The sequence below is a fragment of the Bradyrhizobium embrapense genome (assembly GCF_001189235.2).
GTDB lineage: Bacteria > Pseudomonadota > Alphaproteobacteria > Rhizobiales > Xanthobacteraceae > Bradyrhizobium > Bradyrhizobium embrapense.
Genome location: NZ_LFIP02000010.1, coordinates 112,240 through 225,515, shown reverse-complemented (window position 1 = coordinate 225,515; position 113,276 = coordinate 112,240). Strand labels below are relative to the sequence as shown.

Below are 113,276 nucleotides of genomic sequence, written 5' to 3'. Positions count from 1 at the left end.
GCGAAATGGGGCGATCCGGCAACAGCGTTTCGGACGCAGTCTCGGCACTTTCTTCCTTGGTGAAGGCAACGCTCAATCCAGAACTCCATCGATCGGGGCGGGAAGTATAGCCCCGCCTCACCCGCACGGCCAATGCGCGATGGGATTAGGCTGATCGTCGCCGCACATTCGCCCGTTGCGCACGCGGGATCTTTCCGGATCACGCTAATGCGAGGCAGGATGTTCCGCCTTGCCGCGACGGCCGAAACGGCTTTTTGCACCCTCGCGCCAGCCTTGGAAGGTGACGAACAGCATCGGCACCAGGAAGATGCCGATCGAGCTGGCGGCAAGCATGCCGCCGAACACCGCGGTGCCGACCGCACGGCGGCTGATTTCCGCGGCGCCGGTCGCAACCACCAGCGGCACCAGGCCGAGAATGAACGCGATCGAGGTCATCATGACCGCGCGGAACCGCATCTGCGCGCCCATCGTCGCGGCCTCCGCGATCGGCCTGCCGGCCTCGCGCTGCTCCTTGGCGAATTCGACGATCAGGATGCCGTTCTTGGCGGCGAGCGCGATCAGCACCACGAGGCCGATCTGGCCGTAGAGATCGAGGTTGAGGCCCGCAAGCTTGATCGCAAGATAAGACCCGAACACGCCGACCGTGACCGACAGCAGCACCGGAATCGGAATCGTCCAGCTCTCATACAGCGCCACCAGGAACAGATAGGCAAACAGCACCGCGAGCGCGAGGATGATGCCGGTCTGGCCGGACGCCGCCTGCTCCTGATAGGCCGTGCCGGTCCATTCATAGGAATAGCCCGAAGGCAGCGTCGTCTTGGAGAGGTCGGCCATCGTCGCGATCGCGGTGCCCGAGGACACGCCCGCGGCCGGGCTGCCGTTCACCGTGACCGAGCGATAATTGTTGTAGCGCGTGATCACCTGCGGGCCGGTGACGATGCGCAGGCTTGCGATCGAGCGGATCGGCACCATCTCGCCGCCGGTGTTGCGGACATAGATCTGCCAGATGTCGGGAATGTCGCGCCGGTCGGCCGCATCGCCCTGCACGTTGACCTGCCAGGTGCGGCCAAACAGGTTGAAATTGTTGACGTAGATGCCGCCGAGCGTGGCCTGCAGCGCGGTGAACACGTCGGCCATGTTGAGGCCGAGCGCCTGCGCCTTGGCGCGGTCGATATCGAGATAGATCGATGGGTTGGTCGCGGTGAAGGTCGAGAACACGCGCGCCAGATTTGGATTGCGGTTCGCCGCGCCGATCAACCCGCTCATCACGCTGCTGAGCGAAGCCGGATCCTGCCCCTCCAGCGCCTCGAGCTGATATTCGAAGCCGCCTGATGTCGAGAGCCCGATGATCGGCGGCAGGTTGAACGGCAGCACCGAGGCCTGGCGGATCTGCGATCCGCCGACGAAGGTCTGCCCGATCGCGGCCTGCACCGATTCGGTCGTGGCCTTGCGGTCCGCAAACGCCTTCATGCGCGCCACCATGAAGGCGGAGTTCGGCTCGCTGGCGCCGTCGAGCAGCGAGAAGCCGATGATCGACAGCACGTGGTCGATCGCCGGATTCTTCTTCAACAGCGCCTCGACCTGCTTGGTGACCTCGCTGGTGCGCGCCACCGAAGCGCCGTCAGGCAGCTGCACGGCGATGAAGAACGCGCCCTGGTCTTCCTCGGGCAGGAATCCGGTCGGCGTGATCTTCGAGACGCCGAACACCGCGCCGGCAAACACCAGCACCGCAACCAGCGACAACACCGCCACGCGGACCAGCCGCTGTACGATGCCGGCGTAGCGGTCGCGGACCCAGTCGATGCCGCCGAGCACCCGTCCCATGATGCCGCGGCGCGGCCCGCCGTGACGCAGGAACACCGCGCACAACGCCGGCGACAATGTCAGCGCATTCAGCGCCGAGATCACCATCGCGGCGCTGATCGTCACCGCGAACTGGCGGAACAGCGTACCTGAGATACCGGGAATGAACGCTATCGGCACGAACACCGACAGCAGCACCAGCGAGATCGCAATGATCGGCGCCGTGATCTGCGCCATCGCCTTCTTGGTGGCGTCGGCCGGCGACAGCTCCGGCTCCTCCTCCATGACGCGCTCGACGTTCTCGACCACGACGATGGCGTCGTCGACCACGATGCCGATCGCCAACACCATCGCCAGCAGCGAGACGGTGTTGGCGGAATAGCCGAGCGCCAGCAGCACCGCGAAGGCGCCGATCAGGCTGACAGGAACCGCGACCGCCGGAATCACCGTGGCGCGCAGATTACCGAGGAACAGGAACACCACGATCACGACGAGCACGAAGGCCTCGCCGAGCGTCTTCATCACTTCCTTGATGGTATCGGAGACGAAGGTCGTGGAGTCGTACTGCACGAGGTAGGTCAGCCCGGGCGGGAACCGCTCCGACAGCTTGGCAAGCGTGGCCTGCACGGCCTTGGCCGTGGTCACGGCGTTGGCGCCGGGCGCAAGATAGATGCCCATCGGCACGCCGGGATTGCCGTCGATCCGCGACTCCGAGTCCGAGTTCTGCGCGCCGATCTCGACGGTTGCGACGTCCCTGATCCGCAGCACCGAGCCGTCGGGATTGGCCCGCAGCACGATGTCGCCGAACTGCTTGGACGTCGTCAGGCGGCCCTGGGTCTGCACGTTGAACTGGAATTGCTGGTCGTTGCTGATCGGACGCGCGCCGATGCGGCCGACCGGCGCCTGCACGCTCTGGGCGCGGATCGCGGCGATCACGTCCGACGGCGCCAGATTGAGGCTGGTCAGGCGCTGGGTGTCGAACCAAATCCGCATCGAATAGTTCAGCTTGGCGAACAGCGAGGCCTGGCCGACGCCTGGCGTGCGCGAGATCGCGTCCAGCACGTTGATGATGGCGTAGTTGGTGATGAACAGCGGATCCTGCTCGCCGCTCTTGCTGTAGAGCACGATGAACTGCAGCACGGCCGAGGATTTCTTCTGCACGGTCAGGCCCTGCGCCTGCACCTCGGTCGGCAATTGCGCCAGCGCGCTCTGCACGCGGTTGTTGACGTTGACGGTGTTGATGTCGGGGTCGGTGCCGAGCGCGAACGAGACCGTCAGCGTATAGCTGCCGTCATTGCCGCTGGTCGACTTCATGTAGAGCATCTTGTCGACGCCGACGACCTGCGCTTCAAGCGGTTGGGCGACGCTTGATTCGACGACTTCGGCCGATGCACCGGGGAACACGGCCGAGACCGTGACCTGCGGCGGCACGATGTCCGGAAACTGGGCGACCGGGATTTGCATCAGCGCCAGCGCGCCCGCGATCGTGATCACGAACGCGATGACGATCGCAAGCCGCGGACGATCGACGAAGACGGCGGAAATCATGGGTTATTGCCCGTCGATTTCGGCGCGCTGCCGGTGCCGCCGTCCGCCGAAACCTTCATGCTGGACTGGATCTGCGCGCTGGCGGGCCCCGGCGCGACCACCTCGCCCGGCCTGACCTTCTGCAAGCCCTCGACGATCACCTTGTCGCCAAGCGCGATGCCGCTTGTCACCGCGGCGATCGTCGATGTCGATTGCCCAAGCTGGATCCGCTTCTGCTCGGCCTTGTTGTCCGCGCCGACGACGTAGACATACTCGCCCTGCTGGTCCGACAGTACCGCCGAGCGCGGGATCGCCACCACCTCGACCGGCTGCACGCCTTCCAGCAGCACGGTCACGAACTGATTGTCGGTGAGCTCGCGGACCGAGCCGCCGGTCGCAACCGACGTATAGGTCGACGGGTTGGGGATGGTGCCGCGCAGGGAGATGGTGTCGGTGTTCTGCGCGATGGTGTTGTTGACGAAGTTCAGCTCACCGGTCTTCTCGTAGAGCCGGCCGTTCGGCAGGCGCAGCCGGATGATGACGGCCTTGAAGCCACCGCGTGTCGCATACCGGTCGCGCAGATCGAGCGCCTCGCGCACCGGCACGGGGAACGTGACGTACATCGGATCCTGGCTGACGATGGTCGTCAGGGTTCCCGAGCTCGGCGTCACGACGTTACCTTCCGTGACCGAGGTGCGCCCAATCCTGCCATCGATCGGCGAGTGGATCTCGGTGTAGTCGAGATTGATCTGGGACAGGTCGACCTGCGCCTGCGCGGCCTGCACCTGTGCCTCGAGGCTCTGCTGGTTGGCGACCGCCGCGTCGACGTTCGATTGCTGGCCGGCCGGTCCGCCCATCAGGGCCTTGGCGCGATCGGTGGTCAGCTTGGCGTTGACCAGCGTCGCCTGCAACTGGGCGACCTGCGCCTTCTTCGAGGCAAGGTCGGCCTCGAACGGACCGCGCTCGAGTTGATACAAGAGGTCGCCGGCCTTGACCTCGGCGCCCTCGACGAAGTTCCGCTTCTCGAGAAACGCCGTGACGCGCGCCACCACGTTGACGCGGTTGGGGGCCTCGATGCGCCCCAGAAACTCATTGGTCTCGGTGACCGGCCGCTTCACCGCCTCGAACACGCCCACCGCAGGAGGTCCGGGCGGCCCCGCCTGAGCATGGGCCGCCGACATCCCGATCACCGCCAATCCCGCCGATACCAGAAGCCCTGCCAATCCACCGCGCATTCGTTCCGTACCACTCATGCTGTCCAACCCTTCGGCTACCAACAAGCTCCACGAGATGGATATGACGTCGAGTTCCCTCAGACCGGAGAAGGCGAGGATAGGCAAGGCGCATCACAAGAGATCATAACGCGCTAAATCCGCATCCGACAATCCCGTGACCGAATTGGCCGCTCGACACCAGCCCGTGACGACCGCGCTTGAGTTACGGCTCCCTCTGGAGGCTGCCGCCATCAAAGCCTCACAACGACCATGCCGAGATACCGCCCGTTGATCGTATCGGACAAGGCGCATGTGGCGCGCTCAAGCCCGTCGATCATGACATGCGGAAGACGGATGTCGCCGGTCCGCGACCAAGCCGCAAGGCGGGCGAACCATTCCTGACGCGCCTGCGGATGATCGTCGGCGCTGAAGCCGCGGATGGTGATCTTCCTCAAGAGTATCTGAGTCGAATCCAGCACGACGGGCGCGGTGCGGCCTGTTCCTGCCACCGCGAGCTGACCCGACAGCGTCCCGACGATGACGAAGCGGGCGCCTTCGCGGGCTACGCCAATCGCAGCCTGCAGCTGCTCGCCCCCGACATTGTCGAGAAAGATATCGACCCCGTCGGGGGCCGCCTCGTTCAGCCGGTCGACGAAAGGCTCGTCTCCGTCGCGGACCACCACCGCGTCGTAGCCGAGTTCAGTGATCAGGCGATCCGCTTTCGCGCGCGAGCTGGTGCTGCCGATCACGCGGCCCGCCCCCAGCAAGCGAGCAATCTGCCCGGCCATCGAACCGATCGCGCCGGCGGCGCTCGATATGAAGACCGTCTCGCCGTTTGCGATCCGCACGCCGCGGGTCAGTGCCGCATAGGCGGTCGCACCATGCCCGAGATAGCCGAGGTAACCTAGCGGCTCCGGCAACGGCGCGTCCAGCCGGACGCATCGCGCGACAGGTACGATGGCGTAATCACGCCAACCGAACATGTGCTGCACGATATCGCCCGGCAACAGACTCCCGCCGGCGGGCGCCGTCATCACTTCTCCGATCGTCTCGCCGAAGAGACCGTCGCCAGGCCGCAGCGCGGGAAACGGCACGCCCGGTATGTCCTCCGCTCCCTCGCTCGCCATTTGGCGGAGTGATGCCGAGACGACGAAGGCGCGGTTGCGCACCAGCACCTCGCCTGCGCCGGGAGTTGGCACGGGAGTCTCGGTAATTTCGAAATGTTGCGGTCCGGGCAGGCCCTGCGGCCTGATCTTCAACCTGACCTCGCGGCCGATCTCGATCGCTGCCATGTGCAATCCTTTGACTTGGCCCGTCGATGGGGCGAAATGTGAGCACTTGGCTCACATTACTGGCGGAGAGGTCCAAGTGGCTACTCGCATTCCGGCAGCGACGAGCAAGATGCGGAAAGTGCCGCGTCAGGCCCGTTCGCGTGCTACCATCGAGGCCATCCTCGACGCCGCCGCTCACATTCTCGGCGAGCGCGGCTGGTCCGCGACGACGACCAATGCGGTGGCGGAGAGGGCCGGCGTCAGCATCGGATCGCTCTACCAATACTTCCCCAACAAGCTTGCGCTGGTCGAGGCAACCAGGCGTCGGCACTTCGATGAATTGCTGGCGGTGCTATGCACCGCGACCGACGACACAAGATCGCGAGCGTGCCGCATCGTCGCATTCGTCGACGGCATGATCGACGTGCATCGCCGCTTTCCCGCGGCCCATCGGGTTCTGCTCGAGGAAGCGCCGCGTGATGCAGCCGGCGCGGCCACGCATCGCCGGTTCGAGACGGAATATCGCAAGGGCTGCGAGGCGCTGTTCACCGCGAACATGCGGGGCAACGCCACCGATACCCGGATCGCCGCGCGGGTGCTTGCCGCAGCAGTCGCCGGCGTCGTGCACGAGGCCGCGCGGCTGGATATTCTGGCATCGCCTGCCCTGCGGCAAGAGCTGATCGCATTGGTCGAAGCCTGCCTCTCGAAGCGGCGCGCTGTCGCAGGCAAATGATCGGGGATCCTCGCAACGCGCGGAGCCGACCGAGCCGAGCTTGGCCACAGCGACGACTGTCCTCACAACGCGATGGCGTTCTTCAAGCGAGACGTCTCTTGATACGCCGGCGACGCCAGATGGCCGTACAGCCATGGCCTTGCGCGCTTGCCGCTGGCCTCATGCACGCCGTCGAACACGTCCATCTCGATCAGATCCGGATGGGCCGATGACGCATAGACGGATCGCATCTCCGCGAACTTCTCGTCCCGCCCGAGCTCGACCGCGTTTGCAGCATCGCGGCTGCCGATCTCGACGAACAGCGGACACGGAGAGAGCAGATACGCGAGCTCCGCGCCGGTATACCTGGCGCGGCTGTTGGCGAAATGAATGTAGGTTGCGAGCTCGATGCCGAGGTTCTTGCTGACGACGGACGACGTCAGAAGCTTCCTCTCGTCGCGCATATATCCGGAGATGACGGTCGGCCGCATTTGTCCGGTGGCGGCTTCCAGATGCAGCGCCAGAAGCGCACCCCAGGACGCCCCGTAGACGCCGACATTCAGACCTGACACACCGGTCAGCTTGCGGCAGACGATCTCTCCGGCGTCGATCGAGGCGCACGACACGTTGTGCGCGGAGACGCTATGGGATGCCAGCATCGCGGCGATGTTGTTCTGGCTTTCCTGGTTTCCGATCTGAACGATGTAGGGACACCAGACCACATAGCCGTCCTGGCAAAGCTGTTTGCCGAGCGCGTTCATGTAGTCCTTGTCGGCGTCATCGAAGCACCGCTCCGGCGTGCTCGCCATACCGTGGCCGAGCAGGATCAATCCCTTGAGCGGGCCGTCGGGAATCCCGAGACATCCGCGCACCGGCACGCCGCATTCCAGATCGAACTCGACCTTCACGACCGAGAATCCATCCGCCGTGCCGCGCCAGAGAATCCGGATCTCGTCGTGCGATGGCCTATACAGCCGCCGCTCCCGGAACAGCGACCGCATTTCCCTTCGGATGCCCTGCCCGGTGGCGACTGCGCGCAGCTTTCCTCTCGCCGCGATATCGAAGAACGACCGGCAGAACGTGTCGTAGCCAAGCGCCGGCAGATCGACATTCGCGCACGATCCCTGGCAGTGACTGAGTGCCAGCGTGTTGCCGGTGACCGATGAGGGTCCGACCAGCGTCATCAACAATCCGGAAAGCGCCCTGCGGCTGATCATCGGCCCTCCCTGAGCCGGCGATGGCTCGACCACATGTCGCCGCCCAGCAGGCGCGACAAGTCGCGCGGATACAAATTAAAGGATGTTCATGGTCGAAGGTTCGCGCGCGGCGTTGCAAGCGTGTGACGCTCGCAGGCCTACCGCCGCGACAATTCAAGCCGAATACGTTTCGAGACGCTTCGGAAGTATTTCCGACTGTCACACGGGTTCAATTTCGCCACACGCGGCGACGACCGTCGGGTCAGATCTTGGGCTTGACCTCGGTAACCTTGGCATCGGCGGCCTTCGGCGCTTCGCCAAAATCGAGCTTCTTCTGGAAGCCGATCTGCACGTTCACCGCCCACGGCTGGACCTCGTCAGGCCGGCGGACCTGCCGGACAGAGGCGCCGGCCGTGCCGATATATCCGTCGCCGAAATCGTGCGCGAAATCGAGGCCGGTGAGGAACGTCGTGCTCCATAGATCGGTGTTGAGATAATCGTCACGGCGATAGCGCGCCAGCAGGCTGACGGCGTTCTTGTCGTCGAACTTGTAGCTGACCGAGGCCTCGTTCGACTGCCCGACATCGCGCGAGGCGAACGAGAGCGTGGTGTCCGAGACCGTTCGCGACGACCCGACGCCGAAGGTCCATGAACCGGCCTGGTACTTGGCCTTGGCGGTGTAGAGCAGCTGCTTGACGTCGTCGAAATCGGTCGTGTCGTAGCTCGCGAAGTATGGCGATATGGAGCCTTCGACTTCGACGCCGCTGCTCTTCACCGTGAAGAACACGTTCGGCTGCACGATCTTGTGGCTGCGATCGAGGCCGAAAATGTCGGTCGCAAGATAAGCCACGCGCGACAGCACGAGCGACGTGCCGATCTCGCCGGTCCCGAACTTGTAGGCGAAGCCGGGCATGAAGGTGCGCGTCACGAAGTTCTCGTCCTGGGGCAGGAAATCACCCAGCGTGAAGATGTTTCGCTCGTTGAGCGCGTTGATGCCGGTGTCGACATTGGCGAATATTCGAAAATCGGTGGTGTCGTATTCGACGCGGTTGCGCAGCTGGACGCCATGCGAGCGGCGCGCCCAATTGTCGTCGACCGTCGTCGTCAACGTGGTGCGCAACGCCAGCTTCGGTGCAAGCTCGATCGCTCCGCTGGCCGCGATGATGGCCGTGGTGCTGGGGGCTGCGACGCCGGGATCGTATTGCGTGTCGGCGAACTTGACGCTGAGTCCGATGATGCCGTCCTGCAGCGAGCCGCGCAGATAATCGTAGTTGATCGTCTGCGTTGCGAACATGCTCCCGCGGGCGCCCAGCGTGTCGGTCGGATTGGAATCGTAGCCCGTGCGCAGGCCGATCGAGCCTGTATTCACGGTTACCGTCCCCGCCGGAACGGTCTGTGCAAGTGCCGCAGAGACGCCGAGCTGCGAAGCAACAACAACCGCCGCCAACGACGCACGCCGAATCATGGACGCGACCCTCCGCTCACAGCGTCGGAAATCATGGTTAATCCGCCGTTAAATGTGCAATTTATGGTTGATTTCGGTGTCCCGTCTGAAGCGCTTCGCGACCGATTTTGATCGCATCATCAGCATAGATGAAGGCATCAGGAATTTCGATAACATGGTTAACGCTAAGTATTAGAGTAAAGAACCACTTCAAGTTGTATGCGAATCCGGAACGTGAATAGTGGCGGCGACCAAGCAAACGGCTTGGCTTGATAACAACGGAGGAAGTCATGAAGCAGTATATCGTCGCCGTCGCTCTTGCCTCGCTCGTCGCCTCGCCGGCCTTCGCCGGCGGCCCCCGCGGTGGTGGCGGTGGCCTGATCGGTTCGGTGATCGCCCCGATCACGACCGCGGTCTCCGCGCTCAATGTCAACGCGCTCAACAACGTCAACGTGCTCGGCGGCGGCGTGAACGTCCTGAACGGCAACAAGACCAACGTTTCGGCCATCCTGCCGATCAGCCTCAAGAACACCAACATTCTGTCCGGGATCCTTGGCGGCGGCCACTCGCACGGCTGCGGCTGCAACTAAGTGCTGATGTCGGGAGGCACCGAGGTGTCCTCCCGACAGCTTCGGGCGAGAGCTTCCTGCAAGCCACGCCACTCGACCAATTCACCCCGTCCAAGCATTCAGGCAACCTCCTCCTCAAGACTCCGGATCGCGTCACGGCGGTTGTCGGACGCAGAGGTTCCGGTCATCATTCGGCAGGCTGATTGCCTTGCGAGACCGGGAATGGTTGCCAGTCCTGCCTTTGCCGAATTCCTGCGCGAGCAACTCGCGCCGCTCGGCCGAATCACGATGCGGCGCATGTTCGGCAAGACCGGCGTATTCTGCGACGGCGTGATGCTCGGGATGGTCACCGACAACACATTCTACGTGCGGGTCGACGATCAGAACCGCGAGACGTTCAGGGAGGCGGCGGCGAGCCCGCCGCTCAACTACGCCAAGCAGGGCGTGACCATCGATCTCGCATTCTGGCGGGTGCCGGAACGGCTGTTCGATGAGCCCGACGAACTCGTCGTCTGGGCGCAGGTTGCGCTGGCCGCCGCGCGCCGGGTCGCAGCCAAACGAGCCGGGCCCGCCGCGCCCGCGCGAAAATCCCGAACAAGCCCGCCGAAACGCCGCAATTCCTCGTGACGCGCGCTGGCGCGCACCGGGAAAGCCCGGACTCGTGGCTCGGGCTGAATTGCTCTACGCAATAATTTCGCGATCGATGGGTTAATCTTTTGGGCAGCAATATTTTCCTGGAATGACCGATGGCGAACGACCTGCACGAGCACCTGATTGACCTGGCCTATGAGGCCGCTGTCGTCCCCGAGTTGTGGCCGAACGTGCTGCATCAGGTCGGCGGGATCGCGCGAGCGCGCGGTATCGTGCTGCTGACGGCAGCCCCGCACGACGTCCGCTGGGTCGCATCCCCCGACATGCACGACGACACGGTGGCCTATGTCGAGGGCGGCTGGCACGAGCGCAACGGGCGGTTGCCGCGCCTGCTCGCGGCCAATCATGCCGGCTTCCTGCGCGACATCGACGTGTTCGACACACCCGAGGAGGTGCAGCAGGATTTCCAGATCCGCGAGTTCTTCCGTCCGCGCGGGCTCGGATGGGGCGCCGGTACTGCGATTCCGGTGCCGAGCGGCGACGTGCTGATCTACAGCGTCGAGCGCGAATACCGGCACGGACCGATCGAGCGGGAAGCGATCGAGCAGCTCGACGCGCTGCGCCCGCATCTGGCGCGGGCGGCGCTGCTGTCGGCACGGCTCGGGATGGAGCGCGCCAGGGCGGCAACCGAGTCGCTGGCGATGCTCGGACTGCCCGCGGCGGTGCTGCGGCGCGGCGGCCGTCTGATGGCGGCCAACCCGCTGTTCGACCGCCTGGTGCCCGATGTGATGCAGGATCGCTCCGATCGCCTGACGCTGGCGGCAACCGCCGCCGACGCGCTGTTCGCGCAGGCGCTGGCCGCGCTCGATCAGGGTCTCATCAGCGCCGAGGTCCGCTCGGTCCCGATCGCTGCGCAGGACGATCGCCCGCCGCTGATCGTGCATCTGGTCCCGATCCAGGGCGCGGCGCGTGACCTGTTCGACCGCGCGCTGGCGATCGTGATCGTGACGCCGGTGGTGCCATCGGAAGTGCCGACCGCGGAAGTGCTGCAGGGCCTGTTCGACCTGACGCCCGCCGAAGCGCGGGTTGCGCGCGGCATCGGCGAAGGACGAACCGTCGAGGCCATCGCCGTCGCGTTCGGCATCTCCCGCGAAACCGTGCGCAACCAGCTCAAGGCCGTGCTGGCGAAGACCGGGCTCGGCCGACAGGTGGAATTGGCCGGATTGCTCGCCGGCGCCAAGGTGCCGCCGGGTTCAGCGGCGGATTGAGACTCAAGCTGCGCTCAGACGAGCCTGCAAGAAACCGGCAACACGGTTAACCGCATCGGCCGTCGTGGATCATTCTTCGCGACGTCGACGCCGTGCGCCCTGCCTGGATGGAGCGCGCGCAACCATCCGCCGGCCCGCGCCCCTCGGGGGCATCGCAAAGGATCGCATGTTCAAACGGCGCGGGTTGCGCTAGTGATACCTCCCCTCCTCCCACCGTGCGCCCACCCCGGCGTACATCCAGTCAATGAGTGTATCTGAATGGCCGAAGCCGACCTCGACGCCGTCATCCGGCAAACCGCAAGAGCGCAGACCAAGGCCGTGATGGCGGCTGCCAGGAAGCGCCAGGCCGTCTGGGTCGCGCGCGCCGCCAAGGCCAAGGACAAGGAGACCAAGGCGCGCTTCCGCCACCTCGCCAAGAGCACGATCCTGAACGCCACCGCGACCGCCAAGCGGTTGCAGAACTCGGCGGAGAATGCTGCCGACGCCTATGCCCGCGCCATGAAGAAGGCGATGGAAGAGCCGCCGCCGGCCAACAAGCCGGAGAAGAGCCCTGAAAAGAAGCCCGATACGAAACCCGACAGGACATCCGGGAAGAAGCCGGCGAAGAAGAAAAAGGCCGCCTGAGAAGGGAGCGCACGCATGCTCACCGTTCACCATCTCGGCAAGTCGCAATCGGAGCGCATCGTCTGGCTGTGCGAGGAGCTGGAGATTCCATATGAGCTGAAGTGCACCACGCGCGATCCAGTCACGATGCTGGCGCCAGCCGACTACAAGGCACTGCATCCGATCGGCGCCGCGCCCGTCATCACCGACGGCGCGCTGGTGCTGGCCGAATCCGGCGCTGTCGTCGAATACATCGTCGCGAGATACGGCAATGGACGGCTGACGCTGCCATCAGACCATCCCGACTTCGCCCAGTTCCTGTACTGGTTTCACTTCGCCAACGGCACGTTGCAGGCGCAGATGGGCCGCAGCATGATCCTGCACCGCCTCAACCTCGCGGCCGACAATCCGATGCTGGTCGCGACCAAGGCGCGGGTCGACCGCTCGTTCGACCTGATCGAGGCGCGGGTGCGCGACGCGCGCTATCTCGCAGGCGATGAATTCACGACCGCCGATATCATGATCGGCTTCTCGCTGACGACGATGCGTTATTTCCTGCCCTACGACCTCGGCCGCTGCCCCAACATCAGGAACTATCTCGGCCGCATCGCCGCGCGCCCGGCCTATCAGCGCGCGATGCAGAAGGGCGATCCGGGCATGGCACTGCTGCTGACGTGAGGTCGTGATGCCGCGTTACGTCGCCTTGTTGCGCGCGGTCAATGTCGGCGGCACCGGCAAGCTGCCAATGACCGAGTTGAAGGCGATGTGCCTCGACGCGGGATTTGCCGACGTCGAGACCTATATCGCCAGCGGCAATGTCGTGTTCTCCTCGAAGCTCGGCGCAGCGAAGGTCAAGGCCGCGCTGGAGCAGCGGCTGCACGCCTATGCCGGCAAGCCGGTCGGCGTTGCGGTGCGGAGCGCGGACGAGATCGCCGCGGTGCTGAAGGCCAATCCGTTTCCGAAAGCGCCGCCGAATTTTACGGTCGCAATCTTCCTCGACGAGCCGCCGCCGAAGGACGCCCTGAAGCACGTGAAGGGCCAGCAGGACGAGCAGGTGCAGCTCGGCAAGCGCGAGATCTATGTCGCCTATGGCAGCGGGATGGGCCGCTCCAAGCTGAAGATCCCCGCCGCCGCCAGCGGCACCGCACGCAACATCAACACGATCGCGAAGCTCGCCGAACTTGCGGCGGGTGAGGATTAGCGAAATTCGTCTGCATATCTGACCCGTCATCCTGAGGAGCGCGTTGCTACGTCTCCCGCACCGCGAATCCTTCAGCGCCGAGCCGCGCCAGCACCTCTTCCAGATGCGCGCGGTCGCGGGTTTCGATCACGAGCTCGAGCAGCGTCGCCTTGGCCGGCAGATCGGAGAAGGTGCGCTGATGCGAGACCTCGATGATGTTGGCGCCCGCATCCGCAAGCAGGATCGACACCGCCGCGAGCTGTCCTGGCCGATCGACGATGTCGAGCGCCAGCTGCGTCAGCCGTCCCTCGCGCGCCAGCTCGCGGGTCAGGACCGAGGCGATCAGCCGGGTGTCGATATTGCCGCCGGTCAGCACGAGGCCGACATTGCGGCCGGCGAAGCGTTCCGGTGCCGCGAGCACCGCCGCGAGGCCGGCGGCGCCGGCGCCCTCGACCACCGTCTTCTCGATCGAGATCAGGGTCGCGACCGCGCGCTCGATCTGGTCCTCGCTGACGAGGACAATGTCGTCGACGAGCTTGCGAACGATTCTGGTGGTGATCTGGCCGGGCGCCTTGACGGCGATACCTTCGGCAAGCGTATCGCCGCGCATCGGCAGCTGCGCGCCTTTGACGGCATTGTACATCGACGGATAGAGCTGGGCCTGCACGCCGATCATCTGCATCGACGGCTTGATCGCCTTCGCCGCGGTGGCGATGCCCGAGATCAGTCCGCCGCCGCCGATCGGCACCACCAGGATATCGAGCTCCGGCACCGCCTCGAGCATTTCGAGCCCGATCGTGCCCTGTCCGGCAATGATCAGCGGATCGTCATAGGGATGGACCAGGATCAGGCCGCGCTCGGCGGCATGCGCGTCGACGAACGCGAAGCATTCTTCCAGCGTCTGCCCGGTGATGATGACCTCGGCGCCGTGCCGCCTGGTGTTCTCGATCTTCACCATCGGCGTGCCCATCGGCATCACGATGGTGGCGGGGATACCGAGCCGCTTGGCGTGATAGGCCACGCCCTGGGCGTGGTTGCCGGCCGACATCGCGATCACCCCGCGCTTGTGCTCCTCGGGGGACAGCGCCTGCAGCCGGTTCAGCGCGCCGCGCTCCTTGAAGGTCGAGGTGAATTGCAGGTTCTCGAATTTGAGGAACAGGCGGCAGCCGCAGATCTCGCCCAGCGTGCGGCTCTCGTTGCACGCCGTGACCATGACGGAATCCCGGATCACGTCGGCGGCGCGGCGCACGTCGGCAAGAGTCACGCCCGCGAGGGGCGCAGCGGTAGTATCGGAAGAATGCGGCATCGGGTTTCGCTTTGGACCGTTTCGTCAGCGGAACCTAGCGTGTTTTGGCGCCGAAAACGACCGCGCTCGGACATGATCCGGAAGAGTGCGAAGCGGTTTTCCGGAAAGATCATGCTTGGACAACGAGCTGGAGCGCGATGAGGGTTTAACCCCGCCGCGCTTCAGCTTGCCGTCAAGGCCTCTTCCTCCGGCTTGGCCGGCCGGGCCAGTTCGGTCGCATCGCATTTGGGGCAAAGCAGCGCGGTGCGGAAATGCCTGTCGAGCACAATGGTGCGCGTCCTGCCGCACTGGCAGCGCATCGGCTTGTCCATGGAAGATCGGCCCCGGTTCGAGATGCAAGGAAGGCTGCGCTTTGCTATCCCGGTCCGGTTAACCCAATATGACGTGCCGCCGGAAAAATCAGAAGAAGCCCGCGCTCAGATCGAGGCCATAGCTCGCCCTGAGCACCGCGACGAACAGGATCGCAAAGCCGAACAGCAGGACATGCCGGGCGATATTGCTCCGAAGCGAATTGGCCGGAAACACGCGTGCGATCGATTGAGCCAAAGCAGTCATTTGCGACCTCCAGAGCCACGTCCCGAAGTTAGGTCGCGCGCGAGGCCATGAGGTTCAACGCGGCTCGCGGAACGGCCGGCGGCGCACCGATGCGCTCGGCTCCGGGTCACGCTGCGGCCGCGCCTTGTTCCTGAAGCGGTGACCGACCACGATCAGCTTGCCCTCTTCGCGGATCTGGGACTCGGCCAATGGCACAGGCGGCAGATTGTCTTGCGTGACGGCCTCCAGCGCGCGCAGGAACTCACGACCGGCCGCTGTGATCTCCCAGCCTTCGACGTCACGCAGCACGTAGCGATTGCTAAAGATATCGAGTTCGGGAACCCGTGACGCCAGGCGCTTGATCCGCGCATGCCAGTCGTCGCCGCTCGAGGAGAGAATGGCGAGGTCGTGCTTGAGTGAATCGAGCGTAGCTCTGCCGCTGACGTGACTGGCCAATATTTTTAGAATCGCAACCTGTATGCTCAACTGAAAGCCTCGACCGCCACGGTTCTTTTTGTTCTGCGCAGCCGATCTGGAAATTATCGCGCTGATGACTCCAGCGTCCAGTCATCAGCGCCAGTTATCCAGAAGACCGCATGACGGTATCGATTTACGCCGCGCGCGATGTGCCGACGCGGCGCTCAGGCCGCTGCGACGACATCGATTCCTCTTCCGTATCTTGCGGCGCGCCCCAAAACTCCCGCACCGTCGGCCCGTGCCTCAACCTGCGAGCGCGCAGGAAGCCGAGAATCTCGTGCGGCCAGACCCGGCGACCCATCTGCGTGTACCAGCGCATCGCGTGGCGAAGCCCGGCGTCGCGGTGCAGCAGCACGCGGAGCAAGGCCTTCGGGCGGCATTGCAGCACCATCTCGGTGAACTTGAACCAGAGCAGTACCCGCCACGGCGGCATGTGCCGGGTCGCGAGCACCTGATGCTTGTAGTCCCAGAGCCGGCGATCGGTCTGGATGACGCGCCGCTCTGCCGCGAGACGGAAATACGGGGTCCAGCGATGCGGCGTGACGTAGAGCATCTGGATCTGATCGGGATCGTAGGACAGCAGCTGCCGCAGGCCGCGCCAGTGATCGCGATCGGTCTCCTCCTCGAAGCCGACCACCCAGGTCGCCATCGACAGGATGCCGTGCCGGCGCATCAGGCGAATGGCCTCGCGATCGATCGTGGTGGTGGCGCCCTTGCGGATCAGCTCCAGCGTCTTCTCGTCGGTGTTCTCCATGCCGAGCAGGAAACGCTGCCAGCCCGCTTTCTTGTAGAGATGCAGGATGTCGGCATCGCGGACGATGTCGTCGGCACGGGTCGAGCCGACCAGGATCAAATCGACATTCTCCGCGATCAGGGCCTCGAGGAAGGTCCGCCAGGCTTTCTTCGAGACAGTCGGGTTCTCGTCGGCGAAGTTGATCACCTTGACGCCGTGCTCGCGATGGAGCCGCGCCAATTCCGCGGCGAAGCGAACGGGATCGCGGTGCCGCCATCGCGTCCAGAAACCGCGCTGGCCGCAATAATTGCAGAGATGCGGACAGCCGCGCGAGAACTGCACCACGACGGCGCGCAGCCCTCCCCAGTAGCTGTAGCGCGCGTGATCGATCAGCTCCCAGCCGACGCGATAGGCATCGAGATCGCGTATGACGGGCGCGGGCCGCGTGGCGCGCGGCCCATCATCGTCGCGGAATGCGATGCCGTCGATGCAGCCGAGATCGCCGCCATACTCCAGCGCCCGCATCAGGCGGCGCGCGGTCTCCTCGCCCTCGCCGCGCACGATCGCGGTGACGTAAGGCTCCTCGCGCAGGATCTCGCGCCAGTGGTAGGTCGGGAACACGCCGCCATAGACGATCAGCGCCCCGGGCACCGCCCTGACGATCGCCTGCGCCACTTGCGTGATGACCGGATGGCCCGAGGTCGAGCCGGAATGGCCGAACAGCACCGCATCCGGCGAAAACCGCGATGCCTCCACCAGGATCGCCGCAAGCGGCATCGGCCCGAACTCGGCATCGAGAAGCCGGACTTCATGTCCGTCGTCGATCAGGGGACCGCCGATCGACAGCAGGCCGAGCGGCGGTAAATGGTCGTCGGGGATCCGGCTGCCGATCGCCGGATGCGGCACGTTGATGAGAAGAATGCGCATGGATGATCGCTCCCGCTTTGGTTGGCGTGATCGTTCGTCCCCGCATCTGCGTAGAGAGAGCCCAACCCCCCGGCCGGGCTTTGGAACTACTGACAGCGCGACTGTGCGCTAGAGATTCGGTACCTCCGCCGGCGCGATCGCGGTCAGCCCGCCGAAGCGGCGTTCGCGACGATGGAACGAGGCGAGCGCGTCGGCGAGATCGTCGGCCTCGAATTCGGGCCACATCCGCTCGGTGAAATGCAGCTCGGCATAGGCGCCTTCCCAGAGCAGGAAGTCCGACAGCCGCTTCTCGCCCGAGGTGCGGATGATCAGGTCGACGTCACGCAGGCCGGCCTCGCCGGTGATGAGATCCGCAAAAGCCTCGCGGCTCAGCTGGCCTGCGCCGGCGGCGCGCGCGGCCGCGCTTAGGATCGCGTCGCGCGCCGAATAGTCGATCGCGATGCGCAGATGCAGCGTGGTGCCGTCGGCGGTCTCGGCCTCGGCGCGCGTGATCGCGGCGGCGATGCCGTCGGGCAGCCGGTCACGGCGGCCGATCACGGTGAGACGGACGCCGTTGCGCACCAAGGCTGCGATCTCGTTGGCGAGATAGAACCGCAGCAGGCCCATCAGCGCCGTGACTTCAGCCTTCGGACGGCGCCAATTGTCGCTCGAGAACGCGTAGAGCGTCAGCGTGCCGACGCCCTGGTCAGGCGCGGCCTCGACGATGCGGCGGATCGCTTCGACGCCCGCCTCATGTCCGCGCAGGCGCGACAGGCCGCGCCGCGTCGCCCAGCGGCCGTTGCCGTCCATGATGATGCCAACATGGAGCCTCGCGACGGCTTCCGGCTTGAGGGCAACATTACTTTGCATCACAAAGTCTCCAGGTAAAAAATGGAATAATCAAATCGTCTGAACGCCGAGCCGCCCGGGCGCGCCTTCGTGCTTGCCGGCGGGCTTTTCAGTCTTGCCGCCGGCCCTTTCAGCCGTGCCGGCGGCCTTGGCCGCGTCGCGCACCAGTTGCTCGAGCACGGCGAGATAGTCGAGGAAGCGGCGGCGGCCGCTCTTGGTCAGACGACAGGTGGTGTGCGGGCGATTGCCTTCATAGCCCTTGTTGACGTCGACGAGGCCGGCCTCCTGCAGCACCTGCAGATGCCGGCTGAGATTGCCGTCGGTCAGGCCGCAGAGCTGCTTGAGATCGGCGAAGGCGAGCCCCTTCGGATGCGCCATTAGCGAGGTCAACAGGCCGAGCCGCGCCTTCTCGTGGATGACACGGTCGAGGCCATCATAGGCGAATGGCGCGGTGGTCACGTCAGTCTTCGACATCATTGCCTCCGGAAGCGAAATACAACAGTGCTGCGAGCAGCAACTGGCCGATCGCGAATGGCAGACCCATGGTCCAGGGCGACAGCGCGTGGCTCTGGCTTGCGATCAAGAGCACCGTGAAGCCCGACAGGAAATACCAGGCGCCGCCGAGCGCGATCGTGCGCGGCAGCAGGCGGACCGAGGCGAACACGCCGAGGCTGACCAGCACCTGCCACAGACCGGGCAGCATCCACAGCGTCTCGGGCGCGAATTTCCATTGCAGGACCGCGAGCAGCACGCCGGCGATGACAGCGGGAACAAACTGCTCGATCGCCTGCTGCACCATCGCGTCCGCAAGGCCGGAATGATGCCGCCGCGAGCGCGCCTGCATCTCGATCCAGATCAGCACCGCCGAGAGCAGCGCGGCTGCCGCCCAGCCCGCGAGGAACACGATCGGTTGATGGGTCGGATCATCGAGCCAGAAATATTGCGCCAGCGCCGTAATCAGCGCGATGCCGCTGGTGGCGGCGACCGTCGCCGGACCGTAGCCGCGGAATGCTGTTCCCGCCGCGATCTGGCTGCGGATCGCGAGAATATCGGCCAACGCCTTGTCGAGGTCGCGCATCTTCTGCCCGCACTTTGTACTGCAAAGTATACGGGATCGCCAAGCAAACGCAAGCGGCATCGCGCGACTTGCCGGTCGTGATGTTTAACGGCCGGTTACTGCACGGATTGCGGCGAAAGCGTGCCGCCTCAGACCTTCACCAGGCTGGCAAAGCCGCCATAGATCATCCGCTTGACGTCGAACGGCGCCGTCTTCGGGTCCATCGCCGACGCCAGACGGGGATCGGCCATCACCTTGGCGTTGATCCTGTCGCGCTGGGCGCGCGACTTGTAGGTGATCCAGGCGAACACGACGGTTTCGCCGGCCTTCAGTTTCACGCTTTGCGGAAACGAGGTCAGCTTGCCCGGCTTGACGTCGTCGGCGACCCACTCGCGATAATCCAGCGCGCGTGTTCGCGCCAGACCTTGCCGGCCATCTTCGAGAGCTTCGCATAGGCCTTGAGCTTCTTCTTCGGCACGGCGACGACGAAACCATCGACGTAGGGCATGGGCGTTTCCTGTTGTCCGGTTCCCCGTCACTGCGCGGAGCCAACGAGGCGCGCACCCCTGCGACCTGTTGGCTCGCAAATGACGATCAGGAGTGACAGCAGGATGCCTGAACCGGCGCCGGTTGGTACTGGTCACGTAGCCGCACCCAATCCATCGGATAGGGCAAGCCCTCCTCGTGGCGCCCGAGCGGCGTCAGATCGAGATAGTGATAGGCCGCATTCATCATGTCGAGGCCGCGCGCGAAGGTCGAGTAAGTGTGGAACACGCTCCCCTTCTCGTCGCGGAAGAACACGCTGATGCCGGGCAGTTCGGGACCATAGAGCGGGGTCGTGCCATAATTGTATTTCGCGTCGCCCGCATCGATCTGGCCTTGCGTGAACGACACGCCGTAATCGTAGTTGAAGTCATTGGCGCCCGACGACACCCAGTCGAAGGTCCAGCCCATCCGCTGCTTGAACGCCTCGAGCTTGGCTGACGGCGCAAGCGAGATCGCCACCATCGTCGTGTCGCGCGCTGCCAGATGCGGGGCCATGCGGTCGAAGCCGTCGACCCAGAACGAGCAGCTCTTGCACGCTGCGTCCCACTCCGGCGCGAACATCACGTGCTGCACCACGAGCTGCGGCCTGCCCTTGAAGAGGTCGCCGAGCGTCACCTTGCCGGCCGGACCGTCGAACACGTAGTGCTTGTCGACCTTCACCCACGGCAGCTCACGGCGCTCTTGGCTCAGCGCTTCGCGAGCCCGGGTGAGCTCCTTCTCGCGAGCCATCAGCGCCTTGCGGGCCGCGATCCATTCGTCACGCGAAACGATCTTGTGCTGTTGCATGAGATGCTCCGTTGCGGTTCAGGCGTCGACGTACTGCGCGAGATTGCCGAGGAATTCGGTCCAGCCGCGCTGGTGATTGTCGCGCGCGGTCTCGTCGACGAACTGCGCGTGATGGAAGGTGAGCAACGTGCCGCCGGCGTCGGGCTTGATCGACACCGTCACCTCGGATTCGCGTTCCGGCGTCGAATGCCAGGCCCAGCTGAACACCAGCTTCTGGTTCGGCACCACCTCGCGATAGATGCCGCCGACCTCGTGATATTCGCCGTTGGCGCCGGTGAACTTGATCCGGTAGCGTCCGCCGACACGGACATCGAGCTCGGCCTGCGTCGTGCCGGGCTTGACCCGGCCCGGACCGAACCATTGCACTAGGTTTTCCGGCTCGGTCCACGCGGCGTAGACCTTTTCCGGCCGGGCGCGGAGGCGCCGCGTGAGGGTGAGGCTTGGTCGCGCGGCGAGGCCCGCGTCGGCTGCGGCTGCGGACTTGTTGGTTGCCATGGGTCTTCCTCCACAAAAGCGGCAAGGCGGTCGAGATTGTCGGACCAGAATTGCGCATAGCGATTGAGCCAGTTCATCGCCTGCTCCATCGGCCGCGCGGTGAGCCGGCACGCGACCGTACGGCCGGTCTTTTCGCGCGCGACCAGGCCGGCATCCGTCAGCACGTCGAGATGCTTCATGATCGCCGGCAGCGACATCGCGAATGGCTGCGCCAGCTCGCTCACCGACAGGCTTTCCTGCTCGCCGAGCCGCGCCAGCAGCGCGCGGCGGGTAGGGTCGGAAAGCGCCGCGAAGGTGCGGTCCAGCGTTTCGTCCTGATACTTAACCATGTGGTTTAGTATAGGCGCAAACGGCACGACGTCAAGCGCCTACCTTCACGATCACGTCAATGCCGGGGCGTCGCGACACCAGATGGTTGGGACGATCGCAGGCGGAGAGCAGAAGCCCTCCCGGCCGGCGACTACTGCCGGTGATGCCGATGCCGGTGACGGTGCCCATGACGATACACAGGAGCCTGCTCCGGCTGCAGCTGCGCGCGAAACAGGAAGCGAGGGTTCTCCCCGCAGGCCAGGTAGCGTCCGGACACGCTCGCAAGGCACTGATCGTAGGTCCGATAGGCGCATTCGCCGGGATAGCCGAGGCTCGGGCCCTGCGCGCACCACGGGTAGTCATAGGGATCGGCGGACGCGCGATCGATGCCGGCCAACGCGGCCAGCGTCATCGTTCCCAACACCAGCACTGCCAATCGCGATGTGCGCATGATCCCACCCGTTCCCGGTCCAAAACAGCCGCAGTCAATCAAGCGCGGCATAACGGGTATGGTTCCCGAAGGCCACTCTATTCTGCATCAAGGCCGGTCAACTCTTCGGAGCGGGCGACCGGACAAGCTCGCCCCGCGGCTGGACCCGGCCCGCGTGTTCAGTGCGAGGCTACTCGACCTTGAGGCCGGCAAACTCGACCACCTTCTTCCACTTGTCGGTCTCGGCCTTGATGTCGTTGCCGAACGCTTCCGGCGTCTGGATCAGCGAGTCGCCGCCGAGCTCGACCAGGCGCTTCCTCATGTCGGGTTCGGCGAGCACGGCGTTGATCTCGGTGTTGAGCTTGGCGATCAGCTCCTTCGGCGTGTTCTTCGGCGCACCCATCCCGAACAGCGCGCTCGCCTCATAGCCCTTCACGGTCTCGGCGATCGCCGGCACATCAGGCAGTTGCGAGGAGCGCTCCGCGGTCGTCACGCCGAGCGCGCGCAGCGAACCGGAGCGGATGTGCTGGATGATCGACGGCATGTTGTCGAAGATCACCTGCACCTGGCCGCCGAGCATGTCGGTGATCGCAGGCGCGGCGCCGCGATACGGCACGTGCTGCATCTTGCAGCCGGTCATCGACATGAACATCTCGCCGGACAGATGCACCGAGGTGCCGTTGCCGGACGACGCCATGTTCACCTTGCCGGGATTGGCCTTCACGTACTCGATGAACTCGGCGACGTTCTTCGCCGGCACATCCTTGTTGACCGTCATCACGTTCGGCACGCGGTTGAAGGAAGCGACCGGCGCGACGTCGCGCACGAAGTTGAATTTTAGATTGGCGTAGAGCGAGGCGTTGATGTAGTTCGCCGGATTGACCAGCAGCACGGTATAGCCGTCCGGTTCGGCATTGATCGCAGCTTCGGTGCCGATATTGTTGCCGGCGCCCGGCTTGTTCTCGATCACGAATTGCTGGCCGAGCTTCTCCGACAGCCGCTGTCCGATCAGGCGCGCGATGATGTCGGTGGCACCGCCCGGCGGATAGCCCACGATCCAGCGCACCGGCCGCGCCGGATAGTCGGCAGCAGACGCGCGGCCGATCGCGAATGTCGAAATCCCCGACCCGATCAGGCCCAGCGCGGCGCGGCGTGAAATCATGAAGTCTCTCCCGATCCCGCAGGGTTTGACCCCTGCCCGTTTCTGTTGCGTTGCGTGCGCCGCGGTTCTAACAAACAATGTCTAACGCGGCCAGTGCGACACGTGCGACACCGACCGCGACAAAAGACTAAGCTGCAACGCTCCCGGACCGAAGAGGATCGATCATGTCCGTCAAGGTGAATGGGCTCGACCATCTCGTGATCAACGTCACCGATGTCGTGCGCTCGGTTGCCTGGTACAGCAGGATCCTCGGCATGGAGGTGAAGGTGTTCGACCCCGGCAAGGGCAAGACGCCGCGCACCTCGCTGGTGTTCGGCAACCAGAAGATCAATGTGCGCCCGCTCGATGCCGACAAGGTGGAATGGTTCACCGCCGACCATGAGGCCGCCGGCAGCGACGATCTCTGCTTCCTCACGTCGAGCACGCCCGAGGAGGTGGTCGCGCATCTGAAGGCCCACGGCGTCAAGATCGAGGAAGGCCCCGTCGCCAAGCAGGGCGCGCGCGGCACGCTGCGCTCGGTCTATTGCCGCGACCCCGACGGCAGCCTGATCGAGATCTCGTCGTATGAGCGCGATTAGCCTCGTCGTTGCGAGACAACGAACAACGCGAATGCGCGACCGACTGCGCGCGGTTTGACTAGAGCAATCCGTTCCGCGCGACGGAACGCGCTGCTTTAGCACAAGATTGCTCAGCAAATCCCGATTTGCTCTCGGCGCGCGCCGATGGCAGAACTGCTCCCAACCAAGATCAATCGCGGCCGGCAAGGCTGCGCGGGAGGACACATGACCAGTTCGAAAGCAGCGCCGGGCATCGTCGGACCGTTTGCGGGGCTCGACGTGCCGTGGCTGCTCAGGATGCGCGCCGAGGTGCGCCGCGATCATCCATTCCTGATCTGGGCGCCGTTCGATGCGCCGGCGCGGCGCTGGAGCTACGGCGAATTCCATGAGCGCGTCGGCGCGCTCGCGGCGGGCCTCGCCAGGCGCGGCATCAAGCAGGGCGACCATGTCCTGATCCATCTCGACAACTGCGTCGAGGCGATCATGGCGTGGTTCGCCTGTCTCGAGCTCGGCGCGATCGCCGTCACCACCAACACCCGCTCGGCTGCGGCCGAGATCGAATATTTCGCCGGCCATTGCGGCGCGGTCGCCGCGATCACCCAGCCGGCTTATGCCCAACTGATATCCGCCAACTGCAAGGGGCTGCGCTGGATCGCGGTGACCTCGCACGACGCGGGGCAGGCGCCGGCGCAGCTACCTGCGCGCTCCGACAGCTTTGACGCGCTGTTCGCCGACAGCGCCGACCGGCCGAAGCGCCCGATCGATCCGCTCGCGCCGTGCAGCGTGCAGTACACTTCCGGCACTACGTCGCGGCCGAAGGCGGTGCTATGGACGCATGCGAATGCACTGTGGGGCGCCAAGATCAACGCCGCCCATCAGGATCTGCACGCCTTTGACGTGCACCAGACCTATCTGCCGCTGTTCCACACCAACGCGCTGGCCTATTCGATGCTGGCGAGCCTGTGGGTCGGGGCGACCTGCGTGATCCAGCCGCGCTTCTCGGCGAGCCGCTTCTGGCCGGTGGCGCTCGAGCACGGCGCGACCTGGACCTCGACGATCCCGTTCTGCATGAAGGCGCTGCTGGAGCACGAGGTTCCTAAGAACCACAAGTTCCGACTCTGGGGCACCGCCGTGAACGAGCCCCCGGCGTTCGCCGTGTTCGGCATCAAGATCATCGGCTGGTGGGGCATGACCGAAACCATCACCCACGGCATCATCGGCGAGGTCGACCAGCCCAACACGCCGATGTCGATCGGCCGCGCCGCACCCGAATACGAAATCCGCATCATCAACGATGACGGCGCGCCGACCGGCGTCGGCGAGACCGGCAATCTGCTGATCAAGGGCATTCCCGGCCTGTCGTTGTTCGCCGAATATCTGCACAACGAGAAGGCGACGCGCGAAAGCTTTGACGAGCACGGCTATTTCATCACCGGCGACCGCGTCACGATGCTGGAGCGCGGCTACCTCAGGTTCGGCGATCGCTCCAAGGACATGCTCAAGGTCGGCGGCGAGAACGTCGCGGCCTCCGAGATCGAGCAGGTGATCGCGGTGGTGCCGGGCGTGCGCGAAGCCGCCGTGGTGGCGAAGAAGCACCCGATGCTGGACGAGGTTCCGGTCGTCTTCATCATCCCGCAAACCGGCGTCGCGGCGCTGCCCGCCGACCTGCACGACAAGATCATGACCGCCTGCCGCTCCGCGCTCGCCGACTTCAAGGTGCCGCGCGAGATCCGCTTCGTCGACGAGATGCCGCGCTCGACGCTGGAGAAGGTCGCGAAGGCGGAGTTGCGGAAGATGCTGGAGTGACGACTCGCCTCGTCATTGCGAGGAGCGAAGCGACGAAGCAATGACGGCCAAACCTCAATTCACCTCGAACCGGATCGGCAGTTTCTTTGGGCCATTGACAAAATAAGCCTGCGTCATCTTCACCTCGCCGTCGAGCGACAGCGATTTCAGGTGCGGCAGCAGCTCCTCGAACAGAATCCGCATCTCGAGCTTGGCGAGATACTGCCCGAGACACAGATGCGCGCCATAGCCGAATGCGACGTGGCGATTGGGCTTGCGGTCGCTGCGGAAGCGATCGGGGTCCTCGAACACCTCCTCGTCACGGTTGCCCGAGGCGTAACACAGCATCAGCCAGTCGCCCTTGGCGATCTTGCGGCCGCCGAGCTCGGTATCCGCGGTGGCCGAGCGCATGAAATGCTTGACCGGCGTCATCCAGCGGATCGCCTCGTCGACCAGGCCCGGTATCAATTCCGGGTTGGCCTTCACCTTGGCGAATTCGGCCGGGTCCCTCGCCAGCGCCCAGATCGCGCCCGCGGTCGAGGATGAGGTGGTGTCGTGGCCCGCGGTCGCGACGATCATGTAATAGCTGGTCTGATCGTGCTCCGGCATGTAGTCGCCGCCGATCTTCGCGTTCGCAATCACGGTCGCGAGATCGTCGCGCGGATTCTGGCGGCGTTCCTCGGTGATCTTGCGGAAGTAGGCGGAGAAGTCGGCGACGATCGCCTGCAACATCACGGAGACCTGCTCGGCACTCAGCGCGTCGCGGACCCGTGCGGTGTCGGGATCCTGCGGGCCGAACAGCTCCTGCGTCAGCTTGAGCATGCGCGGCTCGTCCGCTTCGGGCACGCCGAGGATCTCCATGATGACGTGCAGGGGATAGCCGAGCGCGACGTCCTCGACGAAATCGCAGGCGCCGCCGCGGTCGAGCATGCGCCGCACGGTGGCGCGCGCGATCTCGCGGACGCGCCCCTCGAACTTGCCGAGATTGGCCGGCATGAACCAGCCCTGAGTCAACGCGCGGTATTTCGGATGGTCGGGCGCATCCATCTGCACCAGCGAACGCACCAGATTGGGGCCGCCGGTGATCTTGCGCACGCGCTCCTCGAGCGCCCGGTTGGTCAGCGTGGTCGGCCGGTCGGCATTGTGGAACAGCTCGTTCTGCCGGCTGATGGCCTGGATATGGGCGTGCTTGGTCACCACCCAGAACGGATCGAACTTCTCGGGCCGCGCGATGCCGAGCGGGTTGTTGGCGCGCAGCCAGCGATAGCTGCCGTGGATGCGGTCGTCGGCATAGGCGACGGGATCGACGAGGGTTTCCGCGATAATGGCAGGGATGTCGAAATCCCCGGTCGTTGCCGTGTCCATGATCGTCCTCACCTGCCCAAGCACCGGTCGCTCGCCGATGATCGCCGAAATCTAGGCGGAGGTATGGAGGACGACTTGCGTTGATTGGCTAACGCCGCGCCGCACGCGCTATTGCCCGGAGTGGCGGAGCAATGACGACGGGCTCAATAATGCCCGAACGCCACCGGGCGGAACGCCTGCAGCAATTGCTGGTCGAGCTTGCCGCCCATCTCCTCCATCATGGAGAACGCCTTGGCGTGAGTGAATTGCAGCCGGTAGGCGCGCTTCTCGACCAGCGCGGCATAGACGTCGACGATCGTGGTGACGCGGACGATGTCGCTGATCTGGTTGCCGCTGAGCCCGTTCGGATAGCCGGTGCCGTCGAGGAATTCGTGATGATGCAGGATCACGTCGAGCATTTCCGGCGGGAAGCCGCCTTGCGCCGACAGCGCCTCGTAGCCGCGGCGCGGATGCTCGCGCATCTCGGCCATCTCCTCCACCGTGAACGCGCCAGGCTTGTCGAGCAGCGCGACCGGAACGAAAGCCTTGCCGACGTCGTGCAGCAGCGCAGCGCGCGCGAGCCGGCGCTGGTCGTCGTCGCGCATGCCGAGATGCTGCGCGAACGCCACCGCAAAGCCGGTCACGAACAGACAATGGCGATAGGTCTCCTGGTGATGGCAGCCGACCGTGGTCAGCCATTCACGCAGCGAGTTGTGCTTGATCGCCTTGAGGATCTTGTTTTCGGCGGCAACGATGTCCTCGAACTTCAGCGGCTCGCCCGCGCGCATCCGCTCGAACATCTTGACCATCACGCCATGCGCGGCCTCGACGCCGCGGTTGAGCGCCTTGCCGCGGTCGGTCTCGTCATAGCCGCTGTTGTCGGGAAACGCCGCACGGATGCGCTGCAGGATGCCGCGCGCGTCGAACGGCCGCGAGATCGTGTCGGTGGCGCCGAGCGCCCAGGCCTGCATCGAGGCGTGATGCAGCGCATCCGCCAGCACGAACAGCCGCGGCATCTCGCGATAGGCATCGGCCTGCAGCTTGGCGCGGACCATCTGCACGGCTTCGGGCGAGCGCAGATTGATGTCGACCACGATGCCGGAGAGGTCGCGGGCCGGCTGCTCGGGAATGTCCCAGGTCGGAACGGTATCGACTTCACCCACCGAGCGCAGGATGCTGGCGAGTTCGTTGCTCTGATCGCTTCGATCTGACGCCAGCAGCAGGCGGCGCTTCGAAGTCTGGTTGTTGGCCAAGGCTGTCATGAAATCCCCGTCGCGGTATCGACCGACGCCAGGACGCTAGCTGACGATGCGTTCCCTCCGGCTTAATGGGCATGCTGAACGGCGGTTGAGTGCAATGGGTACAATTTGAGCGACCGCCAAAATCCGCCAGCAAAATCAGGCCAACTGAAAATACCTGCGGGCGGCTGCAGCGCCGGCCAGTCGTGAATTTTTGCAGCGCTAAGGGCGTCGATGCCGCCCCCACGCGGCCAACGCCCGGAGCAAACAGAAACGCCGGAGAGCGGTCAAGCTCTCCGGCGTCGTCATTGGTTCAGGCCGTTACGCCTTCATCGCAGCCTTGACGGCCTCCGCGGTGATCGGCAGGCCGCGGACGCGGGCGCCGACCGCGTTGAAGACGGCGTTGCCGATCGCCGGCGCCACCACCGTCACCGCGGGCTCGCCGACGCCGGTCGCCTTCTCGCCATTGGCGATGACGTTGACCGCGACTTCCGGCAGCTGGCTCATCCGAAGCGGCGTGTAGCTGTCGAAATTGGTCTGCTCGATGCCGCCGTCCTTCAACGTCGCCTTCTCGAACAGCGCCAGTGACATGCCCCACAGCGCCGCGCCCTCGACCTGGGCCCGGATGCCGTCGGGATTCACCTGCGTACCAACGTCGGTCGCAACCGTCAGCTTCTTCACCGTCACCTCGCCCGAGGGGGCGACGGCGACGTGGGCGACGCAGGCGGTCCAGCTCGCCGTGGCGCGCTCCTGCGACGACACGCAGGCAACGCCCATGCCTTCGCCCTTCGGCAGCTTCTTGGTGCCGTAGCCGGCAAGACCCATCGCCGCGAGCAAGGTGTTACGGAGACGCTGCGCGCCGCCGTCGTTCTTGCCCTTGCCGTCTAGCAGCTCGACGCGAAGCTGGGCCGGGTCCTTGCCGGTCGCATGCGCGATCTCGTCGACCATGCTTTCGACCGCCCAGAACGTCCAGCCCGGCGCCACCGAACGGAGCTGACCCGACGGGGTGGCGTTGTGCGCCATCTCGTTCTTGATCGCCCGCACATAGTGGTTGGGGACGGTGTAGAAGAAGTCCGAACCGTTCACCGTGAACGCATCGAGCGGTCCCTTCTTGTCGACCGAGGGCGACAGGAAGTCGGGGATGCCCCAACGCTGGGTCGGCCAGGCCGAGACCACGTCGTGGCTCAATGCGACGAGCTTGCCGTCGCCGTCCACGCCGGCCTTTACTTTCTGGTAGGTCAACGGACGCGAGAAATCCATCGTCATGTCGTTCTCGCGCGTGTAGATGACCTTGACCGGCTTGCCGACGGCCTTGGCCGCCTGCACCGCGGGCACCATCATGTCGGCGTCGAGACGCCGGCCGAAGCCGCCGCCCAGCCACATCTGATGCATCACCACGAACTTCGGATCGATTCCGGCGGCGCCGGCGGCGATCGCGCCGGACCGGGTCGCGAACTGGTTGCCGGAATAGATGTGCAGGATGTCGCCCTTGAACTCCGCGGTGGCGTTCATCGGCTCCATCGGCGCGTGGATGTTGATGTTGGTGGTGTATTCCGCCTCCAACACCTTGGCCGCCGCGCCGAAGGCGGCGTTCGGATCGCCGTCCTTGACGAAGAACTCGCCGGAATCACTCAAGCCCTGCAGCCGCTTGGCTTCAGCGAACAGCGCATCGCTCGACAGCTTGGCGTTCGGGCCGCCGTCATAGCTGATCTTCAGCGCCTCGGCCGCCTTCTTGGCCTGCGCATAGGTGTTGGCGACCGCGACGACCCAGCCGGTCGTGGTCGTGGTCTTGTCGTCCAGGGTGACGGCCTTGATGAAGCCCGGCACCTTCTTGGCCGCGCTATCGTCCACCGACTTCACGGTGGCGCCGTAGCGGATCGGCGGGGTGACCAAAGCGCCATAGACCATGCCCGGCAGCATCACGTCGATGCCGTACTTGGCCGTGCCGTTGACCTTCAACGGAATGTCGAGCTGCGGCACCGAGACGCCGATCATGGTGTACTGGTCGGGCGACTTCAGCTTGATCGCCTTCAGATCATCCGCAGTGAAAGTCTTGGTCGCCTTGCCGCTCTTCACGACGTCGGCAAAGGACATCGACTTCTTCGACTTCGGATGGCTGATCGTCGACGCGCGCACCACCAGCTCGCTGGCCGGCACGCCCATGGAGGCTGCCGCCGCCTCGGTCAATGCGATGCGCCCGGCGGCGCCGGCGCGGCTCATGGCGTCGAAGTTCATCATCGTCGACCAGCTGCCGCCGGTGATCTGCGCGCCCAGCACGGGATCGTTGAACTTCGGATCGTTGGAGGCGAGCTGGACCCGCATGTCCTTCCAGCTCGCGCCGAGCTCTTCGGCCACGATCTGCGCCATCGTCGAGGCGACGTGCTGGCCCATGTCGGCCTTGCCGCAGGTCACGGTGACGAGACCATCGGGCGCGATCGAGTACCAGACGCTCGGCTCGAAATTGGCGGGCGCGGGCGCCGCGAGCGCATGATCGACGCCGGACGCGGCGTAGCCGAGCACGAGGCCGGTTGCAGCGGTGCCGACCAGGAAGGAACGGCGGCTGAGGTCGGTCGTCTCAGGAGCGAGGTTTGTCACGTGCTTGTTCATGTGGCCCTCCGCTCGGATCCGGTGGCCGATGCGGTGCGCATGTCGGACGCAGCGCGCATGATCGCCTTCTGGATTCGTGAATAGGTCATGCAACGGCAGAGATTGCCGTCCATATGCGCGACCACTTCTTCCTTCGTCGGGTTGGTGTTCTTCGACAGCAGCGCTGCCGCCTGCATGATCTGGCCGGACTGGCAGTAGCCGCATTGCGGCACCTGCTCGGCGACCCAGGCCTTCTGCAAGGGATGTTCGCCCTTGGCGGAGAGGCCTTCGATGGTGGTGATCTTCTTGCCGACGGCGTCGGCGAGCGAGGTCTGGCAGGACCGCACCGCTTCGCCGTTGAGGTGAACCGTGCAGGCGCCACAGAGACCGGCGCCGCAACCGAATTTGGTGCCCGTCATCTGCAATTGCTCGCGGATGACCCAAAGCAGCGGCGTGTCACTGGCCGCTTCGACGGACATATTCCGCCCGTTGATATTGAGATTTGGCATCTCTCTCCCCTTCCGGTGTCGGAAGCCGCTTACGGCGGCAACTCACTGTTGGGTCATGGCTGTCGCCCACCGGGTAAGCGACAGTTGCCGAAACAATGATCCGGTTCCCGGCTGGAGGCAATCCAATTTGGAATTGCTCGAAAAGAATAAATTGCGGAGACTGCCGGTTGTGCGATGCGGCAATGGCATGAAGCTTTTGAAATGCCAGCATTGATGCCGTATCGATCACTCCTACCAAGGTCGGGTGCGCTGCCGGACCTGACATCGACAACAGAAGGAGCCCGTCAATGGCCAAGCTCAACCGCAGCGGCGTCGATATCTATTACGAGATTCACGGCAGCGGCCCACCCCTGATCCTCGCCCACGGCTACTCGTCGACCTCTGCGATGTGGCGGGGCCAGATCGAGGCGCTGTCGAAGCGGCACAGGCTGATTCTGTGGGACATGCGCGGACACGGCCAGTCCGACTATCCCGATGATCCGGATGCTTATAGTGAAGCCCTGACCGTGGGCGACATCGCCGCCCTGCTCGACGCCGCCGGCGCCGACAAGGCGATCGTTGGTGGCCTTTCGCTCGGCGGCTACATGTCGCTTGCCTTCCACCGCGCCCATCCGGAGCGGGTGCGCGCGCTCTTGATCATCGACACCGGCCCGGGATTCAAGAAAGACGACGCCCGCGAGGTCTGGAACAAACGCGCCCGCGACACCGGCGATCGGTTCGATCGCGAAGGGCTCGACGTGCTGAAGTCGGCGAGTGCCGAGCGCGCGTCGGTCACGCATCGCAACGCCCGCGGCCTCGCGCTCGCCGCGCGCGGCATGCTGGCGCAACGCGATGCGCGGGTGATCGAGTCGTTGCCGGGGATCAAGGTGCCGTCGCTGGTTGTGGTCGGCGCCGACGACACGCCGTTCCTGGCGGCGTCCGACTACATGGCGGCGAAGATCCCTGGCGCACAGAAGGCGGTGATTCCGAACGCCGGCCATGCCGTCAACATCGACCAGCCGCAGGCCTTCATCGCCGCCGTGCTGCCGTTCCTCGATAGCCTTGAAACCGGCGCGCCGGGAAAGGCTGCCTCATGAAGACGATTGTCGCCGCCTTGTTGCTGACCGCCGCAGCAACGGAAGCAAGCGCGCAGAAGCAGCCGTTCGTAACGGCCCCGTCTACCTTCACCGCGACGCTGTCGAATAACACGCCGCTGGTGTTCGGCATGGGCGTCGACGACGCGCAGCGCGCACTCGGCACGCCGCTCGCCTATGTCAGCGGCCGGCCCGGCAACGAGATCTTCCTGACCTTCCGCGACCTCGGCGGCAGCGGGCTGTTCCCGCACCATGACCGTCTCTTCCTGCAATTTCGCAAACACCGGCTGACCGGCTGGAAGGCCGACTGGGGCGAGAACTGGATGTGGCGCTAACCCTCATCATCGAAAGCTTCATGCAACCCCCAACATGACAAGGATGGACCATGGGACAAGACATCAAACTGAAAGCGTCGGACGGATTTGAATTCGGTGCCTATCGCGCCGATCCCACCAGTGCGCCGAAGGGCGCGATCGTCGTGATCCAGGAGATCTTCGGCGTCAACCATCACATCCGCTCGGTCTGTGACCGGCTGGCGGAGGAAGGCTATGTCGCGGTTGCGCCGTCGATCTTCGACCGCATCACGCCGAACTTCCAGAGCGGCTATTCCCCCGATGAAGTGGCCGAGGCCCGGAAGTTCGTCGCCAATCCGGACTTCGCCGCGATGCTGCGCGACAGCCAGGCGGCGATCGACGCGGTCAAGTCGATCGGGCCGGTCGGCATCATCGGCTTCTGCCTCGGCGGCAGCATCGCCTATGCGGCTGCAACCAAGCTGACCGGGCTCTCGGCCGCGATCGGCTATTACGGCGGCGCCATCATCCGCTTCGCCGACGACAAGCCGGCGGTGCCGACGCAGCTGCATTTCGGCGAGAAGGATGCCGGCATTCCCTTGAGCGATGTCGAGACCATCAAGTCGAAGCGACCCGAGGTCGAGGTCTTCATCTATCCCGGCGCGCAGCACGGCTTCCATTGCGACGAGCGCGCCAGCTACGACAAGGCGAGCGCCGACATCGCCTGGCCGCGCAGCATGGAGTTTTTTGGAAAGCATTTGCGCTGACCGTCATTGCCGGGCTTGACCCGGCAATCCATCATCTTCGTGCGGACTCTTCGTAGATGGATGCGCAGTCGAGTCCGCCCATGACGAGCGGTGGTCAGAACCAGCGCTCGCTGACGAACACCGTATCGCCCGGACTCATCGGCGTGCCCAGCGGCACCACGAAGCGGCCGGCGCCGGAGGGATCCGTGTGGGTCAATGTCACGCTGTCGCGGCGGGCGCGCGGCGAGAAGCCGCCGGCGATCGCGACCGCGCTTTCGACGGTCATGTTCGGCACGTAGGGATATTGGCCGGGAGCCTGGACCTCGCCGAGGATGAAGAACGGCCGGTAGGATTCGATCTCGACCGCGACCGAAGGCTCGCGGATGAAGCCGTTGCGCAGCCGCGCCGAGATTTCACCGGCGAGCCCGGCCGGCGTGCGGCCGCGTGCCGGCACCGAGCCGATCAGCGGCATGGTGATCGCGCCGGCGGCGTCGATCGCATAGGAGTTGGTCAGGCCTTCCTGGCCGTAGACCACGACGCGGAGCTTGTCGCCCGGGCCGAGATAATAAGAGTTGTCGTAACCGGCGGGCCCACCGGAGGCGGCGGCATAAACCACCGGGGCGGGGCCCGGCGCGGGATAACCATAACCAGGAGACGTGCTGGCGAAGGCGGAGCGCAATGCGCTGATCGCACCACCGCCGCCTGCATCGGCAACCGGGGCGGGTGCGTAGGCCGGGCCATAGGTCACGGCGTCGACGCCTTGCGGGCCGACGGCGACCGGACCCGACGTGCTCATGCAGCCAGACAGCGCGAGCGCAGCCACAACGGCAGTGATCGGCAATCGTAACGCGTGTGCAACCGGCACCGGACCTATCCCTCAACGGCGAGACAGGCCCAGTCTTGCACCACTTATGGTTAATAAAGGGTTTTCGAGCACCGAGCGGGGAGCCGGGAAGCCCGCCTCCCCCTCGATTTAGCGCATGACCAGGGCGATCAGGCGGTGACGCCGACGCCGATCGGGCAGGACACGCCGGTGCCGCCGAGCCCGCAATAGCCCGCCGGATTCTTGGCGAGGTATTGCTGATGGTAGTCCTCGGCGAAGTAGAATTCGCCGGCCGGAGCCACTTCGGTCGTGATCGCGCCGAGGCCCTTGGCGGCCAGCGCTTTCTGATACATCGCCTGCGACGCATCGGCGGCTTTGCGCTGCGCGTCGCTGAACGTGTAGATCGCGGAACGATACTGTGTGCCGATGTCGTTGCCCTGGCGCATGCCCTGCGTCGGGTTGTGGTTCTCCCAGAACGTCTTCAGCAGCTTCTCGTAAGAGACCTTCTTCGGATCGAACACGACAAGCACGACCTCGGTGTGGCCGGTGCGTCCCGAGCAGACCTCTTCATAGGTCGGGTTCGGCGTGTGGCCGCCGGCATAGCCGACCGCCGTGGTGTAGATCCCGTCGCCGAGTTCCCAGAACTTCCGTTCCGCGCCCCAGAAGCAGCCGAGCCCGAACACCGCCTGCTCGAGGCCTTGCGGATAGGGCGGCGTCAATTTGCTGCCATTCACGAAATGGGTTGTCGCGGTCGGGATCGGCGTCGCGCGGCCTGGCAGCGCCTCGGCGGCGCTCGGCAACGCGGTGGTCTTGCGCATGAACAACATGGATACCTCCAGGCGGGACATCGGACGACGCGGGCTGCGGCCTGCGGGCCGGCCGTCACCTATATATGTCCTTACGCGGATGATGGCAGCCCCGTTACTGAACGGCTGCAGCGAAGACAAGCTCAAGCGGGCCGCTGCCTGTTCAGTCGCGTGCGTAGCCGATCAGCGGCTTGCGCGGCCGGAACAGGATCATCAGCAGGATGCCGGCAATGCCGAGCACCGCGAACACCGGCTGCTCCAGCAGCACGCGGATCACGCTGTTCCAGAGCCAGGGCGCGAAGCGATCCACCCAGGCATGGAACGCCTGCTGGCTCGACTGGTGGATATCGTTCCAGAACTGGCCGAATTGGGTGAACCGCAGGCTCTGGTCGGCGACGTAGCGGGCCCCGTCATAGACCATGAAGATGAAACTGCCGGCCAGCAGCAGAAGGCCGATCAGGCGGAAAAAGCCGCGGATCATGCGTCACCATAACTCCCTGTCGCGCCCCACGCGTCGTCAGGCCTTACCGGGCGGCCCCCGGAAATTCAACCTCTTCAGCGGCTTATCCGGCCCTCGTGAGGCCGATTTCGGGCCGTTTTTCGGTCCCGAAAGCGTTGACGGTTAAGCCTGCGCCATCTATAAGACCGGCCGATGGCGGCGGGCGCAATCCTGCCGCCGCTGTTCTTTGGACAGTGCCGCATGCGGGGGCAGCATTATGCGCCTTGGCATGGCCGCCTCAAGGACACCCAAGAAATCCACCTTGGACAAATAGCATCAGAGTAGAGATTTGAACCGGCCGGTGCGCGCAAGCCCGACCACCGAGCGATCACCGCCGAAGGACAGTTAGAGAACCATGGCCAACACCACCTCCGCCAAGAAGGCGACCCGCAAGATTGCCCGCCGCACCATCGTCAACAAGTCGCGTCGCACGCAGATGCGTGGCGCGGTGCGCACCGTCGAGGAAGCGATCAAGAGCGGCGACCGCGAGGCGGCACTCAAGGCGATGCGCAAGGCCGAGCCCGAACTGATGAAGGCAGCGCAGCGCAACATCATTCACAAGAACCTCGCGAGCCGGAAGGTGTCGCGCCTTACGCAGAGCATCGCCAAGCTCGCCAAGTGAGGCGACCAAGCGAGCTCAGCGAGTAACGCTCGCGCGCGTGAGTTGACTGAGGAACAGATTTGTCACGAAGCCCGGCTTGCGCCGGGCTTTTTGTTTTGGTCTCGCATTTTGTCGTGGAAGTTTCACAACGCGAGAAGAGCAGGCGTTGCCGTGCAACGAACTGCGTGTCATGTTTCGTCCGCGTCCGTAGTTCTACCGGCTCAATATGCTTAACGCGCCGCACTCGCGCACAGATTGTTCTGCGCTAAGCTAGGTAGATGGAATAATACGCGAACATCTCGCGTTGAAAATTGCGAAGCGGGGTTACCCTGCAAAAGTAATCGCGAAAAATGACGTCTCGCGAATTACTTATGCACATAGCGCCGAACAGCGATTGGAAAAATGACCGGCGCGAGACCGAATGTAAATTTTCTATGAAAAATTTTTGGTATTGCACCGTCGTTTGTGACACGCGTGAATCTGTGCGCTGATTCAAAACCTTGCTTTCGCAGCTCTGTGTCGGCAACACCGCAACAGTCGCGAAGAGTCTCGATCCCCGTCGAATCCACGGATTGTCAGAAAATACGCTTGGTGTATCTATTTGTTGTTCGCGACGCCCACGGCTCTGCAGATCAGCGCGGTTTGAGAACCAAGGGCGGACGCACAAATCGGCGGCGGTGTGTGCGTTAGCGACGCTTTCCAAGCGAAGCTGGATTGACGGCTCATAGCGATATGGGGACGGTCGACCTGTGTCTAAATATCTCCGGCGATGCCCCGGTAAATTGGGGGATCGAACAAGAGAGACCAGGACGTCAGTCGGAATCCGGCAGCGGGAACGCGGCGCGAGCGAACGGGTTGACGACGACACGCGGCGGCGAAGCGCCGGGCATCTCGGTGTTCGGTAGCGGCAGTTCGCATTTGAAGACACCAGCAAGCTGACAACTTGCCGCGATACGTCGCGGCGGGAGGGGGAGGAGTTATGCCTTACGGGATCATCACTGCAGTCGAACCAACGACAGCTGAAGTGCAGCTCTCCAGTGGTGCCGTAATCAACTCCTCGGACGTCGGCCCTTACCCGCAGGCGCCGTCGAGTACGCGCTGACCTCGCGGGACGCATCTTCTCCAAACAGCTGACCTGTCGCGTGGCGCATGGCCGCCACACGGGAGAGCTTTGTCCGGAGCAGATCGCGCCCGCTAGAGGTCGCGTCGTGGCAGGAAACCTGCGCGGCGCTTTCGCAACAATTATCTCTCAGACTTGGAAGTACGAAGGCAATGACGAACACGGAACAGGATCGCTGGTCGCGGGTGAAGGGACGTTTGCGGACGAGCGTCGGCGAGGACGTTTACACGAGCTGGTTTGCACGGATGGATCTGGAGAGCGTGCACAATGAGAGCGTGCATCTGTCGGTTCCGACCCGGTTCCTCAAGAGCTGGATCCAGGCGCATTACGCCGAACGCGTGCTCTCCTGCTGGCAGGCCGAGATGCCCGAAGTGCATCGCATCGATCTCACCGTGCGCTCGGCCATCCGCGCGACGGCTCCGGTGAAGGAAGCGGCCGCGCCGGCCGAAGTGCGCCGTGTCGAGCGCCATGACGGCCGTCCCGCGCCTGAACTGCGCTCGTTCGCGACCGCGCCGGTGTCCGCGAGCCATGACGCGCTCGGCGGCTCGCCGCTCGATCCGCGCCTGACCTTTGCAAGCTTCGTCGTCGGTCGTTCCAACACGCTGGCCCATGCGGCTGCGCGCCAGGTCGCGGAAGGTCGCCGCGGCGACCCCGTGATGTTCAACCCACTCTACATCCATGCCGGCGTCGGCCTCGGCAAGACGCATCTGCTGCAGGCCGTGACCTGGGCCGGCAATTCCGGCGGCGAGCGCAAGGTGCTGTATCTCACCGCCGAGAAGTTCATGTACGGCTTCGTCGCGGCGCTGAAGACGCAGACGGCGCTGGCGTTCAAGGAGGCGCTGCGCGGCATCGACGTGCTGGTGATCGACGACCTGCAGTTCCTGCAGGGCAAGTCGACGCAGGCCGAGTTCTGCCACACGCTGAACGCGCTGATCGATGCCGGCCGTCAGGTCGTGATCGCGGCCGACCGTCCGCCGTCCGACCTCGAAAGCCTCGACGACCGCGTGCGCTCGCGGCTGGCCGGTGGCCTCGTGGTCGAGATGGGCTCGCTCGGCGAGGAACTGCGGCTCGGCATCCTGAAGTCGCGCGTCGCCGCGGCCCGCGCCCACCACGCAAGCTTCGACGTGCCGGAGGAAGTGCTCGACTATCTGGCGCGCACCATCACCCACAATGGCCGCGACCTCGAAGGCGCGATCAACCGCCTGCTGGCGCACTCCAAGCTCAACAACCAGCCGGTGACGCTGGAGATGGCCGAGCGCGAGGTGCGCGACCTGATCCGCCCGCAGGAGCCGAAGCGGATCAAGATCGAGGACATCCAGCGCGTCGTCGCCCGGCAGTACAATGTCAGCCGCTCCGACCTCCTGTCGTCCCGCCGCACCGCCAACGTGGTGCGTCCGCGCCAGGTTGCGATGTACCTGGCCAAGACGCTGACCCTGCGCTCGCTGCCGGAGATCGGCCGGCGCTTCGGCGGCCGCGACCACACCACGGTGTTGCACGCGGTGCGCAAGATTGAGGCACTGGTCGCCAAGGACACGACGCTGTCCGAGGAAGTCGAATCGCTGAAGCGGCAATTGCAGGAATGAGACTGCAGGAATACGGCCTGCCTCATCCGGCCGGATCGGCCCATAGCCCTTCCCTTTATCGAGAGGGGAGGGCTAAACTTTTTTCCGACCCAAAACGTGGGGAACGGGGCCCGTTTCGCGCCCGTATCTCTTGCACCGGCCGCCCATCCGCGCCACCTTGCGGTCCCCCCGTGGGTTTGATCAAATCCGGTATTGATCCGGCTTATCGGGTTTCCAATGCCGCGGTGCTGCCCTGAACGGCCGCCCGGCTTTTCCATCTGAGGGATCTGGCGGGTATTGCAATGAAGGTCACCGTCGAGCGCGCGCAACTCCTGAAATCGCTGGGTCACGTTCACCGCGTGGTCGAGCGCCGCAACACCATCCCGATCCTCGGCAACGTGCTGATCCGCGCCGAGGGCGCCAAATTGTCGCTGAAGGCGACCGACCTCGATCTCGAGGTGACGGAGACGCTGCCGGCGGAGACCGGAACCGCCGGCTCGACCACGGTGCCCGCGCACATGTTCTATGACATCGTCCGCAAGCTGCCCGACGGCTCGCAGATCGTGCTGGAGGCCGATGGCGACCGCTCGGTGCTCGCGGTGCGCGCCGGCCGCTCGCGCTTCACGTTGCAGACGCTGCCCGAGAGCGATTTCCCGGGCCTTGCCGCCGGCGACATGACGCATTCGTTCTCGCTGCCGGCCTCCGACATCAAGCGGCTGATCGACCGCACCCAGTTTGCGATCTCGACCGAAGAGACCCGCTATTACCTCAACGGCATCTATCTGCACGCTGCCGGCAGCGCCAAGGCGGCGACCCTGCGCGGGGTTGCGACCGACGGTCATCGTCTGGCCCAGATCGACCTCCCGCTGCCCAAGGGCGCGACTGGCATGCCCGGCGTGATCGTGCCGCGCAAGACGGTCGGCGAGGTACAGCGGCTGATCGAGGGCGACGACGCCGAGATCTCGATCGAGCTGTCGGACGGCAAGATCCGCTTCACGCTCGGTAATGTGGTGCTGACCTCGAAACTGATCGACGGCACCTTTCCGGACTATGGCCGCGTCATTCCGCAGAACAACGACAAGGAACTGGTGGTCGACAAGAAGGATTTCGAGGCCGCCGTCGACCGCGTTTCGACCATTTCCAGCGAACGCGGCCGCGCCGTGAAGCTGGCTTTGTCCCCAGGCAAGCTGGTGCTCTCGGTCACCAACCCGGATTCCGGCAGCGCCACCGAAGAGCTCGAGGTCGAGTACGCCTCCGACGCGCTCGATATCGGCTTCAACTCGCGCTATCTGCTCGACATCGCCGCCCAGATCGAGGGCGAGGTCGCGGTGCTGAAGCTCGCCGATCCCGGCTCGCCGACCCTGGTGCAGGACCGCGACAGCAAGGGCGCGCTCTACGTGCTGATGCCGATGCGGGTGTGACGCTACTTCTCTTGGCGCACATCAGCACTAGATTGCGTCGTGGCTGGGCACGACTGCCCGGCAATGACGAGCTGAGATGACCCCGTCCCGCATTCATCGCCTGTCGCTGACGCATTTCCGCAACTATCGGGCGGCGACGCTGCAGGTCGCGGGCGACATGGTGGTGCTGGTCGGGCCGAACGGCGCCGGCAAGACCAATTGCATGGAGGCGGTCTCGTTCCTGTCACCGGGCCGCGGGCTGCGCCGTGCGACCCTGGAGGACATCGCCGACAATCAGGGCGACGGCTCCTGGGCGGTCTCGGCGGAAGTCGAGGGCGCGCTCGGCCTCGCCACGCTCGGCACCGGCATCGATCCCCCGACCGGCGAGGCGAGCAACAGCCGGCGCTGCCGCATCGACCGAGAACCGGTGGGGTCCGCAACCGCGTTCGGCGACCATCTGCGCATCGTGTGGCTGACGCCGGCGATGGACGGCCTGTTCATGGGTGCGGCGTCGGAGCGGCGGCGCTTCTTCGACCGCCTGGTGCTGGCGATCGATTCCGAGCATTCCAGCCGGGTCTCGGCGCTGGAGCGCTCGCTGCGCTCGCGCAACCGGCTGCTCGAGGTCCGCAACTACGACGACCATTGGTGTGATGCGATCGAGCGCGAGACCGCGGAGCTTGCGGTCGCGGTCGCCGCATCGCGCGGCCAGACCGCCGCCAAGCTCGCCGTGATGCTGCATGAGCGCGGCGCGGCGTCGGCCTTCCCGTCCGCCGAGATCATGCTCGACGGCTGGATGGAGAATGCGCTGCTGCAGGAGCCCGCAACGGCGGTGGAGGACCGCTACCGCGAGATCCTGCGCGCCAGCCGTCCCCGCGACGCCGCCGCCGGGCGCACGCTCGACGGCCCGCATCTGACCGATCTGCAAGTGGTCTACGCGCCGAAGAACATGCCGGCGCGCGATGCCTCGACCGGCGAGCAGAAGGCGCTGTTGATCGGGCTGGTGCTGGCGCATGCCACGATGGTCGCGGAGATGACCGGCATCGTGCCGCTGCTGCTGCTCGACGAGGTCGTCGCCCATCTCGATCCCAACCGGCGCAAGGCGCTGTTCGAGGAGCTCGCCAGGCTCGGCGCGCAGGTCTGGATGACCGGCGCCGATCCTGCCGCCTTCGTCGATATCGGCCCGACGGGGGAGATTTTCGACGTCGAATCCGGCCGCGCCACGCGGCGCGGCTAATTGGGGCAATCTGAAGCGATGGCGCCGTTGCGGAGCGCATCGGCAAAATATCGAAAACAACCCCATGCACAGTAGCCGGCGACGGCCGGTCGGGAGAAGCGAGCCTCCCAATCCGCTCCAATTCAGCCTGGTCCCATGATGTTTCCGGCGATGCAGAATCGGCCTCGATGGGAGCTCGGAATCCGCCCTCGAAAGGGGCTTTTCAGAGCCTCCCGAATCGGCCTTTGAAGACCTTGAAAAAGGCCTAAAAAATCCTATTTATTCAATAGTTTGTAGACGGAGACTTTGCGCTAGGCGCAACTCGTCTTTCATGGCACAAATAGCGGAATCAGCGCCTCATTTTGTGCAGCTGATTCGGGACATCCTCGAAGGCCTCACATGACTGAACCTGCCCGGCAGACCCCTGCCGAATCTGAGCATCCCATTCCTGCTGAATATGGTGCGGAATCGATCCGGGTGCTGAAGGGCCTCGACGCTGTCCGCAAGCGGCCCGGCATGTATATCGGCGACACCGATGACGGGTCCGGCCTGCATCACATGGTCTACGAGGTCGTCGACAACGCGATCGACGAGGCGCTGGCGGGCCATGCGAGCCGCGTCCTGGTCACCCTCAACGCCGACAATTCCGTCACCGTCTACGACGACGGCCGCGGCATTCCGGTCGACATCCACAAGGGCGAAGGCGTCTCGGCGGCCGAGGTCATCATGACCCAGCTGCACGCCGGCGGAAAATTCGACCAGAATTCCTACAAGGTCTCCGGCGGTCTGCACGGCGTCGGCGTCTCCGTCGTCAATGCGCTCTCGAGCAAGCTCGAGCTGCGCATCTGGCGCGACGACAAGGAACACTACATCGAATTCGCGCACGGCGATGCCGTGGCGCCGCTCAAGGTGGTCGGCGATGCCCCGGGCAAACGCGGCACCGAGGTCACCTTCCTCGCCTCGACCGAAACCTTCAAGAACGTCGAATATGATTTTGCGACGCTCGAGCACCGGCTGCGCGAGCTCGCCTTCCTCAACTCCGGCGTCCATATCGTGCTCTCAGACATGCGTCACGCGGTCGAGAAGCGCGAGGAGATGCACTATTCCGGCGGTGTCGAGGAATTCGTCAAATATCTCGACCGCAACAAGAAGGCGATCGTGCCGGCGCCGATCATGGTGCGCTCGGAAGCCAATGGCATCGGCGTCGAGGCCGCGCTGTGGTGGAACGACAGCTACCACGAGAACGTGCTTTGCTTCACCAACAACATCCCGCAGCGCGACGGCGGCACCCATCTGGCCGGCTTCCGCGGCGCGCTGACGCGCCAGGTCAACGGCTACGCCGAGGCCAATGCGAAGAAGGAAAAGATCGCGCTGACCGGCGACGATTGCCGCGAAGGCCTCACCGCGGTGCTGTCGGTGAAGGTGCCCGATCCGAAATTCTCGTCGCAGACCAAGGACAAGCTGGTGTCCTCGGAGGTTCGACCGGTGGTCGAGAACGTCCTCAACGAGGCGCTCGCCGCGTGGTTCGAGGAGAATCCGAAGGAAGCCAAGGAAATCGTCGGCAAGGTGATCCAGGCCGCCGCAGCCCGCGAGGCCGCGCGCAAGGCACGCGAGCTGACCCGCAAGAACCCGCTCAGCGTCTCCTCGCTGCCCGGCAAGCTCGCCGACTGCCAAGAGAAGGATCCGGCCAAGTCCGAACTGTTCATCGTCGAGGGCGACTCGGCAGGCGGCAGCGCCAAGCAGGGCCGCAACCGCGAATTCCAGGCGGTGCTGCCGCTGCGCGGCAAGATCCTCAATGTCGAGCGCGTGCGCCCCGACAAGATGCTGTCGTCGGAGCAGATCGGCACGCTGATCACCGCGCTCGGCACCGGCATCAGCGACGATTTCTCGGTCGACAAGCTGCGCTATCACAAGATCATCGTGATGACCGACGCCGACGTCGACGGCGCCCATATCCGCACGCTGCTGCTGACCTTCTTCTATCGCCAGATGCGCTCGATCATCGATGGCGGCTATCTCTATATCGCCCAGCCGCCGCTCTATAAGGTCTCGCGCGGCAAGTCCGAGCAATATCTGAAGGACGAGCGCGCGCTGGAGGACTATCTGATCTCGACCGGGCTCGACGAATGCGTCTTCAAGCCGGCCTCAGGCGAAGACCGATCGGGCCGTGACCTGCTGTCGCTGGTCGAAGACGCGCGGGTGATCCGCTCTGTGCTGCGCAATTTGCACAGCCGCTACAATCGCGCGGTGATCGAGCAGGCCGCGATCGCGGGCGTGCTGAGCCCGAGGATCACCGGCGAGGTCGCCACCGCCAACTCGGCGGCCGAGTACATCGCCAAACGGCTGGACGCCGTGGCCGAAGAGGTCGAGCGCGGCTGGGTCGGCACCTTCACGGAGGGCCAGGGCTTCCACTTCGAGCGCACCGTGCGCGGTGTCAAGGAAGTGGCCGTGATCGACGACGCGTTTCTCGGCTCGGCCGATGCACGCAAGCTCGACGAATATGCGACCAGGCTGCAGGAGATCTACGTGCGGGCGGGCAAGCTCCGGCGCAAGGACGCCGAGCAGATCATCCATGGTCCGGTCGACCTGTTCGAGGCGGTGACCGACGCCGCCCGCAAGGGCATCTCGCTGCAGCGCTACAAAGGTCTCGGCGAGATGAATCCGGAGCAGCTGTGGGAGACCACGCTGGACACCGAGGCGCGCTCGCTGCTCCAGGTGAAGGTCAAGGAGGTCGACGAGGCCGACGACATCTTCACCAAGCTGATGGGCGACGTGGTCGAACCGCGCCGCGATTTCATCCAGGAAAACTCGCTGAGCGCCACCATCGACATCTGAGGATCGCGGCCGGCCGGCTTGCGGCTGCCGGCGCGATGGCTTGGCGAACATGACGTCTCCGTGACCGCGCGATCCGCCCGGCCGCACTGCTACCTTTCGGGTGGAAGCTACGCCGGGAGTTGTGTTACGGTGCCGGGCAGCCATTGATTCCGTTACGGAATTCGCGTGGCCAAGTTCGAATCCAAATCTGGATGATGCGTTTAGGGGACATTCCGCGTGCCGCCGATCCAATACATCGTCGAAGGCGGCCGCCGCCTTTCGGGCACCATCGAGCCGTCGGGCAACAAGAACTCTGCGCTGCCGATCATCGCAGCCGCCCTGCTCACCGAGCACCCGGTCACGCTGACCAACGTGCCGCGCATTCGCGACACCGAGACGCTGGTCGAGCTGTGCCGTTCGGTCGGCGCCAGCGCCGAATGGACCGAGCGCAATACGCTGCAGATCCATGCCAAGGAGATTCGCGCCGCCGATCTCGATCCGGCGCTCTGCGCGCGCATCCGCGCCTCGATCCTGCTGGCGGGTCCGCTGCTCGCCCGCTGCGGCGAGGTCGCGCTGCCGCCGCCCGGCGGCGACGTGATCGGCCGCCGCCGGCTCGACACGCATTTTCTGGCCTTCGAGCAGCTCGGCGCGACGGTCACTGCGACGCACCGGCTGGAATTCCGCGCCTCGCGCCTGAAGGGCGCCGACGTGTTCCTCGACGAGCCCAGCGTCACCGCGACGGAGAACGCGCTGGTCGCCGCCGTCGCTGCCCGCGGCACCACCTATCTGCGCAACGCGGCGTCCGAGCCGCATGTGCAGGACCTCGCCAATTTCCTGGTCGCGCTCGGCGCCAGGATCGAGGGCGTCGGCACCAACACCATCATCGTGCACGGCCAGGCGACGCTCGGCGGCACGAGTTTCGCGATCCAGCCCGACCATATCGAGGTCGGATCGCTGATCGGGCTCGCCGCGGTGACCCGGTCGCCGCTGCGCATCGCGCGCGCCGGCGTCGAGCATCTGCGCTCGATCCGGATGGGCTTTGAGCGGCTCGGCATCGTCTGCGGCATCGAGGGCGACGACCTCGTCGTGCCGTCGAACCAGACCATGAAGATCCAGGACGATTTCGGCGGCCATGTGCCGAAGCTCGAGGACCAGCCCTGGCCGGCCTTCCCGGCGGACCTGATGTCGATCGCAATCGTCACTGCGACGCAGTGCGACGGCATCATCCTGATGCATGAGAAGATGTTCGAGTCGCGGATGTTCTTCGTCGACAATCTGATCGCGATGGGTGGCCGGATCGTACTGTGTGACCCGCACCGCGCGATCGTGGCAGGTCCCAGCCGCCTGCGCGGCGCGCCGATGAACTCGCCCGACATCCGCGCCGGCATGGCGATGCTGCTCGCCGCGGTGTGCGCCAACGGCACCTCCACCATCAACAATGCCGACCAGATCGAGCGCGGCTATGAGCGGATCGACGAACGGCTCAACGCGCTCGGCGCCAAGATCAAGCGGATACCCGCGCGATCGTGATCCGCGTCTAACCCGCGCTGGGATCATGCGCGAACGACAACTCGGGATGCGATGACCTCTGCGTGAGATCGTCGCGTTTGGGCAGCTTGGCCATGCTTTTGGCCGGTCCGCCGTGCTAGGCACACGACCATGACCTGCATCGACAAGATCGACCCGGCCGCGTCGCGCACGGCCGTCGTCCCACCTCGCAAGCTGCTGACGGCCGAGCTCGCGGAAACGCTGAAGCTCGCCGTGCCGCTGGCGCTGACGCAGCTCGGGCAGATCGCGATGATGACGACCGATCTCGCCTTCATCGGCCGGCTCGGCAGCGAGAACGTCGCCGCGGCGGCACTGGCGCACACCGTGTATTTCGTCAGCTTCACCATCGGCATGGGCATGATGTCGGCGGTCTCGCCGCTTGCCGCGCAGGCGTTCGGCGCCCGCGATCCGCGGGTGATGCGGCGCGCGCTCCGCGTCGGCCTGTGGGCGGGATTCTTCATGGTGCTGCCGCTGATGGCGCTGCCGTTCCAGGGCGAGCGCATCCTGCTCGCGCTCGGCCAGACGAAGGCCACCGCGCATCTGGCGCAGCAATATCTGTTCGGGCTCGCCTGGGGCATCTTGCCGGCGCTGTGGTTCATCGCGATCCGCGGCTTCATGAGCGCGGTGAACCGGCCGGAGCCGGTGCTGTGGATCACGCTCGCGGCGATCCCGGCCAATGCGCTGATGGTCTATCTTCTGCTCTACGGCAAATGGGGCATGCCCGAACTGGGCATGTTCGGCGCCGGACTTGCGACCACGATCGTCAATCTCGGCACCTTCCTCGCCGGCGTGTGGTTCGCGGCGCGTCGCCGCCCGTTCCGCAAGTATCACGTGTTCAGCCGGGTCTGGCGCATCGACTGGCCGTTGTTGGGCAGGCTGGTTACGATCGGCGCGCCGATCTCGATCGCGTTCCTGCTTGAATACGGCCTGTTCGGCGCGGCCGGCCTCTTGATGGGCCTGATCAGCACCACCGCGCTGGCGGCCCACCAGATCGCGCTGCAGATCGCGGCAATCCTGTTCATGGTGCCGTTCGGCGTCAGCATGGCCGCCACCGTGCGGGTCGGCCAGGCGGTCGGCCGCCGCGACCCCGATGCGGTGCAGCGTGCCGGCTTTGTCGCGGTCGCGCTGTCAGGCGTGTTCATGAGCGTCATGACGCTCGCGGTGATCCTGGCGCGCTTCGAGATCGCAGCGCTGTTCCTCGGCGAAGCCTCCGACGCCACCGCGCAGCTCACCGCGACGCTGCTGCTGATCGGCGCGACCTTCTTCATCGCCGATGGCGTGCAGACCACAACCGCCGGCGCGCTGCGCGGCATGCACGACACCCAGGTGCCGCTGCTGTTCGCCGTCATCAGCTACTGGCTGATCGGCTTCGCGTCGGCCTCTGCGCTGGCGTTCTGGGCCGGGCTCGACGCGCCCGGCGTCTGGATCGGGTTGTCGCTCGGCACTGCGGTCTATGCGACGCTCCTGATCTTGCGTTTCCGCCTGCTGGCACGCAGACTGGTTGGATGATGGTCGACGAGGAGGCTAGCCCATGACCTTGTCGGTCGATCTGTTCTTCTCATTCCGCAGTCCGTACAGCTATCTGGCGCTGCCGAAGACATTGAAGATGGTCGCCGACTACGACCTCGCGGTGAATTTGCGGCCGGTCTATCCGCTCGCGGTGCGCGTGCCCGGCTTCTTCAAGAGCACCAATCCGCAATTCGCCCGCTATGTCGTGCTCGACTCCCGTCGCGTCGCCGAGCATGAGAACATCCCGTTCCGCTTTCCGCGACCGGACCCGATCGTGCAGGACATGACGACGCTCGACGTCGCCGCGCACCAGCCCTACATCCATCGCCTGACCCGGCTCGGCGCTGCAGCCCAGCTCGAAGGGCAATCACTCGCCTTCACGGCCGCGATCAGCCGCGTGCTGTGGGACGGCTCGGTAAAAGGCTGGAACGAGGGCGATCATCTCGCCAAGGCCGCCGGTGCCGCCGGCTTCGATCTCGCGGCGATGGATGCGGTGATCACGGCCGATCCCGATCGCTATGAAGCGGTCATCAAGGACAACGAGAACGCACACGCGGCCTCCGGCCATTGGGGCGTACCGACCTTCGTGTTCGAGAACGAGCCGTTCTTCGGTCAGGACCGAATCGACCTGCTGATCTGGCGCATGGAGAGCAAAGGCCTGACGCGCCGCTTGACCTAGATCATGATGCGCTTCCTCAGAGTCGCATCATGATCTCATCTCATTGTTTGAGCATAATCTTTTTGGAAAACCGCTTCGCACTTTTCCGGATCATGCTCTAGCCCAAGGTCATGCCGCGCTCTTCTCCGACGTTTCCGCAACGATCTTCTCGGCAGCATCCTCGTTGGTGCACCAATTGCTGTGGCAGCGCTTGAGGTCGCTGAGGTTCTGCCGCATCTGGTCGAGCGAGAAGCCGAGCGCGAAGAACCGCTCCATGGCATCGACCGGCAGGCCCCGGGTCAGGCCCTCGCTGCGCACCGCGGCGACCTCCTCGCTATAGGCATGCAGCGCGGCATCGACCGGCGCCATGTCGGCCGGGCCGCTGCCGGCGCGCAGGGCGGTCGCGACCGCCATCATGTAGGTGACGATCGCCTTGCTGACCTCGGCCAGCGGCCGCGCCAGCCTGGCCTGGATATCGGCCGGCAGCGGCACGACGCAGGCGCGCCCGATCATCACGACGTCGTGCCGCAGACGCTGGATCGTTCGCAGCAACGGACCGGTCTCCGGCCCCGACGACAGATGCATGGTGCGTTCGCGCTCGGCCTCGAGGCCGGTCGCGTGCAGATTGGTCACCGCGGTGCCGATGCCGTCCTGGATACGATGCAGCGCGTCGTTGTCGAGCCCACGCGTGAGGCCGGCGAGCAATTCGGCGAACGCCGCCGAGAGCAGTTCCAGGAGCTTTGACGCATTGACCCGGATCTGGCTGACCGCGCGCGACGGCAGCACCAGGAACGAGATCAGAAGTCCGGTGAGCGCGCCGACGGTCACCTCAAGGACACGGTCGATCGCGGAATCCAGCGGATTGGAATGATGCATCGTCGGCAGCAGCAGCACGATCACCGCCGTCACCGTCGCCGAGTTCAGGCTGGGATTGAGCGCGGCGATAAACGCGAGCGGCACGATCGCCAGCACCAGCAGCGCCAGCAGGCTGCCTTCGCCGGAATGCGGGATCAGCACCGCGATCGCACCGCCATAAATGGCACCGCCGATGGTGCCGAGCATGTAATCCCGCGTCGCCTTCAGCGAGCGGCCGACACTCATTTGCGTCACGATCAGCGAGGTCAGCACCGCCCAGAGCGGCAGCATGAGGTTCAGCGCCACCGCGATGACATAGGCCGCCACGCCGGCGGACGCGATCCGGACCGCCAGCGCCAGTTGCGTCTTGCGGGTCCAAAGCTTGTCGAACATGCGTTTTGCGAAGGTCCTCATGCACCCTGATCCGCAATCAATGGAAAGGCCCGTGTTACATGACTTGACGTCCAGCGACCCGAAGCATGGCTGCTGCCCGCGGCGGCAAGGTGGCTTGAAAGGCCAAACCCGCCCGCCTACCCTGCGCCGCAAAATTGAGGAAACACGATGGCCCACGAAACCGCAACGCTCGCCGCCTACGTCGCCGACCTGAAATATTCCGATATTCCGCCGGAGGTGCTGGAGCGCGCCAAGGTTTTGACGCTGGATTTCCTGGGCAGCACCATCCGCGCCCGCCGCGATGCGGAATCGACCCCCTCGCTGATGAAGATGCTGGAGGCGCTGGCGCTGGACGGCAAGGGCGAGGCCACGGTGTTCGGCGACAGCAAGACCTGGACCCCGGCGGTGGCGGCGCTGCTCAACGGCGCGCTCGGCCATTCGCTCGACTTCGACGACACCCACGCCGATTCCTCGCTGCATCCGAGCGCGCCGGTGGTGCCCGCCGCGTTTGCGGTCGGCGAGATGGTCGGCGCCTCCGGCGGCGACGTGCTGACCGCGATCGTTGCCGGTTATGAAGTGTGCTGCCGGCTCGGCAACGCGCTCGATCCGACCTCGCATTACGCCAAGGGCTTCCACCCGACCGCGACGGCCGGCACCTACGGCGCGGCGGCGGCGGCGGCAAAACTGTTCGGACTGTCGAAGGAGCAGATCGTCTCCGCGTTCGGCGTCTCCGGCAGCCAGGCCGCCGGCTCGCTGCAATTCCTGGTCAATGGCGCCTGGAACAAGCGCTACCAGGTCGGCGCCGCCGCGATGAACGGCGTGATCGCTGCGACCCTGGCGCGCAACGACTTCATCGGTTCGAGCGAGTCGGTCGAAGGCAAGCACGGCCTCCTGGTCGGCTATACCGACGACGCGCATCCGGACAAGGCGGTGGCCGGCCTCGGCAGCACCTACGAGACGCTGAAGATCGGCGTGAAGCCGTATCCGAGCTGCCGCTATACCCATGCCGCAATCGACGCGCTGATCGCGATGCGGCGCGAGCACAATCTGACGCCGGACCAGATCAGGAAGGTCGAGATCGGCCTGCACCGCAACGGCATCACGCTGACCGGCGATGCCGCCACCAAGCGTCACCCGACTTCGGTGGTCGGCGGGCAGTTCTCGATGTTCTTCACCGGCGCGATCGCGCTCGACCAGGGCCATTTCGGCTGGGATGATTACGACCGCCTCGGCGACAAGGCCATCGACGCGCTCGCCGACAAGTTCGACGTGGTGCAGGACGACCGCCTCGAAGTCGGCCGCACGCACCCGTTCGGCGCCCGCGTCTCGATCACCACCGATGACGGCACCCACGAGCGCCTCTATGCCGACCCCTCGGGTGAGCCGACCTCGTTCCCCGATGCAAAGGCGATGCAGCAGAAGTTTTTGACGCTGGCCCGCCCGGTGCTCGACAAGCGCGCCGACCAGCTCGCCGACGCGATCCTGACGCTCGAGCGGTTCGACCGCGTGGAGCAGGCGACGCAGCTGGGAAGGCAGTAAGGGCGATCGTCGCCGTCGCAAGCGCCGCTGTCGTCCCCGGCGCAGGCCGGGACGACGGTGTCAAGCGGCATCACGCGCGGCGAAATGGATTCCGAGCTCATGCTTCGCATGCCCCCGGAATGACGGAGAGGGTCTCACCTGCTCCGGAGATTCAATTCACGATCGCGCCGATGTTGCGTGACGTTTCCATCAATTGCCGCCCGCGAGCCGCGCGCCTGTCGACGTCGCAGTGACCACATCCCGGACCAGCTCGAACACGCCGTCCGCCTCGGGCGGCATGTTCGGCGAGCGGCCGAGCCGCACGATGACGAGGTGCTGCGACGGCACGATGATCGCATACTGCCCGATCGTGCCCTTGGCGAAGAAGGCGTCGCGCGGCCAGCCGTGCTTGACACGGAAGTTGGCGCCAAGGCTGTCGCCGAGATTGGTCCAGAAGCCGGCGCCGATGCCGACCCAGCCGTTCGGTGTCGGCGATGCGGAGTACTTGACCCAGCCTTCGGGCAGAATGCGCTTGTCGCCGGCCATCCCGTCGTTGAGGTAGAGCTGGCCGAGACGCGCCCAGTCGCGTGCGCTCGCCATCATCGCGCCCGATCCTTCCGGCGTGCCCGCAGCATCGAACTGCATCACGACATTGCGCATGCCGAGTGGATCGAACAACTCCCGACGCGCGAAGCGCATCACATCAGCCGCATGCCCGCCCGCGGCGTTGCGGATCAGATGCGAGAGGATCAGGTAGTTGCCGTCGTGATAATTCCAGACCCGGCCGGGCACGCCCTCCAGTGCAGCGCGCTCGGCAAAGGCGGCCATGTCCGATTCCATGTACTTCATGCGGTTGACCGGCTCGAGCACGGACGCCAGCGACGCCTCCAGCGAGCTGCCGAGCGCAAGCCCGGCGGTGTGGCGCAACAGCTCGTCGACCGTGATCGCGTGGCGCGGATCCTTCGGATCCTGCCAGACCGCGATCGGCACCGGCCGGTCGACTGCGAGCTTGCCGTCGCGCACGAGGATTCCGATCAGGGCCGAGATCGCCGACTTGCTCATGGAGAAGCCGAGCAGCGGCGTCTCGATGCCGATGCCGTCGGCATAGCGCTCGGCGACGATGCGGCCGTCCTTCATCACCACGACGGCGCGGGTGTGGCGGAACGGCGGCTCCGCCGGCTCGGCAAAGGCGCGGTCGAGCGCGGCCGCGAGCTGCGGGCTCTGCGGCGCGACGAGCACAGGACCGGCGATCTCGGGCAGCGACGCGGCTTGCGGCCTCGCAGGCGGAAGCGCGGTATCGGCCAGCATCTCGCCATGTTCGAGGGTGCAGCCGAGCCCCTCGCGATAGACCGCATGGCTGCGGCCGAGCCCGAACAGCGTCACGGTGACGTCGCGGCGATCGAGGTCGACCTCGGTATCCATCGCCCAGGTGAGCAGGCGAGCCCCGGGCATCGCATCGATGGTCTCGGTCACGTTTCGCCTGGGGTCGAGGCCGCTGACGAAGGTCTCCGAGCAGACGATATTCGCAACAAAGCCGGTTGCGACCTTCGGCACGTCGCGGGCACGGGCGGCGGACAGCGCCAGCGCGCCGCACGCGGTGCTGGCGGCGAGAATGAGAAAGAGCTTTCGACGGGTCACGGGATCCTCCGGCATCGCGCGATGGGCGCGTGGCCGGGATCAGGCCGGAGCGGGCGCAGTGGCGCTCGCCGGATTTGGAAATGGGGCTAGTCGAGGATTGCGGACGGCTCGCCGATTCTGGAATCTTTCAACGATTGTAGTGGTTTAGGGACGAGGCAGCCTCTCCCTTCTCCCCTTGCGGGAGAAGGTGGCGCGGGCGCAGTCCGCGACGGATGAGGGGTCTCTATCCGCGGAGACAGACCCCTCACCCCGCTTCGCTGCGCGAAGCGACCCTCTCCCACAAGGGGAGAGGGTCGAGCGGAGCCGCCCAGCGACGATTACACGGCGTTGGCCTTCTTCCGGTACTCGGTCGGGGTCACGCCTGTGGTCGCCTTGAAGGCGCGGTTGAAGGGGCCGAGCGACTGGAAGCCGGCGTCCATGGCGATGGTGATGACGGGGACCTCGGCCTGCGAGGGATCGGCGAGCGCGGCCTTGGCTTCCTCGATCCGGTGGTTGTTGAGGAAGACGTTGAAGTTGCGATAGCCGAGCCGCTGGTTGATCAGCCGCCGCAGTCGATATTCGGGAATCTTCAGCCGGGCTGCCAGGGTGCCGATCGTGACGTTGTCGTGGCGATAGATACGCTCGTCCGCCATCAGCCGCATCAGGGCATCGACCAGTCTCTGGTCCGCCGCCTCCTCGACCGCGGCCGGCTTCGTCAGCACGACGGCCTCTGCCGGCACCGTGAACAGGTCGGCGCCATCGACGCGCATCATCGCCCAGGTGATCGCGGCCACGACAGCGGTGAGCACGGCCGCGTTCACCAGATTGGCCCATTCCACGGTCACGCGGCTGCCGGCATAGGCAATCTGAAGCAGCGCGTTCATTCCGCCATACAGCGCAGAGGCAACGACGATGAAGACGCGGACACGGCGGCGGCGCTCGACCAGATCCGGCGACCACGAGGTGATGGTCTGTGCCACCGCAAGCGCAATGAAGACGAGCGAGAGCGAATTGACCATGGTGATCGCGAACCGTGCGTGACCGGCGGGTGCGATCCACATGCAACTGACGAAGCTGTAGGCCACGACCGCAGCCCAGATCAGGCCGTGCCACCAGCGCAGCACAAACGCATCATCGAACAGCGCGCGCGTGAACAGCCAGAACACCACGATAGCGCCGGTCGAGAGCGCGATCAGCGGCGCATGCCAGTCCGAGACCGGCGGCCCGGCACCGATCGACGCGGTCACCGCATGCGCGGCCGAACCGAGCGCGAAGGCGGCCGCAAGTCGCCCGGCCAGTACCTTGCCGAAATCCGCGACCATCGAGGCCGCGAGCACCAGCAGCAGCGTCACGGTGGCGGCGCGCAGGCACAATTCGGTCGCGGCAAAGGTCATCGGTCGGTGCGATCTCCAAGGTGAGCAGAGAATCGTCCGTCAGGGGCGATTTTTCAAGAACCATCGCGCGGCCAGCGGCTGCGCTGCGTGACCCAGATATCGACAACGTCGCCCTCGAGCTTGCCCGGGCCCTCGTTCACCGCCCCCAGTCGCCGCGCCACTGCCTGCGAGGCCACGTTGGCCGGATCGATGCAATGGATGATACGGTCGACCGTGAAGTTCGCGAATACAAAATCGATCGCGGCGCGCGCCGCCTCCACCGCATAGCCCTTGCCGCGATACTCCCTGGCAATGCCCCAGCCGACCTCGAAGCCCGGCCATTCCGGCGGACAATACGGGCCAATACGCCCGATGTAGCGGCCGGAGGATTTCTCCTCGACCGCGAACATGCCGAAGCCGTGCAGCGCCCAGTGGCCGGAGATGACGGCGGCGTTGCGCCAGCCCTTCAACTCGGACGTGATGGGCTGATGATCCGGCGTGATGAAGCGCGCCGTCTCGGGATCGGACAGCATCCGCGTGTTGTCGACGACGTCGGATGCGCGCCATGGCCGCAGGATGAGCCGCGCGGTTTCGATCACGGGACCATCGACCTGCAACAACCTTGCGCCCGGCTTGATCAGAGAAACCATCGGCACCCCCGGTTTCCAAGTTTACGCTGTTATCACGCGCGCGCACACGCCAGAAGTACTTCGTCGTCCCGGCTCGTGCGGCGCCTTGTCATCGGGCGGCGCTTCCCGCCGACCCGTTGCCTTGGCCGGGACGACGGTTGGAGTATGATCAAGGCAAGCAAGAAGGAGACTTTACCATGAGCTGGCAGCCCTCGACCGATCCCGAACTCGGCGATCCCAAGACCTGCGACGCGCTGGATCTGATCATCGTGCCGCGCACCCGCGATCTCGGCGACGGTTTTGCCGTGCGCCGCGCGCTGCCGCACGGCAAGCGGCAGATGGTGGGGCCGTTCATCTTCTTCGATCATTTCGGTCCGGTGCAATATCTCGCCGGCAAGGGCATGGATGTGCGGCCGCATCCGCATATCGGGCTCGCCACCGTCACCTATCTGTTCGACGGCAGCATCATGCACCGCGACAGCGAGGGCAATATCCAGGAGATCCAGCCCGGCGCGATGAACCTGATGACCGCGGGTCGCGGCATCGCGCATTCCGAGCGCACCCCCGACGTGCAGCGTCGCGACGGCCAGAAGATGCTCGGCCTGCAAAGCTGGATCGCTCTGCCGGCCGGCAAGGAAGAGATCGCGCCGTCGTTCCAGCATTATGGCGCGGGCGACCTGCCGATGATCTCGGAGCGCGACTTCACCGCGCGCGTGATCGCAGGCTCGGCGTTCGGCATCAGCTCGCCGGTCAGCATGGTCTCGCCATGGTTCTACACCGAAGTGACCGCGCAGGCCGGCACCTCGGTGCCGCTCGACCCCGATCATGAGGAGCGCGCGATCTATCTCGTCGACGGCGAGGTCGAGATCGCGGGTGACCGCCACGAGGGGCCGCGGCTCCTGATCTTCCGGCCCGGCGACCGCATCACCGTGAAGACGCTGCGACCGACCCGCATGATGTTCCTCGGCGGCGACGCCCTGGAGGGGCCGCGCCACATCTGGTGGAATTTCGTCTCCTCCTCGAAGGAGCGGATCGAGCAGGCCAAACAGGACTGGAAAACCGGGCGTTTCGCGCAAGTTCCGCACGAACACGAGTTCATTCCGCTGCCGGAGTGAGCTATTTCCTGTGTTAGTCTCTCGCGCCCGCACGGCTCGTGCGGGCGCTCGTCGTTGAAGCCACCCGGAAAGACCACGCCCATGACCGCGATGCTGTCCAGCGATTTGCCCCTGCCCCGGATCGGCCGCGGCAAGGTACGCGATATCTACGCCGTCGGTGACGATCGCGTGCTGCTGCTCACCACCGACCGCATCTCGGCATTCGACGTGGTGATGGCGGAAACCATTCCGATGAAGGGCGCGGTGCTGACCCAGATCAGCGCTTGGTGGTTCCGGCAACTCGAAGGCACCGTGCCGCATCACATGATCAGCGCCGATGCCGACGAGATCATCCGCGCGGTGCCCGAACTCAAGAACCATCGCGCCGACATCCTCGGCCGCGCGATGCTGTGCAAGCGCACCACCGTGTTTCCGATCGAATGCGTGATCCGCGGCTACATCTCCGGCTCGGCCTGGAAGGAATACGCGGCCGAGGGCACGCTCGCCGGCGAGAAGCTGCCGGCGGGCCTGGTCGAGAGCCAGAAGCTCGAGCCTGCAATCTTCAGCCCGGCGACCAAGGCCGAGGCCGGCCATGACGAGAACATCACCGTTCAGCGGGTGCGCGAGATCGTGGGTGCTGATGTCGCTGCGTCGCTGGAGAAGATGGCGCGCGACGTCTACGCTTTCGGCGAGCAGACCAGCCGCGCCCGCGGCATCATCATCGCCGACACCAAGTTCGAATTCGGCCGCGACAAGGACGGCCGCATCATCCTGATCGACGAGGTGATGACGCCGGATTCGTCGCGCTTCTGGGCGGTCGATGCCTACAAGCCCGGCCAGCCGCAGCCGAGCTTCGACAAGCAGCCGCTGCGCGACTATCTCGACGTCGAGCGCCACGCCGGCCGCTGGAACGGCGACGCCCCCGCCCCGCCGCTGCCCGCCAGCGTGGTGGATGCGACCAGCAAGCGGTATCTGGAAGCGTATCGCCGTGTGACGGGGACTGAGCTGAAGGTCTGACCTCTCCGTCATTGCGAGCGAAGCGAAGCAATCCACTTCGCCGATTGCGGAGGCATGGATTGCTTCGTCGCTTCCGCTCCTCGCAATGACGGCCTGAGGTGAATCCCATTCACCCCTGTTGAAGACATACCTTTTGTCGTCACCGCCGCCTCCCTGCACTCTCCGACCAAAACGGAGAGTGCACGATGCGGCAATTGACTTATATCGGCGGCAACAAGGTCGAGTGGTGGGACGTTCCGGCACCGCGCCTGCAGGATGACCGCGACGCGCTGGTGCAGCCGCTCGCGGTGACGCGCTGCGATCTCGATCTTGCGATCGTGCATGGCCGATCGGGCTTCGCAGGTCCATTTGCGCTCGGACATGAGACCGCCGGCCGCATCGTCGACGTCGGCGGCGCCGTGAGGAATTTCGCGCCTGGCGACCTCGTCATCGTCCCGTTCCAGATCAGTTGCGGGGCTTGCGACCGCTGCCGCCGCGGACACACCAATGCCTGTACGGCGGTGCCCTTCCGTTCCTCCTACGGGTTGAAGCCGGTCTGCGGCGTGGAATATGGCGGCGGCCTGTCCGACCTGATCCGCGTGCCGTTCGCCGATCACATGCTGGTCCGCCAACCGAACGGCCATGCCCTGTCGCAAACCGCGGGATTGGCCGACGGCGCGACCGACGGGTTCAGCGCGGTGGCGCGCTGGCTCACGCAACGGCCCGGCGCCGACGTGCTCGTGATCGGCGGCTTCGCCCAGTCGCTCGCGATGTTCGCGGTGCAGGCGGCGGTGGCGCGCGGTGCGAGCCGCGTCGTCTATCTCGACGACCACGCGCCGCGCCTTGCCAAGGCGAAGTCGCTCGGTGCCGGCATCATCGAAGCCCCAAGCGGCCTGTCGATCGAGCCGCCCGGCCTGTTCCCGATCGTGATCGATGCGACCGCGACCGACGCCAGCACCCTGCTGGCATTCCGCGCAACGGAACCGAACGGCATCTGCCAGCGGATGTATGGCGACTTTGCCGAGACCACGCCGGTGCCGCTGCGGCATATGTATGGAATCGGCATCACGCTGAAGGTCAGCCGCGTCAATGTTCGCGCCGAACTGCCGGATTGCGTTGCCCATGTTGCGGCAGGCCATTACCACCCAGAACACGTCATCACCCGCCGCGTTCGCTTCGAGGATGCGCATGAGGCGATCGGGGACCCGACCATCCGCGTCGCTTTCGTTCGCGATGGCATTGCCTGACCGGGACCGCTAGGTTGGCTCCAACCAACGAACTCAGGGAGCGATCCATGTCCGATGCCGATACCGTGCTCGTCGAGCGCGACGGTCCCGTCACCATCATCTCCATCAACCGTCCGCGCAACCGCAACGCCGTCGACGGTGCCACCGCGCGGAAGCTGTATGACGCATTCCTTGCCTTCGACGCCGACGCAAGCGCATCGGTCGCGGTGTTCACCGGCACCGGCGGCTATTTCTGCGCCGGCGCAGACCTCAAGGCAGTGGCGGCGGGCGATCCCGAGAAGAAGCGCGAGATCGGCGGCCACAACACGATCGCGCCGATGGGACCGAGCCGGCTGCGGCTGTCGAAACCGGTGATCGCCGCGATCGAGGGCTTTGCGGTCGCCGGCGGCATGGAGCTTGCGCTGTGGGCCGACATGCGCGTCGTCGCCGAGGACGCCACCTTCGGCGTGTTCTGCCGTCGCTTCGGCGTGCCGCTGATCGACCTCGGCACCATCCGCCTGCCGCGCCTGATCGGCCATTCGCAGGCGATCGATCTGATCCTCACCGGACGTCCAGTCGCAGGGCCCGAGGCATTTCGCATGGGGCTCGCGAACCGCTTGGTGCCGAAGGGCGAGACGCGCGCGCACGCCGTTGCGCTTGCCAAGGACATTGCGAAATTCCCGCAGAACTGCATGCGCGCCGATCGCCTGTCGGCGCTACGGCAGTGGGATCTGGAGGAAGAAGACGCGATCAGGAACGAGATGCGCGGCGGGCTCGAGGTGATCGGGTCGGGCGAAACGCTGGCGGGTGCGACGCGCTTTGCGTCGGGCGTCGGCCGCCACGGCGCCTTCGGCAATGAGGGCGGCAACGGCTAAGGCGATCTGCGTGGACGTAGCCCGGATGGAGCGGAGCGCAATCCGGGCTACGAGGGTGAGTTGAACTACAGCAACCCGCGGCTTTCGCTCGCCGCGAGCTCGGCCATCAGCGCCCTGTCGTCATAGCGCGCGAGCGAGAGGCTGCGGGCGAATGCGGGCGCCGGCGCGCCGGCCACGACGCGAGCGCAGAGATCGCCGGTAGCACAGGCGCCCATCGTGCCGTAACCCGACAGCGCGGTAGCGAGGAAGACGCCCGATGTCTTCGCCGCGCCGATCAGCGGCCAGTTCTCCTTCGTCATCGGATAGTAGCCGCCGTAGTGCACGCGGTCGCGTGGCAGCGCACCGAGATATTGCGCAAGGCGCGGCTGCAGCCGGCTTGCCGCACGCAGCACGACTTCAGGGAAATACGGATTGAGCTCCGGCTCGCGGACCGGCGCCGTGGTCGGCTCGGTGTTGAAGGCCCAGCCGAGCTTGATCCACTCGCCGTGATCGCCGCCGTCGGGCCGGCAATGGATGCTGCCCGGCATCGGCGCCAGCAGGCGCGCGAATTCCGGCGCCGCCGACAGCGCCTCGCGCTCGTCGTCGGACCAGGCCAGCGTCTGGCCGTCGAGATCGATCGCGAACGGCATCCTGCGATCGACCGCGCGGTTGCGATCGGCGAAGGCGATCTTCTGCTGCAGCACATTGACGATCGGCAGCTGCTCGCCATGCATCGCCGCGACATCCGCGGCGAACGGCCCCGCGGCATTGACGATGATATCGGCCTTGATGGTCTGCCGCGCGCCATCGGCCAGCACGTCGACGGCGAAGCGATCGCTCTTCGCAATGCCGACCACCCTCGCCTGCTGAAACTGCGCACCCAGCGGGCGCATGGTCTCCAGCATGTACTGGCCGAGCTGCTGACCGCTGATGTCCCCCGCCCTGCGGATGTGCAGCGCGGTTGTAACCTCCTTGTCGAACGTCGGATAATGCGCCTGGATCAGATCGCGCCCCTGCAGGACGTCGACGCCGTCGGGCGCCCGCTGCCAGTCCGCCGAATGCGGCGGCACATAGCCGCGGCTTGCTCCTTCATGCAGGCGGATCAGTCTTGCAGCCTGCTCGCCGTAGCCGGCGTAGAGCTGCTGCAGCAGCGCCTCAGGCTTCTCCTCGCGCGTGACCAGCAGATATCCGCGCCGCGTCATGTGGATGCGGTTGTCGCTGCGGCGTGCGATCTCCTCCATCAGGTCGGTACTGTGGTTGGTGAAATCGGCCATCGTCGGATGCGGCCACCAGTTGCGGTAGTTCTCGCCCGATTGCGCCGAGGTCAGCGCCATCGGCTGGCCTTCGTCGACGATCAGCAGACGCGACCGCTTGTGCTGGACGGCGAGGTAGTAGGCCGTGGCGATGCCGACGATGCCCGCACCGATCACCAGGATTTCGACGTCATTGGTCTTCACGCATAGTCTCCCAAAGGCCCGCTGCGGGGCCTGCAATGATTCAGATTGTTCGAGCGATCAGACCGAGCGTTCGGGGCTCGCATCGCGCACCGCCTGGCGCTGCGCCGAGCGCAGCGTCTTCTGCGTTTCCTCGATATGATCGCGCAGCAGGCGGACGGCCTTCTTGACCTCGCCGTCACGGCAGAATTCGAGCAGCCGGTAGTGCTCGCGCTGCGGACGCTCCTTGCCGGTCGCCTGCGACACCAGCGCCCGCGTGAAGCGGCCGACGTGGCCGTAATTCGCCTCGATCATGCCGAGCAGGCGCGGTCGGTTGCACGGCGCGTAGAGCGTGGCGTGGAATTTCCAGTTGAAGGCGCCCCATTGCGCCGGATCGGGCTCGGCGTCGTAGGCGCGGAGGATTTTCGTCGCTTGTTCGAGATCGATCTCGCCCATCGCAGGGATCGCCAATCGCAGCGCGTGGCATTCGAGCGCGATCCGGATCTCGAGCAGCTCGATCACCTCGTCGATCGACAGGTCGGAGACGACAGCGCCGCGGTTGGGCAGGAAGGTGACAAAGCCTTCGGCCTCGAGCTGGCGCAGCGCCTCGCGCACCGGGATGCGGCTGGTGCCGAACCGCGCAGCGAGCTCGTCCTGGCGGAGCTGCAATCCGGGCGCGAGCTCGCCCGAGCTGATCGCGGACCGCAGCGCCTCACGCACGGCGTCAGGCGCGGAACCGTGAGGTCCGGCCCCTCGATGGATTGTGGCGGTTGCGGGTTCCATCCGGCATCTCTCTGGCTGGCGTCAAGCTACGGTATCCGACTTGGCGATGATTGTATAAAATCAGATTGCCGATTATGCAATCCAATGTATAAAATCTGGGCTGATCGTATCCAATTCTGCCGGCGAGCGCGAGCACCTGATGAATAATCCACTCAAGCAATTGACTTTCCTGGCTTTTCTTGCGGCGACGATATCAGCCCCGGCACAGGCCCAATCGCCCGGTGGCACGCTGGCCAAGATCCGCGACATCGGCGAGATCCGGCTCGGGCACCGCGACGTCTCGGTCCCGTTCTCCTATCTCGACGATAACCAGAAGCCGGTCGGCTTTGCGATGGACCTCTGCGCGCGGATCGTCGATGCGGTGAAGGACGAACTCAAGCTGCCGGCGCTGGAGACCCGGCTGCAGCCAGTCCAGCTCTCCACCCAGATACCGCTGATCGAGAACGGCACCATCGACATCGTCTGTGGTCCCGCGACCAACACGCTGGAGCGGCAGAAGGTCGTCGCCTTCAGCACCACGATCTTCGTGTCGAGCATTCGCGCGGTGGTGCAGAAGGACGCGCCGATCAAGACCTTCGAGGATCTCGGCGGCAGGCCGGTCTCTCTGACCTCAGGCTCGACCTCGATCGGGCTGCTCAGCGCACGCGCCCAGGCGAAAAATTTTCAGACCAAGAACATCCTGACGCCGGACCATGCCGCATCGTTCCTCGCGCTGACCACCGGACGTAGCGACGCCTTCGTGATGGACGACATTCTGCTCGCCAGCCTGATCGCCGGCAGCCCCAATCCGTCGGACTGGCGCATCATCGACGACAGCCTGCGCACCGAGCCCTACGGGCTGATCATCCGCAAGGGCGATCCGGAGTTCAAGGCGCTGGTCGACAGGACGCTGGTCGCCATGATGAAGAGCAACGAATTCCAGGAGCTCTACGCCAAATGGTTCACGCGGCCGATCCCGCCGAAGAACGTGAACCTGAATTTCCCGATGACGGCGCCGCTGAAGGACGCCGTCGCCAATCCGAACGACAAGGGCGTGTGACGGGCGCATCTGGTCAGGCGAGTTCTCGGCTGCGGCCGCCTTGCTTTCCGGCTGCGGCTGGCGAAGTCCATTTAAAAGGCGGCTTCGAAGCGCCGCGCTAGATGTCCCTTTGCGCTGGATCAAAGCAAGCCCCCCTTGCCGGCCGCATGTTGAATCAAGATGAGGCACTGGAAGGCGTGCATCCTCGGGGTTCGCATTGGGTCCCTGGCAAGGATCGCGCCCGTCGAGAATTGGAACGCGCATGAAAGTAAAGCCATTTACCGCCTTGTTGCTCGCCATGTCGGCCGCCGCGGTGATTCCGACCAGTTGGGCCCAGTCACCTCCCGGGGCGGGCAATGCCGAGCGATATATCCCTCAGCTCGCCAACATCATGACCGCCGCGCAGCTGCAGCACCTCAAGCTGTGGTCGGCGGGAACGGCCCATAACTGGCCGCTCGCGGCCTACGAGCTGCAGCAGCTCCGGGAGAGCCTCGTGGAGGCGGCGCTGCTCTACCGCGGAATTCCGGTCTCCAACGTCACGACACTCGCCTCGTCCATTTCCGTCATGACGGAAGCGATCGACCGAAAAGACCCAGAGCGGTTCGCGAAGGAGTTCGCCGAGCTGACCAAGGGCTGCAACACCTGTCATCAATCGATGGACCGCGCCTTCATCGTGTTGCGCACGCCTGCCGAGCAGCCATTTTCCAACCAGGCGTTCCAGCCGAAGAGCAAGCCTTAGCCATATGCCAATGCGAACGCACCGCGCGCCCACAAGCTGAAACGTGAGAACCAAAGCGCCGTGGATCTCGGGGCAGTGCCGGGTCAGACGCCGCCCGGTGAGCCATCCAGGTCACAGCCGAAAACCTGACTGGCGCGACCGCCGTCCGCGATCACCTGATGCCGGAGGCATCGTCCGCAGACGGCGAATTCAGCGGCGATGACGACAGCTGATCAGACGCCGGCCATCATCACGTATTTGATCTCGACATATTCATCCATGCCGTGGCGCGAGCCTTCGCGGCCGAGACCCGATTCCTTGACGCCGCCGAAGGGGGCGACCTCGGTCGTGATCAGGCCGGAGTTGACGCCGACCATGCCCGACTCCAGCGCTTCGGCGACGCGCCAGACGCGGCCGATGTCACGCGAATAGAAGTAGGAGGCGAGGCCGAACGGCGAGGCGTTGCACATCGCGATCACATCGGCCTCGTCCTTGAAGCGGATCACCGGCGCGAGCGGGCCGAAGGTCTCCTCCTGCGCCACCAGCGCGTCGGGCCGCACGTCCGACAGCACGGTCGGCTCGAAGAAGCTGCGGCCCAGCGCCGAGCGCTTGCCGCCGGTCACGACCTTGGCGCCGCCCTTCACGGCGTCGGCAATGTGCCGCTCGACCTTTTCGACCGCCTTCATGTTGATCAGCGGTCCCTGGGTCACGCCGGACTCGGTGCCGTCGCCGATCTTCATCTCGGCGACCTTCTTCGACAGCTTCTCGACGAACTGGTCGTAGATCTTGTCCTGCGCGTAGAGACGGTTGGCGCAGACGCAGGTCTGGCCCATGTTGCGGTACTTGGAGACGATCGCGCCTTCGACCGCGGCATCGATGTCGGCATCGTCGAATACCACGAAGGGCGCGTTGCCGCCGAGCTCGAGGCCGAGCTTCTTCACGCCGACCGATGCTTGCCGGTACAGGATCTTGCCGACATTGGTCGAGCCGGTGAAGCCGACGAAGCGCACCGCCGGATGTTCGCACAGCACCTTGCCGATCGGCGGCGCATCGCCGGTAATGATGTTGAGCACGCCCTTCGGCACGCCGGCCTTCTCAGCCAGCACGGCGAGCGCGAGCGCCGACAGCGGCGTCTCGTTGGCGGGCTTCAACACGACGGTGCAGCCGGCGGCCAGCGCCGGCGACACTTTTCGCGTGATCATCGAGTTCGGGAAATTCCACGGCGTGATGGCGCCGCAGACGCCGATCGGCTGCCGGATCGCGAGCAGGCGGGCGTCCGGACGCTGGGTCGGAATCGTCTCGCCATAGACGCGGCGCGCTTCCTCCGCGAAGAACTCGACATAGGCCGCGCCGATATCGACTTCGCCGAGCGCTTCAGCGAGCGGCTTGCCCTGCTCGGAGGTCAGGATCAGCGCGAGGTCCTCGCGGTTGGCGATGATCAGGTCGAACCATTTGCGCAGGATATTGGAGCGCTGCTTTGCGGTCAGCTTGGCCCAGGCCGGAAATGCGCGCTGGGCGGCCTCGACGGCCCTGGTCGTGTCGTCGGCGCCGAGCTGCGGGATCTTGATCAGTTCCACGCCGGTCGCCGGATTGTTGATGGCGAATTCGGGGCTGCCGACCCAGGCGCCGTCGATATAGCAGCGGTCGCGCAGCAGCGACGGATCCTTCAGGCGGCTTTGCAGGGTGGATGCTGCGGATGGCGTGGCGCGTGCGGCAACGGGCGGGGTCATGGCGTTACTCCTGGAATTTCTTTGGGAGGTCTTCGCCTATATAAGCGGAAAGCCGACGCGATGCATTGTCCGTGACGCTCATCTGCTGGCGCGCAAATGCGACCCTGTCCACGTCATTCCGGGGCGATGCGAAGCATCGAACCCCAGGTGCGCAATTGCGCACCGGGGAATCTCGAGATTCCCCGGAGTGACATTCTTCCTTCCGTCAGATCGCGCCGCCCGACATGTAGGTTTCACGGCGGCCGATCATGCGCTCGGCCGCCGCCTTGGCATCCGCCTTGGTCGAGGTTGCGCAAGTCCGGTATTCGAGGTCGGCCTGCGCCCGCGCATCGCGGCGGCCGAACCAGGACTTGGTGCCGGTCTGCAGCAGCGCCAGTGCCTGGGCGACATTGTCGACGGCCTCGAACGAGTGCAGGGCGCCGGTACCTGCGTAGCGCACTTCGTAAAGACCCGGGCTGACCGGCGCCTCGATATTCTCGCCGCGGCCCGGCCGCGGATAGCGCTTCCATTCACTCCAAGTCGAAATCATTGCTGCGTCCCCGCGAGGCGCGAAATGACGAATCTTTTCGTCAAATCCAGCCCAATCCGCCGCACCGTTTGTGCAGCGATCTGAATGCGTTAATGCAAAAAAACAGGTACGAAAATCAACTCGTGGATCACGTTACCGTGGCCGCCTTGTGGGGTCACCGGGACCGCTGCGGAGTCCACCGCAAAATCTGCGCGCGTGGTGAACAGCTGTTTGAGCGTGGCCGCCCTGCCGGGCCGGCTGTCACGACATCGCGACAGCATCGTATCGCGGCCGCCTTGCGGGACCCCGAAAGCGGGAGGATGATCCGCCCCGTTTCAAAACAATAAACCCCCACCGGAGGACGCCCCCAATGCAGAGCAAGGCTCAGATCGATCAGGTATTGCGGCAGAAGAGCGAGGCAAAGGAGATTCCCGGCGTGGTCGCCGTCGCGGCCACCGGCAAGGACGTGATCTACGAGGGCGCGTTCGGCAAGCGCGACCTCTCCAAGAACGATCCCATGACGGCGGACAGCGTGTTCTGGATCGCCTCGATGACCAAGGCGGTGACGTCAGCGGGCGCGATGCAGCTCGTCGAGCAGGGCAAGCTCTCGCTCGATGAGCCGATCGGCAAGCTGCTGCCCGATCTCGCCGCCGTGCAGGTGCTCGACGGCTTCGACGCCAAGGGCGAGCCGCAGCTGCGGCCGGCAAAAAAGCCGATCACGCTGCGCCAGCTGATGACCCACACCGCCGGCTTCGCCTACGACATGTGGGACGCCAATCTCGGCAAATACCTGGAGAAGACCGGCACGCCCGGCATCATCACCTGCCTGAACGCCGCGCTGAAGACCCCGATCATGACCGACCCCGGCACGCGCTGGGAATACGGCACCAATATCGACTTCGTCGGCAAGGCTGTGGAAGCCGCGTCCGGCAAGAAGCTCGATGCCTATCTGCGCGACAACATGTTCGCGCCGCTCGGCATGAGCGACACCGCATTCAAGATCTCGGACGACATGCGCAAGCGGCTGGTCGGCATGCATGCGCGCGGCGAGGACGGCATGCTCGCCGCGATCCCGTTCGAGCTCGAGCAGAACCCTGAATTCCACATGGGTGGCGGCGGCCTCTATTCGACCGCGGCGGACTACATCAAGTTCTGCCAGATGATCCTCAACAAGGGCAAAGGCAACGGCAATCAGGTGCTGAAGGCCGAGACCGTCGCAACGATGGGACAGAACCACATCGGCGAGCTCACCGTCGACAAGATGACGACGGCGGCACCGATGTACACCAACGACGTCGATCTCTGGCCCGACATCGTCAAGAAGTGGGGCCTGAGCTTCCTGATCAACACCGCCAAGACGCCGGAAGGCCGCAGCGCCGGCAGCCTCGCCTGGGCGGGCCTCGCCAACACCTATTACTGGATCGATCCGTCGCGCGACGTCTGCGGCGTGATCCTGACCCAGCTGCTGCCGTTCGCCGACAAGCATAGCCTCGAGGCCTTCGCAGGCTTCGAGAAGGGCATCTATGCCGGCCTCGACGCCGGCAGCGGACAAAGGGCGGCCTGAGGTTCCGGTCCGGCAACAAGAAATCCCTCCCCTCACGGGGAGGGATTTTTCATGCCCGCCATAGGTCGGGCCTGTCCTGCCGACGCCAAACGACTAAGATCGCGCAAAAAGCGTGACGACACGAACGCGACGACGAGGAGGACGAGCTTGTCACCCAATATTCTGGCACCCAAGGCAGACAGCTATGTTTGCGGCATTTCCGATACGCCGCTGCTCGGCGAAACCATCGGCCGCAGCCTCGACCGCGCACGCGCCCGCTGGGGCGAGCGCGAAGCGCTGGTCTCGTCCAGCCACAATGTGCGCTGGACCTGGAACGAATTCGCCGACCGCGTCGAAGCGCTGGCCGCCGGCTTCCTCGCGCTCGGCCTGCAACGCGGCGAGCGGATCGGCATCTGGTCGCTGAACCGGCCGGAATGGACGCTGACGCAATTCGCCGCCGCAAAAGCCGGCCTGATCCTCGTCACCATCAATCCCGCCTACCGGTTGAGCGAGCTCGAATTCGCGCTTCACAAGGTCGGCTGCGCCGCGATCGTGACCGCGACCGCGTTCAAGACCTCGGCCTATATGGAGATGCTGAACACGCTGCTGCCGGAGCTTGCGAGCGCCACACCCGACCAATTGCGCTCGGCGCGGCTGCCGCAGCTGCGCGCCGTGATCCAGATCGGCGGGCCGGCGGCACCGGGCACGATTCCATTCGAGCAAGTGTCGCAGATGGGCGGCAAGCGCCATCGCGAGCAGCTCGCGGCGCTCGGCGACAGCCTGCAGTTCGACGATCCCGTCAATATCCAGTTTACCAGCGGCACCACCGGCTCGCCGAAGGGCGTCACGCTGACCCATCACAACATCCTCAACAACGGGTACTTCACCGGCCGCGCGATGCGCCTGACCGAGCAGGACCGCATCTGCATCCCGGTGCCGCTCTATCATTGCTTCGGCATGGTGATGGGCAATCTCGCCTCGGTCACGCTCGGCACCACCATGGTCTATCCCGGCGAAGGTTTCGATCCGCTGGCGACGCTTGCGACGGTCGCGCAGGAGAAATGCACGACGCTGTACGGCGTGCCGACCATGTTCATTGCCGAGCTCGATCATCCCGAGTTCAAGCGCTTCGACCTGTCCTCGCTGCGCACCGGCATCATGGCCGGCGCGCCCTGCCCGATCGAGGTGATGAAGCGCGTCAACACCGAGATGAACATGCGCGAGGTGACGATCGCCTACGGCATGACCGAGACCAGCCCGGTGAGCTTTCAGAGCGCGACCGACGATCCGCTGGAGCGCCGCGTCTCCACCGTCGGCCGCATCCATCCGCATGTCGAGGTCAAGGTCGTCGATCTCGACGGCAAGGTGGTGCCGCGCGGCCAACGCGGCGAGCTCTGCACCCGCGGCTACAGCGTGATGTCAGGCTATTGGGACGAGAAGGAAAAGACGAGCGAGGTGCTCGACGCCAATGGCTGGATGCACACCGGCGACCTCGCCGTGATCGACGACGAGGGCTATTGCAACATCGTCGGCCGCATCAAGGATTTGGTGATCCGCGGCGGCGAAAATCTCTATCCGCGCGAGATCGAGGAATTCCTCTACCGCCATCCGAAGATCCAGGACGTGCAGATCTTCGGCGTCGCCGACCAGCGCTACGGTGAGGAGCTGTGCGCGTGGGTTCGCGTACGGGCCGGCGAGACGCTGACCGCCGACGAGGTCCGCGCCTTCTGCCAGGGCCAGATCGCCCACAACAAGATCCCGCGCTATGTCGAATTCGTCGATGAATTCCCGATGACGGTGACCGGCAAGATCCAGAAATTCGTGATGCGCGATGCAGTCGAGCAACGGCTCGGGCTGAAGGCGGCGAAGACGGCGTGATGTTGCTCTTCTGCCTCTCCCGCTTGCGGGAGAGGCAAGAAAGAGCTTCGCCCTTACACCAACAACCCCTTCTGCTTCGCCAGATCCTTTAGCGAAACCAGCGGCCGGGCGCCGATGTGCTGGATCACTTCGGCGGCGGCGAGCGCGCCGAGGCGGCCGGCATTCTCATGACCGATGTTGCGGACGAGACCGACCAGGAAGCCGGCGGCGAACAGGTCGCCGGCGCCGGTGGTGTCGACCAGCCTGTCGATCGGAGAGGCGGGCGCCGATACGACGCTATCACCTGAGATCACGACGCAGCCCTTCTCGCTGCGCGTGACGACGCCGAGTTTGGTGTCCTTGCCGAACTGCTTCAGCGCGGTGTCGAAATCCGAGGTCTGGTACAGCGAGTGCAATTCGGACTCGTTGGCGAACACGAGATCCACCGTGCCCTTGCGCATCAGCGCGAGGAATTCGTCGCGGTAGCGATCGACGCAGAATGAATCCGACAGCGTCAGCGCGACCTGGCGGCCCGCGCCATGCGCGATATCGGCCGCCTTCACGAAGGCGTCCTTGGCGTTCTTCGGATCCCAGAGATAGCCCTCGAGATAGATGATGCTGGCGGCTGCGATCTGGGCCGGATCGATATCGTCGGGCGTCAGGTCCTGCGCCGCGCCGAGATAGGTGTTCATGGTGCGCTCGCCGTCCGGCGTCACCAGGATGTAGGAGCAGCCGGTGGCCGGGCCGGCCTTGGCCGGCGCGGTATCGAAGGTCACGCCGGCGGCGCGGATGTCGTGGACGTAAAGCTTGCCGATCTGGTCGTCCTTGACCTTGCCGACATAGGCGGCGCGGGCGCCGAGATTGCCGACGCCGACGATGGTGTTCGCGGCCGAACCGCCCGACATCTCGGTCGCCACGCCCATGTCGCTGTAGATCGCGGTGGCGCGCGCCTCGTCGATCAGCTGCATCGAGCCCTTGGTCATGCCGTGACGGGCAAGGAACCCCTCGTCGGTCTGCACCAGCACATCGAAGATCGCGTTGCCAATCCCGAGAACGTCGTATTTTGCGTCAGCCATAGACCTGCCCTGTGTTAACGCCACCCAACAAGAGCCGCGACCTATCACGTTACGGCTAGCGCCAGCAAGGGAAGCGGCTGCTATACAGAGCCAATGTTCCGCTCCTTCCTCACGGTCTCCACGGGAACGTTGACCTCGCGACTGCTCGGCTTCGTACGCGATTCCGTGATCGCGGCGCTGCTTGGCGCGGGGCCGGTGGCGGACGCTTTCCTGGCGGCATTCCAGCTTGTGAATGTCGTGCGACGGCTGCTGGCCGAGGGTGGATTGAATGCCGCCCTGGTGCCGGCCTGGCTGAAGGCGCGCGATGCCGACGGCATGGCCGCGGCAACCGCGTTTGCTGGCCGCGTGCTCGGCACCGTCAGCGCAGCGGTCATCGCCGCCGCGCTCGTGATCGGCGCGTTGATGCCGCTGGTGATCGCGGCGATCGCGCCCGGCTTTGTCGGCCGCGAGACGCTGCAATTCGCGGTCGACAACGCCAGGCTGATGCTGCCCTATCTCGCCTTCGCCGGCCCGGTCACCGTGATGATGGCGCTGCTCAATGCGCAGGGACGCTTTGCCCTGACGGCGTTTTCGCCGCTGTTGTTCAACATCGCGCTGATATCGGTGATGGTTGTGTTGTTGGTACGGCAACAGGACCCGATGCAGGCCGCACTGATCATGGCCGCGACGATCGGCGTCGCCGGCTTCCTGCAGCTCTCGATGCTGGCGCTGCGCGGCGCAAGGCTCGCCGCACCGCTGCGGATATCGTTCGATCCCGAGATGCGCAGCTTTCTCGGCCGTGCGATCCCCGGCATGATTGCGAGCAGCGCGCCGCAATGGCTTGTCGTGGCGGGCGCCGTGATCGCATCGACCTCGCCATCGGCGGTGTCCTGGCTCTATTTCGCCAACCGCCTGCTTGAGCTGCCGCTCGGCATCGTCGGCGTCGCCATGGGCACCGTGTTGATCCCGGAGATGACGCGCGCGGTGCGCAGCGGCGAGCCCAGCGCGATCGCGCATGCGGAATCGCGTGCCCTGGAGCTTGCGGTCGGGCTGGCGCTGCCAGCGACGCTCGGCCTGATGGTGCTGTGCGAGCCGATCGTGCGGATGCTGTTCGAGCACGGCGCGTTCACCGCCGAGGATACCGCGGCGACCGCGCAGGCCCTGATCTGGCTGACGCTGGCCTTGCCGGCACATGTACTGGTGAAGTCGCTGTCGCCGGCATTCTTTGCGCGCGAGGACACGCTGACGCCGCTGTTTGCGACGCTGAAGGCTATCGTGGTGGCGATTGCGGCGGCCTTCCTGCTCGGCCGTATCTTCGGCGCCAACGGAATTGCCGCGGGCATTGCGCTCGGCGCCTGGAGCAATGCGCTGGCGCTGATCCGCAGGGGCGCCACAACCTTCGGCTTCTCGATCGACGCCGCGGCGCGCCGCCGGCTGCCGCGCATCCTGGCCGCAGCGCTCGCGATGGGCGTCCTGCTCTGGCTCGCGGCAGGCGCGCTGCCGGCAGCCGGCCGCCACGGTTTCGTGCAGGCGGCCTCTCTCCTCGTGCTGATCGCGGCCGGGATCGCCGGTTACGGGCTGTTCTTGCAGCTTTTCGGCGTCACCGGCTGGCGCGACGCGGTTAACGCCGTCAGGCAAAGACGCCCCGCCTGACTTGCGCGCGCAGGGCTTAAGTGGCAAACGACGCCGCAAAGCCGATCATTTCCGGGAATCGAGACCATGGCGTTCGTTGAACGGGTTTTCTCAGGCGTCCAGCCGACGGGCAATCTGCACCTCGGCAACTATCTCGGCGCCATCGTCAACTTCGTGAAGATGCAGCAGACCCATAACTGCATCTATTGCGTCGTCGACATGCACGCGATCACGCAGGGCGTCGACGTCTGGGGCGGACCGGCCGAGCTCGCGCGCAACACCCGCGAGGTCACCGCGGCCTTCATCGCCGCCGGCATCGACCCGAACAAGCACATCGTGTTCAACCAGAGCCAGGTTGCCGGCCATGCCGAGCTGACCTGGATCTTCAACTGCGTCGCCCGTGTCGGCTGGCTCAGCCGCATGACCCAGTTCAAGGAGAAGGCGGGCAAGGACCGCGAGAACGCTTCCGTCGGTCTCTACGACTATCCGGTGCTGATGGCGGCCGACATCCTGTTGTACCGCGCCACCCATGTGCCGGTCGGCGAGGACCAGAAGCAGCATCTCGAACTGTCCCGCGACATCGCGCAGAAGTTCAACAACGACTTCGGCGATTCGATCCGCGGCCACGGCTTCGATGACGGCCTCTATTTTCCGATGCCGGAGCCGTTCATCACGGGGCCGGCGACGCGGGTGATGAGCCTGCGCGACGGCACCAAGAAGATGTCGAAGTCGGATGCGTCGGACAATTCGCGCATTAACCTCACCGACGACGCCGACACCATCGCGCAGAAGATCCGCAAGGCGAAGACCGATCCGGAGCCGTTGCCCTCCGACGAAAAGGGCCTCGAGACGCGCCCCGAAGCCGACAATCTGGTCGGCATCTACGCGGCGCTCGCCGAGATCACCAAACAGGAGGTGCTCAATCAGTTCGGTGGCGGACAGTTCTCCAGCTTCAAGAACGCGCTGGTCGAGCTGTGCGTCGCAAAACTGGCGCCGATCGCAGGTGAGATGAAGCGGCTGGTCGCCGATCCCGGCCATGTCGATTCGATCCTGGCCGACGGGGCCAACCGGGCACGGATCATCGCCGACGAGACCATGCGCACCACGAAAGACATCGTCGGCTTCATCCGCCAGCGCTGACATCACCGGCAGACCTGCGCGCTCCCTCTCCCCAACGGGGAGGGAGTGTGGCAGCATGGGTCGGTTTGGTTCAGCACCGGGACATGCATGACCACCCAGCGACGCAGCTACGAGACAGGTCACAAGCCGAAATGCCTCGTCATCGTTGACGACACCGCGGAATGGGACCGCGCGGTCTATTACGCCAGCCGCTGGGCGATCCGGGTCGGCGGCGGCGTCGTGATGCTGCGGGTGATCGAGACCGAGGACCAGAACCAGCAATGGCTCGGGGTCGCGGACATCATGCGCGCGGAGGCCGAGGAGGCCGCCAATGAGGCGCTCGACCGCGCCGCCGGCCGCGCCAACGGCATCGCCGCGATCACTCCCGAGCGGGTGATTCGCGAGGGCGACCCGACCGAGCAGATTCTCGACGTGATCGACAAGGACGTCGATATCGCGATGCTGGTGCTGGCCGCCAATCCGGGCGCCGAGGGCCCCGGGCCGATCATCACCACCATGGCCAAGACCATGGGGGCGTTCCCGATTCCGGTGACCATCGTGCCCGGCGGCCTGACCGACGCCGAGATCGACGCCCTGTCCTAGCGTGAGCGGGCCTTTGAGGCCGCTCCAGAGCATGGATTGGGGCCCGGAACCGCGGTTTTGCAGCTTGATCGCCGGCTTTTTAATTGCCATCTGGTAGGGGAACCCAACGCGCCGGCCTTGAACCGGCGACGCCGGAGACAGCAAATGTTCATTCAGACCGAAGCTACCCCCAATCCCGCCACCCTGAAGTTCATCCCGGGCCGCACGGTGCTCGACAGCGGCACCCTGGAATTCTCGTCAGTCGAGAGCGCCGCGCGTTCCCCGCTCGCCGAGCGGCTGTTCGCCGTGCCGGGTGTCACCGGCGTGTTCTACGGCGCCGATTTTGTCACCGTGACGAAGGCGGATGGCGACTGGCAGCACCTCAAGCCCGCGATCCTCGGCGCCATCATGGAGCATTACATGTCCGGCGCGCCGCTGCTCGCCGACGGCTCCGCTGCCAGCGACGAGGCCCGCGACGAGGAAGACGAGTTCTTCGACGAGGCCGACGCCGAGACGGTCGAGCAGATCAAGGACCTGATCGAGACCCGCGTGCGTCCGGCGGTTGCCAATGACGGCGGCGACATCACCTTCCGCGGCTTCAAGGACGGCATCGTCTATCTCAACATGAAGGGCTCCTGCGCCGGCTGCCCGTCATCGACCGCGACCCTGCAACACGGCATCCAGAACCTGCTGCGGCACTTCGTGCCCGACGTGCAGGAAGTCCGGCCGATGTGATGGAGCGGCGAATGGCGCGTGGCGGATCGCGGATCGCGTTCTCCTCGAATTTCCTGTTCGTCATTTCGTATTCGCCATTCGCCCTCCCATGATCATTCTCGCGATCGATACCGCGCTCGACGCGTGCTCCGCGGCGCTGCTCGACACCACCTCCGGCAATACCATTGCGATCGAATCGCAGGCGATGCAGCGCGGCCACGCCGAGGCGCTGATGCCGCTGATCGCGCGGGTGATGAAAGAAAGCGGCATCGGCTTTGCCGGGCTGGACCGCATCGCCGTCACCACCGGTCCCGGCAGTTTCACCGGCCTGCGCGTCGGACTGTCGGCGGCGCGCGGCATTGCGCTCGCAGCTTCCAAGCCGATCGTCGGGCTGTCGACGCTCGCCGCCTACGCCGCGCCGGTCGTTGCCGAGAATGGCACATCCCCGATCTTGTCGGCGATCGACGCGCGGCACGATCACGTCTATTTCCAGCTGGTTGCAGGCGACGGCGGCCCGATCCTCAAACCGAAGGTCGCGCCGATCGCGGAGGTGTTCGAGGCTTCCCAATACGGCGCGCTGCATCTGGTCGGCAACGCCGCCAACATCCTCGCCGAGCGCTGGCCTGCCGACGGCCCGCCGCCGGTCAAGGTCGACAGGCAGCCCGCACCCGACATCATCTGGGTCGGCTGGGTCGGCGCCGCCGTGGATCCCGACACCGCACCGCCGCGGCCATTCTATCTGCGCGCGCCCGACGCGAAGCCGCCGAGGGATCGCTTGGTCATCAGCGCGCCGCCATCGACATGACCGGCTGGCTGTCGCGATGGTGGGGCGGCGGCACGCCCGCGGTCGAGCCCGCCTCCTTGCGCGATGCGGCGCGGCTCGCCCAATTGCACGGCGCGTCGTTTCATCGCGGCTGGGGCGAAGGCGAATTCGAGGCGATGCTGACCGAGCGCAACACGCTGGTGCACCGCCTGCGCCAGGGACGCACGGTGATCGGCTTTGCCGTCTCGCGCATGGCGGCGGACGAAGCGGAAATCCTGTCGATTGCGATCGATTCCAATCAGCGCGGGCGCGGCCTGTCGCGCGACCTGCTGTTGACCCATCTCGGCCATCTCGCCGGCCGCGGCATCCGCACCATCTTCCTCGAGGTGGAAGAGAACAATCAGCCGGCGCGACGACTCTATGAACGGGCCGGATTCGGCGTGATCGGCCGCCGCGAACGCTATTACAAGCAGCCCGGTGGGGAACATTTGAACGCGCTTCTGATGCGGCGCGACTTGTCGTAACATCGGCGCGATGGCAGAACACCTCCCGCTCTGCCACTCAGGTTTGAAGAATACGGCCCGAAACCCATGACCACGGTGAAAATCCCGCCTGCGCACAAAAATACCGGCATCGAGGCGCGCTGCGCCGCGACCGGCATGCGCATGACCGAACAGCGCCGCGTGATCGCGCGGGTGCTGGCGGAGGCGATGGATCATCCCGATGTCGAGGAACTCTACCGCCGCTGCGTGGCGGTCGACGACAAGATCTCGATCTCGACGGTCTATCGCACCGTCAAGCTGTTCGAGGATGCAGGGATCATCGAGCGCCACGATTTCCGCGAGGGCCGCGCACGCTACGAGCAGATGCCCGAGAGCCATCACGACCATCTGATCAATCTGCGCGACGGCAAGGTGATCGAGTTCACCTCCGAGGAGATCGAGAAGCTGCAGGCCGAGATCGCGCGCAAGCTCGGCTACAAGCTGGTCGATCACCGTCTCGAGCTCTATTGCGTGCCGCTCGACGACGACGGCAAGTCGTAAGCCGTAGCGTTTTGAAGCGAAGTGGGCACCGGTTCGCGTGAAGAAAACGCACCAACGGAACATGAGCTTCGAACTCGTCATCTTCGATTGCGACGGCGTGCTGGTCGACAGCGAGGTGATCTCCTGTCGCGCGCATGCGGACACGCTGACAAGGCACGGCTTTCCGATCACGCCCGATGGCGTGCTGAAGCGCTTCCTCGGCGTGTCCGACCGCGAGGCGCGGCGGATCGTCGAGAGCGAGATCGGACGCGCGCTGCCCGAGACCTTCGAGGCCGAGGTCAAGCACGCGACGCTCAGTCTCTATGCCGACGATCTCAACGCGATCGCGCATGTCAGCGAGGCGATATCAGCCCTGACCTTGCCGAAATGCGTGGCCTCCAGCGGCACGCCGGAAAAGATCCATCACGGCCTGACCTGCGCCGGGCTCTACGATCAGCTGGCGCCGCATATTTTCTCCGCCACCCAGGTCAAACGCGGCAAGCCGGCGCCCGATCTGTTCCTGTTCGCCGCAGACCGGATGGGCGCCAGCCCGGCGCGCTGTGTCGTGATCGAGGACAGCGTGGCCGGCGTCACCGGCGCCCGCGCTGCCGGGATGACCGTGCTCGGATTTCACGGCGGCAGCCACTGCACGGCGGAACATGAGGACATGCTGCGCCGGGCAGGTGCGGCCGTAACCTTCGCCGATATGCGCCAATTGCCCGATTTGATCGCCCAGACAGGGGCCAAACCCCAGTTGCGTGAGCATTCTTCTCCTTCCCCCTGAAAGGGGGAAGGTCGGGATGGGGGTCCAGCCGCGGGCGGCGCTGCGTGCAGAGAGAGCAAATCCCCACCCGCTTTGCTCTGGCGAGCAAAGCGACCTCCCCCTTTCAAGGGGAGGTTACTAAACCGTCCCCGGACCGCTGGATTTTCGCCCGTTTAAGCTATATTTCAGCAACGGCGCCCTGATGGCGCCGTTTCCATTTTCGTACTCAGGGTTCCATGACGCCGCCGCGCAAGCTGCACATCAAGTCCTATGGCTGCCAGATGAACGTCTACGATGCGCAGCGCATGGTGGACACGCTGGCCGGCGAGGGCTTTGTCGAGACCGCGAGCGCCGAAGACGCCGACCTCGTGATCCTCAACACCTGCCACATCCGCGAGAAGGCGTCGGAAAAGGTCTATTCCGAACTCGGGCGGCTGCGCGTCGCCAAGGACGAGGCTGCACGCCAGGGCCGCGAGATGAAGATCGCGGTCGCGGGCTGCGTCGCGCAGGCCGAAGGCGCCGAGATCATCCATCGCGCGCCGACCGTCGACATCGTGGTCGGGCCGCAGAGCTATCATCATCTGCCTGCGCTGCTGAAGCGCGCGAAGGAAAGCGGCCGCGCGCTCGAAACCGAATTCCCGGTCGAGGACAAGTTCGGCTTCCTGCCGCAGCCGAAGCCGGACGCGATCCGCGCCCGCGGCATCTCGGCTTTCGTCACGGTGCAGGAAGGTTGCGACAAGTTCTGCACCTTCTGCGTGGTGCCCTATACGCGCGGCGCGGAAGTCTCGCGACCGGTCGCCAGGATCATCGACGACGTCAAGCAGCTCGCCGACAACGGCGTGCGCGAATTCACGCTGATCGGACAGAACGTCAACGCCTATCACGGCGAAGGCCCCGACGGCCGGGTCTGGCCGCTCGGCAAATTGCTGCAGCACCTCGCCACCATTCCCGGCGTCATGCGGTTGCGCTATTCCACCAGCCATCCGCGCGACGTCGACGACAGCCTGATCGCAGCGCATCGCGATCTGCCTGAGCTGATGCCGTTCGTGCACCTGCCGGTGCAATCCGGGGCGGACCGGATCCTGGCCGCCATGAACCGCAAACATACCGCCGATGACTACCGGCGGGTCATCGACCGGTTCCGGGCGGCACGGCAAGACATTGCTTTTTCATCAGATTTCATCGTGGGCTTCCCCGGAGAGACCAGGGAAGAATTTTCCGCCACCCTCGCGCTTGTCATGCAAATCGGGTACGCTGCGGCGTATTCATTCAAGTATTCGCCGCGGCCAGGTACGCCGGCGGCGGAGATGCGGGAGACGGTGTCAGCGGCGGAGATGGACGAGCGCTTGGGGCGGCTTCAGGAATTGATCGACAGCCAGCAATCGGCCTTCAACCGTGCTGCGATCGGCACAACGGTCGATGTGCTGTTCGAACGCGCCGCGCGCAATCCGGGCCAGATCGTCGGCCGCACCGCCTATCTGCAGCCCGCCCATGTGATGGCGTCACCCGACATCATCGGCCAGGTCCGCTCCGTGAGGATCGACAGCCTCGAGCGCTACAGCCTGATCGGCGAGCTCGCAACGCAATCCGCACCCGGCCTCATTTCGCAGACCATTGGAGCCTGAAATCCTTGCCCAAAAGCGCATCGGATTCGTCTTCGCTCGCTCCCAGCCGCAAACCTGACCGCGACATGCAAATGCCACCTGAGACTCAGGTCGTCATCGATTTCGACGACAACCGCGCCGCATCCGCGCTGGTCGGCCCCTATGGACAAAATCTGGCGCTGATCGAGCGGCGGCTCGGCGTGGTGGTCGATTCCCGCGGCAACCATGTCACCATCGCGGGCTCCCGCGACGGCTGCGACGCGGCGCGGCGCGTGCTGGAGACACTCTACGCCCAGGCGGTCGCCGGACACGATCTCGACCAGGGTGAAGTCGAAGGCGCGATCCGCGCCGTGATCGCGCAGGGCTCGCTGTTCGAATTCGACAACAAGACCGCCAAGCCGACGTTTGAGACGATCAATCTGCGCAAGCGTCCGGTGCGCGCCCGCACCGCGGCGCAGGATTCCTACATCCGCGCGCTGAAGCGGCATGAGCTGGTGTTCGGTATCGGCCCGGCCGGCACCGGCAAGACCTGGCTCGCGGTCGCCCATGCGGCGCAATTGTTCGAGCGCAAGGAAGTCGATCGCATCATCCTGACGCGGCCCGCGGTCGAAGCCGGCGAGCGGCTCGGCTTCCTGCCCGGCGACCTCAAGGAGAAGGTCGATCCGTATCTGCGCCCGATCTACGATGCGCTGTACGATCTGATGGATGCCCGCGTCGTCGAGCGCGCGCTGCAGGGCAACGAGATCGAGATCGCGCCGCTCGCCTTCATGCGCGGCCGCACCCTGACCAACGCCGCCATCATCCTCGACGAGGCACAGAACACCACGACGATGCAGATGAAGATGTTCCTGACGCGTCTTGGCGAAAACAGCCGGATGATCGTCACCGGCGACCCGTCGCAGATCGACCTGCCGATTGGGCAGACCTCGGGGCTCGCGGAAGCCGTGAAGCTGCTCGACGGCGTCGAAGGCATCGCGCAGGTGCATTTCAAGGCCGAGGACGTCATCCGCCACGAATTGGTGGCGCGCATTGTGGCCGCCTATGAGGGATTGCCGCAAAAGCCGGCAAACACCAGATCTTGAGACCAATAGCTTCGGCCGCGAGCCCGCGCGATGCGGGTTCCGGCCATAACGCAGATTTTGAAACGAACGTGTCTGCCTTCCCTGCAACCGAGGTTCTCGTCACCGCCGAATGCTGGCAGGCCGAGCCCGATGCCGACGCGGTGATTCACCGCGCCATCGAGTCTGCCGCCGCAATCGCCGATGCCGATGTCGCGGATGCCGAGCTGGCGGTGATGCTGACCGACGACGCCGGAATCCGCACCCTGAACGCCAACTGGCGCAGCATCGACAAGCCGACCAACGTGCTGTCGTTTCCGGCGCTGCAGCCGGAAGGCGCCGGCGGCCAAGGCGATGCCCCGCGCATGCTCGGCGACATCGCGATCGCCTATCAGACGACGCGGCGGGAAGCCGACGAGGAACAGAAACCGTTCGACCATCATTTGAGCCATCTCGCGGTGCATGGCTTCCTGCATCTGATCGGTTACGACCACGAGAACGACGACGATGCCGAGAACATGGAGGCGCTCGAGCGCGAGATCCTCGCCTCCCTCGGCATTCCCGACCCCTATGCGGATCGGATCGCCTGACATGCCGGATTCCGACCCGACCCATGACAATCCGCGCAACGTGAGCAACCTGCCCGTCGTCGTCCACGAAGGCGAGGTGCAGCGCCCGGCGGCCGAAGGCTGGCTGGTGCGTGCGATCCGAACGCTGTTCGGCTGGAAGGCCGGCTCGGTGCGCGACGATCTGCAGGTGGTGCTCGACGCCTCGACGCCCGACGATGTCGGCTTCTCGGCGATCGAGCGCACCATGCTGCGCAACATCCTGTCGCTGAACGAGCGGCGGATCGCCGACGTCATGATCCATCGCGCCGACATCGTCGCGGTCAAGCGCGACATCCCGCTCGGCGAATTGATGAGCCTGTTCGAGAGCGCGGCGCATTCGCGGCTCGTGGTCTACAACGAAACCCTCGACGACCCCGAGGGCATGGTGCACATCCGCGACCTGCTCGCCTTCATGACGGCGAAAGCGCGCGTCACCGACGCGACCAAGACCAAGCGCAAGAAGCCGTTCCCGGCCGGGCTCGATCTGCGCAGCGTCGATCTCGCGCTGCCGCTGGCCGACGCCCACATCATCCGCAAGCTGCTCTACATCCCGCCGTCGATGCGCGCGATCGACCTGCTGGCGCAGATGCAGGCCTCGCGCATCCATCTCGCGCTGGTGGTCGACGAATATGGCGGCACCGACGGGCTGGTGTCGATCGAGGATATCGTCGAGCAGATCGTCGGCGAGATCGATGACGAGCACGATTCCGACGAGCCGCCGTCCATCGTCCGCCAGCCGGACAACTCCTTCATCGCCGACGCGCGCGCCAGCCTCGACGATGTCCGCTCGGTGATCGGCGAAGATTTCGTCACCGGCGAGGCCGGCGAGGAGGTCGAGACGCTGGGCGGCTATCTGGTGTCATTCGTCGGCCGCCTGCCGGTGCGTGGCGAGGTGATCTCGGGGCCCGGCAATTACGAGGTCGAGGTGCTCGATGCCGATCCGCGCCGGGTCAAGCGCGTGCGGATCACGACGCGCAAGGAACGGCCGGCGCCGCGCAAGGAGCGCGAGCGACGCCGCGAGCAGGCCCCGGATTCCGGCAACCCGCAGGCGAATGACAACCAGCCGCCGCCCGGCGAAGGAGCCGGTCCGCAGTGAGGCTCTCCGACAGGCTCCGATCGATCGGCCTCGCCGTCATCCTGACCTGGGGCTGGAGGCGCGTCGTGCTCGCGCTCGCAGCGGGCGCCTTGTCCTCGCTGGCGATGGCGCCGTTCAACGCCTGGCCGGTGCTGTTCCTGACGTTTTCGATCGCGGTCTGGCTGATCGATGGCAGCGCTGCCGGACGCTGGCGCGGCGTACCCGCCGCAGCGCTGTCCGGCTTCTGGTTCGGCCTCGGCTATTTCGTGCCGGGACTGTACTGGATCGGTTACGCCTTCTTCGTCGACGCAGACACCTTCGCCTGGCTGACGCCGTTCGCGGTGCTCGGCCTGCCCGCCTATCTTGCGCTGTTCACCGCCTTTGGCTTCGCGCTGGCAAGGCTGATCTGGCCGCGCGACGCCACGCGCGTGCTGGCGCTGGCGGTCAGCTTGACGATTTCGGAATGGCTGCGCGGCCATCTGCTCAGCGGCTTTCCGTGGAATGCGTTCGGCTACGCGCTGACCGAGCCCCTGGCGCTGGCGCAGAGCGCATCGCTGATCGGGCTATGGGGCATGACGTTCCTGGCCGTCGCGATCTTCGCAAGTCCCGCCGTCTTGATCGACGGTGCCTCGCGCGGCCGCAAGCCGTGGCGCGCGCCGGTGGCCGCGGTGCTGGTGCTCGCCGCGATGCTGGCGTTCGGTGCGGTCCGCCTCTCGCAACAGCCGACCAGTTTGGTCAGCGGCGTCAAGCTGCGCATCATGCAGCCCGATCTGCAGCAGGACGCCAAATTCAACTACTCCGCCAAGGCGGCGGTGATGCAGAAATATCTCACTCTGTCGGATCGTGCCTCCGGGCCGCACTCGACCGGCGTGAGCGACGCCACCATCCTGATCTGGCCGGAATCGGCGTTTCCATTCTTCCTGACCAAGGAAGCCGACGCGATGGCGCAGATTGCCGATCTGCTGCCGAAGGGAACCGTGCTGATCACAGGCTCGGTGCGCGCGCCCGATCTGCCGCCCGGCGTCCGCGTCACCCGCGCATATAATTCGATCTACGTCATCGACCATGACGGCAGCGTGCTTGCGGTCTACGACAAGCTGCACCTCGTCCCGTTCGGAGAGTATCTGCCGTTCCAGGACTGGATGGAGAAGCTCGGCTTCGTGCAGCTCACCAAGGTGCAGGGCGGCTTCATTCCCGGCACGATCCGCCGCACGCTCGATATTCCGAATGCACCGCGCGCGCTGCCCTTAATCTGCTACGAGGCGATCTTCCCCGGCAACGTCGTGAGCCGCGACGACCGTCCCGGCTGGATCATCAACGTCACCAATGACGGCTGGTTCGGAATCTCGACCGGCCCCTATCAGCATCTGCAGCAGGCCCGGCTGCGCTCGATCGAGGAAGGCCTGCCGATGGTGCGCGCCGCGAATACGGGCATCTCGGCCATCATCGACCCGCTGGGGCGGACCGTCGCCCAGCTCGGGCTCGGCATCGAAGGCGTGCTCGATGCCGGCCTGCCGGCGGCCATCGCGCCGACGATCTATGCGCGTGTCGGCAACATCCCGGCCGCAGTGATTGTGTTAGTTGCCCTCGCAATCGTCCTGCGGAAGCGTTTTGTCAGGCGAAAACCCTGACGGCGCGTATCGCCGATAGTCACACGAACCCGAAAAAGTGTCGAAATTTACCTCAGTGTGATTCCACCTGTTGACAGATCGACCGTGCACTTCGCATTGTACGGGTCCACGCGAAATCACAAGCCAAGTCAGCCCCTTTGCGCAAATTGTCCGCATTTCGTCCCGATCCTCCTTGCAGGATTTGACGGCACCGGCGCCTGAGGCATACTCCACGTCCAACTTGCCTCACCCCCCGGGCGCGCAATCCCTTAGGAGAGTTGGAAATGTCCACCAAAGCGCCCAATCCTGTTGACAAATATGTCGGCAGCCGCGTCCGCATGCGGCGCATCATGCTCGGCATGAGCCAGGAAAAACTGGGCGAGGCGTTAGGCCTGACGTTCCAGCAGGTGCAGAAATACGAGAAGGGCACCAACCGCGTCGGCGCCAGCCGGCTGCAGCAGATCTCCGAAATCCTGCAGGTGCCGGTCTCTTTCCTGTTCGACGGCGGCCCGAGCGGCGTCAAGACCGCCGACGGCTTCAGCGAGGGCTCCTCGCCGGCCTATGTGTCCGATTTTCTGGCAACCGCCGAAGGCCTGGCCCTGACCCGGGCGTTCACGCGGATAGCGGATGCCAAGCTCCGCCGCAGCATCGTCGAGCTGGTCGAGCAGATCGCGGCACGTGAGGCCGCCGAGCAGGCCTGATCCGGCCATATCCGTTTGAGAGATCGTCAAATCTGGAATATGTCATTCCGGCGCACGCTAGGGCGCGGCGAGTTCCGTTGAATCGTCGTCGCGCTTTAGCTCTTTGTTTGTGCATGATCTTTCCGGAAACCACTTCACGCTTTTCCGGATCATGGCTCGGCGCGTGCGCTGAATGACAACGCGAATTCACAGGCGACGACAGCAGCATGCCCAGCAATCCGTTCGAAGCAGCTGAGATCCTCGACGGCATTCGCCGCTGGGTCGAGATCGAATCGCCGACGGAGCGGCCGGACCAGGTCAACAGACTGGCCGACCTCGTCGCCTCTGAATATCGCGACCTGCCGGCCACCGTCGACCGCGTTGCCGGACGCGACGGCTGTGGCGATCACCTGGTCGCGCGCTCGTCCTGGGGGCAGGACGCGCCGGGCATTCTGGTGTTGAGCCATCTCGACACAGTTCATCCGATGGGATTCATCGAACGGTTACCATTCAAGATCGAAGGCGACAGCGCGTTCGGCCCGGGCATCTACGACATGAAAGGCGGCGCGTATCTTGCCTATCACGCGTTCCGGCAGGTCTGCGCCGATGACGCGCGCCCGCCGCTCGGCATCACCCAGCTCTACGTCTCTGACGAGGAGATCGGCAGCCCGACCTCGCGCGCGCTGATCGAGGCCGAAGGACGCAAGGCGAAATACGTGCTGGTGACCGAGCCGGCGCGCGACGGCGGTAAGATCGTCACCGGACGCAAGGGAGTCGCGCGCTTCGACGTGCATATCAAGGGCGCGCCGGCACACGCGGGCACGCGCCCCGAGGATGGCCGCAGCGCGATCCGGGAACTCGGCCATGTGATCCTGGCGCTGGAGGCGATGAACGATATTGCGCGCGGCGTCACCGTCAATGTCGGCGTGGTGCGCGGCGGCACCAAGCCGAACGTGATCGCCGAAGAGGCCTACGCCGAAGTCGACATGCGCGTGCCGTCCATGGCCGACGCCGACGAGCTGGTGCCGAAAATCCTCGGCATCACCTCGCGCACCGACGGCGTCAGCGTGAAGGTGACCGGGGAATTGAACCGTCCGCCCTACGAGAAGAGCAATGCCGGCGCCGCGCTCTACGAGCACGCCAGGGAGCTTGCCGGCGAACTCGGCTTCGAGCTGCTCGATGTATTCACCGGCGGCGGCTCCGACGGCAATTTCACCGCGCCGCATACCGCAACGCTCGACGGCCTCGGCGTCGACGGCAAGGGCGCGCACACCCATTACGAGCAGCTCTACATCTCGTCGATCGAGCCGCGCGCACGGCTGCTCTACCGGCTCTATCAGACGCTGCGATGACCCCTGCTCCGAACGACAGCGACGATCGCGATTCGTCCGACGATGGCGCGATGGCCCATTCGCGCGGCTCATTTTTCGGGCGGCGCAAGGGTCACAAACTGCGCGCGCACCAGGCCGATCTGATCGACACGCTGCTGCCGCATCTTTCGCTCGACATCTCGGCGCCCGCACCCGAGGCGCTGACCGAGCTATTCGATGATGGCATTGAAAACGTCAGGCTCGAAATCGGCTTCGGCGGCGGCGAGCATCTGATCGCGGAAGCTCAGGCTTTTCCGGCGACCGGCTTCATCGGCTGCGAGCCCTATGTCAACGGGATGGCCAAGATCCTGACCCAGATCGAGGCGCAAAATATCGCCAACATCCGTCTGTTCGCCGGCGACGCCGCCGAGCTGCTGGCTTGGGCGCCAGCCCGCTCGCTGGCGCGCGTCGATCTCATTCATCCCGATCCCTGGCCGAAGCGGCGGCACTGGAAGCGGCGCTTCGTGCAGGATGCAACGGTCGCGGCGATGAGCCGGTTGCTGCCGCCGGGCGGCGAATTCCGCTTCGTCAGCGACATCGACGATTACTGCGCGTGGACGCTCGCACATCTGATGCGCTCGCCCGACTTCGCCTGGCTCGCCGAGCGCGCGATCGACTGGCTCGAGCCGTGGCCGAACTACACCATGACGCGCTACGGCGCCAAGGCCGAGCGCGAAGGGCGCAAGGCGGCATATCTGCGATTTCGGCGCTTGGCCTAAATCGTCGTCATTGCGGGGCGTACGAAGCACGGACCCGAAAGCCATTGCGCCGCGTGCAAGCTGAAAAATGGATTCCGGGCTCTCGCTGCGCGAGCCCCGGAATGACGAACAGTTATCCCTGTCCCGCCATCCGCGCCTTCCTGACGTCGGTCGCTTCCCAAACCATGCGCTTGCCGCGCTCGCGACCGAGCAGCTCGATCGGATCGTGATTGTCGATGTGGCCGAACTGGCCCTTGTAGACGCTGTAACCGCACAATTCCTGCAAGCGGCGCGGAAAGCGCGCCGCGGTCTCGCGCGGAATGCCGAGTTGCAGATTCTCCTGCTGGCGCATCCAGCCCCAGCAATAGGCGCAGGAGAACGCAAAGCGCCTGGCATCGCTGGTGTTGGCGCCGCCGCCATGCCACAGCGCGCTGTCGAACAGCATCACACTGCCCGCCGGCATGGTCGCGGTGACCGCGTCGTAATGCTTGCCGTACTCCGGCGACGATTTGAACTTGTGGCTGCGCGGAATGATCCGCGTCGCGCCGTTGTCGTCGCGGAAATCGGACAGCGCCCAGATCGCATTGATCGTGATCGGAATGTGCGGCCGCGGCAGCGGGATCAACTGGGTGTCTTCGTGGATCGGCTGCGCTTCCTGGCCGGGACCGAGCACCAGCGAGCAGAACGACGACAACAGGCATTCCTTGTCCAGCACGCGTTCGACCACCGGCAGCACGTTGTCATGCAGCGGCACCTCCCAGAACAGTTCGTCATAGGTCAGGAGGTTGTTGATGCGCAGCGTCTTGAAGCCCTCGAACGAGGTCCGGGCGAGGCCAAGATTGTGCTCGCTCTCGATCCGCTCGACCGCCGCCTTCAATCCCTCGACCAGGTCCGGCGAGGCGGCGCGCTCGATCACGGTGTATCCGTCGTCGCGGATCCGCTCGGCGTGCGATTGGATGTCGGCGTCCGTCAGCATGGCAATCTCCCCGTTGGCGCTGTGTCGCGCCTTGCGCAAAGCATAGCGGGCCGATGCAATTTTTGGGAAGGGATTTTTGATGCTGCGGCCCAGCCTCGTCATTGCGAGCAAAGCGAAGCAATCCATCTGTCCGCTTGCGTGGAAGCATGGATTGCTTCGTCGCTTCGCTCCTCGCAATGACGAAGGGGAGAGCGTACCGCCAATGGTCGTGTGACGCTCGACTCAGCGCGACTTCCAGAAGTCCACGACGCGCTGCGCCGTTGACGGCATCAGGCGGACGAAATTCACCCGCGCACCTTCGATATCGGCCGGCGACGGCACGCGGTTCTGCCCGAGGCGCATCAGGATCAGGGCGCGCACGGTCGGCCATTCGAAACCGATCGTCTTGCTGGCGATCAGGATCGGATCGTAGCGATCGCCGGCGATCAGGCGATCGAGCGTCACAATCTTCACGCCGGTCATCGCCGCGAGCGCCGCCACGCATTCCTCGTATTTGAAGGCCTTTGCGAAGCCTGCCACCGCGGCCTCGTTCAATTCGCCGGCGCGGTGCAGGGCCAGGATCGCGCGCTGCGCGGCAGCGAAATCGCGGCCCTCGACCTGGGCGACGACGCCTTCGATCTCGTTCAGCGCCAGCTTGATCTCGGCCTGCCGTTCCGGCTTGGCGACGATCTGCAACCGGCGGCGGATCACGTCGATCGAACCGGCCAGCAGGCTCTTCAGATGCACGGGCGGAAGATCGTCACGGCGGCCGATCCGCAAGGTCAGCACGCCGTCCTGAGCGGCGCGACGCACCAGCGTGGTGAACGATGCGTCCGAGAACGCGGCGCCGGCATTGCCGGCCGCGCTTCGGATCACATCGCGATCGCCGCGACGGACGATGACGTCGGTCAGTGCGGTCGAGAGCCTGGATCGCTCACTCATCGCCAGCAGATGGCCCTGGCCCTTGGCATTGGCGATCTCGACCAGCACCCGATCGTCGAGGACGGGCGAGCGGCGCAGCACCGGGCCAGCGATCGCGACCTCGTCCTCGTGGGCGAGTTGCCCGACCAGACACCGCGGCGCGTTGGCGAGCGGCGCGAGCCGTTCGGCGAGATCGATGCGCGCCGCAAGCTCGGCATGCGGCACCAGACTGGTCAGCACCCCGTCGAACAGGTCGATATGGTCGGGGCGAAAGCTCGCCGCACCCTGCAGGAACAGATCGCCGAGCCGCCGCGCGGCCTCGGCGCGGCGCCTGGGGTCGCCGCGGCGAACGATGTCGTCGAGTTCCGGGATCAGCGCGGGGGCTGTCGTCATGAGCCTTGTCCAACCGGCGACTTCTGCCGATTTTCGGCAATCTATGGCCCGGTTCGTAAACGGAGGGTTAGGCCAAACCTGCACCCTCCAGGCCGCAAAATCGCCCTCCGCCCAGGCCGGAGGCCTTGCCGGGCCCCGGCAAAAGGGCTATATCGGGCGCAACTTATGGTATCTCATACGATCGCGTAGGAGAGTGGGCCCCCCGGGACCCGCTCTTTTTTATTACCTGACGGGACCCGGCGAGGCCGGATCCGGCTTAGGTAGCGTTAGCGGCCCCTTAAGGCCACCTGAACAACACAACAGACCTCAGACAGCCGTTAGACCCTAGACAGCCTTTGACACTGGACATGACCGATCCGACCGCCACGCCCGTGGACACCGAACTGCTCGCCGAGCCGCGGCTCGTCGTCGAGCCCGGGGTCGCGGCCCGCGTCGCGGCGGTCGCGGTCCCGGTGTTGCAGGGCATGGGCTATCGCCTAGTGCGCATCAAGGTTTCCGGCGACGCCGGTTGCACCGTGCAGATCATGGCCGAGCGCCCCGACGGCTCGATGCAGCTCGAGGATTGCGAGGCGATTTCGCGTGCGTTGTCGCCGGTGCTCGATGTTGCCGATCCGATCGAGCGCGCCTACCGGCTGGAAATCTCCTCGCCCGGCATCGACCGGCCGCTGGTGCGCCGCTCCGACTTCGAGCGCTACACCGGACATCTCGTGAAGATCGAGATGGCGGTGCCGCATCAGGGCCGCAAGCGATTTCGCGGCCTGCTCGCCGGCGTAGAAGGCAATGCGGTCCGCGTCAGGCGCGACGACCCGCGCCCGACCGAGGACGCCGAGGTCGTCCTTGTCATGGAGGACATCTCGGACGCGCGGCTGGTGCTGACCGACGAGCTGATCGAGGAATCGATGCGCCGCGGCAAGGCCGCCGAGCGCGAGCTGCGCCGCGAGCTCGGCCTCGCGCCGCCGCAGCCGGCCCACGCCAAGAAGAGCGATCCGGCGAAGAGCCAGAAGCCGAAACCCAAGCCTGGTGACAAGCCTGCTCATAAGCCCGGCAAGAAGCCGGCCCCGACCAACACCAAAAAGCACCGCCTGGCCGCCGAGCGCGCGCGCCGTGGCGAGATCGATCCATTCGAAGGAGACTAAGCCATGGCAGTCAGCGCCAACAAACTCGAACTGCTGCAGATCGCAGACGCAGTTGCGCGCGAAAAGTCGATCGACCGCTCCATCGTGATCGCGGCGATGGAAGACGCCATCGCCAAGGCCGCCCGCGCCCGCTACGGCAGCGAGACCGACGTCCATGCCGAGATCGACGCCAAGAAGGGCGAGCTGCGGCTGACCCGCCACATGCTGGTGGTCGATGTCGTCGAGAACTCGTCGAACCAGATTTCGCTGCAGGATGCGCAGCGCGCCAATCCGGGCGCCCAGGTCGGCGACACCATCGCCGACACGCTGCCGCCGCTGGAATATGGCCGCATCGCCGCGCAGTCCGCCAAGCAGGTGATCGTGCAGAAGGTGCGCGAGGCCGAGCGAGACCGGCAGTACCAGGAATTCAAGGACCGCATCGGCGACATCGTCAACGGCATCGTCAAGCGCGTCGAATATGGCAGCGTGATCGTCGACCTCGGCCGCGGCGAAGCGATCGTGCGCCGCGACGAGATGCTGCCGCGCGAGGTGTTCCGCAACGGCGACCGCGTCCGCGCCTACATTTTCGACGTCCGCCGCGAGACCCGCGGCCCGCAGATCTTCCTGTCGCGCACCCATCCGCAGTTCATGGCGAAGCTGTTCGCGCAGGAAGTGCCCGAAATCTACGACGGCATCGTCGAGATCAAGGCGGTCGCCCGCGATCCCGGCTCGCGCGCCAAGATCGGCGTGATCTCGCGCGATTCCTCGGTCGACCCGGTCGGCGCCTGCGTCGGCATGCGCGGCTCGCGCGTGCAGGCCGTGGTGAACGAGCTGCAGGGCGAGAAGATCGACATCATCCCGTGGTCGCCCGACATCGCGACCTTCGTCGTCAACGCGCTTGCGCCGGCTGAAGTCGCCAAGGTCGTGATCGACGAGGACCGCGAACGCATCGAGGTCGTGGTTCCCGACACCAACAACCAGCTGTCGCTGGCGATCGGCCGCCGCGGCCAGAATGTCCGCCTCGCCTCGCAACTGACCGGCTGGGACATCGACATCCTGACCGAGCAGGAAGAGTCGGAGCGCCGCCAGGCCGACTTCGAGAACTCGACCCGCGTATTCATGGAAGCGCTCAATGTCGACGAGGTGGTCGGCCAGCTGCTCGCCTCCGAAGGCTTCACCTCGGTCGAGGAGCTCGCGCTGGTCGACGTCAAGGAGCTCGCCGGCATCGAAGGTTTCGACGAGGAGACCGCCACCGAGCTGCAGACCCGCGCCCGCGAATATCTCGAGCAGCTCGAGGCTGAGCTCGAGGCCAAGCGCAAGGAACTCGGCGTCGAGGACGCCATGAAGGACGTGCCTGGCATCACCGGCAAGATGCTGGTGAAGCTCGGCGAGAACGATGTGAAGACCGTCGAGGATCTGGCCGGCTGCGCCACCGATGATCTGGTCGGCTGGACCGAGCGCAAGGAAGGCGGCGAGCCGACCAAGCATGCCGGGTTCCTCGATGGCATCGAGATCACGCGCGACGAGGCCGAGGCCATGATCATGCAGGCCCGCCTGAAGGCCGGCTGGATCACCGAAGCCGACCTCGCCAAGCCTGCCGAGGAGGCCGAGGCCGCCGAAGCAGAAGCGGCGTCGTAGCGCGTGTTCCGCAAAGGTGGATACCGGCTTTGCGATAAGAACTCGCGCAGATTTATGATGGAGATGCCCTACGGATGCTCGCTCAGGCTGACCCCGATCTCGACGATGGGCCGCGGACGCAGAAGTCCGCGACCACGCGGATGTGCGCGGTCAGCCGCGAGGTGCGTCCGATCGACGAGTTGATCCGGTTCGTCGTCGCACCCACGGGCGAAGTGATCCCGGACCTCAAGCGCAAGCTGCCGGGCCGCGGATTATGGGTCTCCGCATCGCGGCGCAGCGTTGCGGAAGCGGTCCGCCGTCACCAATTTAGCAAGGGATTCAAGCGCGATGTCCGCGTCGCGCCGACCCTCCCCGCCGACACCGACGCTCTCCTGGTCCGCAGCGTCACCGAGGCCCTGGCGATGGCCGCCAAGGGCGGTCAGGTCGTGGCAGGCTTCGGCAAGGTCGAGGACGCACTCAACCGGAACGAAACTGCAGCCCTGATCCACGCTTCCGACGGCGCAGCGGACGGAATCCGCAAATTGGACGCGATCGTCCGGCAAAGGGGCGAAAAACGTGGTGAATCGCCGGTAATCGCCGTCGTCAATGTTTTGACGTCGGAAGAATTGGATTTGGCACTTGGGCGGTCAAATGTGATACATGCTGCGCTGCTCGCGGGCCCGGCGAGCAAGACGTTCCTGTCGCGCTGCCAGATGCTGGTCCGATACCGGATGGCCGACGACGACAAGACCGCCGAAGCGGCCAGAAATTCCAGAGCCTGATCCAGGAAGGCGGATGCCGTCTTTCCGACCGGATCATGCTCAGCAAACGACGACACGTTGAAGGATTTGTGCGGTAAACGCACAGCGAAACGAGATTAGGACTGCTGAATGGTTGATACCAAGACCCCTGGCGACAAGACTTTGAGTGTCCCGAGCAAGACGTTGTCGCTGAAGCCGCGCGTCGAGACGGGCACCGTGCGCCAGAGCTTCAGCCACGGCCGGACCAAGCAGGTCGTGGTCGAGAAGCGCGGCAAGCGTCGCGTCGGTGGCGAAGGTCCCGGCGAGGCGCATGCGCCGGAGCCCGTGGTTGCAAAGCCGGCGGCGCCCGCCCCGAGGCCGCCGCAGGGCCGCCCCTCGGGCCCGCCTCCCGGCCAGCAACAGCGCAACACCCGCTCCGGCGTGGTGCTGCCGACCTTGACCGAAGACGAGCGTTCCGCGCGCGCCAGCGCGCTGGCCGACGCCCGTCAGCGCGACATCGAGGAACGCCGCCAGGCCGAAGAGGAAGCCAAGCGCCGTGCCGCCCGCGAGGCTGCCGAGAAGATCGAGCGCGAGGCCGCCGAGGCCCGCCGCAAGGCGGAAGAGGAGCGTCACCGCCACGAGGAAGAGGCCAAGCGCAAGGCCGAGGTCGAGGCCAAGCGCCGCTTCGGCGAGGGCGAAGCCAAGCCGGGCGCGACGCCTGGCGCTGCACCGGCCAAGCCGGCCACAGCCGCACCCGCGTCTGCTCCGGCCGCCCGCGCGCCCGCAGGCCGCCCGGCGACCACGACAACCGCGCGCACGCCGGCCTCTGCGCCGGCGAAACCGCCGGCCGTTGCCGCCGAAGCCGACGAGGACGAAGGTCCGCGTCTGGTGCGCCGCCCCGGCGGCATCGTGCGTCCCGCCGCCGCACCGAAGACCACCCACAAGCCCGGCCCGCAGAAGCAGCGCGGCCGCCTGACCGTGACCACCGCGCTCAACGTCGACGAAGTGCGCGAGCGTTCGATCGCCTCGTTCCGCCGTCGCACCCAGCGCCTGAAGGGACATGCGTCGAACGAGCAGAAGGAAAAGCTGGTCCGCGAAGTCATCATTCCGGAAGCGATCACGATCCAGGAACTCGCGAACCGTATGTCGGAGCGCGCGGTCGATGTCATCCGCATGCTGATGAAGCAGGGCGCGATGCACAAGATCACCGACGTGATCGACGCCGACACCGCGCAACTGATCGCCGAAGAGCTCGGCCACAGCGTCAAGCGCGTCGCCGCCTCCGACGTCGAGGAAGGCCTGTTCGACGTTGTCGACGATTCCACCGACACCGAGCCGCGTTCGCCCGTGGTCACGGTCATGGGTCACGTCGACCACGGCAAGACCTCGCTGCTCGACGCGCTGCGCCACGCCAATGTGGTGTCGGGCGAAGCCGGCGGTATCACCCAGCATATCGGCGCCTACCAGGTGCTGTCGCCCGAGAGCGGCACCAAGATCACCTTCATCGACACGCCCGGCCACGCCGCGTTCACCGCGATGCGCGCCCGCGGCGCCAAGGTCACCGACATCGTCGTGCTGGTGGTCGCCGCCGATGACGGCGTGATGCCGCAGACGATCGAGGCGATCAACCACGCCAAGGCGGCCAAGGTGCCGATGATCGTGGCGATCAACAAGATCGACAAGCCCGATGCGCGGCCCGAGCGCGTCCGCACCGAGTTGCTGCAGCACGAGGTGCAGGTCGAATCGCTCGGCGGCGACGTCGTCGACGTCGAGGTTTCCGCAAAGAACAAGACCAATCTCGACCGGCTGCTCGAGATGATCGCGCTGCAGGCCGAAATCCTCGACCTGAAGACCAATTCGCAGCGTCCGGCGGAAGGCACGGTGATCGAAGCCAAGCTCGATCGCGGCCGCGGTCCGGTCGCGACCGTGCTGGTCCAGCGCGGCACGCTGCGGATCGGCGACATCATCGTGGCCGGCGCCGAGATGGGCCGCGTCCGCGCCCTGATCTCCGACCAGGGCGAGAATCTCGATGAGGCCGGCCCGTCCGTGCCGGTCGAGGTGCTCGGCTTCAACGGCCCACCGGAAGCCGGCGACCGTCTCGCCGTCGTCGAGAACGAAGCCCGCGCCCGTCAGGTCACGAGCTACCGCGCGCACCAGAAGCGCGAGAACGCGGCTGCCTCGATCTCCGGCATGCGCGGCTCGCTCGAGCAGATGATGTCGCAGCTCAAGACCGCGGGCCGCAAGGAGTTCCCGCTGATCGTCAAGGCCGACGTGCAGGGCTCGCTGGAAGCGATCCTGGGCTCGCTCGAGAAGCTCGGCACCGACGAGGTCGCCGCCCGCATCCTGCATGCCGGCGTCGGCGGCATCTCGGAGTCCGACGTCACGCTGGCGGAAGGCTTCAACGCCGCGATCATCGGCTTCTCGGTTCGCGCCAACAAGGAAGCGGCGGCCGCAGCCAAGCGCAACGGCATCGAGATCCGCTACTACAACATCATCTACGACCTCGTGGACGACATCAAAAAGGCGATGTCCGGCCTGCTCGCCCCCACGCTGCGCGAAACCATGCTGGGCAACGCGCAGATCCTGGAAGTGTTCAACATTTCCAAGGTCGGCAAGGTCGCGGGTTGCCGCGTCACCGACGGCACCGTCGAACGCGGCGCCAATGTTCGCCTGATCCGCGACAACGTCGTGGTGCACGAAGGCAAGCTGTCGACGCTGAAGCGCTTCAAGGATGAAGTGAAGGAAGTGGTCGCCGGCCAGGAGTGCGGCATGGCATTCGAGAACTACGGCGACATGCGCGTCGGCGACGTGATCGAATGTTACCGCATCGAGACGATCCAGCGCTCTCTGTAAGTCCAAATCTTACGAAGAGCAGATCTTACTAGGTGTTGGGTCCATTTAACTGAAAATGCGACGACGTGGCCGGACTTCAGTCCGGCCACCCGCGCATCGTCCGATTGAAAGCAAAGCTAGGACATTGATGCCCGCGGCCACGGCCGGCGGGCGCGACGGTTTTGGAAAAAGGTCATGCCCCGTCAAAAGAAGAGTTCCAGCCCCGGCGGATCGCAACGTCAGCTGCGCGTCGGCGAAACGGTTCGCCATGCAGTTGCCGAGATTCTGTCACAGGGTGAGGTTCACGATCCCGATCTGGAAGGCCACATCATCACCGTTCCCGAGGTGCGTATGTCGCCGGACCTGAAGCTCGCCACGATCTACGTGATGCCGCTCGGCGGCCGCGACACCGACACGGTGATATCTGCGCTCGAGCGCAACAAGAAGTTCCTTCGCGGCGAGATCGCGCATCGCGTCAACCTGAAATTTGCACCCGACATTCGCTTCCGCGTCGATGAGCGGTTCGACGAGGCGGAGCGCATCGAGAAACTACTGCGGACACCTGCGGTGCAGCGAGACCTTGCACCCGATTCGGACGACGAGGAATGACTGTGATGACGACCAACAGCGTGATCGACGCGAAGGATGCCGACGCGCGCGACGCTGAGCGGGACGCCTTTGCCGGGCCGCGCACCGACGATGCGCGCCGCACCAACAACGACCCGCGCCAGAAGCACGGCAAGCAAAACCAGCAGCCGCGCCGCGACAAGCGCGACGTCCACGGCTGGGTGGTGCTCGACAAGCCGATCGGAATGACCTCGACGCAGGCCGTCGCCGTGCTCAAGCGCCTGTTCCAGGCCAAGCGCGCCGGCCATGCCGGCACCCTCGACCCGCTCGCCTCCGGCGGGCTGCCGATCGCGCTCGGCGAGGCCACCAAGACGGTGCCGTTCGTGATGGACGGCCGCAAGCGCTACCGCTTCACGGTCAGCTGGGGCGAGGAACGCGACACCGACGACACCGAGGGACGGCCGGTCCGGACCAGCGAGAGCCGGCCGACCGCCGATTCGATCCGCGAGCTGCTGCCGCGTTTCACTGGGGTGATCGAGCAGATCCCGCCGCAATATTCGGCCATCAAGGTGCAGGGCGAGCGCGCCTATGACCTAGCGCGCGACGGGGAGACTGTGGAACTGAAGCCCCGCCCAGTCGAGATTCACGAATTAACCCTTGTAGAACATGGAGATAACGGACAATCCGTGTTCGAGGCCGAGTGCGGCAAGGGAACCTATGTCCGGGCCCTGGCCCGCGATATGGGCCGAATTCTGGGCTGTTTCGGCCATATCTGCGCCCTGCGGCGGACCCTTGTCGGTCCGTTTACCGAACGGGACATGATTCCGCTGGAACAGTTGGAGGCTTTATGCAATAGAGCCGCGTCTGGCGAGGGCAGCCTCGCCGACGCGCTTTTGCCCGTTGAGACCGCGCTGGACGACATCCCGGCACTGGCCGTCACACGGGCTGATGCGGCAAGGCTCCACAGGGGCCAGGCCGTTTTGTTGCGCGGACGGGATGCGCCCAATACTAGCGGCACAGTCTATGTCACGGTGGCAGGCCGGCTTCTCGCGCTTGCTGAAATTGGCAATGGCGAACTCATCCCCAAGCGCGTGTTCAACCTGAACGGACTGACTGCCGGTCCGGCTCGCAACAATGAAAGTAACTGACGATGTCGATTACCGCAGAACGCAAAGCGGAAGTCATCAAGACGAATGCCACCAAAGCCGGCGACACCGGCTCGCCCGAGGTCCAGGTCGCGATCCTGTCGGAACGCATCAACAACCTCACCGAGCACTTCAAGAGCCATGTGAAGGACAACCATTCACGCCGCGGCCTCCTGAAGCTCGTGTCGACGCGTCGCTCCCTGCTTGACTACATCAAGCGCAAGGACGAGGCGCGCTACAAGGCGCTGCTTGAGAAGCACAACATCCGTCGTTGATTTGAGAAGCACGCGCGCGAGGTTCGCGCGCGTTTTCGCATGGTCGTCCGTGAACTCGGGCTTTCGAATTGTCGAAAGATGATCATGCGCAACAGCATGGCAATCGCACCATGCACACTAGCGTCCAGCAGCAATCCGGCCGCTGGACCGGGCAAGATGCCCAGATGACCGAAAGGATGGACGCCATCCGAAATCCAGGGACCATGGCAGGATCGCCGGATGCTGGTCGCGACAAGCGCATCAGTATCTCGCCGTCTTGGCATGGTCTTTGTGTTTCAGGGCGCCGTGCTTTCGTGAAACCATGAAAGAAACCGAAATGTTCAATTCGCATTCCGTCGAGATCGACTGGGGTGGCCGTCCCCTCAAACTGGAAACCGGCAAGATTGCCCGCCAGGCCGACGGCGCCGTGATGGCGACCTACGGCGAGACCGTGGTGCTCGCCACCGTCGTCGCCGCGAAGGCGCCGCGCGAAGGCGTCGACTTCCTGCCGCTCACGGTCGACTACCAGGAGAAGACCTACGCCGCGGGCCGCATTCCCGGCGGCTATTTCAAGCGCGAGGGCCGTCCGACCGAGAAGGAGACGCTGGTCTCCCGCCTGATCGACCGCCCGATCCGCCCGCTGTTCGTCGACGGCTGGCGCAACGAGACCCAGGTGATCGTCACCGTGCTGTCGCACGACATGGAGAACGATCCGGACATCGTCTCGCTGGTCGCCGCCTCCGCCGCCCTGACGCTGTCGGGCGCGCCGTTCAAGGGCCCGATCGGCGCCGCGCGCGTCGGCTTCGCCAATGACGAGTTCATCCTCAACCCGACGCTCGACGAGATGGCCGAAACTCAGCTCGACCTCGTCGTCGCCGGCACCGCCGACGCCGTGCTGATGGTCGAATCGGAAGCCAAGGAGCTCAACGAAGACGTGATGCTCGGCGCGGTCATGTTCGGCCACCGCCACTTCCAGCCCGTCATCAACGCGATCATCGAGCTCGCCGAGAAGGCCGCCAAGGAGCCGCGCGAAGTCACCACGATCGACAATTCGGAGATCGAAAAGGAGATGCTCGGCATCGCCGAGCAGGACCTGCGCAAGGCCTACGCGATCCCGGTCAAGCAGGAACGCTATGCCGCGGTCGGCGCCGTCAAGGAGAAGGTGCTGGCGCATTTCTTCCCGGAGGGCCAGGAACCGAAATACGACAAGCTCCGCGTCGCCGCGGTGTTCAAGGAGCTGGAAGCCAAGATCGTTCGCTGGAACATCCTCGACACCGGCAAGCGCATCGACGGCCGCGACGTCAAGACCGTGCGCAACATCATCGCCGAAGCCGGCGTGCTGCCGCGCGCCCACGGCTCGGCGCTGTTCACCCGCGGTGAGACCCAGGCGATGGTGGTGACCACGCTCGGCACCGGCGAGGACGAGCAGTACATCGACGCGCTGTCGGGGACGTACAAGGAAACCTTCCTGCTGCACTACAACTTCCCGCCCTACTCGGTCGGCGAGACCGGCCGCCTCGGCGGCACCAAGCGCCGTGAGATCGGCCACGGCAAGCTCGCCTGGCGCGCGATCCACCCGGTGCTGCCGCCGCATCACGAGTTCCCGTACACGATCCGCGTGGTCTCCGAGATCACCGAGTCGAACGGCTCGTCCTCGATGGCTTCGGTCTGCGGCGCTTCGCTCTCGCTGATGGACGCCGGCGTGCCGCTGAAGCGGCCGACCGCCGGCATCGCCATGGGCCTGATCCTCGAAGGACAGCGCTTCGCGGTGCTGTCCGACATCCTCGGCGACGAGGATCATCTCGGCGACATGGACTTCAAGGTCGCCGGCACCGACCAGGGCATCACCTCGCTCCAGATGGACATCAAGATCGAGGGCATCACCGAGGAGATCATGAAGGTGGCGCTCGGCCAGGCCAAGGAAGGACGCATCCACATCCTGGGTGAGATGTCCAAGGCCCTGACCGCAGCGCGCGCCGAACTCGGCGAATACGCACCGCGCATCGAGACCTTCAAGATCGCCACCGACAAGATCCGTGAAGTGATCGGCACCGGCGGCAAGGTGATCCGCGAGATCGTCGAGAAGACCGGCGCCAAGGTCAACATCGAGGACGACGGCACCGTGAAGGTCGCCTCCAACGACGGCGAGGCGATGAAGGCTGCGATCAAGTGGATCAAGTCGATCGCCTCCGATCCGGAGGTCGGCCAGATCTACGAGGGCACCGTCGTCAAGGTGATGGAGTTCGGGGCCTTCGTGAACTTCTTCGGCGCCAAGGACGGCCTCGTCCACATCAGCCAGCTCGCGGCCAACCGCGTGCAGAAGACCTCCGACGTCGTCAAGGAAGGCGACAAGGTCAAGGTCAAGCTGCTCGGCTTCGACGATCGCGGCAAGACCCGCCTCTCGATGAAGGCGGTCGACCAGGAGACCGGCGAGGACCTCGAGGCCAAGCAGAAGGCCGACGCTCCGGCGCCGCGCGAAGCTGCCGGCGAGTAAGCGTGCTCGAAGCGAAACAACGAAGGGCGGCCGAGAGGCCGCCCTTTTTGTTTGGGCTGGCACACGCGGCGCATGAACCGGATGACGAAAACTCGCCGGCTGCATCATCATCCTGTAGGTTGAGCGCACCACAGACGCCGCGCTTCCACGCGAGACGCATCGCAGTCCGAGAGATCGACAATGACGCCACTGGTGATCCGCATCGCCCGGCCGGACGAGTATGACGAGATCGCCCTGGTCTGGATGGAGAGCTGGGTCACGACTGGTCTCGCCGAGGCCAATGACGCCCTGCTCTCCAATCTGCGCGAGCGTGTGCGCCACGAGATCGCGCAAGGCTGGAGTCTGTTCGTCGCTGACGACAACGGTACGCTCGCCGGCATGTTGGCGCTGCACATATCCGACCATTACCTCGATCAGCTCTTCGTCGCCCCCAGCTATCAGGGCAGGAGCGTCGGGCGCCATTTGCTTGCCTTCACACGCGAGCAGATGCCCGACGAGGTCTGGCTGAAATGCGCGAGCGGAAACGAAAAGGCCTGGCGCTGGTACGAATGTGAAGGCTTCTTGTATGAAGCGGAGAAGATCAACCCGCTGAACGGGTTGATGATGAAGTATTAACGGTGGAAGAGGGCTTGCGGCTGATCTGCCCCAGATCATTGAGTTGGCCAGCATATCGATTTGAGGCCGGAGCGCTCGTCCAGCCGTCGTATGTTGCCAATTGGAGCCGGACGCGCGATGAACGGGCCCGTTCGTCCACGTCGCAGAAAGGCTGAAGCACCATGATCAAGCTGTACTGGTCGCCACGCTCGCGCTCGTTCTCCGCGATCTGGTTGCTCGAAGAATCCGGCCTGCCCTACGAGCGGGTGCTGACCGACATCAGCACCGGCGCGCAGAAGTCACCGGAGTTCCTCAAGATCAACCCGATGGGCAAGGTGCCGGCGTTGACCGACGGCGATGCGCAGCTCGCCGAGGCTGCGGCGATTTGCGCTTATATCGCCGACCGCTATCCCGAAACGAAGCTTGCGCCGGCCGTGACCGATCCGAAGCGCGCACGCTATCTGCAATGGCTGTTCTTCTCGCCGGGCTGCATCGAGCCGGCCCTGATCCAGCTCTTCACCAAGCTCGAAGTGCCGACCAGCACCGCCGCTTGGGGCAGCGCGGCGCAGGTGTTCGACGTGCTCGACGCCGAGCTGCAGAAGGGGCCATGGATCCTCGGTGAGCAGTTCTCCGCCGCCGACATCGCGATCGGCGCGGGGCTGAACTTTGCGGTACGCATCTTCAAGATGGTGCCGCCGCGGCCGTCATTCGAGGCCTATATCGACCGCTGCGTGGCGCGGCCCGCCTTCCAGCGGGCAGAGAAGATCGCGGCCGGGTGAGGCTCGCGTAGCCGGATGACAGCAGTAGCTTCCCGAACCGCCTAACCCGGCACGACGCGCGGATCGACGTCCTGCGTGTAATCGACGCCGTCGATGCCGAAGCCGAACAGGCGCAGGAACTGGCTCTTGTATTCGCCGAGATCCGCCAGCTCGCCGAGCGTCTCGGTGGTGAGCAGCGGCCAGCGCCGCGACACCTCCGTCTGCACTTCGGGCGAAAGCTCCCAATCGTCGACCCGGATGCGTTGCGTATCGTCGAGCGCGACGCCCTTGCCGAGCTTCGTCCGGAACAGGCGGTCGATCTGCTCGATGCAGCCCTCATGCAGCCCGAGCTGCTTCATGACCTTGAACAGCACTGTGCCATAGAGCGGCACCACCGGAATGGCCGAGCTCGCCTGGGTGACCACGGCCTTCAGCGCGACGACGCGGGCGGCGTCCGCGCCGAGCCGGCCCCGGATCGCTTCCGCCTTGCGGTCGAGATCGACCTTGGCGCGGCCGAGCGTGCCGTTCCAGTAGATCGGCCAGGTCAGCTCGCTGCCGATATAGGTGTAGTTGAGTGTCCGGAAGCCCGGCGCCAGTACGCCGGCGTCAGCCAGCTGGTCGATCCAGCGTTTCCAGTCGTCACCACCCATCACCGCGACCGTGGCCGCGGTCTGCTCCTCGTTCGCGGGCTCGAGCGTGGTCTGGAACACCTCGCCGGTCTCGGTGTCGAGCGTCTTGATCTCGACCGGAGCGCCGAGCGGCTTGATCACCGAGCGATAGGTCTTGCCGGTGTCCGGATCGGTGCGGACCGGAGCTGCCATGCTGTAGACCAACAGGTCGAGCTGACCGAATTTTTCGCGCACGCGCCCGATGAAGTCCTTCTTCATCTCGTCGGAGAAGGCGTCGCCCTCCAGCGTGAGCGGCGAGCGTCCGATCTTCTGGGCCTCGATCTCGAAGGCGCGGTTGTTGTACCAGCCGGCGCTGGCGCTTCTCTTTTCCGATGGCTCGCGCTCCAGCGACACGCCGATCGTATCGGCGCCGCCGGCGAAGGTGGCAACGATGCGGCTCGCGAGACCATAGCCCGTCGAGCAGCCCAGCACGGCAACCCGTTTCGGGCAGTCCGCGACCGGACCCTGCTTGAGCACATACGCGATCTGTTCGCGGACATTCGTGGCGCAGCCGACGGGATGTGCCGTCGTGCAGATGAAGCCTCGCACGCGCGGTTCAATAATCATTCCCACCCCATTCCGGATCGTTGCAATATCCCCATTGGCCGCCTGCGGATCTCCCTCAGCAAGCGAGGAGAGTCGAAATCAGGCATCAAGCCGCCTGAACACCAGCGTGGCGTTGGTGCCGCCGAAGCCGAATGAATTCGACAGCACGGTCGTGAGCTTGGCGTTGTCGATGCGCTTGCGCACGATCGGCATGTCGGCGAACACCGGATCGAGCTCGGTGATGTGCGCGCTTTCGCAGACGAAGCCGTTGTTCAGCATCAGCAGCGAGTAGATCGCTTCCTGCACGCCGGTGGCGCCGAGCGAGTGGCCGGTCAACGCCTTGGTCGCCGAGATCGGCGGGCACTTGTCGCCGGTGCCGAACACCTTGCGAATCGCCTCGATCTCCGGCGGATCGCCGGCCGGCGTCGAGGTGGCGTGCGGATTGATGTAATCGACCGGCGTGTTCACCGTCGACATCGCCATGCGCATGCAGCGCTCGGCGCCCTCACCCGACGGCGCCACCATGTCGTAACCGTCCGAGGTCGCGCCGTAGCCGACCACCTCGCCATAAATCCTGGCGCCGCGCGCCTTGGCATGCTCGAGCTCTTCGAGCACCACGACACCCGCGCCGCCGGCGATCACGAAACCGTCGCGGCTGATGTCGTAGGGACGCGAGGCGGTCGCCGGCGTGTCGTTATACTTCGACGACATGGCGCCCATGGCGTCGAACAGCACCGACAGCGTCCAGTCGAGTTCCTCGCAGCCGCCGGCGAAGATGATGTCCTGCTTGCCGATCTGGATCGTCTCATAGGCATTGCCGATGCAATGGTTCGACGTCGCGCAGGCCGACGAGATCGAATAGTTCACGCCCTTGATCTTGAACCAGGTCGCGAGCGTCGCCGACGCAGTCGAGGACATGCCCTTCGGCACCGCGAACGGGCCGACGCGCTTCGGGCCCTTGGCGCGGGCGATGTCGGCGGCCTCCACCAGCGTGCGCGTCGACGGTCCGCCGGATCCCATGATAATGCCGGTGCGGATGTTGGAGACCTCGTTCTCCTCGAGACCGGAGTCGCGGATCGCCTGCTCCATGGCGACGTGATTCCACGCCGCGCCTTCGGCGAGGAACCGCATCGCGCGGCGATCGATCACCTCGGCGGGATTGAGCGTCGGCGCACCGTGCACCTGCGACCGGAAGCCGAGCTCGGCAGCCTTCTCCGCACGCGAAATGCCCGACTTCGCCTCGTAGAGACTCGCAAGCACTTCCTGGGTGTTGTTACCGATGGACGAGACAATCCCCATCCCCGTGATGACAACCCGCCTCATGTTCGCCTCGCCCTGCCTTTATGTTGCCGCATGATCATCCTGCTCAGGATGGCGCCGTGCCCTGCTTGAACAATCCGACCTTCAAGTCCTTGGCGCGATAAATAATCTCGTCGTCCATGGAAAGCCACCCGTCGGCGATTCCAAGCACGAGCTTTGACCGCATCACGCGCTTGATGTCGATGTTGTACACAACCTTGCGCGCGTGCGGCAGCACCTGTCCGGAGAACTTCAACTCGCCGAGCCCGAGCGCGCGGCCGCGACCTTCGCCGCCGATCCAGCCGAGATAAAAGCCGACCATTTGCCACATGGCATCGAGGCCGAGGCAGCCCGGCATCACCGGATCGTTCTTGAAATGGCAGCCGAAGAACCAGAGATCGGGCTTCACCTCGAGCTCGGCGCGCACCAGCCCCTTGCCGTACTCGCCGCCACTCTCCGAGATCGCGCTAATGCGATCGAACATCAGCATCGGCGGCAGCGGCAACTGGGCGTTGCCGGGACCGAAAAGCTCGCCCCGTCCGCAAGCCAGCAAATCCTCGTATTCGTAACCGCCGCGCCGATCCAGCATCCTCTTTCCACCTCTGATGTCCCGATGAAGCGCTTTGCTTGGTCGGACCCTAATCTACCCACGGGAACCGGAATAACCCGTCCCGCATCTTGGCGCTACCTGGGTACGCTACCGACCTGTTATCTCTGCCGAAAGCGCATATGTGGTCCGCGCGCTCTCTAACATAGGGCCAACTGGGCGGCAAAGCGGCATTCCGATGATAAATTGCCGTTTCTTCTTAGGTTTCTACCGCAGCTTGGATTCGTTCTAGTTGCGAAAAACTTGCATCTGACGGGCATCCTTTTTATATTTATGAGGAATATTGCCTGAGTTGGGTGCATAGAGTGGATATGAACGAGGAAGTACCGGCTGTGAACGATGATGCCGTGCACCCGGCTGCGCGGGGCGCTGGGCACCACCCGGCCCTGACCGGCTGTCCGTGGCATGACGTCAACGAGATGCTGCAATCTGCCGGTCTCCGGCCGACCCGGCAGCGCATGGCGCTGGGTTGGTTGCTGTTCGGCAAGGGCGCCCGCCACCTGACCGCTGAAATGCTGTACGAGGAAGCCACGCTGGCCAAGGTTCCGGTGTCGCTGGCGACCGTCTACAACACGCTCAACCAGCTGACCGATGCCGGCCTGCTGCGCCAGGTCAGCGTCGACGGCACCAAGACCTATTTCGACACCAACGTATCGACGCATCACCACTTCTATCTCGAGCACAATCACGAGCTGGTCGACATTCCCGACCCGCACCTCGTGTTGTCGAAGATGCCGGACGTGCCGGATGGCTACGAGATTTCCCGTGTCGACATGGTCGTACGGCTGCGCAAGAAGCGCTGAACGATCTTGCCGTCGATCTCAGTTGTAATGGCCGGGCTCGTCCCGGCCATTTTCATTCGGGTAGGTGGAAACTCAGTCCACCTTCTCGTCGGCGTAGACACCCCAGAGGCGCTGCTGCTCGATCCAGCCGTCGAAGCCGTTGCCGGTGACCCGGCACCAGTTATTGGCGCATTTCTTGACCTGCGCGACGACGCCGGCCTGCAACCGCGCCGCGATGGCGCTGGTGGCGTCGGGGCGATCGTACAGCGAGGCCAGATCGTCCTTGTTCTTCATCGTCACGACCGCGGTGCGGCGACCGGACAGCAGCGAATGATAGACCCAGCCTTCGGCACCTTCGGAATCGCGCACCCGCCGCCAGTTCTCGAACTCGGCGGTGATTTCGACCGGCAGCCCCGACCGGGTGTAGACCCAGGCGACGTCGTTATCCTTGGTCGGGCCGGCCCGGACGTTCACATGGTCGGATTTCAGGCTGACATAGCGCGGAATCGGCAGGCCGCTGGTGGTGGGGCTCAAATCCTTGGCGGAATGTCCGGGCATGACCGACGCACTCAGCATGCTCCCGACCAGAGCCACCAATGAACCGAAACGCCAGACCATCCACTCGTCTCCTGCCGAGATGTCCAACCCGCATCCGGCGAGCTGCAACCCAAACCCAAATCCAAACCCGTGCCCGAAGGCCGCTGCGCCAGCGGTGTTCGTTCCCCGCCCGTATGGCTCCGAGGGGTTCTTGTCTTGGCCCGGCCTTCTGCTAGAGAGGACGGAACGCCTGAGAGCCAGAACACCCGAATTTCCCGACATCGCCGCTTTGCGAAAGCCGGGGCAAGTATCGGGGAACCCTAGGAAACGCGAAGGAAACGCCGGGACAGCGCGGCTATCAGCAGTGTCGAACAACCGGGTTAATGAGGCCTCAACGGCTCGGTTTTTGGCGAGCCGCGCGCCTCATGAAAGCAGGACATGTCGGTGAAGAAAAAGCCTCTCGTCGTCGTCACTCGCAAGCTGCCGGACTCGATCGAGACCCGGATGCGCGAGCTGTTCGATGCCAGACTGAATCTCGACGACACGCCGATGACGCCGGAACAGATCGGCGAGGCGGCGAGGACCGCCGACGTGCTGGTGCCGACCGTCACCGACATGATCCGCGAGGACGTGATCAATCAGCCCGACTGCAAGCTGAAGATGATCGCCAATTTCGGCAACGGCGTCGACAATATCGACGTCACCGCCGCGCATGCCCGCGGCATCACGGTGACCAACACCCCGAAGGTGCTGACCGAGGACACCGCCGACATGACCATGGCGCTGATCCTGGCGGTGCCGCGGCGCCTGATCGAGGGCGCCTCGATCCTGACCGAAGGCAAGCAGCACTGGGCGGGCTGGTCGCCGACCTGGATGCTCGGCCACCGCATCGGCGGCAAGCGCCTCGGCATCATCGGCATGGGCCGCATCGGCCAGGCCGTGGCGCGCCGCGCCCGCGCCTTCGGCCTGCAGATCCACTATCACAACCGACGCCCGGTGGCTCCCATGATCGCCGAAGAGCTCGGGGCGACCTATTGGGAAAGTCTCGACCAGATGCTGGCGCGGATGGACATCATCTCGGTGAACTGCCCGCATACGCCGGCGACCTATCACCTGCTCTCGGCGCGGCGGCTCAAGCTGATCCGCAAAGAGGCCTATATCGTCAACACCGCGCGCGGCGAGGTGATCGACGAGGACACCCTGATCAAGCTGATCGAAGCCGGCGATGTCGGCGGCGCCGGTCTCGACGTCTATGAGCACGAGCCTGCGGTGAACCCGAAACTGGTGCGGCTCGCCAGGGCCGGCAAGGTGACGCTGCTGCCGCATATGGGCTCGGCCACCATCGAAGGCCGCGTCGAGATGGGCGAGAAGGTGATCATCAACATCCGAACCTTCCTCGACGCCCACAAGCCGCCGGATCGCGTGCTGCCGAGCATGCTGTGATTTCGCAGCTCCACCTCCCCTTGAAAAGGGGAGGTGGCTTTGCTCGCCAGAGCAAAGCGGGTGGGGATCCACTCTGTCCGCATGGAGTGTCGCCTGCGGCTGGACCCCCATCCCGGCCTTCCCCCTTACAGGGGGAAGGAGAAGAACCGTAGCCCGGATGGCGCCGCCAAAAATATCGAAAACAACCCCATGCACAGTAGCCGGTGCGGCCGATCGGGGCCCATCCTGCAATCACGCACTCGGTGCCGTCCCTGCGAAAGCAGCGACGACGATGTGGTGAGAGCTCGACCTATCTCTTCCGCCGCGCCTGCTTGCGCCAGTCGGCGACGAACGCCACGAAGGCGGCGAGCGCCGGCGGCGGCTGGCGGCGGCTCGGATAGTACAAAAAAGGTCCGTCGAACGGCGGACACCAGTCGTCGAGCACGCTGACCAGCGCGCCGGACTTCACGCCATAGCGGACATAGCCCTCGAACGTCGCCCAGTAGCCGACGCCGTCATGGACCGCACGCAAGGCGAGGCCGAGATAGGTCGCGATCAGCCTGGCCGGTGGCGAGACCTTCACGACGCGGCCGTTCTTCTCGAACTCCCAATCAAAGATCGCGCCGCTGCCGAAGCGGGTGCGGATGCAGGCGTGCTTGAGCAGATCCTTCGGATGCATCGGCCGGCCGTGCCTGGCGACATAATCGCTCGACGCCACCACCGCGTAGCGCTGCGGCGCGCCGAGCGGCACCGCCACCATGTCCTGCGCGAGATGCTCGCCATAGCGCACGCCGGCGTCAAATCCCTGCGCGACGATGTCCACGAACGCGCTCTCCGCCACGACGTCGAGATCGACCTGCGGATATCTGGCGAGGAACGGCGCGATCATCGGCGCCAGCACCAGATCGACCGCGGGCGGCGGCGCGTTGATGCGCAGCCGGCCCGACGGCTCGGCGCGCAGGCCGCGGACCTCCGTGATCGCGTCCGCGACGTTGGCGATCGCCGGTGCGACGCGGGCGAGCAGCAGCTCGCCGGCCTCGGTCAGCGCGACGCTGCGGGTGGTGCGGTTCATCAGGCGGACGCCGAGCCGCTCCTCCATGTCGCGCAGCCGCTGGCTGAGGCTCGAGACCGAGACGCGGCTCTCCAGCGCTGCACGCCTGAAATTGCGGGTGCGCGCCACCGCCACGAAGGCGTCGAGGTCGCGAAGGTCGAAATCCTGCATTGTTCGATATAGTGAACAACCCATTCGGGATTGTCCAGCTTATCGCGGAAGCCGGATCGGCCCATATCGGCGGCGTCATCTGCCGGCGGATCATCCGCTGCACAACTTTGGGAACACCACCATGGACGCACGCAAACTCGGTTCCACCGGCCCCACCGTTTCGCTGATCGGCCTCGGCTGCATGGGTATGTCCGACTTCTACGGCCCGACCGACCGCAGCGAGAGCATCGCCACCATCCATGCCGCGCTCGAGGCCGGCATCACGTTGCTCGACACCGGCGACTTCTACGGCATGGGTCACAACGAGATGCTGATCGGCGAGGCGCTGAAGAGCAGGAGCCGCGACAATCTCGTGATCAGCGTCAAGTTCGGCGCGCTGCGCGATCGCAACTACGGCTTCCTCGGCTATGACTGCCGGCCCAATGCCGTGAAGAATTTCGTCGCCTATTCGCTGCAGCGGCTCGGCGTCGACCACATCGATATCTATCGGCCGGCGCGGCTCGATCCCAATGTGCCGATCGAGGACACGATCGGCGCGATGGCCGACATGATCAAGGCCGGCTGGATCAGGCACATCGGTCTGTCGGAGGTCGGCTCCGACACCATCCGCCGCGCCCACAAGGTGCATCCGATCGCCGATCTGCAGATCGAATACTCGCTGATCTCGCGCGGCATCGAGACCGACATCCTGAAGACCTGCCGCGAGCTCGGCATCGGCGTCACCGCCTATGGCGTGCTGGCACGCGGACTGATCAGCGGGCACTGGTCGAAGAACCAGGCAGGCGAAAAGGATTTCCGCCTGATGAGCCCGCGCTTCCAGGCCGGCAACATCGACACCAACCTCGCGCTCGCCGAGCGGCTGCGCGGCATCGCCGGCGAGATCGGCGCCTCTCCGGCGCAGGTCGCGATTGCCTGGGTCGCAGCGCAAGGCAAGGACATCGTGCCGCTGGTCGGCGCGCGGCGGCGCGAGCGGTTGACCGAGGCGCTCGGCGCGCTCGATGTGAGATTGACCGCGGCGCATCTTGCCGTGCTCGCCGAAGCATTTCCGCCTGGTGCTGCGGCCGGCGGCCGCTATCCGGAAGAGCACCTGCGGCACATGGACAGCGAGAAGCCCGCGACCGCGTTCTGAAAAATGATGAGATCAAGTTGAGCTAGGGAGGCATCGAAGGTTCACCTCTCCCCGGTGGGGAGAGGTGGACCGACATCGCGGTAAGCTGATTCAACCCAATTGGCTCAGAGATGCCCGCTCAGGTCGGTGATGCCTGGCGCATCGCCGTTGAGCGGGTTCTGCGGATCGCGCGCGTAGCGCAGGGTTTCGAACCGCATCGCGCGCGCATCCACCATCAGGAGGCGGCCGACCAGGCCCTCGCCGAAGCCGACGATCTCGCGGATCGCCTCCAGTGCCATCATCGATCCCATGAGGCCGGCGAGTGCGCCCATCACGCCGGCCTCGGCGCAGGCCGGCACCGTGCCCGGCGGCGGCGCTTCCGGGAACAGGCAGCGATAGGTGGGGTTGAACATGCCGTCTGCATTCTTCTCGTGTGCGCGGATCGTGGTCAGCGAACCGTCGAACTGCCCCAGCGCCGCCGTGATCAGCGGCCGCTTCGCGAGGAAGCAGGCATCGGCGACCAGATAGCGGGTCTCGAAATTATCGGAGCCGTCGAGCACGAGATCGTAATTTGCGATCAGCGCCATCGCATTGTCGGCGGTCAGCCGCACCGGATGCGCTTCGAATTTCACATGCGGATTGAGCGCATGGATCTGCGCCGCCGCGCTGTCGACCTTGCGCTTGCCGATGTCCGATGTCGTATGGATGATCTGGCGCTGCAGATTGGAGAGCGAGACGATGTCGTCATCGATCACGCCGAGCCGGCCGACCCCGGCGGCGGCCAGATACATCAGCACCGGCGCGCCGAGACCGCCGGCGCCGATCACCAGCACCGACGCTTTCTTCAGCGCATTCTGGCCGGGGCCGCCCACCTCGCGCAGCACGATGTGGCGGGCATAGCGTTCAAGTTCGTCGGCACTCAGCATTGTCTCGTACTGTCCTCTTGAACCTCATGGTGAGGAGGCGCGCAGCGCCGTCTCGAACCATGTGGCCCGCCCAGGGGCCTCATCCTTCGAGACGCGGCTCTCGCCGCTCCTCAGGATGAGGGGTGAAGCCTGAACCGGAGCGCGGTTGTTGCCGACCAAGCAGATGTGCTTAATTGCGTGGACGTCAATAGTATCAGTCATTTCCCCCGGATTTGTCATGAGATTGGTGCTTTCGGCAACATTGATGGTCGCAGCCATGAGCGCTGCGCACGCCCAGTTGACGCCGCCGACGACGGCCGGGGCCAAGCCGAAGACCGTCACGACCGTGCCGGTTCGCCCCGCCTTGCAGAAGCCGGAGGATACCGCCAATGCGATGGCGCAGGCCGAGCGGCTGGCGCTGCAATCCGACCTCGCCTGGGTCGGCGAATATAACGGCGCGATTACCGGCGACGTCAGCGAACGCATGGTCAATGCGATCAAGGAATTCCAGAAGAACCGCGGCGGCAAGCCGACCGGCGTGCTGAATCCGCAGGAGCGCGGCGTGCTCGCCGACACCGCGCGGCGCAAACAGGAGAGCGTCGGCTGGCGGATCGTCACCGAACCCGCCACCGGGGCGCGGCTCGGCATTCCCACCAAACTGGTGCCGCAGCTCACCAGCGACGCCTCCGGCGCCAGATGGACCTCGCCAACCGGCACTGTCCAGGTGCTGCTGACCCGGCGCAAGGAGGCGAGCCCGACCACAGTGAAGCTCGCCGAGCAGGAAAAGAGGGAGCCGGCCGGCCGCACCATCGACTACACCGTGGTGAAGCCGGACTTCTTCGTGCTGTCGGGCATGCAGGGGCTGAAGAAGTTCTATCTGCGCGGCACCCTGAAGGGCGATGAGGTCCGCATCCTCACCATCCTCTACGATCAGGCGATGCAGACCACGGTCGAGCCGGTGGTGATCGCGATGTCGAGCGCCTTCAACGCATTTCCGTCCGGCGTGCAGGCCGGCCCGCCGCCGCGCAAGACCGTCGAATATGCCACCGGCGTCGTGGTCAGCGACGATGGCGCAATCATCACCGATCGCATCGCGACTGACGACTGCATCGCGCTGACGATCCCGGGCTACGGCAATGCCGATCGGGTCGCCGCCGACAAGGAGCACGACCTCGCTTTGCTGCGCATCTATGGCGCACGCGGACTGAAGCCGCTCAACATCGCGGGCCAGGCGACGCAGACCGCGCTCGACGTCACCGGCATCGCCGATCCGCAGAACCAGGGCGGCGGTGCGGCCGCGAGCAGCGTCAAGGCCGCTGCAGCGCAACTCGGCGGCGGCGATCAGGCGCTGTCACCGCCGCCCGCGATCGGGTTCTCCGGCGCGGCGGCACTCGACAGCAGCGGCAAGTTCGCCGGCATCGCGGTGCTCAAGCCGGTCATCGTTGCAGGCCCCGCAAACGCCGCGCCGCCGGCGCAAGCCGCGTTGGTGCCGGCCGACACGGTGCGCAACTTCCTGAAGGCGCACGGCGTCAACGCGTCGGGCGAATCGGCGGACGCCAAGGCCGCCGTGGTCCGCGTCATCTGCGTCAGGAAGTAAGTTCACCTCGCCCCGCTTGCGGGGATAGGGAGCCTGACCACCTCACCTCAACGCAAACCGCACCCCGGCACGAGCGAGACCGCCGGCGATGCCGACCGGCGTGCCGTCGGCGCGCCAACAGGCCGCGCCCGACATCGTACCGTCACCATGGAACTGGATCGCGTTCATGCCGCCGGCGACCGTCGGCACCACCTGTACCTTGTGGCCTTTCGCCGACAGCGCGGTTCGAATGTTCTCCGGCACCGCCTGCTCGACCTCCAGCGCATTGCCCTCGGTCCACACTCGCGGCGCCTCGACCGCTTCCTGCAGCTCCATGCCGTGATCGATCAGATTGATCAGCGCCTGCATCGCGCTCGGGAAGATGCGCTTTCCGCCGGGCAGGCCGAGCGCATAAACCAGTTTGCCGTCGCGCAGCGCCATCATCGGCGACATCGAGGTGGTGACGCGCTTGCCTGCGGCCAGCGACAGCGCGTGTCCCGGCCGCGGATCGAACAGGTTCATGTAGTTGTTCGGCACGGTGCCGAGGCCCGGGATCAGGATCTTGGCGCCGAACAGATTGTTGATGGTCTGGGTGGTCGCGACCACGTTGCCCATCGCATCCGCCGCAGTCATGTGCGTGGTGTGCGCGCTTTCGAGCTGGCTGACGCCGGCGCCCCACGCCTGCGCGCGGTCGGGATCGATGGCGCGGCGGCGCTCCTCGGCATAGGCCTTGGAGGTGAGCCGCTCCACCGGCACGTTGATATAGGCGGGGTCGCCGCTCGCAGCTTCGCGGTCGGCAAAGGCGATCTTCAGCACCTCGGCAAGATAATGGATCGTCTCGGTCGTGCCGAAGCCGAGGCCTGCGATGTCATAGCCTTCGAGGATGTTGAGCATCTGCGTGATGTGCACGCCCGACGCTGCAGGCGGCGGCGGCCCGAGGATTTCCCAGCCGCGGTAGTCACAGCGGATCGGCTGCCGCTCGACGGTCTTGTAGGTCGCAAGATCCTCCTGCGCGATGAAGCCGCCGTGCTTCGTCATGTAGTCGACCAGGATGTCGCCGAGCGGTCCCTGATAGAGCGCGTTGTCGCCATGGTCGGCGATGTATCTCAGCGTCTCGGCATATTCGGCCTGCACCACCCGCTCGCCCGGCTTCAGCGGGGTGCCGCCAGGCAGATAGATCGCCGCAATCGGCTTGTCCTTCAGCATCTCCTCAGCGCCGTCGGTGATGCATTCATGCAAGTAAGGCGTCGCCGCGTAGCCGCGCGCGGCGTGCTTGATCGCGGGCTGCATCACGTCGGCGAGGCTCATGGTGCCGAAGCGGCGCAGCGTTTCGCACCACGCCTTCAGCGAGCCCGGCACCGCGACCGCCTTCGGCCCGTTCAAATTCTCGTTGCCGACGGTATCGAACACGTCATGCGCCGAGCCGGGCTTCGATATGTACGTATCCGGCCGCACCGCCTTCGGCACCGTGCTCTGGCCGTCGATGAAGCGATGGCTGCCGTCGGCGAGGCGGATATGCGCCATGCCGCCGCCGATGATGCCGACCATCATCGGCTCGACCACCGTCAGCGTGAACAGCGTCGCGATCGCTGCATCGATCGCATTGCCGCCGGCGGCCAGCATCTCGGCGCCGGCGCTCGATGCCAGCGGATGATTGCTCACCACCATGCCGCGGCTAGAGGTAGCTGGCTGCTTCTCGCACTGAAAGCTCGTCGCGGCGCGATCGCGCCAATTGCCGTTCATCGCCATTGTGTTCTCGTTTTTTGGGGAGCGATCGGCGCCATGTTCTCCGGCCCCGCCGGCGCGGTCAAGCCGTCGGTCGATCGCGCAGCCAGGTCTCGCGCGTAACCTTCCACTTCTCCGCCCGGGACTCGCCATTGTGGTGCGGAAGCTCGACGAGGCCGACGAATTCGGCGCCGGTCTTCTGCTTGACCCTGCGCGAGGCGACGTTGGACTGCGCATTGCAGACATGGAAGTGATCGAGGCCGAGCGTCAGGAAGGCGAAATCATTCACCGCGGCGATCGCCTCGGTCATCAAGCCCTGATTCCAGAAAGGCTCTGCAAGCCAGAAGCCGCGATTGCCCTTGCGGCCGTCGGCGCGCGGCCGGAAATTGATGCTGCCGATCGCCTCGCCGTCACCGTCGCGCAACACCAGCACCCATTGATAGCTTTCCTCGCCGGCCGCGATCTTGTGCAGCTCGCGCTTGATGAAGCTCTCCGCGCCGTCGTCGGGATAGGGCCACGGCACCACCGTGGCGAGGGTCCTGATCACGTTCCAATTGTTGAAGTGATGCTGGATCGCCGCGGCATCCGACAGCGCAAGCGGCCGCAGGATCAGCCTCCGCGTCTCGATGCGCGGTGTCTCGAACATGTTACTTCTGGCACTTCGGGCACCAGAACGTGGAACGGCCGTTCTGGGTGAAGCGCCGGACGATGCCCTCGCAGCCCGAGGTGCGGCAGGTCTCGCCCTCACGGTCGTAGACCTGGAATGAATGCTGGAAGTAGCCGAGGTCGCCGTTGGTCAAGCGATGGTCGCTGATCGAGGAACCGCCGGCCTTGATCGCCTGGTTGAGCACCGAATGGATCGCATCGACCAGCCGTTTGGCGTGGTCGGTCGGCTCGGCTTTCTTCGTCGCCAGCGTCGCGGCCAATCGCCGCGGCGACAGATGCGAGCGAAACAGCGCCTCGCAGACGTAGATGTTGCCAAGTCCCGCCACCACGCGCTGATCGAGCAGCGCGGCCTTCAGGCTGGTCTTCTTGTTGTGGCAGGAGCGCGCCAGCATCGCGGCGTCGAATTCGTTGCCGAGCGGCTCAGGTCCGAGCCCCTTCAGCAGCGGCTCATCCTCGATCGCGTTGCGGGCAATGATCTTCATGTAACCGAAGCGCCTCGGATCGTTGAACACGACCGCCGCGCCCGACGACATGTGGAACACGACGTGATCATGCGCGCGGTCATCACTGCGCGGATGGTGGAATTGCCCCGGCGTCGCACCGTCTTCGTCCTTGAGCACCCGAAACGAGCCCGACATGCCCAGATGCATCAGCAGCACGTCGCCGGAGTTCAGGTCCGCCATCAGATATTTGGCACGGCGGCCGAGCCCGGTGATGGTCTGGCCCTCGAGCCGGGCGATAAAGTCTTTTTGAAACGGAAACCGCAAATCCTTGCGGCGGGCCTCGGCCTTGAGGATTTTGGAGCCTTCCATGGCCGGCTGCAGGCCGCGGCGGACGGTCTCGACTTCGGGTAATTCCGGCATGGCAGGCATTCACCTTTTGGAAGTGACGTGATAGCGCCATTGCGGCCGCCGCGCTATGGTTTGGCTGGGCGCTTTCGAGCGAAGAAAACGCGACCAAAAGGGTAAGAGTTCTGAGTGATGGATCGGCCGGATCAAACCACCCATTTCGGCTTCAGGGACGTGCCCCTGGGCGAGAAGCAGACGCTGGTGAACGATGTGTTTCACAGCGTGGCACGGCGCTACGACCTGATGAACGATCTGATGTCGGCCGGCCTGCACCGGGCCTGGAAGGACGTCATGATCACGGCGCTCGACCCGCCGAAGGGCGACCGGCCGTTCGCGCTGCTCGACGTCGCCGGCGGCACCGGCGACATCGCGTTCCGGGCCGCCAAGGCCGCGAGCACCGGCTTCCATGCCACGGTCTGCGACATCAATACCGACATGCTCGCCGTCGGCCGCGAGCGCGCCGCCAGGCAGCATCTCGATGACCGCGCGTCGTTCGTCGAGGGCAATGCCGAGTCGCTGGGCTTCGCCGATCGTTCGTTCGACGCCTACACGATCGCGTTTGGAATCCGCAACGTGCCGCAGATCGACCTTGCGCTGCGCGAGGCCTATCGGGTGCTCAAGCCGGGCAGCCGCTTCCTGTGCCTGGAATTCTCCACCGTCGATGTCCCCGGCCTCGACAAGATCTACGATCTGTTTTCCTTCAAGGTGATCCCGCCGCTCGGCCGCGCCGTCACCGGTGACGGCGAGTCCTATCAATATCTGGTCGAGTCGATCCGTAAATTCCCGCGGCCGAACGCGTTCGCCGACATGATCGGCGCCGCCGGCTTTGCGCG

108 protein-coding genes and 1 pseudogene (2 of these 109 only partly in view) are annotated in these 113,276 nt (G+C 65.2%); 60 read left to right on the top strand and 49 right to left on the bottom strand.

The features are described 5' to 3' along the window. The 4 genes from greA to AKN83_RS32360 form a co-directional block, all read right to left on the bottom strand. On the bottom strand, positions 1-76 hold the beginning of the coding sequence (gene greA / locus AKN83_RS32375; protein ID WP_050402208.1) for a transcription elongation factor GreA. The gene continues 407 nt to the left of window position 1, outside the view; only the first 76 of its 483 coding nucleotides appear in the window; it begins with the start codon at positions 74-76; its stop codon lies beyond the left edge, outside the window. 128 nt (positions 77-204) lie between these two features. Continuing rightward, positions 205-3,351: an efflux RND transporter permease subunit gene (locus AKN83_RS32370; RefSeq protein WP_050402209.1), complete on the bottom strand. Its 3,147-nt coding sequence runs from the start codon at positions 3,349-3,351 to the stop codon at positions 205-207. Then, positions 3,348-4,583, bottom strand: coding sequence for an efflux RND transporter periplasmic adaptor subunit (locus AKN83_RS32365; RefSeq protein WP_430641589.1), 1,236 nt, complete (start codon positions 4,581-4,583; stop codon positions 3,348-3,350). Before AKN83_RS32365 ends, AKN83_RS32370 begins: the two co-directional genes overlap by 4 nt. A gap of 212 nt (positions 4,584-4,795) precedes the next feature. Further along, a complete protein-coding gene (locus AKN83_RS32360; protein WP_206600822.1) occupies positions 4,796-5,803 on the bottom strand; it encodes an MDR family NADP-dependent oxidoreductase in 1,008 nt (335 codons plus the stop codon). Between the two features lie 31 nt (positions 5,804-5,834). On the opposite strand from AKN83_RS32360, the gene AKN83_RS32355 reads away from it, so the two are divergent. After that, complete coding sequence (locus tag AKN83_RS32355; RefSeq protein WP_244522180.1) at positions 5,835-6,548, top strand: TetR/AcrR family transcriptional regulator; 714 nt, start codon at positions 5,835-5,837, stop codon at positions 6,546-6,548. Positions 6,549-6,610: 62 nt separating this feature from the next. Here the strand turns inward: AKN83_RS32355 and AKN83_RS32350 are convergent, their stop codons facing one another. Then, a complete protein-coding gene (locus AKN83_RS32350) occupies positions 6,611-7,744 on the bottom strand; it encodes a hypothetical protein (protein WP_050402213.1) in 1,134 nt (377 codons plus the stop codon). A 241-nt stretch (positions 7,745-7,985) separates the two neighbouring features. Continuing rightward, positions 7,986-9,092, bottom strand: a complete 1,107-nt coding sequence (locus AKN83_RS32345; RefSeq protein ID WP_050402214.1) for a hypothetical protein — start codon at positions 9,090-9,092, stop codon at positions 7,986-7,988. Between the two features lie 365 nt (positions 9,093-9,457). Between AKN83_RS32345 and AKN83_RS32340 the strand changes: the two genes are divergently transcribed. The 6 genes from AKN83_RS32340 (at position 9,458) to AKN83_RS32315 (ending at position 13,399) form a co-directional block, all read left to right on the top strand. Next, positions 9,458-9,757, top strand: coding sequence for a hypothetical protein (locus tag AKN83_RS32340; RefSeq protein WP_050402215.1), 300 nt, complete (start codon positions 9,458-9,460; stop codon positions 9,755-9,757). 201 nt (positions 9,758-9,958) lie between these two features. Next, positions 9,959-10,363: a TfoX/Sxy family protein gene (locus tag AKN83_RS32335; RefSeq protein WP_063695633.1), complete on the top strand. Its 405-nt coding sequence runs from the start codon at positions 9,959-9,961 to the stop codon at positions 10,361-10,363. A gap of 119 nt (positions 10,364-10,482) precedes the next feature. Then, positions 10,483-11,595 carry a helix-turn-helix transcriptional regulator gene (locus tag AKN83_RS32330; RefSeq protein ID WP_050402216.1) on the top strand — a complete coding sequence of 371 codons (1,113 nt, stop codon included), beginning with the start codon at positions 10,483-10,485 and terminating at the stop codon, positions 11,593-11,595. Between the two features lie 258 nt (positions 11,596-11,853). Then, on the top strand, positions 11,854-12,219 hold the full coding sequence (locus AKN83_RS32325; protein WP_050402217.1) for a hypothetical protein: 366 nt from the start codon (positions 11,854-11,856) through the stop codon (positions 12,217-12,219). 15 nt (positions 12,220-12,234) lie between these two features. Then, entirely contained in the window at positions 12,235-12,876 is a 642-nt protein-coding gene (locus AKN83_RS32320) for a glutathione S-transferase family protein (protein ID WP_063695632.1), read from the top strand. Positions 12,877-12,883: 7 nt separating this feature from the next. Further along, positions 12,884-13,399, top strand: coding sequence for a DUF1697 domain-containing protein (locus AKN83_RS32315; RefSeq protein WP_050405430.1), 516 nt, complete (start codon positions 12,884-12,886; stop codon positions 13,397-13,399). Positions 13,400-13,445: 46 nt separating this feature from the next. On the opposite strand, the gene AKN83_RS32310 is transcribed toward AKN83_RS32315, so the two are convergent. The 14 genes and pseudogenes from AKN83_RS32310 to AKN83_RS32250 form a co-directional block, all read right to left on the bottom strand. Continuing rightward, positions 13,446-14,684, bottom strand: coding sequence for a threonine ammonia-lyase (locus AKN83_RS32310; protein WP_050405431.1), 1,239 nt, complete (start codon positions 14,682-14,684; stop codon positions 13,446-13,448). Between the two features lie 161 nt (positions 14,685-14,845). After that, positions 14,846-14,995: a hypothetical protein gene (locus AKN83_RS40110; RefSeq protein ID WP_157113668.1), complete on the bottom strand. Its 150-nt coding sequence runs from the start codon at positions 14,993-14,995 to the stop codon at positions 14,846-14,848. An 88-nt stretch (positions 14,996-15,083) separates the two neighbouring features. Continuing rightward, complete coding sequence (locus AKN83_RS32305) at positions 15,084-15,239, bottom strand: response regulator (RefSeq protein WP_244522179.1); 156 nt, start codon at positions 15,237-15,239, stop codon at positions 15,084-15,086. 54 nt (positions 15,240-15,293) lie between these two features. Further along, entirely contained in the window at positions 15,294-15,704 is a 411-nt protein-coding gene (locus tag AKN83_RS32300) for an aminoacyl-tRNA deacylase (RefSeq protein ID WP_244522178.1), read from the bottom strand. Positions 15,705-15,828: 124 nt separating this feature from the next. Continuing rightward, positions 15,829-17,355, bottom strand: a complete 1,527-nt coding sequence (gene bchE, locus AKN83_RS32295; RefSeq protein ID WP_050405434.1) for a magnesium-protoporphyrin IX monomethyl ester anaerobic oxidative cyclase — start codon at positions 17,353-17,355, stop codon at positions 15,829-15,831. A 108-nt stretch (positions 17,356-17,463) separates the two neighbouring features. Further along, a complete protein-coding gene (locus tag AKN83_RS32290) occupies positions 17,464-18,204 on the bottom strand; it encodes a di-trans,poly-cis-decaprenylcistransferase (protein WP_063695631.1) in 741 nt (246 codons plus the stop codon). A gap of 30 nt (positions 18,205-18,234) precedes the next feature. Further along, on the bottom strand, positions 18,235-18,657 hold the full coding sequence (locus AKN83_RS32285; RefSeq protein ID WP_083992338.1) for a transcriptional regulator: 423 nt from the start codon (positions 18,655-18,657) through the stop codon (positions 18,235-18,237). Then, a complete protein-coding gene (locus AKN83_RS32280) occupies positions 18,644-19,261 on the bottom strand; it encodes a hypothetical protein (RefSeq protein ID WP_050405436.1) in 618 nt (205 codons plus the stop codon). The genes AKN83_RS32285 and AKN83_RS32280 overlap by 14 nt, the downstream gene beginning before the upstream one ends. A 128-nt stretch (positions 19,262-19,389) precedes the next feature. Beyond that, positions 19,390-19,748: pseudogene (locus tag AKN83_RS32275) on the bottom strand (DUF1428 domain-containing protein). 86 nt (positions 19,749-19,834) lie between these two features. Continuing rightward, positions 19,835-20,572 (bottom strand): DUF899 domain-containing protein, encoded by a 738-nt coding sequence (locus tag AKN83_RS32270; RefSeq protein ID WP_050405437.1) that lies wholly within the window; start codon positions 20,570-20,572, stop codon positions 19,835-19,837. A gap of 18 nt (positions 20,573-20,590) precedes the next feature. Further along, positions 20,591-20,938: an SRPBCC family protein gene (locus tag AKN83_RS32265; protein WP_050405438.1), complete on the bottom strand. Its 348-nt coding sequence runs from the start codon at positions 20,936-20,938 to the stop codon at positions 20,591-20,593. Then, a complete protein-coding gene (locus AKN83_RS32260; protein WP_050405439.1) occupies positions 20,938-21,396 on the bottom strand; it encodes an ArsR/SmtB family transcription factor in 459 nt (152 codons plus the stop codon). The genes AKN83_RS32265 and AKN83_RS32260 overlap by 1 nt, the downstream gene beginning before the upstream one ends. Before the next feature lie 131 nt (positions 21,397-21,527). Beyond that, on the bottom strand, positions 21,528-21,827 hold the full coding sequence (locus tag AKN83_RS32255) for a DUF3551 domain-containing protein (RefSeq protein WP_347336848.1): 300 nt from the start codon (positions 21,825-21,827) through the stop codon (positions 21,528-21,530). 169 nt (positions 21,828-21,996) lie between these two features. Further along, entirely contained in the window at positions 21,997-22,968 is a 972-nt protein-coding gene (locus tag AKN83_RS32250) for a Bug family tripartite tricarboxylate transporter substrate binding protein (protein ID WP_050405441.1), read from the bottom strand. A 164-nt stretch (positions 22,969-23,132) separates the two neighbouring features. Between AKN83_RS32250 and AKN83_RS32245 the strand changes: the two genes are divergently transcribed. Both AKN83_RS32245 and AKN83_RS32240 read left to right on the top strand, forming a co-directional pair. After that, entirely contained in the window at positions 23,133-23,546 is a 414-nt protein-coding gene (locus tag AKN83_RS32245) for a VOC family protein (RefSeq protein WP_050405442.1), read from the top strand. 204 nt (positions 23,547-23,750) lie between these two features. Then, positions 23,751-25,331, top strand: a complete 1,581-nt coding sequence (locus AKN83_RS32240; RefSeq protein ID WP_050405454.1) for an AMP-binding protein — start codon at positions 23,751-23,753, stop codon at positions 25,329-25,331. Positions 25,332-25,385: 54 nt separating this feature from the next. On the opposite strand, the gene AKN83_RS32235 is transcribed toward AKN83_RS32240, so the two are convergent. The 5 genes from AKN83_RS32235 to AKN83_RS40760 all read right to left on the bottom strand — a co-directional run bounded on the left by AKN83_RS32235 (position 25,386) and on the right by AKN83_RS40760 (position 31,198). Continuing rightward, positions 25,386-26,675 carry a cytochrome P450 gene (locus tag AKN83_RS32235; RefSeq protein WP_050405443.1) on the bottom strand — a complete coding sequence of 430 codons (1,290 nt, stop codon included), beginning with the start codon at positions 26,673-26,675 and terminating at the stop codon, positions 25,386-25,388. Between the two features lie 143 nt (positions 26,676-26,818). Next, positions 26,819-27,916: an HD-GYP domain-containing protein gene (locus AKN83_RS32230; RefSeq protein WP_050405444.1), complete on the bottom strand. Its 1,098-nt coding sequence runs from the start codon at positions 27,914-27,916 to the stop codon at positions 26,819-26,821. A 297-nt stretch (positions 27,917-28,213) separates the two neighbouring features. Continuing rightward, a complete protein-coding gene (locus AKN83_RS32225; protein WP_050405445.1) occupies positions 28,214-30,499 on the bottom strand; it encodes a xanthine dehydrogenase family protein molybdopterin-binding subunit in 2,286 nt (761 codons plus the stop codon). Next, on the bottom strand, positions 30,496-30,987 hold the full coding sequence (locus tag AKN83_RS32220; protein ID WP_050405446.1) for a (2Fe-2S)-binding protein: 492 nt from the start codon (positions 30,985-30,987) through the stop codon (positions 30,496-30,498). Before AKN83_RS32220 ends, AKN83_RS32225 begins: the two co-directional genes overlap by 4 nt. Continuing rightward, on the bottom strand, positions 30,935-31,198 hold the full coding sequence (locus AKN83_RS40760; RefSeq protein WP_172803651.1) for a hypothetical protein: 264 nt from the start codon (positions 31,196-31,198) through the stop codon (positions 30,935-30,937). The genes AKN83_RS32220 and AKN83_RS40760 overlap by 53 nt, the downstream gene beginning before the upstream one ends. A 76-nt stretch (positions 31,199-31,274) precedes the next feature. Between AKN83_RS40760 and AKN83_RS32215 the strand changes: the two genes are divergently transcribed. From AKN83_RS32215 to AKN83_RS32205, 3 genes are read left to right on the top strand one after another with little or no spacing between them, the layout of a single operon-like run. After that, positions 31,275-32,063, top strand: coding sequence for an alpha/beta fold hydrolase (locus tag AKN83_RS32215; protein WP_050405447.1), 789 nt, complete (start codon positions 31,275-31,277; stop codon positions 32,061-32,063). Next, positions 32,060-32,395 (top strand): hypothetical protein, encoded by a 336-nt coding sequence (locus tag AKN83_RS32210; protein WP_050405448.1) that lies wholly within the window; start codon positions 32,060-32,062, stop codon positions 32,393-32,395. The genes AKN83_RS32215 and AKN83_RS32210 overlap by 4 nt, the downstream gene beginning before the upstream one ends. A gap of 50 nt (positions 32,396-32,445) precedes the next feature. Beyond that, on the top strand, positions 32,446-33,117 hold the full coding sequence (locus tag AKN83_RS32205) for a dienelactone hydrolase family protein (RefSeq protein ID WP_050405449.1): 672 nt from the start codon (positions 32,446-32,448) through the stop codon (positions 33,115-33,117). Positions 33,118-33,211: 94 nt separating this feature from the next. Here AKN83_RS32205 and AKN83_RS32200 read toward each other — a convergent pair whose 3' ends face one another. From AKN83_RS32200 to AKN83_RS32190, 3 genes are all read right to left on the bottom strand, one after another. After that, positions 33,212-33,961 (bottom strand): polysaccharide biosynthesis/export family protein, encoded by a 750-nt coding sequence (locus AKN83_RS32200; RefSeq protein ID WP_050405450.1) that lies wholly within the window; start codon positions 33,959-33,961, stop codon positions 33,212-33,214. 128 nt (positions 33,962-34,089) lie between these two features. Beyond that, entirely contained in the window at positions 34,090-34,746 is a 657-nt protein-coding gene (gene msrA / locus AKN83_RS32195) for a peptide-methionine (S)-S-oxide reductase MsrA (RefSeq protein WP_050405451.1), read from the bottom strand. Between the two features lie 142 nt (positions 34,747-34,888). Next, positions 34,889-35,206, bottom strand: coding sequence for a hypothetical protein (locus tag AKN83_RS32190; RefSeq protein ID WP_050405452.1), 318 nt, complete (start codon positions 35,204-35,206; stop codon positions 34,889-34,891). A 373-nt stretch (positions 35,207-35,579) separates the two neighbouring features. On the opposite strand from AKN83_RS32190, the gene rpsT reads away from it, so the two are divergent. From rpsT to AKN83_RS32150, 8 genes are all read left to right on the top strand, one after another. After that, positions 35,580-35,846, top strand: coding sequence for a 30S ribosomal protein S20 (gene rpsT / locus AKN83_RS32185; RefSeq protein WP_021077661.1), 267 nt, complete (start codon positions 35,580-35,582; stop codon positions 35,844-35,846). Positions 35,847-37,097: 1,251 nt separating this feature from the next. After that, positions 37,098-38,528, top strand: a complete 1,431-nt coding sequence (gene dnaA / locus AKN83_RS32180) for a chromosomal replication initiator protein DnaA (protein WP_050405453.1) — start codon at positions 37,098-37,100, stop codon at positions 38,526-38,528. A gap of 281 nt (positions 38,529-38,809) precedes the next feature. Then, positions 38,810-39,928 carry a DNA polymerase III subunit beta gene (gene dnaN / locus AKN83_RS32175; protein WP_063695630.1) on the top strand — a complete coding sequence of 373 codons (1,119 nt, stop codon included), beginning with the start codon at positions 38,810-38,812 and terminating at the stop codon, positions 39,926-39,928. A 76-nt stretch (positions 39,929-40,004) separates the two neighbouring features. Next, positions 40,005-41,141 (top strand): DNA replication/repair protein RecF, encoded by a 1,137-nt coding sequence (gene recF, locus AKN83_RS32170; RefSeq protein ID WP_050406231.1) that lies wholly within the window; start codon positions 40,005-40,007, stop codon positions 41,139-41,141. A 378-nt stretch (positions 41,142-41,519) separates the two neighbouring features. Beyond that, on the top strand, positions 41,520-43,955 hold the full coding sequence (gene gyrB / locus AKN83_RS32165) for a DNA topoisomerase (ATP-hydrolyzing) subunit B (RefSeq protein ID WP_063695629.1): 2,436 nt from the start codon (positions 41,520-41,522) through the stop codon (positions 43,953-43,955). A gap of 216 nt (positions 43,956-44,171) precedes the next feature. Then, positions 44,172-45,464: a UDP-N-acetylglucosamine 1-carboxyvinyltransferase gene (murA, locus tag AKN83_RS32160; RefSeq protein ID WP_050406230.1), complete on the top strand. Its 1,293-nt coding sequence runs from the start codon at positions 44,172-44,174 to the stop codon at positions 45,462-45,464. 129 nt (positions 45,465-45,593) lie between these two features. After that, positions 45,594-46,991, top strand: a complete 1,398-nt coding sequence (locus AKN83_RS32155) for an MATE family efflux transporter (RefSeq protein ID WP_050406229.1) — start codon at positions 45,594-45,596, stop codon at positions 46,989-46,991. Between the two features lie 22 nt (positions 46,992-47,013). Beyond that, positions 47,014-47,670: a 2-hydroxychromene-2-carboxylate isomerase gene (locus AKN83_RS32150; RefSeq protein WP_050406228.1), complete on the top strand. Its 657-nt coding sequence runs from the start codon at positions 47,014-47,016 to the stop codon at positions 47,668-47,670. A 108-nt stretch (positions 47,671-47,778) separates the two neighbouring features. Here AKN83_RS32150 and AKN83_RS32145 read toward each other — a convergent pair whose 3' ends face one another. Next, complete coding sequence (locus tag AKN83_RS32145) at positions 47,779-48,918, bottom strand: FUSC family protein (RefSeq protein ID WP_050406227.1); 1,140 nt, start codon at positions 48,916-48,918, stop codon at positions 47,779-47,781. A gap of 147 nt (positions 48,919-49,065) precedes the next feature. Between AKN83_RS32145 and AKN83_RS32140 the strand changes: the two genes are divergently transcribed. Then, positions 49,066-50,436 (top strand): MmgE/PrpD family protein, encoded by a 1,371-nt coding sequence (locus tag AKN83_RS32140; protein WP_050406226.1) that lies wholly within the window; start codon positions 49,066-49,068, stop codon positions 50,434-50,436. A gap of 189 nt (positions 50,437-50,625) precedes the next feature. On the opposite strand, the gene AKN83_RS32135 is transcribed toward AKN83_RS32140, so the two are convergent. From AKN83_RS32135 to AKN83_RS32125, 3 genes are all read right to left on the bottom strand, one after another. Next, the gene (locus AKN83_RS32135) at positions 50,626-52,053 is read right to left on the bottom strand and encodes a serine hydrolase domain-containing protein (RefSeq protein WP_050406239.1); all 1,428 of its coding nucleotides are present in this window, start codon (positions 52,051-52,053) and stop codon (positions 50,626-50,628) included. A gap of 317 nt (positions 52,054-52,370) precedes the next feature. Continuing rightward, positions 52,371-53,426, bottom strand: coding sequence for an AraC family transcriptional regulator (locus tag AKN83_RS32130; RefSeq protein WP_050406225.1), 1,056 nt, complete (start codon positions 53,424-53,426; stop codon positions 52,371-52,373). A gap of 53 nt (positions 53,427-53,479) precedes the next feature. Further along, positions 53,480-54,055, bottom strand: coding sequence for a GNAT family N-acetyltransferase (locus AKN83_RS32125; protein WP_050406224.1), 576 nt, complete (start codon positions 54,053-54,055; stop codon positions 53,480-53,482). Between the two features lie 176 nt (positions 54,056-54,231). Here AKN83_RS32125 and AKN83_RS32120 point away from each other — a divergent pair, with 176 nt between their 5' ends. The 4 genes from AKN83_RS32120 to AKN83_RS32105 all read left to right on the top strand — a co-directional run bounded on the left by AKN83_RS32120 (position 54,232) and on the right by AKN83_RS32105 (position 58,225). Then, entirely contained in the window at positions 54,232-55,149 is a 918-nt protein-coding gene (locus AKN83_RS32120; RefSeq protein WP_050406223.1) for a pirin family protein, read from the top strand. Positions 55,150-55,230: 81 nt separating this feature from the next. Further along, entirely contained in the window at positions 55,231-56,145 is a 915-nt protein-coding gene (locus tag AKN83_RS32115) for a phosphoribosylaminoimidazolesuccinocarboxamide synthase (protein ID WP_050406222.1), read from the top strand. Positions 56,146-56,330: 185 nt separating this feature from the next. Further along, entirely contained in the window at positions 56,331-57,371 is a 1,041-nt protein-coding gene (locus tag AKN83_RS32110; protein ID WP_050406221.1) for a zinc-dependent alcohol dehydrogenase, read from the top strand. A 47-nt stretch (positions 57,372-57,418) separates the two neighbouring features. Continuing rightward, the gene (locus AKN83_RS32105) at positions 57,419-58,225 is read left to right on the top strand and encodes a crotonase/enoyl-CoA hydratase family protein (protein WP_050406220.1); all 807 of its coding nucleotides are present in this window, start codon (positions 57,419-57,421) and stop codon (positions 58,223-58,225) included. A 65-nt stretch (positions 58,226-58,290) separates the two neighbouring features. On the opposite strand, the gene AKN83_RS32100 is transcribed toward AKN83_RS32105, so the two are convergent. Both AKN83_RS32100 and AKN83_RS32095 read right to left on the bottom strand, forming a co-directional pair. Further along, positions 58,291-59,661 carry an NAD(P)/FAD-dependent oxidoreductase gene (locus AKN83_RS32100; protein ID WP_050406219.1) on the bottom strand — a complete coding sequence of 457 codons (1,371 nt, stop codon included), beginning with the start codon at positions 59,659-59,661 and terminating at the stop codon, positions 58,291-58,293. 57 nt (positions 59,662-59,718) lie between these two features. Beyond that, positions 59,719-60,420: a GntR family transcriptional regulator gene (locus tag AKN83_RS32095; RefSeq protein ID WP_050406218.1), complete on the bottom strand. Its 702-nt coding sequence runs from the start codon at positions 60,418-60,420 to the stop codon at positions 59,719-59,721. 139 nt (positions 60,421-60,559) lie between these two features. Between AKN83_RS32095 and AKN83_RS32090 the strand changes: the two genes are divergently transcribed. Both AKN83_RS32090 and AKN83_RS32085 read left to right on the top strand, forming a co-directional pair. After that, positions 60,560-61,459: an amino acid ABC transporter substrate-binding protein gene (locus tag AKN83_RS32090; RefSeq protein WP_050406217.1), complete on the top strand. Its 900-nt coding sequence runs from the start codon at positions 60,560-60,562 to the stop codon at positions 61,457-61,459. Positions 61,460-61,700: 241 nt separating this feature from the next. Then, positions 61,701-62,177 (top strand): hypothetical protein, encoded by a 477-nt coding sequence (locus AKN83_RS32085; protein WP_050406216.1) that lies wholly within the window; start codon positions 61,701-61,703, stop codon positions 62,175-62,177. Between the two features lie 212 nt (positions 62,178-62,389). Here AKN83_RS32085 and AKN83_RS32080 read toward each other — a convergent pair whose 3' ends face one another. Further along, positions 62,390-63,886 carry an NAD-dependent succinate-semialdehyde dehydrogenase gene (locus AKN83_RS32080; RefSeq protein WP_050406215.1) on the bottom strand — a complete coding sequence of 499 codons (1,497 nt, stop codon included), beginning with the start codon at positions 63,884-63,886 and terminating at the stop codon, positions 62,390-62,392. A 205-nt stretch (positions 63,887-64,091) separates the two neighbouring features. After that, on the bottom strand, positions 64,092-64,415 hold the full coding sequence (locus AKN83_RS32075; protein WP_050406214.1) for a hypothetical protein: 324 nt from the start codon (positions 64,413-64,415) through the stop codon (positions 64,092-64,094). Between the two features lie 349 nt (positions 64,416-64,764). Between AKN83_RS32075 and AKN83_RS32070 the strand changes: the two genes are divergently transcribed. Continuing rightward, complete coding sequence (locus AKN83_RS32070; protein ID WP_050406213.1) at positions 64,765-65,958, top strand: serine hydrolase domain-containing protein; 1,194 nt, start codon at positions 64,765-64,767, stop codon at positions 65,956-65,958. Between the two features lie 162 nt (positions 65,959-66,120). After that, entirely contained in the window at positions 66,121-67,815 is a 1,695-nt protein-coding gene (locus AKN83_RS32065; RefSeq protein ID WP_050406238.1) for an AMP-binding protein, read from the top strand. Positions 67,816-67,868: 53 nt separating this feature from the next. On the opposite strand, the gene AKN83_RS32060 is transcribed toward AKN83_RS32065, so the two are convergent. Further along, entirely contained in the window at positions 67,869-68,870 is a 1,002-nt protein-coding gene (locus AKN83_RS32060) for an adenosine kinase (RefSeq protein ID WP_050406212.1), read from the bottom strand. 93 nt (positions 68,871-68,963) lie between these two features. Between AKN83_RS32060 and murJ the strand changes: the two genes are divergently transcribed. The 16 genes from murJ (at position 68,964) to AKN83_RS31980 (ending at position 84,168) form a co-directional block, all read left to right on the top strand. Beyond that, the gene (gene murJ, locus AKN83_RS32055; RefSeq protein ID WP_050406211.1) at positions 68,964-70,502 is read left to right on the top strand and encodes a murein biosynthesis integral membrane protein MurJ; all 1,539 of its coding nucleotides are present in this window, start codon (positions 68,964-68,966) and stop codon (positions 70,500-70,502) included. A 66-nt stretch (positions 70,503-70,568) separates the two neighbouring features. Beyond that, on the top strand, positions 70,569-71,621 hold the full coding sequence (trpS, locus tag AKN83_RS32050) for a tryptophan--tRNA ligase (RefSeq protein WP_050406210.1): 1,053 nt from the start codon (positions 70,569-70,571) through the stop codon (positions 71,619-71,621). Between the two features lie 87 nt (positions 71,622-71,708). Next, positions 71,709-72,203 carry a universal stress protein gene (locus AKN83_RS32045; RefSeq protein ID WP_050406209.1) on the top strand — a complete coding sequence of 165 codons (495 nt, stop codon included), beginning with the start codon at positions 71,709-71,711 and terminating at the stop codon, positions 72,201-72,203. Between the two features lie 144 nt (positions 72,204-72,347). Then, positions 72,348-72,917 carry a NifU family protein gene (locus AKN83_RS32040; protein ID WP_050406208.1) on the top strand — a complete coding sequence of 190 codons (570 nt, stop codon included), beginning with the start codon at positions 72,348-72,350 and terminating at the stop codon, positions 72,915-72,917. An 88-nt stretch (positions 72,918-73,005) separates the two neighbouring features. Then, complete coding sequence (tsaB, locus tag AKN83_RS32035) at positions 73,006-73,701, top strand: tRNA (adenosine(37)-N6)-threonylcarbamoyltransferase complex dimerization subunit type 1 TsaB (protein ID WP_050406207.1); 696 nt, start codon at positions 73,006-73,008, stop codon at positions 73,699-73,701. Then, entirely contained in the window at positions 73,698-74,183 is a 486-nt protein-coding gene (rimI, locus tag AKN83_RS32030) for a ribosomal protein S18-alanine N-acetyltransferase (RefSeq protein WP_050406206.1), read from the top strand. The genes tsaB and rimI overlap by 4 nt, the downstream gene beginning before the upstream one ends. A 66-nt stretch (positions 74,184-74,249) precedes the next feature. Beyond that, positions 74,250-74,702: a Fur family transcriptional regulator gene (locus tag AKN83_RS32025; protein ID WP_050406205.1), complete on the top strand. Its 453-nt coding sequence runs from the start codon at positions 74,250-74,252 to the stop codon at positions 74,700-74,702. 61 nt (positions 74,703-74,763) lie between these two features. Beyond that, positions 74,764-75,465, top strand: a complete 702-nt coding sequence (locus AKN83_RS32020) for an HAD family hydrolase (protein WP_050406204.1) — start codon at positions 74,764-74,766, stop codon at positions 75,463-75,465. A gap of 215 nt (positions 75,466-75,680) precedes the next feature. Then, positions 75,681-77,069 (top strand): tRNA (N6-isopentenyl adenosine(37)-C2)-methylthiotransferase MiaB, encoded by a 1,389-nt coding sequence (miaB, locus tag AKN83_RS32015; RefSeq protein WP_050406203.1) that lies wholly within the window; start codon positions 75,681-75,683, stop codon positions 77,067-77,069. 65 nt (positions 77,070-77,134) lie between these two features. After that, positions 77,135-78,130: a PhoH family protein gene (locus AKN83_RS32010; protein ID WP_050406202.1), complete on the top strand. Its 996-nt coding sequence runs from the start codon at positions 77,135-77,137 to the stop codon at positions 78,128-78,130. 68 nt (positions 78,131-78,198) lie between these two features. Further along, on the top strand, positions 78,199-78,696 hold the full coding sequence (gene ybeY, locus AKN83_RS32005; protein WP_050406201.1) for an rRNA maturation RNase YbeY: 498 nt from the start codon (positions 78,199-78,201) through the stop codon (positions 78,694-78,696). Between the two features lies 1 nt (position 78,697). Continuing rightward, positions 78,698-79,810 carry a hemolysin family protein gene (locus tag AKN83_RS32000; protein ID WP_050406237.1) on the top strand — a complete coding sequence of 371 codons (1,113 nt, stop codon included), beginning with the start codon at positions 78,698-78,700 and terminating at the stop codon, positions 79,808-79,810. Then, on the top strand, positions 79,807-81,420 hold the full coding sequence (gene lnt, locus AKN83_RS31995) for an apolipoprotein N-acyltransferase (protein ID WP_050406200.1): 1,614 nt from the start codon (positions 79,807-79,809) through the stop codon (positions 81,418-81,420). Before AKN83_RS32000 ends, lnt begins: the two co-directional genes overlap by 4 nt. A 263-nt stretch (positions 81,421-81,683) precedes the next feature. Next, positions 81,684-82,100 (top strand): helix-turn-helix domain-containing protein, encoded by a 417-nt coding sequence (locus AKN83_RS31990; RefSeq protein ID WP_050406199.1) that lies wholly within the window; start codon positions 81,684-81,686, stop codon positions 82,098-82,100. A gap of 206 nt (positions 82,101-82,306) precedes the next feature. Continuing rightward, a complete protein-coding gene (locus tag AKN83_RS31985) occupies positions 82,307-83,431 on the top strand; it encodes a M20 family metallopeptidase (RefSeq protein ID WP_050406198.1) in 1,125 nt (374 codons plus the stop codon). Next, positions 83,428-84,168, top strand: a complete 741-nt coding sequence (locus tag AKN83_RS31980) for a tRNA (guanine(46)-N(7))-methyltransferase TrmB (RefSeq protein WP_050406197.1) — start codon at positions 83,428-83,430, stop codon at positions 84,166-84,168. The genes AKN83_RS31985 and AKN83_RS31980 overlap by 4 nt, the downstream gene beginning before the upstream one ends. A gap of 112 nt (positions 84,169-84,280) precedes the next feature. Here AKN83_RS31980 and AKN83_RS31975 read toward each other — a convergent pair whose 3' ends face one another. After that, positions 84,281-85,123 (bottom strand): phytanoyl-CoA dioxygenase family protein, encoded by an 843-nt coding sequence (locus AKN83_RS31975; RefSeq protein ID WP_050406236.1) that lies wholly within the window; start codon positions 85,121-85,123, stop codon positions 84,281-84,283. A 222-nt stretch (positions 85,124-85,345) separates the two neighbouring features. Next, the gene (locus AKN83_RS31970) at positions 85,346-86,416 is read right to left on the bottom strand and encodes a DUF2336 domain-containing protein (RefSeq protein ID WP_050406196.1); all 1,071 of its coding nucleotides are present in this window, start codon (positions 86,414-86,416) and stop codon (positions 85,346-85,348) included. A gap of 347 nt (positions 86,417-86,763) precedes the next feature. On the opposite strand from AKN83_RS31970, the gene rimP reads away from it, so the two are divergent. The 10 genes from rimP (at position 86,764) to AKN83_RS31920 (ending at position 98,553) form a co-directional block, all read left to right on the top strand. Further along, on the top strand, positions 86,764-87,552 hold the full coding sequence (rimP, locus tag AKN83_RS31965; protein ID WP_050406235.1) for a ribosome maturation factor RimP: 789 nt from the start codon (positions 86,764-86,766) through the stop codon (positions 87,550-87,552). 3 nt (positions 87,553-87,555) lie between these two features. After that, positions 87,556-89,169, top strand: coding sequence for a transcription termination factor NusA (gene nusA / locus AKN83_RS31960; RefSeq protein ID WP_050406195.1), 1,614 nt, complete (start codon positions 87,556-87,558; stop codon positions 89,167-89,169). 74 nt (positions 89,170-89,243) lie between these two features. Continuing rightward, positions 89,244-89,930, top strand: coding sequence for an RNA-binding protein (locus AKN83_RS31955; RefSeq protein ID WP_050406194.1), 687 nt, complete (start codon positions 89,244-89,246; stop codon positions 89,928-89,930). A gap of 108 nt (positions 89,931-90,038) precedes the next feature. Then, the gene (infB, locus tag AKN83_RS31950) at positions 90,039-92,741 is read left to right on the top strand and encodes a translation initiation factor IF-2 (protein WP_050406193.1); all 2,703 of its coding nucleotides are present in this window, start codon (positions 90,039-90,041) and stop codon (positions 92,739-92,741) included. Positions 92,742-92,915: 174 nt separating this feature from the next. Beyond that, positions 92,916-93,329 carry a 30S ribosome-binding factor RbfA gene (gene rbfA, locus AKN83_RS31945; RefSeq protein ID WP_050406192.1) on the top strand — a complete coding sequence of 138 codons (414 nt, stop codon included), beginning with the start codon at positions 92,916-92,918 and terminating at the stop codon, positions 93,327-93,329. Continuing rightward, positions 93,326-94,435: a tRNA pseudouridine(55) synthase TruB gene (gene truB, locus AKN83_RS31940; protein ID WP_050406191.1), complete on the top strand. Its 1,110-nt coding sequence runs from the start codon at positions 93,326-93,328 to the stop codon at positions 94,433-94,435. Before rbfA ends, truB begins: the two co-directional genes overlap by 4 nt. Before the next feature lie 2 nt (positions 94,436-94,437). Beyond that, entirely contained in the window at positions 94,438-94,707 is a 270-nt protein-coding gene (gene rpsO / locus AKN83_RS31935; RefSeq protein ID WP_050406190.1) for a 30S ribosomal protein S15, read from the top strand. 316 nt (positions 94,708-95,023) lie between these two features. Beyond that, on the top strand, positions 95,024-97,180 hold the full coding sequence (pnp, locus tag AKN83_RS31930) for a polyribonucleotide nucleotidyltransferase (protein ID WP_050406234.1): 2,157 nt from the start codon (positions 95,024-95,026) through the stop codon (positions 97,178-97,180). Positions 97,181-97,360: 180 nt separating this feature from the next. Further along, positions 97,361-97,795, top strand: a complete 435-nt coding sequence (locus AKN83_RS31925) for a GNAT family N-acetyltransferase (protein WP_050406189.1) — start codon at positions 97,361-97,363, stop codon at positions 97,793-97,795. Positions 97,796-97,956: 161 nt separating this feature from the next. Then, positions 97,957-98,553 carry a glutathione S-transferase family protein gene (locus AKN83_RS31920; protein ID WP_050406188.1) on the top strand — a complete coding sequence of 199 codons (597 nt, stop codon included), beginning with the start codon at positions 97,957-97,959 and terminating at the stop codon, positions 98,551-98,553. A 41-nt stretch (positions 98,554-98,594) separates the two neighbouring features. On the opposite strand, the gene fabV is transcribed toward AKN83_RS31920, so the two are convergent. The 3 genes from fabV to fabA all read right to left on the bottom strand — a co-directional run bounded on the left by fabV (position 98,595) and on the right by fabA (position 101,634). After that, positions 98,595-99,767, bottom strand: a complete 1,173-nt coding sequence (gene fabV, locus AKN83_RS31915) for an enoyl-ACP reductase FabV (RefSeq protein WP_050406187.1) — start codon at positions 99,765-99,767, stop codon at positions 98,595-98,597. A 78-nt stretch (positions 99,768-99,845) separates the two neighbouring features. Further along, entirely contained in the window at positions 99,846-101,069 is a 1,224-nt protein-coding gene (gene fabB, locus AKN83_RS31910) for a beta-ketoacyl-ACP synthase I (RefSeq protein WP_050406186.1), read from the bottom strand. 43 nt (positions 101,070-101,112) lie between these two features. After that, the gene (gene fabA / locus AKN83_RS31905) at positions 101,113-101,634 is read right to left on the bottom strand and encodes a 3-hydroxyacyl-[acyl-carrier-protein] dehydratase FabA (protein WP_050406185.1); all 522 of its coding nucleotides are present in this window, start codon (positions 101,632-101,634) and stop codon (positions 101,113-101,115) included. Between the two features lie 329 nt (positions 101,635-101,963). Here fabA and irrA point away from each other — a divergent pair, with 329 nt between their 5' ends. Further along, the gene (gene irrA, locus AKN83_RS31900; protein WP_050406184.1) at positions 101,964-102,455 is read left to right on the top strand and encodes an iron response transcriptional regulator IrrA; all 492 of its coding nucleotides are present in this window, start codon (positions 101,964-101,966) and stop codon (positions 102,453-102,455) included. Positions 102,456-102,527: 72 nt separating this feature from the next. On the opposite strand, the gene AKN83_RS31895 is transcribed toward irrA, so the two are convergent. Then, positions 102,528-103,052, bottom strand: coding sequence for an SH3 domain-containing protein (locus AKN83_RS31895; protein WP_050406183.1), 525 nt, complete (start codon positions 103,050-103,052; stop codon positions 102,528-102,530). A gap of 357 nt (positions 103,053-103,409) precedes the next feature. On the opposite strand from AKN83_RS31895, the gene AKN83_RS31890 reads away from it, so the two are divergent. Further along, positions 103,410-104,414: a 2-hydroxyacid dehydrogenase gene (locus AKN83_RS31890; RefSeq protein ID WP_050406182.1), complete on the top strand. Its 1,005-nt coding sequence runs from the start codon at positions 103,410-103,412 to the stop codon at positions 104,412-104,414. A gap of 289 nt (positions 104,415-104,703) precedes the next feature. Here the strand turns inward: AKN83_RS31890 and AKN83_RS31885 are convergent, their stop codons facing one another. Next, positions 104,704-105,615 (bottom strand): LysR family transcriptional regulator, encoded by a 912-nt coding sequence (locus AKN83_RS31885; RefSeq protein WP_050406181.1) that lies wholly within the window; start codon positions 105,613-105,615, stop codon positions 104,704-104,706. Between the two features lie 121 nt (positions 105,616-105,736). Here AKN83_RS31885 and AKN83_RS31880 point away from each other — a divergent pair, with 121 nt between their 5' ends. Continuing rightward, entirely contained in the window at positions 105,737-106,744 is a 1,008-nt protein-coding gene (locus tag AKN83_RS31880) for an aldo/keto reductase (RefSeq protein WP_050406180.1), read from the top strand. Between the two features lie 104 nt (positions 106,745-106,848). Here the strand turns inward: AKN83_RS31880 and AKN83_RS31875 are convergent, their stop codons facing one another. Both AKN83_RS31875 and AKN83_RS40105 read right to left on the bottom strand, forming a co-directional pair. After that, positions 106,849-107,649 (bottom strand): HesA/MoeB/ThiF family protein, encoded by an 801-nt coding sequence (locus tag AKN83_RS31875; RefSeq protein ID WP_050406179.1) that lies wholly within the window; start codon positions 107,647-107,649, stop codon positions 106,849-106,851. 24 nt (positions 107,650-107,673) lie between these two features. Beyond that, the gene (locus tag AKN83_RS40105; protein ID WP_157113665.1) at positions 107,674-107,907 is read right to left on the bottom strand and encodes a hypothetical protein; all 234 of its coding nucleotides are present in this window, start codon (positions 107,905-107,907) and stop codon (positions 107,674-107,676) included. Between AKN83_RS40105 and AKN83_RS31870 the strand changes: the two genes are divergently transcribed. Continuing rightward, complete coding sequence (locus tag AKN83_RS31870; RefSeq protein ID WP_050406178.1) at positions 107,867-109,225, top strand: serine protease; 1,359 nt, start codon at positions 107,867-107,869, stop codon at positions 109,223-109,225. The genes AKN83_RS40105 and AKN83_RS31870 overlap by 41 nt on opposite strands. A 42-nt stretch (positions 109,226-109,267) precedes the next feature. Here AKN83_RS31870 and ggt read toward each other — a convergent pair whose 3' ends face one another. The 3 genes from ggt to mutM form a co-directional block, all read right to left on the bottom strand. Beyond that, complete coding sequence (gene ggt / locus AKN83_RS31865; RefSeq protein ID WP_050406177.1) at positions 109,268-110,947, bottom strand: gamma-glutamyltransferase; 1,680 nt, start codon at positions 110,945-110,947, stop codon at positions 109,268-109,270. Between the two features lie 64 nt (positions 110,948-111,011). Beyond that, entirely contained in the window at positions 111,012-111,575 is a 564-nt protein-coding gene (locus AKN83_RS31860) for a GNAT family N-acetyltransferase (protein WP_050406176.1), read from the bottom strand. A 1-nt stretch (position 111,576) separates the two neighbouring features. Then, positions 111,577-112,458 (bottom strand): bifunctional DNA-formamidopyrimidine glycosylase/DNA-(apurinic or apyrimidinic site) lyase, encoded by an 882-nt coding sequence (gene mutM / locus AKN83_RS31855; protein ID WP_050406233.1) that lies wholly within the window; start codon positions 112,456-112,458, stop codon positions 111,577-111,579. Positions 112,459-112,575: 117 nt separating this feature from the next. Here mutM and ubiE point away from each other — a divergent pair, with 117 nt between their 5' ends. Next, a protein-coding gene (gene ubiE, locus AKN83_RS31850; protein ID WP_050406175.1) for a bifunctional demethylmenaquinone methyltransferase/2-methoxy-6-polyprenyl-1,4-benzoquinol methylase UbiE crosses the window boundary here: on the top strand, positions 112,576-113,276 show its 5' portion. It continues 61 nt past the right edge of the window; only the first 701 of its 762 coding nucleotides appear in the window; the start codon lies at positions 112,576-112,578; its stop codon lies beyond the right edge, outside the window.

Excerpts from the sequence above, each read along its gene's own strand:
- AKN83_RS32370 (WP_050402209.1), bottom strand. The coding sequence starts at position 3,351 with ATGATTTCCGCCGTCTTCGTCGATCGTCCGCGGCTTGCGATCGTCATC.
- AKN83_RS32365 (WP_430641589.1), bottom strand. The coding sequence starts at position 4,583 with ATGAGTGGTACGGAACGAATGCGCGGTGGATTGGCAGGGCTTCTGGTA.
- AKN83_RS32355 (WP_244522180.1), top strand. The coding sequence starts at position 5,835 with ATGTGCAATCCTTTGACTTGGCCCGTCGATGGGGCGAAATGTGAGCAC.
- AKN83_RS32350 (WP_050402213.1), bottom strand. The coding sequence starts at position 7,744 with ATGATCAGCCGCAGGGCGCTTTCCGGATTGTTGATGACGCTGGTCGGA.
- AKN83_RS32340 (WP_050402215.1), top strand. The coding sequence starts at position 9,458 with ATGAAGCAGTATATCGTCGCCGTCGCTCTTGCCTCGCTCGTCGCCTCG.
- AKN83_RS32335 (WP_063695633.1), top strand. The coding sequence starts at position 9,959 with ATGGTTGCCAGTCCTGCCTTTGCCGAATTCCTGCGCGAGCAACTCGCG.
- AKN83_RS32330 (WP_050402216.1), top strand. The coding sequence starts at position 10,483 with ATGGCGAACGACCTGCACGAGCACCTGATTGACCTGGCCTATGAGGCC.
- AKN83_RS32325 (WP_050402217.1), top strand. The coding sequence starts at position 11,854 with ATGGCCGAAGCCGACCTCGACGCCGTCATCCGGCAAACCGCAAGAGCG.
- AKN83_RS32320 (WP_063695632.1), top strand. The coding sequence starts at position 12,235 with ATGCTCACCGTTCACCATCTCGGCAAGTCGCAATCGGAGCGCATCGTC.
- AKN83_RS32315 (WP_050405430.1), top strand. The coding sequence starts at position 12,884 with ATGCCGCGTTACGTCGCCTTGTTGCGCGCGGTCAATGTCGGCGGCACC.
- AKN83_RS32310 (WP_050405431.1), bottom strand. The coding sequence starts at position 14,684 with ATGCCGCATTCTTCCGATACTACCGCTGCGCCCCTCGCGGGCGTGACT.
- AKN83_RS40110 (WP_157113668.1), bottom strand. The coding sequence starts at position 14,995 with ATGGACAAGCCGATGCGCTGCCAGTGCGGCAGGACGCGCACCATTGTG.
- AKN83_RS32305 (WP_244522179.1), bottom strand. The coding sequence starts at position 15,239 with ATGACTGCTTTGGCTCAATCGATCGCACGCGTGTTTCCGGCCAATTCG.
- bchE (WP_050405434.1), bottom strand. The coding sequence starts at position 17,355 with ATGCGCATTCTTCTCATCAACGTGCCGCATCCGGCGATCGGCAGCCGG.
- AKN83_RS32290 (WP_063695631.1), bottom strand. The coding sequence starts at position 18,204 with ATGCAAAGTAATGTTGCCCTCAAGCCGGAAGCCGTCGCGAGGCTCCAT.
- AKN83_RS32285 (WP_083992338.1), bottom strand. The coding sequence starts at position 18,657 with ATGTCGAAGACTGACGTGACCACCGCGCCATTCGCCTATGATGGCCTC.
- AKN83_RS32280 (WP_050405436.1), bottom strand. The coding sequence starts at position 19,261 with ATGCGCGACCTCGACAAGGCGTTGGCCGATATTCTCGCGATCCGCAGC.
- AKN83_RS32270 (WP_050405437.1), bottom strand. The coding sequence starts at position 20,572 with ATGCAACAGCACAAGATCGTTTCGCGTGACGAATGGATCGCGGCCCGC.
- AKN83_RS32260 (WP_050405439.1), bottom strand. The coding sequence starts at position 21,396 with ATGGTTAAGTATCAGGACGAAACGCTGGACCGCACCTTCGCGGCGCTT.
- AKN83_RS32255 (WP_347336848.1), bottom strand. The coding sequence starts at position 21,827 with ATGCGCACATCGCGATTGGCAGTGCTGGTGTTGGGAACGATGACGCTG.
- AKN83_RS32250 (WP_050405441.1), bottom strand. The coding sequence starts at position 22,968 with ATGATTTCACGCCGCGCCGCGCTGGGCCTGATCGGGTCGGGGATTTCG.
- AKN83_RS32245 (WP_050405442.1), top strand. The coding sequence starts at position 23,133 with ATGTCCGTCAAGGTGAATGGGCTCGACCATCTCGTGATCAACGTCACC.
- AKN83_RS32240 (WP_050405454.1), top strand. The coding sequence starts at position 23,751 with ATGACCAGTTCGAAAGCAGCGCCGGGCATCGTCGGACCGTTTGCGGGG.
- AKN83_RS32235 (WP_050405443.1), bottom strand. The coding sequence starts at position 26,675 with ATGGACACGGCAACGACCGGGGATTTCGACATCCCTGCCATTATCGCG.
- AKN83_RS32230 (WP_050405444.1), bottom strand. The coding sequence starts at position 27,916 with ATGACAGCCTTGGCCAACAACCAGACTTCGAAGCGCCGCCTGCTGCTG.
- AKN83_RS32225 (WP_050405445.1), bottom strand. The coding sequence starts at position 30,499 with ATGAACAAGCACGTGACAAACCTCGCTCCTGAGACGACCGACCTCAGC.
- AKN83_RS32220 (WP_050405446.1), bottom strand. The coding sequence starts at position 30,987 with ATGCCAAATCTCAATATCAACGGGCGGAATATGTCCGTCGAAGCGGCC.
- AKN83_RS40760 (WP_172803651.1), bottom strand. The coding sequence starts at position 31,198 with ATGCTGGCATTTCAAAAGCTTCATGCCATTGCCGCATCGCACAACCGG.
- AKN83_RS32215 (WP_050405447.1), top strand. The coding sequence starts at position 31,275 with ATGGCCAAGCTCAACCGCAGCGGCGTCGATATCTATTACGAGATTCAC.
- AKN83_RS32210 (WP_050405448.1), top strand. The coding sequence starts at position 32,060 with ATGAAGACGATTGTCGCCGCCTTGTTGCTGACCGCCGCAGCAACGGAA.
- AKN83_RS32205 (WP_050405449.1), top strand. The coding sequence starts at position 32,446 with ATGGGACAAGACATCAAACTGAAAGCGTCGGACGGATTTGAATTCGGT.
- msrA (WP_050405451.1), bottom strand. The coding sequence starts at position 34,746 with ATGTTGTTCATGCGCAAGACCACCGCGTTGCCGAGCGCCGCCGAGGCG.
- AKN83_RS32190 (WP_050405452.1), bottom strand. The coding sequence starts at position 35,206 with ATGATCCGCGGCTTTTTCCGCCTGATCGGCCTTCTGCTGCTGGCCGGC.
- rpsT (WP_021077661.1), top strand. The coding sequence starts at position 35,580 with ATGGCCAACACCACCTCCGCCAAGAAGGCGACCCGCAAGATTGCCCGC.
- dnaA (WP_050405453.1), top strand. The coding sequence starts at position 37,098 with ATGACGAACACGGAACAGGATCGCTGGTCGCGGGTGAAGGGACGTTTG.
- dnaN (WP_063695630.1), top strand. The coding sequence starts at position 38,810 with ATGAAGGTCACCGTCGAGCGCGCGCAACTCCTGAAATCGCTGGGTCAC.
- recF (WP_050406231.1), top strand. The coding sequence starts at position 40,005 with ATGACCCCGTCCCGCATTCATCGCCTGTCGCTGACGCATTTCCGCAAC.
- gyrB (WP_063695629.1), top strand. The coding sequence starts at position 41,520 with ATGACTGAACCTGCCCGGCAGACCCCTGCCGAATCTGAGCATCCCATT.
- AKN83_RS32155 (WP_050406229.1), top strand. The coding sequence starts at position 45,594 with ATGACCTGCATCGACAAGATCGACCCGGCCGCGTCGCGCACGGCCGTC.
- AKN83_RS32150 (WP_050406228.1), top strand. The coding sequence starts at position 47,014 with ATGACCTTGTCGGTCGATCTGTTCTTCTCATTCCGCAGTCCGTACAGC.
- AKN83_RS32145 (WP_050406227.1), bottom strand. The coding sequence starts at position 48,918 with ATGAGGACCTTCGCAAAACGCATGTTCGACAAGCTTTGGACCCGCAAG.
- AKN83_RS32140 (WP_050406226.1), top strand. The coding sequence starts at position 49,066 with ATGGCCCACGAAACCGCAACGCTCGCCGCCTACGTCGCCGACCTGAAA.
- AKN83_RS32130 (WP_050406225.1), bottom strand. The coding sequence starts at position 53,426 with ATGACCTTTGCCGCGACCGAATTGTGCCTGCGCGCCGCCACCGTGACG.
- AKN83_RS32125 (WP_050406224.1), bottom strand. The coding sequence starts at position 54,055 with ATGGTTTCTCTGATCAAGCCGGGCGCAAGGTTGTTGCAGGTCGATGGT.
- AKN83_RS32120 (WP_050406223.1), top strand. The coding sequence starts at position 54,232 with ATGAGCTGGCAGCCCTCGACCGATCCCGAACTCGGCGATCCCAAGACC.
- AKN83_RS32115 (WP_050406222.1), top strand. The coding sequence starts at position 55,231 with ATGACCGCGATGCTGTCCAGCGATTTGCCCCTGCCCCGGATCGGCCGC.
- AKN83_RS32110 (WP_050406221.1), top strand. The coding sequence starts at position 56,331 with ATGCGGCAATTGACTTATATCGGCGGCAACAAGGTCGAGTGGTGGGAC.
- AKN83_RS32105 (WP_050406220.1), top strand. The coding sequence starts at position 57,419 with ATGTCCGATGCCGATACCGTGCTCGTCGAGCGCGACGGTCCCGTCACC.
- AKN83_RS32095 (WP_050406218.1), bottom strand. The coding sequence starts at position 60,420 with ATGGAACCCGCAACCGCCACAATCCATCGAGGGGCCGGACCTCACGGT.
- AKN83_RS32090 (WP_050406217.1), top strand. The coding sequence starts at position 60,560 with ATGAATAATCCACTCAAGCAATTGACTTTCCTGGCTTTTCTTGCGGCG.
- AKN83_RS32085 (WP_050406216.1), top strand. The coding sequence starts at position 61,701 with ATGAAAGTAAAGCCATTTACCGCCTTGTTGCTCGCCATGTCGGCCGCC.
- AKN83_RS32080 (WP_050406215.1), bottom strand. The coding sequence starts at position 63,886 with ATGACCCCGCCCGTTGCCGCACGCGCCACGCCATCCGCAGCATCCACC.
- AKN83_RS32075 (WP_050406214.1), bottom strand. The coding sequence starts at position 64,415 with ATGATTTCGACTTGGAGTGAATGGAAGCGCTATCCGCGGCCGGGCCGC.
- AKN83_RS32070 (WP_050406213.1), top strand. The coding sequence starts at position 64,765 with ATGCAGAGCAAGGCTCAGATCGATCAGGTATTGCGGCAGAAGAGCGAG.
- AKN83_RS32060 (WP_050406212.1), bottom strand. The coding sequence starts at position 68,870 with ATGGCTGACGCAAAATACGACGTTCTCGGGATTGGCAACGCGATCTTC.
- murJ (WP_050406211.1), top strand. The coding sequence starts at position 68,964 with ATGTTCCGCTCCTTCCTCACGGTCTCCACGGGAACGTTGACCTCGCGA.
- trpS (WP_050406210.1), top strand. The coding sequence starts at position 70,569 with ATGGCGTTCGTTGAACGGGTTTTCTCAGGCGTCCAGCCGACGGGCAAT.
- AKN83_RS32045 (WP_050406209.1), top strand. The coding sequence starts at position 71,709 with ATGACCACCCAGCGACGCAGCTACGAGACAGGTCACAAGCCGAAATGC.
- AKN83_RS32040 (WP_050406208.1), top strand. The coding sequence starts at position 72,348 with ATGTTCATTCAGACCGAAGCTACCCCCAATCCCGCCACCCTGAAGTTC.
- tsaB (WP_050406207.1), top strand. The coding sequence starts at position 73,006 with ATGATCATTCTCGCGATCGATACCGCGCTCGACGCGTGCTCCGCGGCG.
- rimI (WP_050406206.1), top strand. The coding sequence starts at position 73,698 with ATGACCGGCTGGCTGTCGCGATGGTGGGGCGGCGGCACGCCCGCGGTC.
- AKN83_RS32025 (WP_050406205.1), top strand. The coding sequence starts at position 74,250 with ATGACCACGGTGAAAATCCCGCCTGCGCACAAAAATACCGGCATCGAG.
- AKN83_RS32020 (WP_050406204.1), top strand. The coding sequence starts at position 74,764 with ATGAGCTTCGAACTCGTCATCTTCGATTGCGACGGCGTGCTGGTCGAC.
- miaB (WP_050406203.1), top strand. The coding sequence starts at position 75,681 with ATGACGCCGCCGCGCAAGCTGCACATCAAGTCCTATGGCTGCCAGATG.
- AKN83_RS32010 (WP_050406202.1), top strand. The coding sequence starts at position 77,135 with ATGCAAATGCCACCTGAGACTCAGGTCGTCATCGATTTCGACGACAAC.
- AKN83_RS32000 (WP_050406237.1), top strand. The coding sequence starts at position 78,698 with ATGCCGGATTCCGACCCGACCCATGACAATCCGCGCAACGTGAGCAAC.
- AKN83_RS31990 (WP_050406199.1), top strand. The coding sequence starts at position 81,684 with ATGTCCACCAAAGCGCCCAATCCTGTTGACAAATATGTCGGCAGCCGC.
- AKN83_RS31985 (WP_050406198.1), top strand. The coding sequence starts at position 82,307 with ATGCCCAGCAATCCGTTCGAAGCAGCTGAGATCCTCGACGGCATTCGC.
- AKN83_RS31980 (WP_050406197.1), top strand. The coding sequence starts at position 83,428 with ATGACCCCTGCTCCGAACGACAGCGACGATCGCGATTCGTCCGACGAT.
- AKN83_RS31975 (WP_050406236.1), bottom strand. The coding sequence starts at position 85,123 with ATGCTGACGGACGCCGACATCCAATCGCACGCCGAGCGGATCCGCGAC.
- AKN83_RS31970 (WP_050406196.1), bottom strand. The coding sequence starts at position 86,416 with ATGACGACAGCCCCCGCGCTGATCCCGGAACTCGACGACATCGTTCGC.
- rimP (WP_050406235.1), top strand. The coding sequence starts at position 86,764 with ATGACCGATCCGACCGCCACGCCCGTGGACACCGAACTGCTCGCCGAG.
- nusA (WP_050406195.1), top strand. The coding sequence starts at position 87,556 with ATGGCAGTCAGCGCCAACAAACTCGAACTGCTGCAGATCGCAGACGCA.
- AKN83_RS31955 (WP_050406194.1), top strand. The coding sequence starts at position 89,244 with ATGCTCGCTCAGGCTGACCCCGATCTCGACGATGGGCCGCGGACGCAG.
- infB (WP_050406193.1), top strand. The coding sequence starts at position 90,039 with ATGGTTGATACCAAGACCCCTGGCGACAAGACTTTGAGTGTCCCGAGC.
- rbfA (WP_050406192.1), top strand. The coding sequence starts at position 92,916 with ATGCCCCGTCAAAAGAAGAGTTCCAGCCCCGGCGGATCGCAACGTCAG.
- truB (WP_050406191.1), top strand. The coding sequence starts at position 93,326 with ATGACTGTGATGACGACCAACAGCGTGATCGACGCGAAGGATGCCGAC.
- rpsO (WP_050406190.1), top strand. The coding sequence starts at position 94,438 with ATGTCGATTACCGCAGAACGCAAAGCGGAAGTCATCAAGACGAATGCC.
- pnp (WP_050406234.1), top strand. The coding sequence starts at position 95,024 with ATGTTCAATTCGCATTCCGTCGAGATCGACTGGGGTGGCCGTCCCCTC.
- AKN83_RS31925 (WP_050406189.1), top strand. The coding sequence starts at position 97,361 with ATGACGCCACTGGTGATCCGCATCGCCCGGCCGGACGAGTATGACGAG.
- AKN83_RS31920 (WP_050406188.1), top strand. The coding sequence starts at position 97,957 with ATGATCAAGCTGTACTGGTCGCCACGCTCGCGCTCGTTCTCCGCGATC.
- fabV (WP_050406187.1), bottom strand. The coding sequence starts at position 99,767 with ATGATTATTGAACCGCGCGTGCGAGGCTTCATCTGCACGACGGCACAT.
- fabB (WP_050406186.1), bottom strand. The coding sequence starts at position 101,069 with ATGAGGCGGGTTGTCATCACGGGGATGGGGATTGTCTCGTCCATCGGT.
- fabA (WP_050406185.1), bottom strand. The coding sequence starts at position 101,634 with ATGCTGGATCGGCGCGGCGGTTACGAATACGAGGATTTGCTGGCTTGC.
- irrA (WP_050406184.1), top strand. The coding sequence starts at position 101,964 with ATGAACGAGGAAGTACCGGCTGTGAACGATGATGCCGTGCACCCGGCT.
- AKN83_RS31895 (WP_050406183.1), bottom strand. The coding sequence starts at position 103,052 with ATGGTCTGGCGTTTCGGTTCATTGGTGGCTCTGGTCGGGAGCATGCTG.
- AKN83_RS31890 (WP_050406182.1), top strand. The coding sequence starts at position 103,410 with ATGTCGGTGAAGAAAAAGCCTCTCGTCGTCGTCACTCGCAAGCTGCCG.
- AKN83_RS31885 (WP_050406181.1), bottom strand. The coding sequence starts at position 105,615 with ATGCAGGATTTCGACCTTCGCGACCTCGACGCCTTCGTGGCGGTGGCG.
- AKN83_RS31880 (WP_050406180.1), top strand. The coding sequence starts at position 105,737 with ATGGACGCACGCAAACTCGGTTCCACCGGCCCCACCGTTTCGCTGATC.
- AKN83_RS31875 (WP_050406179.1), bottom strand. The coding sequence starts at position 107,649 with ATGCTGAGTGCCGACGAACTTGAACGCTATGCCCGCCACATCGTGCTG.
- AKN83_RS31870 (WP_050406178.1), top strand. The coding sequence starts at position 107,867 with ATGAGATTGGTGCTTTCGGCAACATTGATGGTCGCAGCCATGAGCGCT.
- AKN83_RS40105 (WP_157113665.1), bottom strand. The coding sequence starts at position 107,907 with ATGGCTGCGACCATCAATGTTGCCGAAAGCACCAATCTCATGACAAAT.
- ggt (WP_050406177.1), bottom strand. The coding sequence starts at position 110,947 with ATGAACGGCAATTGGCGCGATCGCGCCGCGACGAGCTTTCAGTGCGAG.
- AKN83_RS31860 (WP_050406176.1), bottom strand. The coding sequence starts at position 111,575 with ATGTTCGAGACACCGCGCATCGAGACGCGGAGGCTGATCCTGCGGCCG.
- mutM (WP_050406233.1), bottom strand. The coding sequence starts at position 112,458 with ATGCCGGAATTACCCGAAGTCGAGACCGTCCGCCGCGGCCTGCAGCCG.